Origin of the sequence: Tenacibaculum xiamenense, assembly GCF_964513065.1 — a bacterium.
Classification (GTDB): Bacteria; Bacteroidota; Bacteroidia; order Flavobacteriales; family Flavobacteriaceae; genus Polaribacter; species Polaribacter xiamenense.
On the sequence record NZ_CAZEQU010000014.1, the window covers coordinates 173,015 to 264,981 of the forward strand.

Here is a 91,967-nt window from a genome sequence, read left to right on the forward strand (position 1 = left end):
CTGTTTGTCCGTTAAAGAAAGTCAATGTGATTACTTTTTCTTCAGAATAATCTCCTGTAAAAACTACTTTCATACCAACGCCTAAAGCAATCTTGGCAACTTCATCAGCGGTTTCATTATTGCCAATAATACCAATGGTTTTACCTTTTAATTCAATTCCATTCGCAAATTGCTTACGCAAGCCGTTAAATCTGGTTTCACCTTCCAAAGGCATTTCACGATTCGACTGGTGTAAAAAACGAGCCATTCCAAAAATATGAGCAAAAATTAACTCAGCAACAGCCCCAGAAATAGCTTCAGGTGTATTGATTACATGTAGCCCATTTTCTCTTGCAAAATCCGCATCAATATTATCTAAGTCTACTCCAGCTTTACCAATTAATTTCAAGCTCGGGCAATCTTCAATAAGTTCTTGTCTTACTTGCGTATTATTGGCTACTAGAAGAGCATCAATACCGTTTTCATTAATAAAACTTTCCAGTTGGTTTTGCGCGACTTTTGTAGTAATAACCTCAAAACCTCCATTCTCTAAAGCAGCAATTCCACTTTGAGAAATTCCATCATTCGCTAATATTTTCATTTTGTTTAGTTCTTGTTCTTTGTTTGAACCTTAAGGTTCATAAATACGTTATTTTTTAAGCTTGTCTTTCAAGTTCCTGCATTACATCCACAAGTGCTTGAACACTGTATAATGGAAGAGCATTATACATACTTGCTCTATAGCCACCAACACTTCTATGCCCATGCAATCCATTGATATTGGCTTCCTGCCATAAAGTGTCAAATTTCTTAGCAAGTGAATCGTTTTCAAGAGTAAATGTGGCGTTCATATGACTTCGATCTTCTTTACTAACTACACCTTTAAACAAAGGGTTTCTATCAATTTCTGAGTAAAGTAGAGTGGATTTTTTTTCGTTTACTTTTTCAATAAATGAAATTCCACCTAAATCTTTTAACCATTGTAATGTTAGCATTGAAACATATACAGCGAAAACAGAAGGTGTATTAAACATACTGTCTTTTTCAATATGAATTTGATAATTTAACATAGAAGGAATACTTCTTTCGACTTTTCCTAAAATATCCTTTTTAACCACTACAAGAGTAGCTCCAGCAGGTCCCATATTTTTTTGAGCCCCAGCATAAATCAAATCAAATTTTGAAAAGTCAAGCTGCCTCGAAAAAATATCTGAACTCATATCACAGATTAGTGGAGCCGAAGTTTCTGGAAAACTTTTCATTTGGGTTCCATAAATCGTGTTATTACTGGTACAATGAAAATAATCTACATCATTAGGAATATCAAAATTCTTGGGAATATAGTTGAAATTTTTATCCTTGGAAGAAGCAACTTCGATAAGCTCTCCAAATAAACTTGCTTCTTTTATTGCTTTACTACTCCATGTTCCAGTGTTTAAGTAGGCCGCTTTTTTGTTTAATAAGTTATAAGCAGTCATTAAAAATTGTGTACTAGCACCACCATGTAAGAATAGAGCTTCGTACCCTTTATTTTCTAGACCAAGTAATTCCAAAGCCAAAGCCCTGGCTTTTTCTATAACATCAACAAATGGTTTACTTCTGTGGGAAATTTCAATAAGTGAAAGGTTATCATCATTAAAATTAATTACTGCTTCAGAAGCTCTTTGTAATACTTCTTCTGGTAATATACATGGACCAGCACTAAAGTTGTGTTTTTTCATCTGTTTAAACTTATAGATATTTACATTGTTTATAATGCATTATTGTTATAGCTTTTTAAAGTATCGATACGTAAATCGTGATTAATAAATCTTACTTAATTAGTTAACAAATATCTGAATAATTACAATGATAACCTTAAAGCTTGGCTAAAAATTCTAAGGTATTTACGCCATCTGCATAATCCCAAAGTTTAGGATGTTGTGTTTGACCAAAAGCAATTTCGTTTTCAATAAAATTATTGGCTACAATGCATTGAATTTGCTCTTTGTCGTCATGCAACTTATTTTTTAAATTATCTTCGTTATCATAGTATTCATAGAATACAGAGGCAATAGGAGAGGCATAGCTCGCATCTTCTTTAATCATTAGGAATCCATTTTCTAAAATGTCAAATTCACTCATTAAATACACCGCTTTATTATAGTCGTAATTATTAGCATATTTAACGTTATTAATAATTTCATGTTGCTTGTACATTCCTTTGAAGAAGTGATCAAAGTCATATCCCTTTGGAACAAAAATTTTCGATACGGAACGACAGCCTAAACCAAAATACCTAAATACATCTTCTCCTAAGTTGTTAAAGTCGTTTTCGGATTCATTACCAGTTATAACCGCAACAGAGTTTCTGTTTTTTCTAATAATATTCGGTTTCCCCTTAAAATAATATTCAAAATATCGAGCAGTATTATTACTTCCAGTGGCAATTACAGCGTCAAATCCAGAAAGTTTTTCTTCAGTAAAAATTATTTTGCCTTTTAGTTCAGGAAGGACAAATTCTAAATATTTAGCTAAAAAAGGTAATAGATGTTTGTCATTTGACGACTGTTTAACTAAAACCGAATGTCCTGAAATTAAAACAGATAAAAAATCATGGAAACCAACTAAAGGAATATTTCCAGCCATTATAATAGCTACATTTTTCTCCTCATTTGAACCTATGTTTTCATTTTGAATCCACTTTTCTAAGTTTTCGGTGTTCAGAGACTTGGCCCATCCTTCAATGGCAAAGAGTAAATTGTCATTAGTGAACCAAGTATTAGCTTCTCCGGCTAATTTAAGTTGATGCTTAAATCCGTCAAAAAATAAATCATTATGGGGAATGTTTTCGTGTTTTTTTATTTCTTTTGAAGAGAATTGATTTAAAAAATTACCAAGTTTGTTAAAAGCCTCTAATCTACTTTTTATGCTATCCATTTATATTGGTTCTAAATTAAATTGGAACTATTTTTGTCGTGCAAAGTTACAAAAACTGAGAGAGATATATTATGGCAATAATAATAACAGACGAATGTATAAATTGCGGTGCTTGTGAACCTGAGTGCCCAAATACTGCGATATATGAAGGTGCTGATGATTGGCGTTATGCAGATGGAACAGATTTAGAAGGAAATATTGTATTACCAAATGGAAACAGCGCTAATGCTGAAGAAGAACAGGAACCTATTTCTGATGAAATTTACTATATCGTAGCAGATAAATGTACAGAATGTAAAGGTTTTCACGAAGAGCCTCAGTGTGCGGCGGTATGTCCTGTAGATTGTTGTGTTCCTGATGAAGATAATGTAGAAACAGAAGAGGAGTTGTTAGCGAAACAGAAGTTTATGCACAACGACTAACTTCAACTTCAAATATTCAATGAGAACATCGAAAAACCTGAATTATTAAATTCAGGTTTTTTCTTTTTTATGGATGTAATTTCTAAGCGTAATTTCGACTTATCCATAATGACTTTATCAATCATTTAAAATAAGTAAATTAAGGAGCAACTAAAGCTCTTGACTAAATCAAATTTTTATACGCATGAGAAAATTAGGATTATTATTGTTGTTAACAATTGTTTTTATTGGATGTAAGACTACTTCGAAAAAAGAGAAAGAGGAAGTTTCGGTAGAAAAAAAATATCCAGATGCTATAGCAAATGTTTTAAAAAAACATGGCGGGATGGAGAAATGGAATTCAATGAAGAGTTTATCATTCTCGTTGAAAGGCGAAAAGCATATTACCGATTTACAGTCGAGAAAAGCCGTGGTAAAATCGGAAAAATACTCTTTAGGTTTTGACGGTAAAGATGTGTGGATACAAAAGAAAGATACTGCAGCTTTTAAAGGAAATCCAGAATTTTATTACAATTTGTATTTTTACTTTTACGCAATGCCATTTGTTTTAGCTGATGAAGGAATTACTTATTCTGAAACAACTCCTTTGGAGTTTGAAGGAAATTCTTACCCTGGTATTAAAATTTCTTATGGAGCAAATGTAGGTACTTCTCCTGATGATAATTATTTTATATATTACAATCCAGATACGTATAAAATGGAATGGTTAGGTTATACTGTTACTTACTTTTCTAAAAAACCAACAACTAAGGTTAACATCATAAAATATGATGATTGGGAAAATGTTAACGGTTTGTTATTACCGAAATCGTTAATTTGGTACACGAAAGATGAAGATGGAAAACCATTAGAGCCAAGAGGTGAGGCTACAGTGTTCTCTTCTGTTGAAATAAATGAAACATCTTTGCCTGACAATATTTTTGAAAAATCGAACTATTAATACTAAAAATCAACCCAAATGAATCCCCAGAAATATTCTTGGAAACGAGAGTACACCTTCGTGTTGCTCGCAAATGTCTTTTACATTGTTTTGTTTTATATAATAACTAACGTTTACAACTAATAGAGTATGCAAAGTATTGATTGGATAGTACTTTCGTTAACATTACTATTTATAGTTGTTTACGGAGCGTGGAAAACAAAAGGACAGCAAAGTGTTCAAGATTATATTAAGGGAGGAAATGAAACAAAGTGGTGGACTATTGGTTTGTCAGTTATGGCGACTCAAGCTAGCGCGATAACCTTTTTATCAACACCAGGGCAAGCTTTTCATAGTGGAATGGGCTTTGTTCAATTTTATTTTGGATTGCCTATTGCCATGGTGGTTATTTGTTTAGTATTTATACCTATTTATCATAAACTCAATGTTTATACGGCTTATGAATATTTAGAAAGTCGTTTTGATCAAAAAACGAGAATTTTAACCGCAATACTGTTTTTAATTCAGCGTGGATTGGCTGCAGGAATTACCATTTTTGCTCCAGCCATCATCTTATCAGCTGTATTAGGTTGGGATTTAATTACCCTGAATGTTATTATTGGTGTTTTAGTAATTATTTATACCGTTTCGGGAGGAACAAAAGCGGTAAGCGTAACGCAAAAGCAACAAATGGCTGTGATTTTCGCAGGAATGTTTATTGCTTTTTATATCATTTTACAGTATTTACCGGACGATATTACTTTTTCGAAAGCGCTGGAAATAGCAGGAGCGAGTGGTAAAATGCAGGTGCTAGACTTTTCTTGGGATTTAAATAATCGTTATACTGTCTGGACAGGAATTTTAGGAGGTACTTTTTTAATGTTATCATATTTTGGAACTGATCAGAGTCAGGTGCAGAGGTATTTATCAGGAAAATCCTTAAGAGAAAGTCAGTTAGGATTGATTTTTAATGGATTATTAAAAGTACCAATGCAGTTTTTTATATTATTGGTAGGAGTGATGGTATTTGTATTTTACCAATTTAATAGTTCTCCTTTAAACTTTAACCCAAAAGCGGAAGAGGCGGTGATCAATTCAAAATACGCCGCTGAGTATAAAACATTAGAACTTAATCATCAAAATATTGAAGAGCAAAAGAAAGTTCTTATTGCGAAAGGATTAACAGATGAATCGAAGAAGCAATTGGCTGTTTTAAACGAAAAAGACGTTGAATTAAAAGAACAAGCAAAAACGATAATTAAAAAAGCGAGTAGTGAAGTAGAAACTAATGATAAGGATTATGTATTTATCGGTTTTATTTTGAAATATCTTCCTGCTGGTTTAGTTGGATTGCTTTTGGCAGTTATTTTATCAGCAGCAATGTCTTCAACAGCATCTGAATTAAATGCTTTGGCTTCGACAACAACCATCGATTTGTACAAAAGAAATACTTCTAATGAATATTCGGATGAACATTATGTGAAAGTATCGAAGTGGTTTACTTTAGGTTGGGGAGTTTTAGCTATTTTGGTGGCCTGCGTAGCCAATTTATTTGATAATTTAATTCAATTAGTGAATATTATTGGTTCTATTTTTTATGGAAATGTACTCGGAATCTTTTTACTAGCTTTTTTCGTGAAATTTGTAAAAGGTCGTTCTGTTTTTATAGCAGCCATCATTACTCAATTGATTATTATCATAGTATGGTTTATGGATATACTACCTTATTTATGGTTGAATCTATTAGGTTGTGTAATTGTGATGACAATAGCTACCATTATTGAGGTTATATCAAGTAATAGCTCTACAGAGAATTCATAAATAATTAAAGAAAATAAAAAAAGCGGAAAACTCAGTTTTCCGCTTTTTTTGTTTTTAAAATGTATGAGATTGTTCCGAGTGAATTATTTTTTATCTTCAAGAGATTTTAGTCTATTCTGAATATCTAACAACTGCTCATTTATTGTTTTCAATTGAGTATTTTCTTTTTCTAGCTTCTGAATTTTCTTCTCCTGTTGAATAGTGTATAGGGTAAGTTCTTCAATTTTTTGTAATAATTTGGCATCCATTTGACCTAAATAGAAACCGTTTTTGCTTACTTCTTCTGCACTAGGAATATCTTTTAAATGTCCTTTTTCGATGATATGATTTTCAACTTCTTTTAAAGTTGGAAGTTCGTAGGTGTTTTCGAAAACAAAGTCTGCCCAATTATTATATGTTGCGACTTTTACTTCAGTTGCTGCTATATTACCATTTACGCCCAATTTAAAGCCTTTAGTATCTGTCGTACCGATACCAACATTACCTCCCAATGGATTTAACGCTAGGGGATAGGCGTGATTTGGGTAGGTTGTACTTGAATGTCTAGTTTGAATCCAACTACCTCCATTTAATTCTGAACTTGCGCCTATCGCGAGTTCTGTATTATAACCCATTACAGCTATTGCACCTGTTTTATTTCCAGAAAGACTAGGAAGTGTACTACTCTTAATAACTAATTTTGCTTCTGTTGGATTTGTAGTACCTATACCTACATTACCTCCACCTTTGATTGTCATTAAGTGATTTACAACACTACCGTTATTTGTACCAATTCTTGAAATTTGCAGTCCTCCTTGACCTGATTCTCGAGAGAAGGCTGGCATAACGGTTCCTCCTTGAGGTCCTAAAGCAATATTTCCATCTACTTGAAGTTTTGATTTAGGGGTATTAGTTCCAATTCCAACACCACCTTTTACTATTAGTTGATTTTTAGAAGGATTGGCATAATTAAAACTATCGGAAATTAACAATCCTCCTGTTTTTATCCCTGATGCAGATTTGTGATTTGGAGAATTTAAGATATTTAAGAATCTGTTATTATCCGTCGTTCCAGTCCCTGTATACAAATTGGCATTGCTATTGTTGTCTATAATAATATCTCCTTTTATATCTAATCTTGCGGCTGGAGTATCAGTTCCAATACCAACATTACCTCCTAATGGGTTTATAGATAAGGGATAAGCATAGGTGTCATAGGTTGGACTATTGTGTCTTGTTTGGATCCAACCTCCACCATTTAGTTTAGAACTGGCTCCCATTGCTAATTCTGTATTCCTACCAATTACGGCAATTGCTCCTGTTTTATTTCCAGAAAGACTAGGTAATGTGCTACTTTTAATAACCATTTTGGCTTCAGTTGGAGTTCTAGTTCCGATTCCAATATTCCCAGTATCATGAAAATTAATATTGTCAGTCCAACTTCCTGATAAATCGTTTTGAATAACTAACGAGTTTCCATATCGAGCAATACGGTTATTAGCTTTAGATAAAGGATTGGTATCATATATACCTATAGATGCCCCTGATTTTGATACTGTTAAACTTTCATTTGGACTGCTCTCACCAATACCAATGTTTCCAGGTAAATATAAATTTCCTGTTTCTCCATGAAGAATCATAGAATAGAAATTAGGCTTAGATGCAGATCTTCCAGTTCCCCAATAGAACCTCTTGTTAGAGTGAAAACCAAACATTAATTCATCGGCTTTTCCTGGATTAAATACTATAGCTCCATGTGCACCTGCAGTGAATTGAATTTTGTTTCGAAAGCCGTTGACCGAAGAAGTAGGGTTGCCCCCATTTAATTCGATACCAGTATAGGTTTTTTCTTGTGAAGTTATTGCTATAGACACTCCCATCATAGCAATTGTTAAGATTTTACTTTTCATAAATATTTTCTCTAATTTAGAGCAAAATTAGTGAGAAAAAATAATCCAGAAAACATATGATATCAGTACGCACGGCAATATTAGAAGATTTACCAACACTGTTAGATTTTGAACAAGCATTAATCAAAGCGGAACGACCTTTTGAACCTACTTTTAAAGAAGGTGAAATTCATTATTACGATATTAAAAAAATGATTGAATCAAATGATGTTGAGGTTATGGTTGCTGAGGAAAATGGAGTGCTAGTGGCTTCTGGATATGCTCGAGTTTTGAAACCGCAAGACTATTTTAAATTTGAAAAGTTCGCTTATTTAGGTTTTATGTACACCAAACCAACACATAGAGGGAGAGGAGTTAATAAACAAATAATAGACTCTTTGTTTAAATGGGTTAAAGAAAGAGGAATTGCAGAAATTAGATTGGATGTTTTTGATGAAAATATTGGTGCAATTAAAGCTTATGAAAAAGTAGGATTTAAAAGGCATTTATTGAAGATGAGAATGTCATTATAAAAAAGAAAAAGCTCATAGATTATCTATGAGCTTTATTATTAAATCAATTTTTTGGCGATTATTTCATTTCAGCCAAAAAGTCTTTGTTCATTTTAACGTAATCAGCATTACCAGCTTTTTCAGCTCCAGCTAAAGAGGCATTTGCAGCTTGAATTGCTCCTTTTTTATCTCCAGCTTTAGCTAAGATTAATGCTTGTTGACGTAAATACCAAAAACGAGGTTGGTCTTTAGTCATGTCAACTGCTTTGTTAATCCAATTCTTCGCCTTGTTAATGTCTTTTCCTTCCTGTAAATAGTATACAGCAGAAGAAAAGTAATCATTAGGAGAAGGACCATTCATTACTTTAGCGATACTTGCTTCAACTCCTTTTTCTGTTGGAGTATTAAATTTAACACCTACATAAGCATTTTCCCATAAAATTCCTAACACAGCTGAGTTGTTAGTAATGTCATCAAAAGAAATGGTAAATGTTTCAATTTTCATTGGCATTGCTTGAACTTTAGCAGTAGTAGTTAATGCTACATTACTGTCTTTCCATTCTCTAGGAGTTCCCCAGTTATTCGTATCTGAGTAGAAAATTACTTCCCAGGTACTTTTTCCTGGTTTTGTAAAGATTGCATACGAACCTTTTTTTAATTCTTTTCCATCAATTGTAACATCATCACTAAAAGTAACAATGGTGTTCTTATTAGCCCCAGTTCTCCATAGCTTACCATAAGGTACAAGGTTACCAAAAACGGTTCTACCTTTTACTCCAGGTCTTGAGTATTCTACTGTAACGTCAGTTAAACCTACTTTTTGCTCCATTTTTGAAGATGGACTTGGTGCGGGAGTTTTAACTTGTGCGTTTACGTTCGTTGCTACTATAGCAACAAACATGGTTAAAAGAAGTTTTTTCATCATTAGATGGCTTTGTTTTTAATTAGTTTGCTAAAATTACGATGAAAAAAGGCTATTAATGTTAACAAAAACTTAAAATAAGGAAGGTTATCTTTACAACTTTAAAAATTAACATTACTTAAAATCTAACCAGTGAAAAAATATATTTCTGAAGTTATAGGAACATTTTCCTTAATATTTTGTGGTACAGGCGCAATGACCATTAATGAAATTACTAATGGAGCTGATTTAACTCATATTGGGGTGGCCATAACTTGGGGATTAATTGTCATGGCAATGATATATGCATTTGGTGAAATTTCAGGAGCTCATTTTAATCCTGCCGTAACCATCGCTTTTGCTTTCGCAAAGAAGTTTGAATGGAAAGAAGTTCCCAAATACATTATTGCTCAGTTACTCGGAGCAATTTTAGCAAGTTTGATGTTATGGATTTTGTTTCCTGAAAGTGAATATTATGGGGCTACCATTCCTGCTCTTGAACCTTGGCGTGCGTTTATATTGGAGTTGTTGCTAACGTTTTTTTTAATGGTAACAATTATTAATGTATCTACAGGAAGTAAAGAAATAGGAGTGATGGCAGGAATAGCTATTGGAGGTGTAGTGTTATTAGAGGCAATGTTTGCTGGACCTATGACAAAAGCATCCATGAACCCTGCAAGATCAATAGCTCCAGCATTAGTTTCAGGTCATTTTGAACATTTATGGTTGTATATATTAGCACCAATTTTAGGAGCATTATTGGCAGTTTTATCTTGTAAATGGGTTAAAGATGAACAATGCTGTGATTCGGATTGTTAGTTAGTTTTTTTCTAGTACGGTAGAAAAGTTATTGAGCTTTAATAGATCGTAATGAAATTTTTTGATAGAAAGTAGTTACTTAATTAGTTTCAGAATAAGTGGTGTCATTCTTTAATTTTTGAGTTTTAATCTCTTATATTTCGATTATAACCAAAAACTTATATATATGTCTAATACTACAATGTCTTCAAAATATTATGTTCTTAAGGATGGAAATTTATCTACAGAAATAGACGCTGGAGGCGGAGTGTTTTTTAAATTTTCTAAAGAAAGTCAATCTGAAACAACTTATTTACAGGCAAAATTGACCTCAGGTTCATCTTCAATGATGCCTTATTTTACAAAGAAGAATAATAATTCAGAAGTATTTAATGAAACATTAAATAGCGTTTTTGTTAATGATAAAACATACGTTGATTTACAAACCTCAAAAACAGCTTTAAATTGGGCTTATCAAACGCTAGAAGTTGATATCGCAGACAGGTCTAATCGTCAAGCGTGGCAAGTGAAAATAGTAATTGATAGTGGTACAAATTATCATATAATGATATTACATTTTTATAACTAACATCATTTTTGATTTGTTATAGAGAAGGTCGGTCTGTAATTATGAAAATTAACATTATAAAAACGGATCTGCCTTTTTCTTAATACATAAATACCATCTTAACAAGTTGCTTACTTTGAATATTTTCTCTTTCTTAAATGGTTAAAACCAAACCCAAAAATCGCTAATAAAACCAATGGCAGTACTATATTGAGTATTTGCCAATATTTTTTCTCAGCGTATGCTTTTTGTTTATCCAATAAGTTTATTTGAAGTGTTTTATTTCTTAGAGAAATCAACCCTGTGTCATCTAATAAATAATCTACAGCATTTAATAAAAACTCTTTGTTACCATAAGAATCACCCGTCCATTTGTCTCTGGCTAAATCATAAGGTTTACCTTTTAATATCTGATTTTTGGCAACATCGCCGTCTGAAATTAAAATCATTTTATTATCAGAGCTTAGGTCTGTATAATTTTTAGCATTAAATGGTTTAGTTCTGTTTTTATAAGCAGAAGGGAATTTACCTTCCAGTAAAACCGCGAATAATTGGGGACCAGAGGTGTAATCTTCTTGTTTGGGTTCTTTGGCAATACTGCTCAATTCAACAAAAGCAGGTGTACCAACTTTTCTAGTGAGTTCTGATGAAACTAATAAAGGTGTTTTTTTAATATTACCCTTTAAAATATCAATTTGAGTGGTAAACTCAAACCGGACAGGAGGAACATTTTTTGTTATTGGGTGATTTGGATTTCCATTAACTAATGGATTGTAAAACCAATTCAAGTGTTGAAATTGCGCTTGATTTCCAACATTACCCGTAGCCAAGGGTATTTTTGCGCTGTACAAGTCTTGTACTAATTTATTATTAACTCTTACTTGATAGCTAAACAACAAGTCTGTTAAGTTCAAATCTCTAGGAAAAGCCATCATTTTACCTTCATTATAAAGACTATCAGTATCAGAAAAATTGTTGTCAACCATCCATATCGATTTCCCTCCATTAGTAATGTATTGATCCAAAACAAACTTTTCTTCTTCAGAAAAACGCTCTGTTGGTTTGGCTATAAACGCTAAGTCATATTTTTTTAAATTATTAAGTGTTTTCTGAGGTTTTTTTTGAACACTATCTAAGGTAAATTTTGCTAATCGATATTTGTCTTTGATAGCCGTAAGGAAACTATGTAAATATATATCTGCTAACTCTCCATTTCCTGAAAGTACAGCAATAGAAGGCTTTTGAGACTTTAGAATAGATGAGATACCATTAGCAAAAGAAAATTCTAGTTTTTCAATAGCATTCTGAAGTTGAGCTTCTTGTGTTTTAAAAGCGGTGTCAGGTAAAAGGGATATTAATTCAATTTTATTCTGATATAAAATCTCTGCCCAAGGAAAAATAATAGCTTCAGAAAGTTTTCCATCTTCTTCAACAGTCAATTGACTTGGAATCATTCCTTTTCTATATAATTTATCTCTTTTGTCATCTGGGTTGATAAAACGAAAATAGATATTGTTATTCAGTGCTTTTAATTCATTTAAAAATTGGCGAGTTTCTAATTGCAGGCGTTTAAATTCTGAAGGAAATTCTCCCTCTAAATACACATTGATAACCAAAGGTTCATCAACATTGTTTAACATTTCCGAAGTAACATTAGATAAGGTGTAACGTTTATCAGCGGTTACATCAAATCGTTTATATATTCTATTACTTACAAAGTTTAAAACAAGTAATCCGGCTAGTACTAAAATGCTATTTTTAACTTTTTTACTCATTTTTTAGTTGTTGTTTGGTAATAAATAAAAAGAAGAAAGTGACACTTAAAAAGTAGATAACGTCTCGTGTATCAATAACACCTCTACTAATACTTTTATAATGCTCAATTATTCCAAATTGTTGTATTGAAAAACTATTGTTTTCAGCAGTGTTTCCTATAACATCAAGTCCAGCAAATAGTAAAAAAGAAATAAATACAGCAAGAATAAAAGCAACGATTTGGTTGTTGGAAAGTGTTGAGGTAAACAAACCTATTGAGGTATAAGTTGAAGCTAAGAATATAAGGCCTAAATACGAACCAAGTATACTTCCTGTATCTAAGTTACCAGTAGGACTTCCTAATTTATAAATGCTATAGACATAAGTAAGGGTGGGTAAAACTGCTAAAAGAGCTAATAATAAGGCAGCTATAAACTTACCCAATACGATTTGCCAATCAGTTAAAGGTTTTGTTTTTAAAATTTCAATGGTACCGTTGGTATATTCATCCGCGAAACTTTTCATTGTAATTGCTGGAATAAGGAATAAAAATAACCAAGGAGATAAGTAAAAATAACTACTTAAGTCGGCAAAACCAGCATTTAAAATATTTAAGTCATCTTTTAAAACCCATAAAAATAAACCATTAATGAGTAAGAATACTCCGATAACCAAATAAGCAATCGGTGAAGCAAAAAATGAGTTGAATTCTTTTTTTAAAATTGAAAACATAGATGATTATTGATATTCATTTTTTAACAGACCAAAAATAATATTATTCTCAAACTGAAAATCTACTTTATTTTTCTTTAACTGAAATTTATGTTTCTTCAGTAGGTTTATTGAACTTTCGTTTTTTTCATGTGTGTATGCTTCTATTTCTTTAAGGTTAAGCTTAAAGAAACCAAATTCCAAAACTGCTTGAAGAGCTTCGCTCATGAATCCTGATCCATGGAAGTCAGGATGTAACTCATATCCAATTTCCGCATAGCTATAGTCACTATTAAAGTGTCGAAGTCCAATTGAGCCAATTACTTTCTCTTGATATTCTAAAACCCAATAAATTCCCTTTTTACTATTTACAAGTTCATGAATGTTCTGAATAAAGTTTTCAACATCCTTAATATTTTTTGGAATATTCCTTGTAATAAACTTGTTTACTAGGTCATTTGACCTTAATTCAAACAATTCAACCTTGTCTTTTAATAACAACTCTCTCAAGAACAGTCGAGGAGTTTGTAATTTAGGAAAGGAAGAAAATAGGTTATTCATTTATCAAAATATAAGTAACAGATTGAGAGTAAACTCTAACTAAGATAGTGTAGCTAATTTGTCAACACTCCAAGCCATTGGTTTATCATTAAACAATACTTTAGTTTTCTCCCAAATACCCTTAAACAAATCTGAGTTTCGGTACAATTCCAAATTTTCTTCAGAATCCCAATAGCTATATGTGAAAAATACGTCTGTATTTGTTTTGTCTCTGTATAACTCTAATAAACGACAACCTGGGAAATTTCGTATACTTTCCTTATTTTTATCAAAATTACCTAAGAATTCTTCAATTTTATCAGGTTGAAAACTCAATTTTACAATTCTAACAAACATATTTATTGATTTATAGGAATAAATTCTGGCTTAACAACATCTTCAAACTCAACAATAATAGTATCTCTATATTTTAAGCCTAGTAGAGTAGAGGCTCCACCTACGGTTTCCAAATTACTTTTATAAATAGCAATTTCTAAGAAACCTGCTGAGTTAAAAATAGCCAATTTTTCTCCATCATATTGGCGCTTTTCTTCAGGTATGTTATAATCAACAATACCATTATAACTTTTAAATACCTCAGTAAACTTGTATCTTCCAGCGGTAATCGTAAAACTTCTTCCTTTTCCAATTGTTGTAAAAAGTTTTTGATTAATATTGGTAATAATATTACCGTAATTATCAATATAAATTACACCACCTTTTATAATACTTTTGTCTTGATTGGTTTTTGGTTGAATTTCAACTAATTTTTTTAACTCCTGAATCTCTTTTCCAATAACGTTTAAACTACCGCCACGAGCAATATGAGAAGCTGCTTTAACAAAAACATCCAAAACAGGGAAGCTTGAATTAATATGATTGTGAATATTGATCTCCACAATTTTTGTCGGATTTACTTCAGAAGCAATCATTGAAATTAAACCATTATCAGGGCAAACAAAGTATTGATTGTCCAGTTCAATAGCTAAATGCTTATTTTCCTTGCTTAATTCAGAATCTACACCAACAATATGTATTGTTCCATCAGGAAAACTTTTGTAAGCATTTCTTAAAATATAAGCTGTCTCTGTAATATTAAAAGGAGAGATTTGATGGGTAATATCAACAATATTAGCATCAGGTAATTCTGAATAGATTGCTCCTTTTACAGCACCTACAAAGTGATCTTTAATTCCAAAATCAGTGGTTAAAGTTATGATAGGCATTGAATTAGGTGCTTGTTAATTGTTTTGTGAAAAATTATGTTGAAATTTAGAACAAAACTAAGCAATTCATTAAAAATAATCGTTACATTTAGGAAGAATAATATTAAAACTTATAACATTTGAACGAACGCATTATTGAATTAACAGAAATCAATCCAAATGATTTTTTTGGTGCTCAAAACAGTACCATTTCTCAATTAAGAACGTACTTTCCAAAAATAAAAATTGTTGCTAGAGGGAATAAACTTAAAATTTACGGAGAAGCTGAAATTTTAGATGAGTTTGAAAAACGGTTGAATATGCTTATTAAATATTTTAATCGTTATAACAGACTCGATGAGAATAGTATTGAACGAATTCTAACTTCTACAGGAAAAGAAGAAGAAATAAGAAAGTCGGGAAATAATAATGATGTTCTCGTTCATGGAGTAAGTGGAAAATTAATCAAGCCAGAAACAGAAAACCAAAGAAAAATGGTTTCTCTGATGAGTAAAAATGATATGTTATTCGCAGTGGGACCAGCGGGAACTGGTAAAACTTATACGGCCGTAGCTTTAGCTGTAAAAGCCTTAAAAGAAAAAGAGGTAAGGAGAATTATCTTAACAAGACCTGCGGTTGAATCAGGAGAGAATTTAGGGTTTTTACCAGGAGATTTAAAAGAAAAATTGGATCCTTATATGCAGCCACTTTATGATGCTTTAAGAGATATGATTCCTCACGAAAAGTTACAAGCTTATCTTGAAAACGGAACAATACAAATAGCTCCTTTAGCCTTTATGAGAGGACGTACATTAGATAATGCTTTTGTAATATTAGATGAAGCTCAAAATACCACTCATGCGCAAATGAAAATGTTTTTAACACGTATGGGAAGGCATGCAAAGTTTATAATTACAGGTGATCCAGGTCAAATAGATTTACCAAGAAAGCAGGTTTCTGGGCTGAAAGAATCTTTACTGGCATTAAAGGATATTGAAGGTATTGGGCAAGTGTATTTAGATGATAAAGATGTAATACGTCATAGACTTGTAAGAAAAATTATTTCCGCATATAAAAGTATAGAAACAGAATAATTCAAATAGAAATATAAATAATAAACGCCAGTTCTTTTATTTAGAATTGGCGTTTATTTATTTAAAGTAGGTAAAACTTTCTTTCAATTTATCTAAAAACATTAGTATTCTGTTTTTAGAATTTATTGAACTAATAAACAACGGAAAAATTATCATTCACTTTTTCGGTAATAGAGGGAGAGTTTTGCTGTTTATCTTGTAAGAATATTTGTAAATCTTTTAAATCTTTTACATCTAATTTCAAGGAACTTAAGGTGCCATCTTTTTCGAAGATATTATTATGCGCGCCATAAATGGAAGTTTGGTCATTTATAACATTTAGCATTAATGTAATCGATTTTCTATATTTATCAATATTTGTATTAGGGATATCATTTGAGGCCATTAATTTACCTTTATAAAAAAAGTCTCCTGTGAAAAGAAAATTTAATTTCTTATCGAATAAGGAAACAGAACTATTGCCATGACCAGGAGTATAAAAAGCTGTTAAATTTCGGTTTCCTAACGCTATACTATCTCCATGCTTAATAAGTTTATCAACCAATAGTTCAGGAGTCTTTCGTCCTTCGTATTTTCCAATAAAGGCATCTGAAGTTGGTAAGAATATGTTGTTTTTATATTCACCATCAATTAATTGCTCTTCTAATAATGTAATTCCACTATATTTATCCATATTACCAATATGATCAAAATGAAAATGACTAGCCATAACTGTTGTTGGTAATTTTGTTATAGATTTAACTACATTCATGATATCTCTTTCACCTGGTCCTGAGTCAAATAGAAGCGCTTTGTTTTCACCCAAGATAAGATAGTTTATATTTATTTGCCAATATCTAGGTTCGATAATAGCAATGGTTGTAGGGGGTATATATTTTACGGCATAATAGTCGTCATACCACTGTATGTTTTTGTTTAGTTTAACATCTTTTTTATCTTTAAGACCAAAGTTTCCACTAGCTATATAGGCAACTAGTTCTTTTTGATATAATTTAATAAAAAGCACTCCTATAACTATTAAGATACTGATTATTAATAAAGTTAATTTGCTTCTTTTCGTCATTGTTTTAAAATTTAGTTAACTTAAAATTTATTTCATTAAAAGGTGTAATTAACACCCAAACCAAACAACTGCCGCGTTTGAAAACCTTTGTAAACATTATCGTCATACACGGTTTGAAATGTCAAATTTGTCGATATGTATTTATTGAAAACCATTGTGAAATTAGCGGTAAAATCGAAATCTATATTTTTAGGTTTGTCCAGGTAATTACTATATATGTTTATAATATTTTCAATAATAATGTTTTTGATAATTTCGATCTTAAAATAACCGTTTATAGCAATACCCATCTCATATCGAGATGTTTCTCCAGATTGTACCCCAAAATATGAAGTATTTGGAGGAAGATTATTGGTAAACTTAGGTTTTACCAAAATTAACTTAGAATTTATTGGAGATATGTTTACTTTAAGTTTATCATTTTTTTTCCATAATACACCTGGACCAAAATAGAAATAGGATGGTGATAATAAATCAGATAGTTCTATTCCTGAATCATCTTCCGTCGAATTCATTTGAGCTCTAAAGTTAAAAAGTAACGAATAATACCAATAACCGTTTCCTTTTTTTGCCAGAACGGATATTACTTCAAGCCGATCATCAGTTTTTTGAACCTCAGAGCCTTTAACTTTAGTTAAACCATATGAAGCAATAATTTTGTTATCCCAAATCCAATTTTCTTTGGTATAGTTAAAATCACAATTAAAGCTTAAATTCCCTGTGATAACATTTGCCCCTCCGGTTGACCAATTATTAAAAGAAGATTGATTGAATATAAAAGAAACATTACCCTCTTTTTTCCAATAAGAAATAGAATCTTTCTTTTTATTCTGTGCATTAATTATCAATGCGGAGAATGAAAAAAGTAGGATTAGAGTTTTTTCTTTCATAATAACTAACGATTGAACTTGTTTCGATATTTTTCTTTTCGAATTGTTAATCTTTATTACTTCATTAAAAAGTCAGGTAAAGACAATCATAAGTATTAGATAACTATTGAATGGTAAATATAATGATTTGATTTTTAAGCTTTTGAATTTGTTTTTTCGTTTAAGGTTTTCTTAGGTTATATAAGTGAAGATGATTACGAATTCTTAAATTATGACAACGTAGTGACTTAGAATTCTCGGTTTTTAACTTTTTTACATTAATTAGCCAAAATACAATGTGAAAAAGGACTACTAAGATTCAACTACTAATACTAGTAAAGAAGTTCTAGCGGTCCATAAAATTTTTGGGTAACGGTAATTTTCGTATTTCATTTTTTATAAATAACCAAATTAAATAAAACCGCATTGAAGAGATGGTTCTAAAAGTGGTCTTGGAGATGATACGTGGACATTTCCAAATATAACAAGTATTCGGATTTCTTTACTATTAGGTATTTCTTGATAAAACCTATTAACTCCATAATCAATGTTGTTTACGCAGAAAAAACACACTTATTTGACAATTTACTTACCTATTTCAGTTACTATTTTTAGCCAATTGAACTTCTTAAAAGAGAAGTCTATTTTATTCAATTCAAATTTACCTTAAATATTTAAATGATTTGGACACAATTTTTGATGCAATAGTAATAGGGACCGGTATTTCGGGTGGTTGGGCAGCGAAGGAACTTAGTGAAGCAGGTTTAAAGACTCTTGTCTTAGACAGAGGAAGAAACGTTGAGCACATCAAGGATTACTCTACAGCTGAAAAAAATATTTGGGATTTAAACTATCGAGGAAAGTCAAGTTTGGAGGATCAAAAAAAGCAATATAAGCAAGCAAGGACAGGCTTTGTAACCCACCAGTCTACAAAGCACTGGTTTGTTAATGATCTTAAACACCCTTATAATGAAATTAAAAGATTTGACTGGATTAGAGGCTATCACGTTGGTGGACGTTCATTGACTTGGGGACGACAAGTTTTACGAATGAGTGATCTTGATTTTGAGGCGAATGCAAAAGAAGGTATAGCCATAGATTGGCCCATTCGATATAAGGATGTTGAGTCATGGTATACCTATGTAGAAAAGTTTATTGGTGTGAGTGGTGAAGCTTTAGGTTTACCCCAGTTACCAGATGGTCATTTTACAACACCGATGCACTTAAATGTTGTGGAAGAAGAGTTCAAAGAACAAATTTCGAAATATTATAAGAGTAAAAGGTGTCTTACTATTGGACGGTTTGCAAATTTAACCGGAACTAATATTCATCAAGGACGTCACAACTGCGTATATCGAAATAAGTGCATGCGTGGTTGTCCTTCTGGAGGTTATTTTAGTAGTAATTCTTCAACCTTGCCAGCTGCACAAAGAACAGGTAATATGGTACTGAAACCATATGCTATAGTTCATGAGATACTATATGATGAAAAAACACAAAAAGCTTATGGAGTTAAGGTAATAGATGCCGAATCTAAGGTTGAAATGATTTATTACTCTAAAGTTATTTTCTGTTGTGCATCAACAATAGCATCAACAAGTATTCTTTTACAGTCAAAGTCGAGGCGATTCCCAAACGGCTTGGGAAATGATAGTGGTGAACTCGGGCACAATCTTATGGATCATCATTTTAGAGTTGGGGCAACTGGAATCTATAAAGGATTTAATGAGGTTAAGTATTACAATAACAGACCTGCCAGTTTTCATATTCCAAGGTTTCAAAATTTAGGAGACAGTGCTTCAAAAAAAGAGTTCCTAAGAGGGTATTCATTTCAAGGTTCGGCTAGTAGAAGCAATTGGAAAAGAGCTATTAAAGAATTGTCATTAGGTAAAAAACTCAAAGAACAAATTTATACGCAAGGTAGTTGGCAAATAGGTATAGTAGGCTTTGGGGAATGTTTGCCTTATCATGAGAATCAAATGATTTTAGATTACCATAAAAAGGATAAATGGAACTTGCCAACAGTTACTTTTGATTGTGAGTTTAAAGAAAATGAAATAAAAATGCGCAAGGATATGAAAAACGAAGCCATTGCAATGCTATTAAATGCTGGTTTTTCTGATGTTAAAGGTTTTGAAGACACATTTATTCCTGGGCATGCAATTCATGAAATGGGTACAGCGAGAATGGGCAAAGATCCTAAAACATCAGTCTTAAATAAATATAATCAAATTCACACAGTAAAAAATGTTTATGTTACAGATGGATCATGTATGACTTCTTCGGGTAATCAAAACCCTTCTTTGACTTATATGGCATTAACTGCTAGAGCAGCACATCATGCCATTGCAGAATTTAAAAAAGGTAATTACTGATGAAGAGAAGAGAAGCAATTAAACGGGTTTCTTTAGCACTTGGAAGCGCAGTTGTTATGCCAAGTTTATTGAATATACTTTCTTCATGTATAAATGATAAACCAGAAAAAAAATATCTTTTCTTAAATGATGAACAAGTTTCTTTAATTAATAAGCTTGTAAATGTAGTATTACCTATAGATGACTATCCCGAAAGAAATCAGATGAACCTTACTCGTTTTATAGATGAAATGTTTTATTATACGGAGCCTGATAAAAAAAAGGAAATCTTTAATTTAGGAAGCAATCGTTTCGTTAAAAGCATCAAAGCATACATGAATAAAAACATGAAGAGTAATAATCTTGAAAGCCTTCAGATGATTCTAAAAAACTATTTTAACGTAAGCAAAGAAGAAGAGAAACAAATTTTTGAATTATTAGAGCGAGATTTCATAACAATAGACAATCAGTTAAAGGATAAATACTTAATTAATTTTTTCTTAACAAAAGTCAGGTATTATTGTCTTTTAGGGTTTTGCACTTCAGAGGTTTATCTAAAAGAATAAGTTATATACTTTCATAGTACTTATAGTTTTTTGGCATTAACCGTTATCAGCTTCAGTTTATCAAAACAATCTCCATGAACAATTTAAACTTCTTTAGATATATTAAAACCTTATCTTAATAATACAAGGTTGAAAAGGAAAGGTGTTAAATTAGTTTCAGAGGGTTTTAAGAATAGGTTATAGAGTACATTTTAATAAAACCTTTGTTATTATTTTAGTTTTGAGTTTTTATAACGGTATTAATGAGTATTAAAAAGGGACAGCTTTCTAGTTTTTTATAGGTAATAGTAAATTTTTTAAATCATAAAAACATCAAGATGACTTTTCGATGTTATTAATGTCAATATTGAATTTTTTTAAATAATCTTCTATATTTTCAGGATGTTCCAAAGCATTTATTTTGAACTCTTTTGGGGTTAAGGAAAAATACTTTTTAAAACTTTTAGTAAAGTACTTTGGATCATTAAAACCTACTAAATAGGCAGTTTCGGAAATATTGTAACCATATTTAGCTATAATAACAGCAGCTTTTTTTAATCGAAATAGCCTTAAATATTCTATAAGGTTTAATCCAGTTAGTGACAAACATTTTCTATACAAACTAGAATAGCTCATGTTAAAAATATCAGTTAATTCATCCACCTTAAAACTGGAATCTGAAAGCCTCTTATTAACCGTAGAAGCTAGCTTTTCTAAAAATTTCTCGTCTTGAGATTGATTAATATTTACTTTGGGCTTATTAATAATTTCTTTGCGATACTTTGTAATTACATTTTCTTTAGAAACAAGTATGTTGTTAATTTTTAAAAGTAATTCATTGGTATTGAATGGTTTGTTTATGTATTCAATTGCTCCAGTTTTTAATCCTTCAATTTTAGATTTTGTAGAGTTTTTCGCTGTAAGTAATATGATAGGAATATGAGTGGTTAATTTATTTTTATTTAACTCTTTACTCATGGTAATTCCATCCATTTCTGGCATCATAATATCACTGAGAATTAAGTCGGGAATGTTATTTTTAGCATAGTAAAATCCTTCTTCGCCGTTTTCAGCAAGAAGTATGTTGTACTCTGATTTTAGTAGATTTTTTAAGAAGTGCTGTAGTTCGAAATTGTCCTCAACAATTAAAATTGTTTTTTTTGTATTGTCATGAGTTTCTTCATCTTGAATAACTACTGTTTCATTTATTGTTGGTAATGGTTCCGTTGTTTCACTGGAGGTTATTTTTTCTGAACTACTATAACTAGATTCGGCTATTGGAAATTTGATGATAAATGTGGTGCCCTCACCTAGAGAACTTTTAACTTTTATCTTTCCTTTATGAAGAATTATTAACTCTTTAACCAGAGCTAAACCTATTCCGGCTCCGTTTATTTGCGTGTTATTTTTGCATCTGTAAAAAATCTTAAAAATATCCTTAAGATCTTCTTTGGTAATACCTGGACCAGAATCGGTAATAGATATTTGCAGCATGCTTTTGTTTTTAATAGGTGTAACATAAAGTTGAACATTACCCTCTGATGGAGTGTATTTAAATGCGTTTGAAAGTAAATTGTAAAGTATATGCTCTATTTTTTCTTTGTCATACCATGCATTGGACAAGTTTTTAGGGCAATTGATTGAAAAGTCAATTTTTTTGCTTCTTGCTAATTCTTTAAAAGACAAATTAATTTTTGAAATATTTTCATATAAATGGTTAGGAGTAACCGCAAGGTTTAACTTGTTTAACTCTTTATTTCTAGTTAATGTTAACTCTCTTGCTATTCTTGATAAGCGATTAGCATTATTAGATATTATGTTCAAACGTTCTTTAAGTAACATATTACCATTTAGTTCTGCACGTTTTTGCATGTCTTCAATTGGTCCAAGAATTAAAGTAATTGGTGTTTGTATTTCGTGAGACATTTTAGCAAAGAAATTCATTTTAGCTTTATGCAATTCGTTTTCCTTTCTCCTACTAATTTTAAAAATTAATAGTTTTTTTCTTAAAAAATACCATTTTGTTATACCGTAAGTTAAAAGGCTTAAAAGCATTAAATAAAATAAATATGCCATTGGTTTATTCCAAATAGGTTGGTCTATATTAATTGCTATATTTCTACTATCAATTAAAGTCCCCTCATTTATTTCGTTAGTCTTAATCTCTAAAACATATTTCCCCGCTGGAACATTTGTATAAGTTGCCAAACCTTCTGAAATGGTTGTTTTAAATTCTTTATCAAACCCATTAAGTTTGTACGTGTAAGAATAATTAGGATTAAGTACATCTCCAATAGCAGCAAATTTAACAGAGAAAGATGATTGATCATTTTTTAAATCCAATTTACCTAAGTAGTTTACATCTTTTGTTATTTGATCAGACAAAATACTCTTTACAGGTTTGTTTAAAACCTTAATATCGTTAACAAATAATTTGGCTTTAGAGTTTTTTTTAATAACTTTTTTAGGATCAAAAAAATTTAAACCCTTTGCTGTACCAAAGTAAATATTACCATTTTTATCTTTAAACGAAGATCTAAGCATAAAAGAATTACTTTGAAATCCATCGGATGTATGAAAACTTCTTACAAGATTGTTTTTCCTATCAAAATGATGAACACCATTGGCTGAACTCATCCAAATATTATTTGAATCTTGATTAGCCAATGCCATAAGTGTTGCCTTTTTTAATGATTTTAAACTGTCAAAATTTTCAAATTCCTCCGTTTTAGTATTAAAGAGATTTAATTTACTAGCACCATTAATAAACCAAATTTCATTTGGCTTACCAATGAGCATTGAAATGACTTTAGGGTTATTGTTGTTATTGTCAAATTTATTTTCATAGATTACAAAGGATGAATGTTGTATTGTTGCGTTTTCTTTAAATTTAAATAAACCACCTTTATGAACTCCAATCCAAATAGTATTTGTTGCATCTTCTATAATACTCTCAGCGATTACTCCTCTAAGCCCATTTTTATTCTGACAGAAACTTGCAATTAAATCTTGATCAGATGAAAATATATTGATAGCAGTATTTGATCCCACCCATATACGACCTTTTGAGTCTTTAAAAACTGTACGTACGTCAGTGGCTTTTTGATTCTTACTATTAACCACTGGTATATTTTTAAATGTATTTGAATGCCTATTATAAAACCATAAACCATTTTTATAAGTACCAAACCAAATATTACCATTATCATCTTCAGTTATCGATTGCACGTAAAAATTATCAGTATCAAAGTATTGCTTAGGATAATTATGATTTTTGTTTATTTTGGTAATTCCGTTTCCATCGGTACCAATCCAAAGATCTCCATTTTTACTTTTGTACATGCATAAAATTCTGAGAGGAATATTATTGTTTGAACCTTTATGATAGTTTATATATTTACTTTGCTTTGGAATTATATCAAATCCACCATATTTAGTAACTATCCAAATATTACCTCGGCTGTCTTGGTTAATATTTACAATAGTATTGCTTGTTAAGGAAAATTCATTGGCTCTCTCTTTTTTATAGACCTCTATTTTCCTCGTTTTACTATTTATTTTATATAAACCATCTCCATCTGTACCAGCCCATATATTGTCTTCTTTATCTAGAAAGAGCGTTGTGAAAATTCTGTTACTGAGATTATAAGGACTATTCTTAAAAAAGTTATTATGGATAAAGGATTCTTTATGAAGGTCATAAATTAATAAACCCGTTTCTGTGCCTATCCATAATCGATTGTTGTTGTCGGCTTTTAAAAGTACATGTGTCGGATAATCTGTAAAAGGACCAATAAGTTCTTTTAATCTTTTAGTAACATTTGAAAAACTGTATATTTTACCTTTGGTAGTACTTATATACAGCTCTTGTTTATTAACAAATTCAATGCCACTTATCTTATTATCAATTCCATTTAAATTTGGAATATTTGCTACAGTTTCAATTTTCTGGTTCTTGTAACGTTGAAGAATTCCGGTAGTAGAAACTACCCAAATTTCTTTACCTTTTGGTTTTATTGCATCAATGGGGGCTTTAAATTTAGCTGAAAAATCTTCGAATTTGCCTTCCTCAGAATTATACTTACCTAAAAGACCCTTACCACTTTTAATCCATACATTTTTATATTCATCTTCCTTTATTTCTGTAAGTTTTTCGTTATCACCAATACTAGGGAAAAATTCTTCTTTTTCTATAAAATCATAACTATACCCATTATATTTTAATATTCCATCTTGAGAATTCATCCAAATATTGCCAAAGGAGTCCTGAGCTGTTTGAGAAATGAATATACTTTTATTGTTGAATTTTGGGGTAATATGTTTAAAATTTATATTGTCTTGAGCAATGACTGCAACAAAACTTAACAAGAGAGTACAACTCAATATGGTTATTTTATATTTTCCGAAGTCCATTCTTAATTTTTATAATTACACAGTTATAAAGCACCTATTGTAAATATACTAATATATTCATGTAGCAATACCTTTGTTTCAAGTGCGTTAGGTTGGTTGTTTTTTTTAAAAGGTGTACTTTTTTGTCAATTTATTCTATAGGCTCAAAAAAACATCCTTTTTGAAAATATGTATATCTCAAACAATGTATAAAAATTAGAAATTTGTCTAGTGATATTGACATTAAAACCTTAATCGATTTAATTTTAATTGAATCGTGCTATTCGGATTTTATTAGTTGGTGTTGTTATTGAAAAGTATAAAGACTCTATGAGGTGTTGACTAGATCAGTCTTATAGGTATTAAATGGATAGCTGAAGGTTTATACAACGAGACTGGTGATTTGATAATAAAAAACAATAAATGATTAAACTAACTAAAAACAATTATTTCTACTGCTTAATTATTTGAGTTACTTTGGTTAAAAGCTCTTAAAATTTTTTTAAGAGCTTTTTTGTGGAATTAACTTACTTCAAAAAACTATTTAATTTTCAAAATCTTGTCTCTTTAAATATTTACGAATTAGTACACTATTCTGATAAAAATGTAATTAAATAGATCATTAGATTGCGTGTAATTTCAAAAAAATATTAAAGTAATGTTTAAAACAAAATTTATTATTTGGTGTATTAAAATTAGTGTAGTTATAAGTGTAATGGCCTGTTCCAATAAGGTCGATAACATTACAGATGATATCGTAACAGATAATTCTCCGGAAAATAACTTAACTGTTAATATACCTTGTGAAGGCAATAGTTGGGTGGTTGATAATCCATCGGCGACCAAATCGATTATTTCTTCTGGAGGAATAAATAATTGGACCAATTCTAATGATATTATTCGTACCTATTTCTACGCAACTCAAACAGGAACCATTGAAGTTGGTATAAAAGCCAAATTTGCAAAAACAACTAAGTTGAATATTACACTAGGTAATACGACGGAGCAGATTAGTTTTTCAGAATCTAACAACTTTAAAACCCATTATATAGGAACATTTACTATTGATGAAGTAGGATATCATTATATCGAACTGGAAGGAATATCTACTCAAGCCAGTACTTTTGGTCAAATTTCAGATATAAAGCTGGGTGATAGTGCTTGGAATTCGAAGATAACATTCATAAATTCTGAATGGTATTATTGGGGAAGAAGGGGACCTTCTGTGCATATGGCTTATGAATCTCCAGTAGGGAAAGATGTACAGTGGTTTTACAACGAAATTACTGTGCCCATCGGAAAGGATCCAGTAGGAACATTTTTTATGGCAAATGGGCATCAACAGGGCTATTTTGGAATCCAAGTGAATTCACCAACAGAAAGGCGCGTATTGTTTTCAATTTGGAGTGCTTATGAGACCGATAACCCGGATCAAATTCCAGAAAATTATCAAGTAGAAAACTTGGGAGCGGGAGATGGAGTAACAGTACAAAATTTTGGTAATGAGGGCTCAGGTTTACAGAGTTTTAAGGTTTTTGATTGGCAACCAGGTAAAACATATAAATTTTTATTAAAGGGAGAACCTTCAACTAATAATTCCACCGATTATACAGCATATTTTTTCGCACCAGAAGTTGGTGAATGGGAGTTAATAGCAAGTATGAGAAGACCTCAAACTTCTACTTATTTAACAGGACTATATTCATTTTTAGAAAATTTTGATACAGCAATGGGAGATGAAAATAGAAAAGGAAAGTATAGTAACCAATGGGTTTATACATCAGATGGTGTTTGGAATGAAATAACTAGAGGAACATTTACGTATGATGCAACTGCAAATGCAGGTGTAAGGCTAGATTATGATGGAGGTCTAGATGGAGGGGCTTTCTATTTAAGTAATTGTGGTTTTTTTACAGGAAATCAAACTTATGGAACAAATTTTACTAGAACTTCTACTGGAAACATTCCGAATATAGATTTTTCTCAACTAGAAACTCCATCACTACCAGAGGAACCTGTCTTACTGGATAAAGGTACATGGATGGTTACTGAGTATAGTACACAAGAAGATCAGGGAGGAGAGGGGACAACAGGCTTGGCTTCCGATGTATTAGACGGAGATTTAAACACCTATTGGCATTCGTGCTGGTCTCAAGGATGTACTGCCACTATACCGCATCATATTGTTATTGATATGGGAGAGCTTACTTCAGTTGCTGGATTCCAATTTTACCAGAGACAAACATTATCTAGAACAGTAAAGGATATTCAAATACTGGTAAGCAATGATAATATTAGCTGGACATCTTTAGGAGATTTTGTATTGCAAAATTCGGTCAGTGCTCACAACATAGATTTAGATTCAACGGGGGCATTCAGGTATTTTAAGGTTATAGTCAAAAGCTCATATGATGGAACTAACAATGCATCATTGGCGGAAATAAACGCTTATACCTATTAAATTTCAATATAGAAAGTTATTGCTATGGTAGTTTTTTTTCAAAAGAATCAGAAAATAACATTTGGAAATATGAATTGGAAAAAATTAAGATAAAATGCGTAATCGATATTAATTCAACGCGATGTATAGGAAAGAGATTTGAAGAGGAATGTTAAGTTGCCATCTGGTGGTTTCGTTGTAATAACTTTATGAGTAGCCACTGACGTTTTAAAAAAACACATTTGTTAATATTTATAAAAAGGGTTTAACTCAAAAAATCTAACTATTAAATTAACATATTAAGTAAACACTTAATAAATCTATAGCATCGTAGTTTACATAAGCAGAAAAGAAAGCATTTTAAAGAAAAGCTATTTTGATGGACTCGTCATTAGACAGGGATCTCATTAAAAATAAAATAAAATAAATACCAATAAACGCCAATTCTAAAGATCTAATTGGCGTTTTGTCGTTTATAAAGTTTTGATATTTAGGTGAGTGTTGTTTTTTTCAATTAGGGGTAATAATTAGTCATAAGACCTTTAAAGATCAAAATAAAACTCCTGTTTGATAAAACATATACCGTTTACACTACCTAAAATCGTGCAATTTTGTTTGAGGAATAATTAAATCTATTTTATGAATTCGAGAAGAAACTTTGTAAAAAAAGCAACATTAGCTACTGCTGGTATTTCTATGATACCGAACTTATCATTTGGGGCTATATCAAATCTAAACAATCAGAAATTAAGATTAGCATTTATTGGTGTGGGGTTAAGAGGAACTAATCACTTGAAAAATGCGCTACAACGAAAAGATATTGAAATAACTGCTGTATGTGATACAGATTCCAGCCGTATTGATCTAGTACTCGAAAAGATCAAAAAAAATGGGGGTAAAAAACCAAAAGTTTTTGGAAAGGATGATTACGATTATAGAAATATGCTAGAATTAAAGGAGATAGATGCTGTGATTATTTCAACCCCATGGCTTTGGCATACAAGAATGGCATGTGATTCAATGAAAGCAGGTAAATATACTGGATTAGAAGTTTCAGCAGCTAATACTTTGGAGGAATGTTGGGATTTGGTAAATGTTCATGAAAGCACAGGAAGTCACTTAATGATTTTAGAAAATGTTAATTATAGAAGAGATGTACTGGCCGTGCTAAATATGGTTAAACAAAATGTTTTTGGTGAACTTCTTCATTTAAGATGCGGCTATCGACATGATTTAAGGCATGTGAAATTTAATAATGGTAAACAGCCATATGGTGGAGGAGTTGAATTTGGTGATAAAGCGATTTCAGAGGCTAAATGGAGAACACAACATTCTTTATTAAGAAATGCAGATGTTTATCCAACTCATGGGGTTGGTCCCGTCGCTACTATGATAGATATTAATAGAGGTAATCGATTCGTATCACTTACTTCACATGCAACCAAAGCACTTGGATTAAATAAATATATAGAAAAGAATGGAGGAAAAGATCATCCTAATGCAAAATTAAAATGGAAGCAAGGAGATATTATTACTTCAACAATTGAAACATCCAACGGAGAGACAATTATTGTTACACATGATGTTAATTCACCCAGACCTTATTCTTTAGATTTTCAGGTTCAAGGAACTCAAGGAATCGCTGATTTTGATTATGGAAAGAGAAGGTTTTTTGTAGAAGGACTAAGTAAAGGACATAGTTGGGAAGATATGGAACCTTGGCTGAAAAAATATGACCACCCTTTGTGGATTAAATATGGTAAGTATGCTGAAGGAGCTGGGCATGGTGGTATGGATTATTTTGTGATGAATGCGTTTGTAGAATCAGCAAAAGAAAACATTGCACCTCCATTAGATGTTTACGATGCTGCTGCATGGAGTGCCATAACACCATTATCTGAAATGTCTATTGAAAATAACGGGGAACCACAGGATTTTCCTGATTTCACCAGAGGTTTATGGGTTAAACGTAAACCATATGACTGGTTAAACAATTCTTAAGAACTAATTAAATTTTATTTATATGAAAAAAAGAATCTCTTTTTTATTAACCTTTTTATGTCTTTTTTCGGTATTTGTGCATGCCCAAAAGAAGGCAGTCAGAGGAACGGTAGTGTCCGAATTTGGAGAACCTATAATTGGGGCAACAGTTCTTATTAAGGGGACTACTAAAGGCACTTCAACGGACTTCGAAGGTAAATTTACAATATCAGTTACTTCAGGGAATATTTTGGTTATTTCATCAGTAGGTTTTTTCAATGAGGAGGTATTGATCAAAGATCAAACAAGCATTAAAATAATATTAAATGAAGACCAAAACACATTGAATGAAGTGGTAGTAGTGGCCTATAGTACACGAAAGAAAGAAACTATAACTTCTTCCGTTGTTCAGTTAAAATCAGAAAAATTAACTGATGTTACTGTTCCAGAAGTGGCCACAATGCTTCAAGGTAAAGTAACTGGAGTTCAGGTTTTACCTAGTAATGGAAGACCAGGATCTTCGCCTAATATCCTCATTAGAGGAAGGTCTTCTATTTCAAATACGAACTCACCACTATGGGTTATTGATGGTATAATCTTTGGGAATTCAGACCCTAAGTTAAATCCAAACGATGTAGCAAGCTTATCCGTGTTAAAAGATGCTTCGGCTACAGCTTTATATGGAAACAGAGGTGCGAATGGTGTAATTTTAGTAACAACTAAAAAAGGAGTTTTGGGAACTAAACCCCAAATAAAAGTATCTGCAAAGTCCGCTGTAAACCAATTTAATCCAGGGAACTTTAAAGTTATGAATTCTCAACAGTTATTTGACTTTCATACGGCTATGGGGAATAATGCAACTATTAGCCCTTGGTTTACTGAAGATTTATTAGAAAGAAACTATGATTGGATTGATGGAGCAACTAAAGAAGCTTTTGTAAAAGACGCGACAATTACTTTTACTTCAGCTACAGATTCGCATAATTTACTGATCTCTTCTGGTTATTATAATGAAGAGGGAACATTAATTGGTAATGAATTGGATAGGTATTCATTTCGCTCAAATTTAGATTATAATATAACTGATAAATTGACCATTAAACCAAAGTTATATTTTGTATTTGATAATAGAGATAAACAAAACCAAGCTCCTTTATACGAAGCATATGTAAACTTACCTTGGGATTTACCATTTGCAGCTGATGGTTCAGTAGTAAATGCGAATCAAGCACAAGGAGACGATTGGTTGGGTAGAGACAAGAGAAACTTTTTTTACGATCGTCAATGGAATTATACCGATTCTAGATCTTTTGACTTATTCGCTAGTTTTGACTTTTCGTATGAGTTATTACCTAATTTAACGTTTATCTCAACAAACAATTTTAGATGGGGTAATTCAGAGTCCTTTACTTATACTGATCCGAGATCTAATGCTGGACGCCCTGTTAATGGTGCACTCGATGATTTTACATATAGGTCTTTAAGCAGATTTACGAATCAGATGATAAAGTACTCTAATAAATTTAATGAAAATCATACTGTAAATGTATTAGCGGCTTATGAATATAATGATTCAGAATCAAAGAGTATTTCAACACGTTCTGAAAATATTGTCGCTAACGCAGAAGTACAAAACCTAGGGATTAAACCAGTAAAGGCTGATGGTTCTGCTTCAGAAAGCGCCCAACAATCAGTTTTCCTATCGGCAGATTATGATTATAAAAATAAGTACTTTGTTAAAGGGTCATTAAGAGTTGACGGAGCTTCCGCTTTTGCTCCTGATTATCGTTATGGAAAATTTTATTCAATAGCCGGTGGTTGGAATATTCATAAAGAAGACTTTTTTAATATAGAAGCAATAAATGCACTAAAACTTAGAGCTAGTCATGGTTCTGTTGGAAATCTTATAGGTGGTTTTGCATATTTAACAACCTATTCTGTTGGCTTTCAGTATGCTGGGCTTAATGCAGCCAGACCGGCTCGTTTAGGTACTGAGGATATCTCATGGGAGAAAATTACTGAAACAAATGCAGGTATTGATGCTACATTATTTAATGCAGTAGACCTAACATTAGATTATTATAATAAAGTCAGTAGTGATCTATTATTTTTTACAAGATTACCCGACGCAACAGGTTATAGCGGTAGGTATCAAAATATAGGATCTGTTGTAAATAAAGGTATTGAGCTGTCTGTTGTCGCAGATGTTGTCAATAAAGAAGATTTCGGGATTAATTTAGGGTTTAATATAAGCTTTAATAAGAATACAGTAAAAGAACTTCCAGATGGAACTGATATATTAGGAGGGTCGCATATTATAAGAGAAGGAGAAGAGTTTGGTTCATTTTATATGCGAAAATGGCTTGGAGTACATCCAGCGGATGGTTCGCCAGTTTATGAGGTTGTGGAAGAAGATGGAACAAGATCAACTACGTCTGACTATAATTCAGCAACATTACAAATAGCAGGTTCTGCAAATCCAGATTTCACAGGAGGTTTCAATACAAATATCAGATACAAAAACTTCAATGTATCTTCTAATTGGAGCTTTTCTTATGGAGCTGAATTGTACAATACTTCTCGTAATTTATTCGACTCAGACGGTTATTATTTACAATTTAATCAAATGGTATTACCTGAAGGGTGGAGTAGATGGGAAAAACCAGGAGATATTGCAACACACCCAAAACCAAGAGTAGGGGGATATGCTGGAGGTAATCAAACGTCAACACGTTACTTGGAAGATGGTAGTTACTTAAGAATGAACAACATTAGATTCTCTTATGATTTACCTCAACCTATAATTAGTAAAATAGGGTTAAGTGGAGCAAATATTTATATTTCAGGTGATAACCTAGTAACTCTTACAAAGTTTAGTGGTGTAGATCCTACAATTAATAATGGTATTGGAAGCGGTAGCTTTGGTTTTACTAGTTTAGGTTACCCTGTACCAAAACGTTATGCTTTAGGATTTAACATTACATTTTAATTAGAAACAGATATAATTATGAAAAAATTTAACTATTTATTGTTACTAATCGTTGTAATGAGTATAAGTTCATGCAACTTAGATAGAGCACCTTTTGATGAGGTGGCAGCAGACGATCTTTTTGCTGACCCAGGTGCGGCGCAGTCTGCCACATTAGGGAATTATTTGACCTTAAAAGGAGAAAAAGGTTACAATGGATGGTCAGACGACTTACATAGAATGTCTGAATATTCTGGTGATAATGTTATGATAAGTGGTGGAACTTCCGACCCTTTGTTCTTTTTTTATAACTACCAAAGGAATCCTAATAATTATAGAGTGAATCGATTTTGGAAAAATTCTTATCTCACAATAGCAGGAGTTAATTCAGTTCTAGAGTTATTAGAAGAAGGGACAGAAGAGTCAAATCAAGTATTGGGGGAAAACTATTACTTAAGAGGGCTTGTTTATTTTCAAATGGGAAATCTTTTTGGAAGACCATATAATCAAGGAACAACGAACCTTTCTGTACCACTTAAACTAACAACGGATTTTGATGATTTGCCTGATAGACATACAGTAGGAGAAGTATATGATCAAGTTATTGCAGATTTATTGAAAGCGGAAGAGTTAATGACTGAAAATAAAGGACCTTCGTTTGCTTCTAAAGGAGCGGCGCAAGCATTATTGTCTAGGGTTTACCTTTATATGGGAGATAACGCTAAAGCTATTGAGTATTCTGACAAAGTAATTAATTCGGGCGAGTACGCATTATTAGCAGGTGACCGTTTTGCCAACATGAATACACTTGCTCCAGCTGAAAATGAAGAAGCCATTTTTTCTGTTACACTAACTAAAGATATTGATATTCCAGGTTTAGAAGATTGGTGGACAATTGGATCGTTTTATGCCACAATTGATGGTGTTGGTTGGGGAGAAATGTACGCATCTAAACCGTATCTAGATTTAATTGATAAAAATGAAGGTGATTTAAGAAGAAGTTTTATTGAGCCTCAATACTTATTAGATGCCAATAATCAAAAAATACCTGCTGTTTATTGGGTTGATGAAAACACTTATACTTATGTTTTTGCGAGAACAACAGAAAGTGGAGGTAATATAACTTTTAATTATGACGGCAATAATTATGCTCTGAATTCAGAGAATCTTAGTGGAAATACCATTTACTATTTTGATGGTCCTAATGGTAGACAAGATGTAACTTTCGATTTCGATATGGAAAAACGTAACGGTTACCCTAAATTTTTTATTCTTAAAGCTTCATATCAAGAGCAAGACCTACATCTTTGGTCGCCTACAATATCTCGTTTAGCTGAAATGTATTTAAATAAAGCCGAGGCCTTTGCTAAACAAGGTGCAGATCAAGAGGCTCTTAATAATATTAACATATTAAGAAATCGAGCTCAAATTCCAGCATATGACTTAAACTCTTTACCGTCAAATAGAACAGTGTTGGATTTGGTCTTAGAAGAACGTCAAATTGAGTTAGCATTTGAAGGCCATAGAAAGTTTGATGTATATAGAAACCAGAGGGTCATGAATAGAAGGTACCCAGGAACACATTTAATTAACGCTAACCCATTTTTCGAGATATTATACTCTAGTAATGTGATTGTTGAATTTATACCAGAACAACAAATATTGTTACAGCCTAGTTTAGTACAAAACCCTTAACTAAGAGCTTGATAAATTTTGAATTGAACAAAACAAAGTTTGCAACACTTTAAACAAAGATAATTTATGAAAACAATAATAGAACGAAAAAAAATAAAGGTATTATTAAGATCTATTTTTATACTAACAATAAGCTTTATGATACAATCATGTGAAGCTGATAAAATACTCATTTCTGATACTGATCTTGAATTACCTCCTGTAGTATTAGATACTTCAGGCTGGCAAGTTATTGATTATACAAGCCAAGAAGATAATGATGGAGAAGGAGCTGGTAATGGTAGAGTATTCAACACGATAGATGGTGACCCTAACACGTTTTGGCATACCTGCTGGCTTGGATGCACACCTATTCCACCACATTCTTTCATAATTGACATGTTAGAATCTAAAAATATTGATGGTTTTAATTTTATGCAAAGACAATCGCTAACTAGAAACATTGAAATACTATCTATTGAAATAAGTAATGATAATGTCAACTGGACTTCTTTAGGAGAGTTTACATTAGAGAAAATTATAGAAGTACAAGACAGACCTTTAGATCAATCGATTCAGGCACGTTATTTTAAAGTCAATGTTATTAAGGTTTTTGATGGAACAGATAATGCTGCTTTAGCGGAAATAGCCCCATATTCTAGAACATAGAATGTATAATAACTAGTAAAACCAATTGGAGTTGGGGGATTACAATTTTTTAAAATGATATGACGACTCATTAATAATTGGTTAATTAAAATTTAGTAAACATTTCATAAAAAGACGTTTTTTGTCTCACTTTCAACCATTATGTTTTTGTGTAGTAAGTGAATAGAAAACTCTCATTTAATAATGAGAGGTATGTTTTATGCAAAATAGGTAACCTTATATAGTTTTTATTAAGGTTAAGAAATAATGAAACAAAATATCAATTATATAAAATTCGTATTGATAACATGTACAAAATTAGTTTGATACTTTCTTTTTTGCCTTTAATTCAACTTTGTATCATATCTCTCATTTGATCATTAAGAGTCCCCTGTGGTGATGAAGGATCCCTCAGGCTTTAAAAGAAGTATTGGGGGTACTTCATACTTCATTAAACTTTTTATAAGGAAAGGACTATAACAATATTATTAGTTTATGTATAAGATATTAGTTACAGGAGCTTGTGGTCAGCTAGGTTCTGTTTTGGTAAAAAGACTACGAAGTAAACATGGAGAACATAATGTAATAGCATCAGATATTAGGTCAAAACCTGATATTGAAGAACTTTTTATAAAATTAGATGTTACTGATAGTAATGCTTTAGAAAAAGTAATTACGAAATACCAAATTAAGGAAATTTATCATTTGGCTGCAATATTGTCTGCAAAGGGAGAAGAATCCCCCTTAAAAACTTGGGATATAAATATAAAATCTTTGTTAAATGTACTTGAAGTATCGAGATTAAAGAATGTAAAAAAGGTTTTTTATCCAAGTTCGATAGCGGTTTTTGGAGATCATATTGATAGAAATTATACCTCTCAGATTTCTTGTTTATCTCCCAAAACTGTTTATGGTATTAGTAAAGTAGCAGGAGAAAATTGGTGTCAATATTATTTTGATAATTATGGTTTAGATGTTCGGTCAATTCGGTATCCTGGTATTATAGGTTATCAATCGTTACCTGGTGGCGGAACAACTGATTATGCAATTGATATTTTTTATAAAGCAATTGAAGGGGTAGAATTTAAGTGTTTTTTGTCTGAAAATACTTCTTTACCAATGATGTTTATAGATGATGCTATTAGAGCAACTATTGAATTAATGAGGGCGCCTAAAGAATTAATAAAAACGAGATCTTCTTATAATATCTCAGGAATAAGTTTTTCCCCTGCTCAAATAGTGGAGTCCATAAAAAAATTACTACCAGATTTTAAAATTACTTATAAGCCAGACTTTAGACAAGGTATAGCTGAAAATTGGCCATCGAGTATAAATGATTCAGAAGCTAGAGGTGATTGGGGTTGGAACTCTAAATTCAATTTAGATGATATAACGGAAATAATGATAGCCGAATTAACTAAGAAAAACAAAATTAAAACACATAATGTATAAGCTTAAAATATGTACAATACCATAAAAGAATATTTAGTAAATGAAATAAAGGAAATTAAATGTTCAGGGCTTTTCAAAAAAGAACGAGTTATTACCACTCCACAAGAAGCTGTGATTAGAATTTCCACAGGTCATGATGTTATTAATTTTTGTTCAAACAACTATTTAGGTTTATCAAACCATCCACAAGTTATTAAGGCGGCCAAAGATACCTTAGATTCTCACGGGTTTGGAATGTCATCTGTCCGTTTTATCTGCGGGACTCAGGATATACACAAAAAATTAGAGAAGAAAATTGCTGATTTTTACGGATTTGAAGATACTATTCTTTATGCCGCTGCTTTCGATGCTAATGGAGGTGTATTTGAACCACTCTTAAGTAAAGGAGACGCGATTATTTCAGATTCTTTAAACCATGCTTCTATTATCGATGGAGTCAGGTTGTGTAAAGCAACACGTTATCGTTATGAAAACAACAATATGCAAGAGCTTGAGGCTCGATTAAATGAGGCAAATGAATTAGGAGCTCGTTTTAAAATTATTGTAACGGACGGTGTGTTTTCCATGGATGGTATCATAGCCAATCTTAATGAAATTTGTGACTTAGCGGATAAATATGACGCTATGGTTATGGTAGATGAATGTCATGCTACAGGATTTATCGGTAAATCTGGGCGTGGAACGTTAGAACTGAAAAATGTTTTAAAACGGGTTGATATTGTAACTGGAACTTTAGGTAAAGCATTAGGAGGTGCAATGGGTGGATATACCACTGCTAAAAAAGAAATCATTGAAATTTTACGTCAGCGTTCAAGACCCTATTTATTTTCAAATTCATTGGCGCCCGCCATTGTAGGCGCTTCAATAAAAGTATTTGACCTATTAACAAATGACACCTCTTTGCGCGACAAATTGGAATTAAATGCTAAATATTTTCGGGAAGGCATGGAAGCGGCTGGATTTGATTTAATCGGAGCTGGTACTGCGATTATTCCCGTAATGCTATATGATGCTAAATTGTCACAAATGATGGCCGATGAATTGTTGGAAGAAGGGATTTATGTAACAGGCTTTTTTTATCCAGTCGTTCCTAAAGATAAGGCAAGAATAAGGGTTCAAATATCTGCAGCACATACCAAAAAGCACTTAGATAAGGCAATTGAAGCTTTTATAAAGGTTGGAAAAAAACATAATATCATTTAGATAAAATTCAAAAATTAATCATGGAGAAAATAGATAAACTCACACTAGTAGTGTTAGCCGCCGGAATGGGAAGTAGATATGGCGGACTTAAACAAATTGATACGTTTTCTGCAGAAAGAGATACAATCATAGACTTTTCCTTATATGATGCAATACAAGCTGGTTTTAATAAAGTAGTTTTTATCATTAGAAAAAGTTTTGAGAAGGAATTCAAAAATATTTTCAATAAAAAACTAGAAGGTAAAGTGGAAGTAGTTTATGTATATCAAGAAATTGATGCAGTACCAAATGATTATCAAATTTCAGGCAGAACAAAGCCTTGGGGTACAGGTCATGCATTATTAATGGTCAAAGATGTGGTCAAAGAAAATTTTGCCATCATCAATGCAGATGATTTTTACAGTAAGGAAGCTTTTGAAGTAATGGTAAGGCAATTAAAAACTACTGATCCAAATACATATAGTTTTAGTATGGTAGCATACTTACTAAAAAACACAGTTTCAGAATATGGATATGTTTCTAGAGGAGAATGCACTGTAAGTAATGGAGGTTTTTTAACAGGAGTGACAGAACGTTTACACATTGAGAGAATTGAAGGGGAATTAATGAGAAAAGATGAAAAAAATAATTTAGTTTCTATAGATGAAGAGGCTACAGTTTCCATGAATTTTTGGGGGTTTACACCAAAATGCTTTGATTTTTCCCAAAAGTTATTTAGGCAATTTTTAGATGAAAATAAAGAAGACCCAAAGTCTGAATTCTTCATTCCTTATATCGTAAATGAGTTTATTAAATCAAGTATAGCTACGGTTAAGGTTTTGAAATCCAATGCGAAATGGTTTGGGGTTACATATAAAGAAGATAAAATAAAGGCTATTAGGGCTATTGGTAAATTAAAAAAAGATAAAGTATATCCTAAATATTTATGGAACTAGTTATGGAAGACTGTCAAGTAAAAGAAATATTTGATGTTTTTGATTGTAAAGGCGATTTTGAACAGGCTATAAGGTTGGAGTCAGGTCATATTAATAATACTTACTTGATTCACACCAATGGTGAAGACGATTATGTATTGCAAAAAATAAATCATTTAGTTTTTAAAGACATACCAGGGTTAATAAATAATAAGGTTACGATAAGTAATCACATTAGAAATGAATTATCTCACCTACCAACAGAACAGATAAAAAGAAAAGTATTAACACTGGTCAAGGTAAAAAACAGTGAGGAATTTTATTATGAAGAAGATGGTAGTTATTGGAATTTAATGGTTTATATTAAGTGTAGCTTTACTTATGAGGTGGTAAGGAATAAGGAAATTGCTTACGAAGGGGGGAAGTTAATGGGTAATTTTTTAAACCTTACAAACGATTTCGATGCGTCAACTCTAACCACTACAATACCAAAGTTTCATGACATGTCATTTCGTTTTTCTAATTATAAATACGCTATTCAAAGCTCAAAAATTGAAAGACTAAGAAAAGCTTCCGTTCATACTGATGTTATTATTTGCCGCTTAAAAGAGGAAATGCATATTTTACAGAATCTTAAAGAACTAGGGGAGATACCTTTAAGAGTGACTCACAATGACCCCAAAATATCCAATATACTTTTTGATGAGCTCAACAAAGGGCTTTGCATTATTGATACCGATACCGTAATGTCAGGGATTGTGCACTATGATTTTGGAGATGCAATAAGAACAATTTGCAATACCGCTAAGGAAGATGAGACAGACCTTTCAAAAGTAGAGTTTAACCTAGAGTATTATAAAGCTTATACTAAAGGATTTTTGTCACAAATGGGAGACTCTTTAACACCCACTGAAAAAAAGTATCTCCCTTTGGCTGCAAAAACCATGATTTTTATTATGGGATTACGGTTTTTAACGGATTATTTAATGAATGATGTCTATTATAAAACAAAGTATCCAGAACATAATTTAGATAGGGCAAGAAACCAGTTTAAACTTATTGAAAGTTTGGAAAAACAATTTGATAAAATGTCAGTACAATGAAGAAATATTTAATTACAGGAGGAGCTGGCTTTATAGGAAGCCATATAGCCGAATTTTTGGCAAATCAAGGGCATCAAGTTACTGTATTAGATAGTTTAAGGACGGGATTTAAAAATAATCTAGAAAATTTAAACATAAACTTTATTGAAGGAGATATTTGTGAAAAAAAATTGGTAAATCAGTTGGCTAAAGACCACTCAGCTATTTTTCATTTGGCCGCTTTGGTCAGCGTACCTGAGTCAATATTAAAGTTAAGGGAATGTATACGGATTAATACTACAGGTACAATTAACGTTTTAGATGCTGCAAAAAATAATTCTAAATGTAAAGTAATACTTTCCAGTTCGGCCGCAAATTATGGAGATAACCCTATTTTGCCTAAGGTAGAAAGTATGAAGGCAGACCCCCTTACACCATATTCTATTACAAAGTTAGATGGCGAATATTATCTGAAAATGTATCAAAATTACTATGGTGTACCAACAACGTCATTGCGATACTTTAATGTATTTGGTCCTAGGCAAAACCCTAATTCTGCTTATGCGGCGGCGGTCCCTATTTTTATTCAAAATGCTTTAAAAAATGAGCCAATAAATATATATGGAGACGGAAAACAAACAAGAGATTTTATTTACGTAAGAGATGTTGTAGCGGCTAACATATTTGCCCTAGAAAAAGGTGATGACACCTATAATATAGCACGTGGCCATAGCATCAGTATTTTAGAGTTAGCTGAAAAAATAATGAATATAACTAACTCAAAATCTAAAATTAAGTTTTTAGATGAACGCCCAGGAGATATAAAACATTCTCAGGCAGATCCATCAAAGTTTCAAAAATTAGGATTTAAGCCAAAGTTTACTATTGAGGAAGCTTTGCATGAAACAATAGAATATTATCATAAAAAACTCAAAACATACTAAAATGTATAATTCTAAATCAGCAACTACCGCAGTAGTTATTATAGCTGGGGTATTCTTTGTGTTTGGTTTTGTTACTTGGATTAACGGAGCATTAATACCTTTTATGAAAATAATTAATGAGTTAACAGATGCTCAATCCTATTTTGTAGCTTCAGCTTCATATATATCGTTTATTGTAATGGCGCTTCCAGCTTCCTATATTTTAAATAAAATAGATTATAAAAAAGGAATGTCTTTGGGTTTATTTATAATGGCAATTGGAGCTATTGTTTTTATCCCTGCCGCTAAAACAAGAGTTTATTGGGTGTTTTTAGCAGGAATATTTATTCAAGGAATGGGGATGACAATTTTACAAACAGCAGCCAATCCCTACATTACCATTTTAGGACCAATAGAAAGTGGTGCAAAACGGATAGCTATAATGGGGGTAGCTAATAAGATTGCTGGAGCTTTAGGGTCTCTTATTTTTGGCGCTTTATTATTAAGCGGAATCGATGAAGTGCAAGAACAATTATATATGCTTAGTTTGGAAGAAAAATCGATACTTCTTGACAAAATGGCCGCAAGTGTTTATGTTCCTTATATAGTTATGGCTTTAGTGCTGTTTGTATTGGCTTTTTTAATAAGGAAAGCACCATTGCCACATGTTGAACCTTCGATTAAGGAAGAAAGCGAAGAGGCTAAAACCTCTGAAACAAGTATTTTTCAATTTCCCCATTTGTGGTTAGGAGTATTAACCTTATTTGTTTACGTTGGAGCAGAGGTAATTGCTGGTGATACCATAATAGCATATGGTATCTCTTTAGGCTTTTCAGGTGAAGAGGCCAAGTATTTTACTACGTTTACATTAATGGCAATGGTAGGTACTTATATATTAGGCGTGTTTTTAATACCTAAATATATAAGCCAGAAAAAAGCATTAGTAATTAGTGCCATTTTGGGAATTGTATTTACTATTTGTATTCTTTATACCACAGATTATATTTCCGTATTATTTGTTGCGGCTTTAGGAATGGCAAACGCACTAGTTTGGCCAGCTATTTGGCCATTGACATTAGATGGTTTAGGCAAATTCACAAAAACAGCTTCTGCACTATTAATTATGGCCATTTCCGGAGGAGCCGTTATTCCACCATTATATGGTAAGATGGTTGACGTAAGTAAGGAAGAGCTTGTTAATAAAGGGGTAATGGAGCTAGAGGCTATGGCTCAAGCATCAACCAGTAGCTACTGGATATTATTACCATGTTATGGGATGATACTTCTTTTTGCCATATGGGGACACAAAATTAGAATTAAAAAATAAATTATAAAAACAATGTTACAAAGTAAGATTGATATATCTACAGGTTTCGAAAAGCGATATGAAAAAGTAAAAACGGTTGTTTTTGATAACCCAACGAATGCTTCCAAAGAAGTAGCCAAAGAAATAGCAGATTTAATTAGATTAAAACAAACACAAAATAAAATCTGCGTTTTGGGTTTAGCCACTGGTTCTTCTCCAAAAAGTTTATATGTAGAATTAGTGCGATTACATAAAGAAGAAGGGGTGAGTTTTAAAAATGTAGTTTCTTTTAACCTTGATGAGTATTACCCAATGCAGCCCGAGTCTGTGCATAGTTATGTACGTTTTATGAAAGAATTATTGTTTGATAAAATAGACATCTTACCTGAAAATTGTCATATTCCTGATGGAACATTACCCAAAGAGAAAATAGCTGAGTATTGCAAAAGCTATGAGAAAAAAATAGAAATGTTGGGAGGTATAGATTTACAAATTTTAGGTATTGGTGGTAATGGTCATATCGGTTTTAATGAATCGGGTTCATTCAGAAACTCTAAAACACGTTTAGTAGCTTTGGATCATGTTACACGTGAAGCTGCAAGTAAAGGTTTTTTGGGGTTAAATAATACACCTAAAACGGCCATTACACTTGGAGTTAAAACGATAATGGAAGCAAAACGTGTCATATTGTTGGCATGGGGAGAAGGTAAATCTAACATTATTAATAAAGCGGTAGAAGGTCAGGTAACTAATGATGTACCAGCATCATTTTTACAGGAACATGATAATGTGACTTTCATTTTGGATACAGGATCTGCCTCTAAACTTACCAGAATTAACAAACCTTGGTTAGTGGAAAAGGTAGAGTGGACAGATAAAATGATTAAAAAAGCAGCTTTAGGGTTAGCTCAAGAATTAAAAAAACCAATACTGAAACTTACCGATGCTGACTACATAGAGTATGGAATGAGTGATTTGTTAGCTGAAAAAGGCTCTTCTTATGATGTTAATATAGAGGTGTTTAATAATTTACAGCAAACCATCACTGGTTGGCCAGGAGGAAAGCCAAATACGGATAATACTAAACGTCCGGAAAGAGCGACACCAGCTAAAAAACGAGTACTCATATTTAGTCCACATCCTGATGATGATATTATCAGTATGGGAGGAACTTTTATGCGATTGCAACAGCAAGGGCATGAGGTACATGTAGCATACCAAACTTCTGGAAATATTGCAGTTGCCGACGATGAGGCTTTGCGTTTTGCAAACTTTGTTTGCGACTATAATGATAAGTTTGGTATAGATAATAACAAGGCAACAAGGATCTACAGTGAAGCGATTAAGTTTTTAAAGAGTAAAAAAAATAGCGACATAGATACTTCTGAAGTAAGAAGTATTAAAGGTATGATTCGTAAAGGAGAGGCTAGAGCTACATGCCGTTATGTAGGGATACCTGAAAGCCAAATTCATTTTATGGAATTACCATTTTATGAAACAGGAACTATTGAGAAAAAACCAATGGGAGAGTCAGATATAAAATTAACAACAGAATTAATTGAGAAGATAAAACCACATCAAATTTATGCTGCTGGCGATTTAGCTGATCCCCATGGAACCCATAAAGTATGCTTAGATATTGTTTTTGAATCTATAACAATGTTAAAGCATGAAAAATATATGAATGATTGCTGGGTATGGCTTTATAGAGGAGCCTGGAAGGAATGGGAGATAGATGAAATTGAGATGGCTGTGCCATTAAGTCCGAATCAAGTATTGGAAAAACGTCATGGAATTTTTAAGCACCAATCTCAAAAAGATGGCGTGGTTTTTCAAGGGAACGATTCAAGAGAATTCTGGCAGCGAGCAGAAGATAGAAATAGTGAAACAGCTGAAATATACGATAACTTAGGGATGACCTGCTACTCAGCCATGGAAGCCTTTGTTCGATGGAGGTTTTAGATTATTAGTAATTTTTATATGACTTTAATAAAATCAATTTCGGGAATACGAGGAACAATTGGAGGAAATGTGAATGATAACCTAACCCCTATTGATGCAGTAAAATTTGCTGCTGCATATGGAACTTGGTTGTTAAATCGTAATCAACCTAGAAAAAAGTTACGTGTAATTATTGGCAGAGATGCTCGTATTTCTGGTAAAATGCTAAGCAACTTAGTTATTAACACATTAATAGGTTTAGGAATAGATATAATTGATGTTGGTTTGTCTACTACACCAACTGTTGAGATTGCTGTTCTGCTTGAAAATGCCGATGGAGGAATTATTGTGACGGCTTCGCATAACCCTAAGCAATGGAATGCATTAAAATTGCTTAATGAAAAAGGTGAATTTTTAAATGGAGCGGATGGGGCAGAGGTTTTAAATGTTGTTGAAGCAAATAATTATAGCTTTGTAGAGGTAGATAATCTTGGTACTTCTATAAAAAAAAATGGCTATATAAATAGGCATATAGAAGAAGTGTTGAAACTGGAATTAGTAGATGTTGAAGCTGTTAAAAATGCTAATTTTAAAATAGTTGTTGATGCAGTTAACTCTACTGGAGGAATAGCTATTCCAGCATTATTGGAAAGGTTGGGAGTGGAATGTGTGAAATTATACTGTGAGCCAAATGGGCATTTCCCACATAATCCTGAACCTTTAAAAGAACATTTAACAGAAATATCTAAATTGATAGTAAAAGAAAAGGCAAATTTAGGTATTGTTGTTGACCCAGATGTTGATCGTTTGGCTTTGGTTTGTGAAGATGGCTCTATGTTTGGTGAAGAATATACTTTAATTGCCTGTGCCGATTATGTGCTAAGTCAAACTAAAGGGAATACAGTATCCAATTTGTCTTCTTCCAGAGCTTTAAGAGATATTACAGAAAAACATGGAGGTTTATACCAAGCAAGTGCAGTTGGCGAAGTTAACGTAGTTAAACTTATGAAGGATACTAATGCCGTTATTGGAGGAGAAGGAAATGGAGGAATAATATACCCCGCTTTTCATTATGGTCGTGATTCTTTAGTTGGAGTGGCACTTTTTTTAACTCATTTAGCGAAATCTAAGAAGAGTTGCAAAGAGCTTCGTAAAAGCTATCCTTCTTATTTTATTAGTAAGAATAAAATTCAACTTACACCAGAGATAGATATTGACGAAATTTTAAAGAGAATTGCCGAAAATTATATAAATGAAAGTGTGACTACTATTGATGGCGTTAAAGTAGACTTTGCTGATGAATGGATACATTTAAGAAAATCGAACACTGAGCCTGTTATTCGGATATATGCAGAAAGTATTTCTCAAGAAAAAGTAGATACTTTAACTCAAAAAATAATGAAGGAAATACAATTGCTAATTTAATTCAAAAAGTCAATCTAATTTTTTAAATCGTCAAAATTAACCCCAAAAGGAGGGTAGTTAAATCATAATTAACTAGGTTACAATTTGTCATCTTGGAGTCACAGTTAATTATGATTTTTCTATTAATTAAGCTTGACTTTAAAGGGCTACCAAACAGGACTTACTGAGAGGTATCATAAATTTACTACGGAATGATTTTACTAACTGAATAAAATGAAAAGCCAAGACCTAGGTCTTGGCTTTTAAAAACATTTTAATTTATGCTATTTCTTGAAATTGTGTCTACAATTTTATTATTGGATATAGGTAATTCTATTGAATAATTATTTTTTTTATGTATTTACGATCACTAGTATAATATTTAAGAATATATAGTCCTTTAACTAAATTTGAAACATCAATTTGCGATCGATTTTTTTCCTTAGTTTTAATTGATTTAGCCATTACTTTTTTTCCTTGTATATCAAATATTTCAATTAGGCCATCAGCTTTATCATTTTCCGAAATACTTATATTTAAAATTTCTGAAGCAGGATTAGGAAAAATAGTAAATTCTGAAGTGTCATTTTGAAGTGAAGGACGCTTTACAGTTTCATTAACAGCACTTCTATTAGATAACTTCACAAGTCGCAATTGTTGATTTGTACTTCCGTTACAGTAATTTTGTGTGATATTATCACCATTATTTGCCCCGTTAGCATTTACACATAACTTACTTCTACTATTTATTACATGATATACATTATTTGAGAATTTTTCCAATATCCAAAGTTGATTCGAGCCTCCATGATGTTGATAAAGACCTATATTTGCTCCATTGGAAGTTCCAAACCCATCCGCAACTTTATTGCTTCTAACGTTGGTAATACTGTATAAAGGTAACCCAGTGTTTGAGTTCTTTACGTAAGTTATTCTCCATTGTTGGTTGGTTCCGCCATGATACCCCCAAAGACCAATATTGGCTCCATTAGAAGTTCCGAAAGCATCTAGTGATTTTCCTGAATTTTCAAAAGTAATTTTATAAACTCCGTCACTGAATTGGGGATTTTTTACGATAGCTGACTTTGTTACGGTTCTTCCTAAAATATCTTCCAATACAACTTCTACTCTTTGATTTTCATTCACTGTTATATTGGATGATCTTGTCTCAGGATTAATTGCTGAAGCGACGATAGCACCGTTTACTTTAATTGTATATTTAAATTGAGGGGTTGATGATGTTGGAACATTCCATGTTACCGAAGAAGTAGAAGCACTGCTAATAGAGAAGTTAATTGAGGGGGTAGCGGGTTCTGTATTGGGAGTACTTAAATTAAAGCTTTTGGGTAAATTGTTCAAATCCAAACTAGAATTAGGAAAAATACCTCCGCCTGCCTTCATATAAAAAGTAGTTCCGTTATTGATAACTCCAGCATCAACATTGTTACTATACTGAGCAGATCGAGGCTCAGTTACTTTATAAAAACTAATAGAATTTGGTGCTGTCCATTGACCATTTATTCTTTTAAAAACATCTTTAAATTGTACACCTCTAACATAATTTCCTTTATTTGTCCAATCTTCAACGAAAGCATTAGTTTTTGAGTTAAAATTAACATTTGCTACAGGGTAGTCCATAGTAACCATATGATGCCATTGATTGGTGTTATTTCTTCGTATCCAAAAACCAAAATAAGTATGGTTTCCGACATTCCATTTACGTGCAACAGTAGTAATCCATTCATTAAGTGACCATCCTATAGAGCGATTAAACGATTTTAAACCAGTTCCTTCTCCTCCAAACCTTTCAACATTTGTACCTGACCCAGTAAATTTAGCTCTAATAGGTTGGCGATTCGAAGGATCCCAGATAGAAAAAATAAAGGCATGCCCTTTATCAGGAGAATCTTGTATACCGCAGTAGCCGCCTCCTTCGCTACCTTGGTTCCATCCCATAGTTGAAAAGTAGGAGGTGGGTCCGGTATTGGTTACCTTGGTGGTTTTCATAATGATATCTCCTGAACCATTATCGTTTAAATTGGCATGTATTGAAGGACCTGAGCTTTGCGAAACAACTACGGTGTTCAATAAAAATAAAATTGAAAGTAAGAATAAAGTTTTCATAAAAAATTAATTTATAAATTAAATATCAGTCTTCTTCTTTTTAGGCAATGATCTGTGAAATTTTGCCACTTTGGTTGTATATTGAGTTGTTTGTATGGTTTTGGTAGTTAGTTGTTTATGTGTAGTGTTGGTAATGGTGTTTAAAATAACGAGTTCCTTATTGAATTTAATTTTTAAAGAACGTTGGTTAAACAAATTTGGAATATTTTATCCAGAATTTAAGTGGGTATTTTATTCAAAAAGGGAGATATCATAAGCTTCAATTAGAATTTAAGTGGTTATTTTGGTCATAACTTTATTGTGGGTATTCCTAACAATAAAAAGCCGAAATCATAAATATGAAAACGGCTTATAAGTTCGTTGTTTTTTTACAGTGAGTCATTAAAAATAGTGATACCTAAAGTTTATAAATGATGTAAGTAAATCATCCGTGATAGTTTTATAATTATTAAAACTTTAAAACTTTAAAACTTGTCATTACTTATTCTTTTTTAAACTCATTACTTTCTCTTTTATCCAACGAATTGAAATATCAATAGGTTCTTTTGTATTAGTAAAAGCTGTATTATGCCCTAATCGGGAAAAAGTAGATATTCGTATGATAGTAGAAAAAGCTTCTGACATTTACATATGCCAATTCAATGTTATTTTTTCAAATTTTTACGAATCCTGCTCAATTGGGTTGGGGTAATGCCGAGGTGGGAAGCGAGATGTAACTGTTGTATTCTCTGTTCAATATTAGGATGCTTAAAAAGCAATTTTAAGTATCTTTCCTTAGCATTTTCCATAACCAGAGAAACCTCTCTTTGCTCTTTTTCAATAACCCAGTTATTTTCTAAATAAGAGATGTAAAAGTCTTTTAGATCGAGGTTGTTATTGATAAATTGTCGGTACTTTTTATAATCAAGACTAACAAGAGTTGTTTTTTCTAATGACTCCAACGTGAAGTTTGAAGGTGCATTCTGAAGGTAAGAAACCTTAGATCCAGCAAAATCAGTTTCAAGAAAGATATTTTTATTATAAATATTCCCATCATAATCCGTTATGTATGCTCTTAAAGCTCCCTTGCACACAAAATAAATATTTTTTGCAATCTGCCCATTTCTTAGCAATATTTCCCCCTTTTCAAGCTCTCTAAACTTAATTATTGATTTAATTAATGACCAAGACTTCTCGGAAATATGAGAATAACTTTCAAACTTCAACTTTAACTCAGAAATGTATTTTTCTTTTACCAAATGTTTTTAAATAAATTACTAGGTGGTTAGTATTAAGACTAATTCTTTGGGCGAAAATAATGAAGGGTTATAGCCTTTTAAGTTAAAAAAAGGCAAAAATTTCAATACTATTGTATTAGAGTTACTCTTTATTGGTGTAAAATTAAGTCTAAACCAAGTGGTAATAGCTTCAATTAAATCTAAAACGGCCACCCGTTGATCATATTGTAATCATTTTTAGGGTCGAAGACAATTCCAATTTCCTCTTTAGGATTCCATTGGTAATCTATATAAGCTTCTGGTGTTTTAACAATATGATTCCAATTGGCATTTGGAAAAACATATAAAGTCCAATGATCGGCATCCCATGTTCCATACAATTTCTCATTTGGTAAATAGAGTAGGATGTATTCAGGGGCGTAATATTCGCATTGGTTGGTTAAGTTAACAGCGGGAATTTCGTAATATGATTTTCCACTAACGTTTCCTTCAATATATATCTTTCCTAATTTTAAGTTATTAAAATCAATAATTCCAACAAAATCTGGTTCTACGGATTTATAATCATAATTCAGTTGAGATTTAGATTGTAGGAATTGAGTTAAGTCATTAGGTAGTTCCATTTCGAGTTTACATATTTAAAGGTTGTATAATGAGAATAGAAAAAAGGTTCTATAGTTAACTTTTTTCTGCTACTTCTTTTAATTTTTGAATTACCATTTCCCAACCTTGATTTATATGATTCATTCGCTCTTTATTTCCATCAAATGTTTCATTTGTAATGGTTAATTGAATCTTGTCATTTTTCTCGACTAATTCATAGGTGACATGAATATAATTATCAGGAATATCTTCAAGACCAAAGTTTGGATCGAAAGTGGAATATTTGATTTTAGAATAAGGTATAAATTCTAATACGATTCCTTTTTGAAAAGCTTCATATCCTTGGTAGTTTCCTTGCCATGTAATGGGAGAGCCTTTTTTCCATTCCGATTCTACCGTGCAATTGAACATATATTCTTTCGTATATTTCGATAGCGTTAATACGTTCCATACTTTTTTTATTTCGGTCTCTATTTCTATGTTTTTAAATGTTTTGAGTTTCATTTGTATTACATTTGATTGTTTTGTTAAAGTTATTTCAGGCTTTTAAGGAGTTTATAATTATAGTTTTTTGATATTAAAGTTACATTTTTAAATTAAAAATTATTTGGGTGTTTAATAATAGAACATATTTAAATGAAGTTTATTTATTCGAAATATCGATTATCTCTCCGGGAAAAGTAATCTTCTCTTTTTTCGAAATTATATTCTGTTATTTCACCGCTTTTCGCATTCATTTTAAAATGATATTGAACATTAGGAAAACAACTTGAACCTAATATACTTCCTTCACTAATTACTGTACTTGTTGCCCAAAAAAAAGTGTCCTTTCTGTTATCAAACCAAAAATCGATATGTAATTTTTTCGGTGAAATTTTTCTACGAATTAATTCAGAATGAACAGAATCAATAGGAATGATATTATTTGCGAAATTAACTTTTGGAAAATCAATATCCTTAATGCATTTTCCATTTTTGTCAACCATTAAATTAAAACCCATTTTTTCAATTCCTAACTTAAGTTTTTCTAATTCATAGTACACTGAATATATTGGGAAATTCAAAATTGTATCACAATCTTCTTTATTCATATCTTGTCCGAGAAGATCTGTTATTGATTCTTTTTTTTCGTTCGTTATTATTTTGATAGGTGCATTCGAAAGAATGAAACCAGTTTTAAAATTCAACTTCTTGAAATTATCAACCTCTAACCTTTTTATCAAGAACTTATTAATTTTGTGTTGAATATTATCTGGGATCTCACTCAAATTATTGAACTCTTCGGAATAACAACTGTTGATATGCTTATAACTTTCCCTTTTAGAAACTTTTTGTGGATATTTCTCACGAGAATATTTATCGCAAGAAATAAATGAAATTATAAAAACTAGATATAGCAATGGTTTCATATGAGTGTTAAAAATTTGATGTGTCCTTTTTGTTGTTGTCATTCTTTCTTATCTTTTTGTTCAATTCGATATTGATTGTCGTTTAGTGATTTATCTTCACTATACATGGCGTTTGACATTCCTATCATGAATGCGGTTATCATTGTAATTAATTTTCGCTTTATCCAATAATCTATACTTTTGGATTTCTCCAATTTATTTTTATTTTCTTGTTTATACATTTTAATAATGATTAATAGTTAAATGCTGACTTCATTATTTATGCGATAAAGGCATATATGCATAGAATTAAAATTTATTTTATGCTATGTATAAACTTGAAAAATGATTACTTGAGACGATCTTTTTATTCAAAAAAATGTGTTGAGCTATTCTTAAACTTATTTTTTGATGTAGTGAAATATATGTTTTAAAAATATTTTTAACTAATAAATTGTGAATATCTCGAAGTTTAAGGTAGGATGTTGGAGGTACAAGTGCGTTTTTCTTTAGAAAATATCTCCTGAAAACGTAAATCTTGTTATAGGAGTTACTCGATTCATTTCGAGAATTAAGATGTGAAACTTGATAATAATTAGAAGAGTTTGTTTGAGAGTGTATAGAACAAACATTGATCGTAAGACCAATTATTAAAAGAAAGGAAATAATATGTTTGATATACTTTTTCAAACTAACAATTTTGTATCACATAGCCATTTATATAGCAAAATGCAGTATAAAGATATTGATTTTTAATTTAATAGGTTGCTTCGGGTAAAATGTGTTTGAAGTTTTATTTCTTTATCCATTTGATTTCGTTACTAACTTCATCTTCTTCTATTTCTCCAGTTTTAAACTAAGGATTTCCGTAGCTAATTTCTTCAATTCGTTTTCTCTTTTATTCATACATGAGGTTATTATACTCATGAACAAGATTATGTTTAATTTTCTATTTTAATTAGGTTGTATTGTGTTGATGTATGGAGTGTTATCGTATTATGGATTCTACAAATTCCCATTCCCAGACTATCTGATATGGGTAGGGTTCAAAATTTGCTCCGCTTCCTTCATTAAAAGTAAATCCATTTTTATAGTTCTGTTTGCCAATATTTATAAGTTTTTTTGCTTTTGCCTTTTCTCCTAGTTTGTTTAAACAGTAGGCTTTATAATATTGAGCGTCTGAGAAAAATACATATTCATTTAATACTTTGTCAAATTCAATGATGGCATTTTCATAATCTTCCAGTTCTAAATATATTATTCCTAGGTAAAACCTATCTAAGTAATTCACCCAATTTGCACCATGCTCTTTTTCTTGTTTTTTTATTTCATTATTTAGCACATTAAATGCTTTTCTATATTCATTGAGTTGAAGGTGGCAAATTGCAATCCAAAATTCAATAGAATGATCCTGCTCGTAAGTATGGCCAAACTCTTTTTTGTAATTATTGAAATCAATCAAGGCTTCCTCGTAGTTTTTTTGAAAAATACATTTCAGAAAACCTCTTCTTCCCAAATATCTTTGCCTGTCGTATTTTACCGCTTTGTTGTAATGTTTCAGAGCTACTTCATATTTCCTCATTTTCCAGTAAGGAAGAGCCTTTTGTTGCCACAAGTGGGCTATGGTAGAATCCTTTTCAAGCCCCTTATCTATGTGTTTTCCCCATTCCCGATCCATATAATGATACTTATATGCCCCTTTATTCAAGTGTGTAGAAATAATCTCTTTTTGATTACTTGTTGTTTCGACAATAGGAGCCTCTTTTTTGCAGGCTATAAACAATGGGACCAACATAATTATATATGTTATTTTCATTTTATCTGTTTTGTATTAGGGAGTTGCGATTTCTTTTAAGGGGGATTCCCTCTAAAGGAACCTTAAAATGATCAATATGTTTTACACATTTTTATTATTTCAGGAAATAAGGTAATATATACTTATACATCATATCAAAAGGTTGTTTGTTTAAAATTGGTTTACCATAATTACTCCCTGTAAAAACAATAACTAAATTCTTTAACTCAGGGATAAGTAAGATATAATTTCCCCCATTTCCAAAAGTAAACTTTAAAGTAATTTCTCGTTCGTTAATTTTCGCTTTTTCGGTATACCAGTAATAACCATAACTTGCTGGTTTTTGCCCATTCCAGGAATTGCCAGCAACATTAAAAAACGAATAATCTTGCGGTAACCTTACTTTTTCACTTAGAATTTCGTTTATCATCTTTTCTGAAATAACTTGCTGTCCGTTATACTTTCCTTTATTGATAACCATGTTACCAATTGTAAGCATATCTATAGGTGAAATTCTCAGTAGACCTGCAGTAAAATATCTTCCAGTCATTTTGTTTTTTGCCCAATGATAATTGTCTGTAATTTTTAGTGGAGTAAATAAATGTTTAGATGCAAACTCGGCAATATTAGTATTAGATGATTCACTAATCACAGCGCCCATAATCATTGGTGCTGTTCCCGTGTATAACCATCTTTCTTTTGGTGCAAAAGCCATTTTTTGATCAAGACCGTACTTCACCCAGTCTTTTTGGTCAAACATTTTTTCTTCACAATCAGGAAATCCTATATCCCCAAAAAACTGCTCGCAACCAATACCTGTTCTCATTGTCAATAAATCTTCAACTGTAATCAAAGATTTTCTATCATCCCAATTTTCAAGATTACCTTTATTGTATTGAGGAAGGTAGGTTAAAACAGGTTCATTTACTTTCAAAATTTCTTTATCAATGGCTATTCCTGCCAATAGAGCAGTTATAGACTTAGTAGTTGACCTTACATCTTGTAAACTATCTTTTCCATACCCATTAAAATATTTTTCAAAAAGAAGACTGTCATTTTGAGAAATAAGTATTGAATTAGTTTTAGGGTAGGCTCCTTTCTCTATTTTCGCAAATAGTTCATGTATGAGGTTGCTGTTTTGTATGTCTTTTTGTTTTTTCTTCTTATTTGAATTACAAGAATTCAATAGTAGTAAAAGCAAGATAAAAGGAAGAGATTTTTTCATTCGGTTTTTAGTTTTTCATTGGTTATTACGATTTCAGGGAGTTGCTAAAAGTACTAAAGTTAGCAAAAAGTATGAAAGAAAGGGGATTCAAAGAATATTCAGACTAGCGTTTAATGTTCTTTAAAACTGAGAGTTACTTTTAATTAGGTGCCTCGTTAACAAATGCGCATTAAACTTATTTTTAATTTGAGTATTTTCTATTTAATAATTAATTTTTTCATAACAACTCCAATCAACCACCTAAAGAGATTTTGGTTTTTTCATATAATTTATTAGAAATATATGTATGAAAAGTCATTATTTCTTCAGGGTTTTCAGGTTTTAATACTATTTTTTGTGGGAAACCTCCTTTGTAAGATATTGAATACGTTCCATATCCATAAAACTTACTGTTTAAATTTCCATCAGGCTTCAAAGTTAGCGTATCAGGTTTTCCAGCTGTTTCGTGATGAGCGCCAATCGCATTATAGTACTTATTCACATATTTTCCAGCAATCGTTTCTTTTGATACAGGAATATTAAAATTGAAAATAAAAATACAATGTATATTGTTTGTATCAAATATTTCACAACGTTTTGCATAAGTGCTTGTGTCGCTGACGCGTGCTGATTGTCCGTTAGGACAATTACATTGTAAATATACGTTTACATTAGTTTGGTACAAAGTCCGCATGTATTTTATACGTTGTTGTACACAGTTTTATTTTAAGATTATTGTTTTATTATTTACAGAAAAGACTTCTAATATTTCTTTAAAATATTCAGGGAATTTCAGTTTGTAAACTTCATGATTTAGCCATTCCAAAGTAAATTTCCCTGTTATTCCAAATCCACCATAAAAACAGTCATGAAGTGCATCTAAATTTCTTCCAAAATAGCCTCCAATCCCATTAATTTCCTCTCCTAAAGCACAATAGAATTTATCTTGAGAATCAAGATTTTTACCGTCTATAATTGCATATTTGTTTGATTTGTCATTCCCATAAATTCCTAGTCTTAATGATGAATCTAACCAACCTTGAACTTTTTCAGCAGGCAAGCTTTTCCATTCCCCCAGTTTCTTTATTCCAGAAGTAAGTCGTTTCTTTGTTATTTCATAGAACCCTTTACTAGATTCAATTAACCAACCTCTAATTATAACATTTAAATTGTCAAAATTATCTTGAAAGATTTTTTCAATCTTAACATCTGAAATATAAGTAGAGGTTAGTATTTCTCCTTTAGAAGACAATATGTACAAGTAAGCAGAATTATCATATAATTCACTTTCAATATTAAACCTATCTATAAACTTTTCTTTTTCTAAATCGCATTGATATAATGTTATTTCGCATAAGTTTATTGGATTATTATCTTGCGAATATTGAATTACATTTTCACCTTCAATTCCAGATATATCATTGAAAGTAGCAATAAAGTCATAAGACTCTGGATATTTATCAAATCCAATACCTATTTTCATCTTTTTTGTGTAATTGTGTACAGCGTTTGGGGTATGGTTTGTTGTTGTGTTTTGCTTCAAGATTAGTAAATAAAACCTAAACTTTGATATAATAATTATTTTCCAAATTATAACTTGAATCACAATAAAATGTGCCCTCGCGTTGTAGTGAGTTTTTACTCATATTTTTTGTTAAGTTGTTCTAAATAATTCAAAAATAATTTGGCAGACCAATTTTCTTTTATTTCATTATCAAATGCGTTAAGTAGTTCTTCATCAACAGCTAAAAGTTTTCTTAACCTAGTTTTATTAAGAACCTTGGTTTTATGTCCTTTATCTATATCTAAATAGTATATTTTATTTTTTCCATTTGGTCCTAGTATCAAAGCGCCAACTAATCCGCCTGTATTAAAACCAGCTTGTCCTTGTATATTTATTGGATAAGATTCATCAACTAGAAATGCACAGTATTTTCCTTTAACAATAAGCTTTGAAAATCTATTCTTGGTCATAAACTCTACATTATATCTCATATTGTAATACAAGTCTTGATTGTATCTAATAGCAATTGTCTTATTTATTTTTTTAAATCCTTTACAGTTTAAATCTATGTTCTTTACGGTTAATAATAAATCCGTCTTATCTTTTATATTGAGTATTTCAACTTCACAAGGTTTATTATCTTTAAACTGCTCAAAGTTGATAAAAACAGCATTATTAATTTTGGACTCTTGACCAAATAAATTAAAAATTGAAAGATATATTGATAATATTAAAGTATTTCTCATATTAATTTTATGCGGTGTTACCCAACGTTTTTATTCTTTTTCTAATTCAACAATTAAATTACTAATTAAATGTCCTTGATTTAATTCCATTTCCTTTGTTTTATATCCAACTTTTCGGATCTTAATTTTCACTGGATTATCAGGACAAATTCCATAACTGTCAGAATTCATAAAAAAAATGCCTGTCGCATCAGTTGCAAAAACACAATTCGTCTTAAAATTTTGAGCAGTTGCTCTTACTATTTCAGTGCATTTTATATTTGTAAATTCAAGGAGTACTTTTTCAATTGGTTCTTTTGAGTTTGAATCAATAACTTTTCCGTCAATTGTCACCCAACAATCACAAGAAGTTAGCACGGAAGAAATCAAAAGTCCAATAATTATTTTTTTATATTTCATTCGGTCAGTATGTTTTAGTCATTTCTATGGCATTATTATTATTACGATATACAAAAAAGGAATTGCACTTAAAAAAATCCAAACGAGATTATTTTTCAATTCAGTTTTGTGTTTTGAAATCAATAGTATTGTGTTAATCAACGACCATAAAACTCCACCAGAGAAAACAAACAAGGAAATTAAACTACCATATTGGTAAATCCAAGTTCCTCTGTAAGGTTGAACCAAATATTTTAAAAGCATTGCACTTAAACAAATTCCGATAATCAGAATTCCGCTTTTTTTAGTCCAATTTATATTTTTAAGCAACATATTCAATGGTTTGGTCAAACTACTGGCAACTTTTTGGCTAAGTTGCATTTTAATGCAGTTTAGGTGGTGTTGTATATTATTAGTTTTATTCAACTATTGTTTCTATATAATAATTAGCTTCAAATTGATTTACTAAAATTATTTTATTCTCAAATAACTCTATAAACACAGGAGTGGAGCTAGTTTGATACTCTTTCTCTTTCAAACTAAAATTATTCTTATTGAATACATAAATACTATTGCTATCAGGAACTGTTAAATATATTTTATCACTATTCGATATTTTTGCATCTCCAAAAATATTGGATTCAGAATAACGACCAACAGTTGTTTCAGAATGATTTTGGTAATCTATACTAGATTGATAACCAAAAGTAGTGCTTATAAAATATGTTTTATCAGGGGATAAAGCAAATAATAGACTATTTTGGTAAGAACCATTAAATGTATAATCGATAGAAACAACACTGTTATTAACAGTAAGCTTACGAGTGGCAGTTCTACTATCATAGTGTTGGAAACCTTTATAGGTTAGAGAGAAAAAATAATTATCATAAGCATTGAATAGTTTAGAATTAAGATATGTTGTATGAGATCCATTATCTCTATTCAAAACGGTATTATTAATTCTATCATAAACAAAAGTTCCACCATTAATAACATGGCTATAAAAATGCTTTTCTATAAATAAGATGTAGTCATTAATTGGTATTGCAGATATTATATTATTGTCGGTGTCTAAGTCAATAGTTTCTTTAATACTATATGTGTCTAAATCTATAATATAAATTTTTCCATTTTTACTTGGGATATATAAATCTGCCTCCCCATTATAACTACCTATAGAGCTATGGAATATTTTATTATTTAATTCAACTTTTGAAGTTATTTCCAAATTATTTATGTCAAAAAAAACTATTTCCCCGTTAGGGTTAAATATAATAAGTTCATCATTTTTAAATGGATTTTTTAAGACTTGAGAGGGTTTAAAACCTAAATTTCTAGGATTATTAATTGATAAGTAATTTTTACTATAAATGATTCTTCCATTGATTTTTTTAGAGACAGCATATAACAAAAATTTATTTTTATATTGAATATTATCAACTAAAATGTTATCATCTTTATTTTCTAAAGGATTGAAAGAGGTTCCATTTTCTATAATTGATTGACTAGAAGAGTAAGAAGTGTTCCCATCAATAATATGAACTGTATAACTTTCAAAGTCATCATTATTATCTTTTTCCCAAGTTACTTTTATAGTTCCGTCATTTTGTTTTTCCAGAGAAAGGATTTCAAATGATAGAAGAACATTTTCATAAGATTTGTAGTTAATACTGATAGCTGTTTGTAGAATATTATTACTGTCTAAATATTCAGTAACTACAGCATAAGCAATGAAAGAATTAAAAGGAATATTAGTGTCAGTAAAACTATTTAAAAGATTATTATCTATTTCCTTAATTAATTGTCCAGAATTGACAATTACTGATGGATTGAAATAAGCATCCGTGTAAATATCTAGGCGATAAATTTTATACTTCAAAAACTTTTCAATAATTACAGGTTTCCATTGTAGCATTAGTTCGTTGTTACTTTCATCTAAACTAATTAATTCAGTTTGAGGTTCAAAAACAGCATTTTCAGGAATTGATTCTTCATCATTTGTTGAACAACCTGTTACTATTAAAATAGTTAATAGTAATTTATATATATTAAGATAGTTGAGATATAAATAAATTGTTTTTTTAGTTTTCATATTTTTTTTTAAATACTTAAATTGTTTTAAAAATTGCATATAACGGTTTGTATAAACCCTGTTTTAATAGGGTTTATACTTTGTTATAAGTTGTTTTGTTTCGTTTTATTTATATAATTCTTCCATAATTCTTGTCAAGGCGCCAACTGTTCCGTCTTTTACTGTTCTCTCAACTTTAGGGAAGTCAAAATATGTATTCCCTTTTTTAGTATTATGTTTTGTGTGTAGTAATAATTTTCCAGTCGAGTTATAGTATTGCATTTCTACCTCTGTATCGAAACTTTTTCCTGGTTGAATAAATAGATTACTATATTTTACATTTAAAAATCTTAATTGAGTAATTATGATTCCCTCTAGCATATTTTCAAGGCAAATTTTTTCAATAATATTTGAATTAACTGATTCCAGTCTATTAAAATCCTTGATTAATATCACATTAGAAAGAATGTTACGGCTACTTAATTCACTTGACATTGTGTTTTTGTATACTAGTGAGCTTCCCTTAGCTATTTGTTCGATTATATCCTCGTGAGCTAATTGGCTAAACCCAATTCTAGTTGCTTTTTCAATTCCTGAATTTGATTTGTATACTGTTTTCGTTCCTAATACGCTACAGCTTGTTAGTATAGTTGTGACAATAAAGAAAGTAAATGTTTTTTTCATATGCATTTTTAAATTACTTATAACGTTTCGGCTAAGCTGCGTTTTAATGCAGTTTAGGTTTTGTTAGCTTTTCGTCTTTGATTTATTTAATCTAAACCCTTCTGAATCAGATGTAATCCTACTCATTTTAGTGTTTTTCCAATTTAAATTTGCGTTAGCAAATTCAATAGCTTCAGCAACTAATTTTGGGGTTATAGCTTCTATTTCATCTTTTTCTTCAATCCCATTATGTATAGAACGAATGTGAGAATCATTAGCTCCACGGGAGAAGCTGAACCTGTAATTTGGTTTATCGAATAATCCAATATTACAGATTATCAATCCATAATCTTCGTCATATTTTATACTCCAATAATATTGAATATTGTCGACAATAATTTTTCTAATGTTCCTATTCTTCGATACTGCCATTTTATTTCTTCTAATAAAAGCTAACTCGTTATATCCCCGCAAATATAAACGTTATCCCTTATATATTTCCGGATAACCGCATAAACTCATTGTCGTTATCCTTTTTGATATTAGTACTTAGTAACATGAAGAGAGTTACTAACGAATAAATAAAAAAAGAATCAAAAAAAACATTCCTCTCCGGTAAAAGAGAGGAATGTAAAGTAGAGCTATATATCGAACCTGTAATTGGCTTTTAGGGCAACACCCCAGTTTTGTCGATTAATAAATCGATCGAAATTATCTGTAACAACTAAGTATACATAAGATAGTGGTTTGTATTCCCACTGTAAACGACTGTTTACGTTAAAATTATCAAATTGAGTGTTGTATTGTATATAGGTTGTCCAATTAAGACGTTCAGAGAAAAAGATTTCCCCAGTAAATCTTGCTAAATGAAAGGTATCTTTTCCTAATTCATTTAAATTGATTTTATTAGCCTCATAAGTAAGTCTTAACTTGGCAGCAGGAAGCATTAAATATTCTAAATTAGAAAACAAACGAGTTCTTTGTCCATGATAGTACTGCCCATGCCTCAATGAAAAACGATATAATAACCTCTTATTTCTAACGGAATTGTAACCTGCTTGAAATCGAATGTACTTGTAGGTGCCTGGTTCAATACTATTTCCATTTCTTAAAAGGTCGAATCCATATTGTAAGTTATTATAGTCGTAAAAAATATTGAAATAAATGGATGAGAAGTTTTTAAACCACAAGGCGTTGTTAAAGAAAAAAGACGATTGTACTAATTCACCTCTTTCATTCCAATAGTTATTATTGTCCAATAAAAAATAGCGATATGAGTCAATAACCTTTCTTTCTTTTGAATAGTGTCTCAAGGAAATACGGGTTTGGGCTTGAGTATAACCTTCTCTGACAGTAATATCATTGATGGCATCGTAGTTTGAAAGTCGAGGAACAAAACCGACATCACTTATGTAATTTCTATCTACTTTATGAATGGCAAAACTTGCGTTTGTTTTTAATGTATTATACCAAATACCGCCATGATAAAAGTTGTTTTGATTACTATATTCACTATCTAAGCTCTTACCGTAGTTAGCCAATCCTGTCCATTTATTATTCTTTGATTTATAATTAAGATTCACTCCCAGAATGCGATTAAAATCATTTAAGAAACTAAAACCATTCATTTCTTGTCTGTTAACAATAAATCCGGTTGTGGTAAAAGAATCGGAAAGTTGTTGTTGTAGTACCAAAGCTCCGTAGTTTTGTGAAGGTTTGTCATTTTGTTCTTTTGTCACAACATCCAAAACTCCGATTCTTGTTTTTTCTGAGAGATTTCCAGATACTTTTAGCCCAAAAAGAATATCGGTCTGAGCACCGATCCTTCTTGAATAAAATGGATTCACTTGTCTAATTCCTAGGTTCGAGAATAAATCACTGTTCTCAAGGAAAAAGTTTCTTCTTTCAGGAAAATTAATGGCGAATCGCGTCAAATTAGTTACCTGTCTATCCACATCAATTTGAGAGAAATCTGGATTAATTGTAGCATCTAGTTTTAATGAAGAAGTAAGGTTAAATTGAGCATCTAAGCTTGGCGTAATGCTCGTTTTTTTAGTTTGATCAGTTAATTTTTGATTGTGATCAATAGTTAAGGAAGGAATTAAAGTAAATCTTGAAGATTTCGATTCTGAAAGGTTCTTAACCTTAAATTTTTTAGAGAATCGTAAATCGAAAGGACGATAGTTTCTGGCTCTTGGTGCGAAAGTAGTCCATTCATCAGTTTTTACATCTCGTTTGTTAAAAATGACACCCCAGGTATCATTTGCTTGTTCATAACCAATGGATTTCAGAGGAATTTCCATTTCATACATTTTTTTATTTCCTTCAATACGCACTTTCCCATTCCAAACGGCATTCCAGCTATTATTTATCGAAAAGCTTTCACCGGTTCTTTCAATAAGTGCATCTGTCATTGCACCACCCATATTCAAGGCAAAATAATAGGCGCTTTGCTGTTGGTTATAGGTGTCAAGTATTACGATAAATGAATCGCTAAAACCAATTGTATTGCGTAAATCATCCCTTTTTAAAGAGCTAAGTTGAACTCTCGACTCTTGATCATGATAAATAGCTGAGATAAATATTGATTTACCGTTATGAAAAATTTTAACCTCCGTTTGTTTAATGGCTCTTGAACCATTTTTTGGAGAATAGTCAGTAAAATTCGTATGTATTGGGATTTCATTCCATATACTTTCATTAAGAGTTCCGTCTACAGAAATAGTTGCGTTTTTATAGGTGATTTCAAGTTCTTGTGCCTTTAGAAAGAGAGATGTGAGTACAAGTAAAATTGAAAGAAAATTCTTTATCATTTATTTAAGTTTTCTGTTATCCATACGAAAAGTAGTAACAGACTTAATGCGAAATTTAAAAAGTAGATGAATCGGCAATAGACGAAATCAAAAAAGGAATAAGACAACAAATCATGTTTTGTCATCCAAAAACGGGAGTTCGTCATCGCTTGGTTTATTTATGGCAATTATTAACTTAATCTTAGCTATATAGTCGTAATTTTACGAGTTCATATGAATCCATTAAAAAGAGCTTTTTCCGATTATAATAGTTCAGGTGTCAGAATGACTATTTTCTGGCTTTGTTTTCTAATATATTACTTTTTAACTTCCGACGTAGCTTACTTTGGAGCGGGGTATTTTCAAATGTTTGAAAGTGTTTTTATACTGGTTTTAGCGGAGTTTATTGTCGCTATTATCACATTGAGTATCTTGGTGCCAAAGTTTTTAGAAAGAAACAAACCAATCCATTTCGTTTTATGGCTTTTAATTACATTATTCGGGGTGTATATTTTATATTCATTGTTGAGGTCATATTATTATGAAACCAAGTATTTCGAATTTTACCCAGCGGTTAAACAAGAGTTATTTCAAAAACCTTTTGTTGATAGAGTTTTCAATATTTCAGGTTTCTTAAACAAAGGACTTAAGTTTATTACTCCAGCTGCTATCTTACTTACGTATCGATTTTATAAAAAACAACAAAATCTTTTAAAGTTAAAAGAACAAAAAACAACTACTGAGCTCACTGTTTTAAAACAGCAATTGAATCCACATTTTCTATTTAATACTTTAAATAACTTATACGCTTTAACAATTAAAAAGTCCGACGATGCTCCCTTGATTATAGAGAAGTTATCGAATATGCTGGATTATATGTTGTATCGATGTAATGAGCGTTTTGTTCCAATAAACAAAGAAGTTGAACTTATTGAAAACTATTTAGTCTTAGAAAAGCTTAGATACAGCAGTAGAGTCGATGTTAATTTTGAAAATACCTTAGTGTCAAACGTGTTGATTGCTCCATTAATAATGCTTACGTTTATTGAAAATGCTTTCAAGCATGGAGTAGCGCAAGAGCTCAATAAAGCGAAAATCAAAATTATATTGAAACAAACTAAAGACAACATTGTTTTTGTTGTTGAAAATACCAAACCTAATGATATTATTGAGAATGAAGATAAACAATCGATCGGATTAACCAATATAAAGAAACAATTGGAATTATTGTATCCAGAGGATTATGACTTGTCGATTGTAAACGAACCAAAAAAATACCAAACAACTTTAAAACTAGCTGTGAAATGAAATACAAATGCCTAATTGTTGATGATGAAGAATTGGCCAGAGAGCTTATTGAAACCCATTTAAAACAGCTAGATCAATTTGAATTAGTGGCTTCTTGTTCTAGTGCAATTGAAGCGAGTAAGGTTTTACAAAACTCCCATGTCGATTTATTATTCTTAGATATTGAAATGCCTGTTTTAAAAGGAACGGATTTCTTTAAAAATTTAACTCAAAAACCAAAGGTGATTTTTACTACGGCTTACAGAGATTATGCTATTGAAGGTTTTGAGTTGGATGCCATTGATTACCTATTAAAACCTATTGTTTTTCAGCGTTTTTTTAAAGCAGTGACTAAGTTTTTAACTCAAGCAAATGCTCGAGTGATTACCGAGGTTAGGGTAGAGGCTCCTGAAAAGAAAAAGGAGTTCGTATATGTGAGGAAAAATAGAAAACAAATAAAAGTAATATTCGATGACATTCTTTATATCGAAAGCTTAAAAGATTACATTAAAATCCATTTACAAAACGAGTTTCATATGGTGAAGTATAGTATTTCAGCATTTGAAAAAGAACTGGACGCTCGTTTTTTAAGAATTCACAGATCATTTATAGTAAATAAAGATAAAGTAAGTGCATACACAAAAAATGATGTGGAAATTGAGAAGATTGAACTTCCAATAGGTGACGCTTATAAAGAAAAGTTATTTGATTTATTAAAAGAGTAAAAGCGAAAATGAAATAATAAAATCGTAAGTCGACTCACATGTAATAAGTTCAAGATATATTTTAAGGGAATTATTTAAAATTTCAATCTAAGTGAGCGTATTTTAATTCTGACTTAGTGAGTAAAAAAACTTACATTTGCACACTACAACACAACAAAGACAATAATGAATACAATTAACGAAACTAACTTTCAGTTTCCTAATCAAAAATCAGTTTACAAAGGAAAGGTAAGAGAGGTATACAACATTAACGATGAGGTATTGGTAATGATTGCTTCAGATAGATTATCTGCCTTTGATGTTATTTTACCTAGACAGATTCCTTTCAAAGGCCAAATTTTAAATCAGATTGCTACAAAAATGATGAATGATACTGCTGATATTGTTCCGAATTGGTTAGTAGCAAATCCTGATGAAAATGTAGCTGTAGGACATTTATGTCAGCCTTTTAAAGTAGAAATGGTTATCAGAGGATATTTATCTGGGCACGCTGCAAGAGAGTATCATGCTGGTAAAAGATTGCTTTGTGGTGTTGAGATGCCTGAAGGAATGAAGGAAAATGATAAATTTCCAAACCCTATCATTACACCTTCAACAAAAGCTGATAATGGAGAGCATGATGAAGATATTTCAAGAGAAGATATTTTAGCTAATGGAATTGTTTCTGAAGAAGATTACTTGGTTCTAGAAGATTATACCAGAAAACTTTTCGAAAGAGGAACGGAAATAGCGAAGCAAAGAGGATTGATTTTGGTTGATACAAAATATGAATTTGGAAAAACAAAAGATGGAAAAATTGTATTGATTGACGAAATACACACACCTGACTCTTCTCGTTATTTTTATGCTGAAGGATATGAAGCGCGTCAAGAAAAAGGAGAGAAGCAAAAGCAATTGTCTAAAGAATTTGTTCGTCAATGGTTAATTGAAAACGGCTTCCAAGGAAAGGAAGGACAGGCAATACCAGAAATGTCTGATGAGAAAATCACAGAAATTTCAAACAGATATATCGAGTTATATGAGCAAATTACAGGAGAAGAGTTTGTGAAAGCAAATACTGAAAATGTAATTGACAGAATTGAGAAAAACGTTACTTCTTTTTTAAATGAAGGATAATAGAATATCCATTCGGCCAGTTTTAAATTTGTCGGCAGATAAAGAAAATGAGAGTTTTCAAAATTTGACCTTAAGACCTATTTTAAAATTGCAGCATGATATTATTTTACGTTTGTTCATTAATTCAATCAAGAAGCAGAAATTACAAGAGACAATAGAAAATAAAGAAGTCTTTTTTCAATTTATAGAAACTTCGATAGTTAAAAATATTTCGTTAAGAAATTTGTTAATAGGTCTTGTTTTAGGTCAATTTACAATAAGTGAATTTGATGAGTATAAGAAGAATGGATCAGAGTACAATAAACGAATCATAAATATGATAAAACAAAGATTGTATGATAGTTTTGGTGAGTTTAAGGATTTAATAGAAGAGATTTCTAGAAAAGATTAACATATAATTTTCGTAAAATAAAACATATAAAGGAGACAGCTTATTAAAGCTGTCTTTTTTTATTGCGATTTTTTTATTAAAACTATCTTAAAAATAATGATCATTAAGTTAATTGGTTGTTTTTTTATGTAACTTACACAAGACGTAACAAAAACTAAACTTTTACAATGCCAACATATACTTTAAAAGTCAACGGAGAATCGGTGACCGTCTCTGCCGATTCTGACACTCCTTTATTATGGATTTTAAGAGACAATTTAAACATGGTTGGAACCAAGTTCGGTTGTGGTATTGCACAATGTGGAGCTTGTACAATTCATGTAGATGGTAAAGCCATGAGAAGCTGTCAATTACAGGTTTCAATGATAGAAAATGAAGAAATTACTACAATTGAAGGTTTGTCGGAAAAAGGAAATCATCCTTTACAAGAAGCTTGGAAGGAAGTAGACGTTCCTCAATGCGGATATTGCCAATCTGGGCAAATTATGACAGCGGCCTCGTTCTTAAAAGAAAACCCGAAACCCAGTAATGAAGAAATCAGGCAAGCCATGCATGGAAATTTATGCCGTTGTGCATCTTATAACAGAATTGAAAAAGCAGTGTCTATAGCTGCTGAAAAAATGTCTTAAAAAGGAAGTTATGAGTAAGCAAGAAAATAAATTAACGTTTAGCAGAAGAAACTTTTTAAAAACATCAGCTTTAGCAGGAGGAGGAATCATAATTGGTTTTAACCTATTTACGGCATGTAAGGATAATGTAAAGCCTTCTGTAGATTTTGAAAAACTGAATTTTAACGATTTTAATGCGTTTATAAAAATATCAAATGAAGGATATGTAACCATTTACTCTCCCAATCCAGAAATAGGTCAAGGTGTAAAAACTACTATGCCAATGATTATTGCTGAAGAGTTGGACATAGAATGGGATAAAGTACATGTAGTTCAAGCACCACTTGATACAAAAAATTATTCAAGGCAATTGGCAGGAGGAAGTCAATCTATACGTTTCGGATGGGATGCATTACGTCAAACAGGAGCAACCACCAAACAAATGCTAATTAATGCTGCAGCTGCGAAATGGGGTGTTGATGCTTCATCATGTAAAGCTTCAAAAGGGGTAATAACCAATCAAAATGGAGAAACTTTAGGTTATGGAGATGTTGTGAATGAGGCAGCTGTATTGGAAGTTCCAGAAAATGTAAAATTGAAAGATCCTTCGGAATATTCAATCATAGGAAAAGATGCAAAAAATGTTGATCTCGCAAAAATTGTTACGGGTAAGCCGCTGTTTGGTATTGATTATAAGGAAGAAGGAATGTTGTATGCTACGGTATTAAGACCACCAGCTTTTGGTCAAATATTGGAATCTTTTGATGCTGAAGAGGCAAAAAAAATAAATGGAGTAGTAAATGTAATGACCATTGGAGAAAAGGCAAGAAAATTTTTAGACGCAGGAAAATTCAATTGGACATTTAAATTAACTAGAACCGACAAAGTAGTAGTTTTAGCGACAACTACTTGGGCAGCAATTAAAGGAAAAAATGCAATAAAGGCTGTTTGGAAAAGTGATTCGACTTTAGAGGATACTGATTTACATGATGCCAAACTAACAGAATTGTTAGATGGAAAAAAATTCAATGTTAGAAGAGAAGACGGTAATGTTAACAAGGCTTTTGCTGATGCAGATAAAATAATTGAACGTACCTATCATTCTCCTTTTTTACCTCATAATTGCATGGAGCCTATGAATTTTTATGCAAATGTTACTCCTGATAAAGTTCATTTAGTAGGCCCCGTACAAACACCAGAATTTGCAGCAACAGCAGTTTCAGAAATGTTAGATCGGGATTTAGATCAAATTCATATTGAAATGACCCGAATGGGAGGTGGTTTTGGTAGAAGATTATATGGAGATTTTGTATATGAAGCCGTAGAGATATCAAATAAAATTGCAAAGCCCGTTAAGCTAGTTACAACTAGAGAAGATGATATTAATTGTGGTATTTACCGACCAGCAATAAAGTATAGAATTGCTGCATCTCTAAAGGATGGGAAAATAACAGGATATCACTTGAAAGAAGCAGCAATTAATGGAAATATGTTTGGTTTAATTCCACATTTCTTTCCAGCTGGCTGTATTCCGAATTATAAAGTTTCTACAGCCAATTATCGAAGTAATATTTCAACAGGAGCTTGGCGTGCACCTTATACCAATTTCTTAGCCTATGCTGAGCAAAGTTTTTTTGATGAACTGGCTGATGAGTTAGGGCAAGATGCTGTTCAGTTACGTTTGGATTTACTTGAAAATGTAAAAGGAACAACTGATGAGAAAATACAATACTCCGGTAAAAGAATGCAAGATGTTATAAAATTGGCGGCAGAAAAAGGTGAATGGGGCAAAAATAGAGAAGGAGTTTTCAAAGGATTTTCAGCATATTATAGCCATAATACTCATGTGGCCGAGGTTGCTGAGGTTCAGTTAGTAGATGGAACTCCTAAAATTACTAAGGTAGTTGCTGCGGTTGATTGCGGTATTGTGGTAAATCCAACAGGAGCAATTAATCAAGTTCAAGGTGGTGTTCTCGATGGAATAGGACATGCCATGTATGGTGATTTAAACTTTGAAAATGGTAAACCCTCCGTTCAAAACTTTGATTCTTATCGTCTAATTCGAATGAATGAAACACCAAAAGTTGAAGTTCACTTTGTAAAAAACGATTTGTCACCAACTGGACTTGGTGAGCCAGGATTACCTCCAGCGGGAGGAGCAGTGGCCAATGCAATATTTAAAGCATTGAATAAAAGATTGTATAGTCAACCCTTTATTGAATCTATGAATAAAGATGTTGAGAAAATTTTAGGATAATGATAAAATGAAGAAAATGTAGAATTTAGCCCTAATTTAGAATTAATAAAAATAATATAAAAGAGTTATAACATGAAAGCTTCATGTTATAACTCTTTTAGTTTTTTGTTAAAAAACATGCTTTTTTTCAAATAAGAATTAAAATTTTTAACTTCATTTGAAAGTATGCTTTTATTTTTCAATATTAAAATGCAATTTTAAAAATTGAGGGGGCAGACTTTTTTGAATTGCATTGGCATGTTTTGAAAAACTACTAAAAAAAGGTTACTTTCGCATCATACTAAAAACAAAAAGTAAAAATGGTTAAAGATTTATTTGAGAGGATTAAAGGAGATAAAGGACCTTTAGGAAAATGGGCGGATAAGGCGGAAGGATATTATGTGTTTCCTAAGTTAGAAGGACCAATATCAAATAGAATGTCTTTCAATGGAAAAAAAGTTATTACTTGGAGTATAAATGATTATTTGGGATTAGCAAATCATCCAGAAGTTTTAAAAGTTGATGGTGAATCGGCAGCTGAAGATGGAATGGCATACCCAATGGGAGCAAGAATGATGTCTGGTCATACTAAATATCATGAGCAACTAGAAAAAGAATGTGCAGAGTTTGTTGGAAAAGAAGCTTCTTATTTAGTGAATTTTGGATACCAAGGAATGGTGTCTGCAATTGACGCTTTGGTTTCGAAAGATGATATTATTGTTTATGATGTTGATACTCATGCTTGTATTATTGATGGTGTGCGTTTGCATGCAGGTAAGCGATTCGTATATCGTCATAACGATATAGAAAGTTGCGAGAAGAACTTAATGAGAGCAACCAAAATGGCGGAAAAAACTGGAGGAGGAATTTTATTAGTCTCTGAAGGTGTTTTCGGAATGAGAGGTGAGCAAGGTCGTTTGGCAGAAATCGTTGCTTTAAAGGAAAAATATAATTTCCGTTTATTAGTTGATGATGCCCATGGTTTTGGAACGTTAGGAGAAGGAGGAAGAGGAACTGGTTTCGAGCAAGGCGTTCAAGATGGAATAGATGTTTACTTTGCTACTTTTGCTAAGTCTATGGCCGGTATTGGAGCATTTTTCGCTGGAGATAAAGATGTTGTACAGTATTTACAATACAATATGAGGTCACAAATGTTTGCGAAGTCTTTACCAATGCCAATGGTAAAAGGAGCGTTAAAACGTTTGGATATGATTCGTACAATGCCCGAGTTAAAAGATAGGTTATGGGAAATAACAAATGCTTTACAATCGGGATTACGTGATGCTGGTTTCGATTTAGGAACTACACAAACATGTATTACTCCAGTATATTTGAAAGGTGAAATTCCTGAAGCAATGGCAATGGTACAGGACTTAAGAGAAAACCATGGAGTTTTCTGCTCTATTGTTGTATATCCTGTAATTCCTAAAGGATTAATTATATTACGATTAATACCAACAGCACGTCATACAATTGAAGATGTTAAAGAAACAATTGTAGCGTTTTCAGCAATCAGAGAAAAATTAGAAAACGGAACATATAAAAAGGTTGCGGAGTCTATAATGGCTGAATAAACCTTATAAATAGATAAAATTAGAAAAGCTCGGAAGTTAACTTCCGAGCTTTTTATTTAAGAGATCAGTATAAATAAACGGGGGGCGATTATTTTAAAACTTCAGTCCAACACCAAATCCAATTAATAAAGGATTAATGTCAACAGATGCAGGAACTGTAGCAACACCAGCATCAACAGTAACATCTGTACTTAAGCCAACATATTTAGCGTCGAAATTTAAAAACCAAGTTTCATCTAAATCATAATCAAAACCAAGTTGTAAAGCATATCCAAAAGAGTCTTCGTATTCTACATTAACCACTGCACCTGGATCAGCGTTATAGAAAAAGGTGTAATTTGCACCTGCTCCTATATAAGGTCTGAACTTGTTTAAGTTAAAATGATATTGAATTGTTAAGGTTGGAGGTAATAACCAAACATGACCTAAATTGACATTTCCTAAAGCTGTATTAATAGCTTTTACATCATGTTTTGTTGTACCCAAAATTAATTCTGCAGCAATATTTTCAGTAAAAAAATAGGTAAAGTCTAATTCAGGAATAACATTATTGCCAATTTGAATATCTCCTCCAATGGTTCCTATTTCAGCAGATTCATTTGGTAAAACGGTAACCCATCTAAATCTTGCTTGCCATTTTTTGTCGTTGCTATTTTTCTCTTGAGCATTAACATTGGTAAAAAACAAAGCAATAAAAGCAAAGCTTAATAAAACTTTTTTCATAATTAGTAAATTTAATTTTATCTTTAATTTCAAAACAAAATTATCTCTGAAAAAGAAGTTAAAAGATGACGAAAATCATAGGTTACTATTTTTATTAGTTACTTGTTTTTATCTGTATATTTGCCCCTAACTATGCAAAAAAATATCAACATACAAAACAAAAAAGCTCGTTTTGAATACGAGATAATAGATAGGTATACTGCTGGTATTCAACTTACGGGTACAGAGATAAAATCTATTCGTCAAAGTAAGGCAAGAATTACTGAGAGTTTTTGTGAATTTAATGATAGGGGAGAGCTTTTCGTTATTAATATGTACATTGAAGAGTATGCTTTCGGGCATCACTACAATCATAACCCAAAAAGTGAAAGAAGACTTCTGCTAAATAAAAGAGAGTTAAAGAAATTAGCAAAGGAAGTAGAAGCAAAAGGTAATACTATCGTTCCACTTCGATTATTCATTAATGAAAATGGTTGGGCAAAGCTCGATATTGCTTTAGCCAAAGGGAAGAAAATTCATGATAAAAGGCAAACCATGAAGGATAGAGATTCGAAGAGAAGTTTAGCAAGAATAAAAAAGAGCTATAATTAATGAAACTGTCTACGTTTCTTTCTATTATTAACTGGAGAAAGCTAGTATATTTAATTATACTACAATTTCTTTTTAAAATTTGTTTTCTCTATAATTTAGGGTTTGAAACAACAATGTCTTTTTTTAGCTTTTCACTGCTTTCAATAGCTACTGTAAGTATGCTCGCTGCTGGATACTTAATCAGCTATTACAATAAGCACAAAGAAGATAAACTTTTGGAAGTAACAGCCAAAAAAGCATACAGCTACGGAGTTATTAGTGCTTTTATTAGTGCTGCTTTAGGAATGTTTATTTCCTTTTATATAGGCAAGCCTTATCATAGCCTTATCGGTATTATTACTGCTGGTTTACTATTGTTTTATCTTCATTATAACCCTGAAAGAGGTTTTTTTAATATCGTTTTAGGACCATGTATAAAAGCCATAAGTATTTTTATTGTTTGGTGGTTTGATACGCCAATTAATGCCTCAGATCAACAATGGGAGATTTACTTCAATTTTCAATTAATAGCTGTATTTTATATAGCTTTATCTGTAGTGGGGAATATTGTTCATCAGATTATTATTGATATTGGAAATATTAATGAGGATTTTGCTTCGAAAACCAATACTTTACCGGTTTTATTAGGTAGAAGAAGAGCAAAGTCAATTGCTTTATTCTTAACTATAATTGGATGCATTTTTGTTTTAGGGTTTGCAGTAACCTGTATTGAAAATAAATTTATCCTATCAATTATTTTGTTCATGGGAACAATACCAGAGCTTTGTTTAATTTATTTCATAATGAATGCTCACTCAGAAAAAGATTTTAAAAAAGTATTAAAGGTTTCAAGTGTTGTTTATTTATTAACTATAATCAGTATTCCTTTAGTAGCTTATTACTTCAGATATGTTAGCTAAAAAATTAAAAAACTACAATATAATATTGGCTTCTGGATCCCCAAGAAGACAGTCGTTACTGAAAGATCTTGATATTAATTTTAGCGTTAAGCTAAAAAGTATTGAAGAGATATATCCTGATACTTTGAAAGCAGCCGAAATAACTGATTATTTGGCTGAATTAAAATCAAAACCTTATCTGGAAGAACTTAGTGATAATGATATTTTAATTACTTCTGATACTATTGTTTGGTTGAATAACGAAGCATTAGGTAAACCAAAAAACTACGATGAAGCCTTTAAAATGCTAAATAGCATGTCAAATACTCATCATGAAGTAATAACCTCAGTGTGTATTTGTATAGGAATGAAGAAAAAAACGATCATAAGCGATACGGTTAAGGTGTTTTTTAAGGAACTAAAAGAAGAGGAAATAGATTATTACATTAAAGAATATAAACCTTTTGATAAGGCAGGGGCTTATGGTATTCAGGAATGGATAGGTAAAATTGGTATTGATAGAATAGAAGGTAGCTATTTTACGGTTATGGGCTTTCCTGTTCATAAACTTTACAAAGAATTAGAGAAATTATAACTCCATTATAGTTTAAAAGATTATTTTTGAAGCGTATTAACAACACAGACTAAATGAAAAAATATACATTTACAGAAAAGAAAGATACCCGTTCTGGATTTGGAGATGGGTTAACGGAATTAGGGAAAACAAATCCTGACGTAGTTGCATTATGTGCAGACTTAACAGGTTCTTTAAAAATGAATGCCTTTGCCGACAATCACCCAGAGCGATTTTTCCAAGTAGGTATCGCCGAAGCGAACATGATGGGAGTGGCTGCAGGACTTACTATTGGTGGTAAAATTCCTTTTACTGGTACTTTTGCAAACTTTTCAACAGGGCGTGTATATGATCAAATTCGTCAATCGATTGCCTACTCAGATAAAAACGTAAAAATTTGTGCTTCTCACGCCGGATTAACTTTAGGTGAGGATGGAGCAACTCACCAAATTTTAGAAGATATCGGGTTAATGAAAATGTTACCAGGTATGACCGTTATTAATCCATGTGATTATAGTCAAACAAAAGCGGCTACAATTGCTATTGCAGATCACGAAGGACCTGTATATTTACGTTTCGGACGTCCGAAAGTACCTGTATTCATGGAAGGTCAGCCTTTTGAAGTAGGTAAAGCAATTCAATTAACAGAAGGAACAGATGTAACTATCGTTGCAACTGGACACTTAGTTTGGGAAGCTCTTCAAGCAGCAGAGCAATTAGAAGAAAAAGGTATTTCTGCAGAAGTTATCAATATTCATACTATAAAGCCATTAGACGAAGAAGCTATTTTAGCATCTGTGGCAAAAACGGGTTGTGTAGTAACAGCAGAAGAGCATAATGTATATGGAGGATTAGGAGAAAGTGTTGCTCGTTGTTTAGCAAAAAATAATCCAATTCCTCAGGAGTTTGTTGCTGTAAATGATAGCTTTGGTGAATCAGCAACTCCTGCAGAATTAATGGAAAAATATGAATTAAACGATAAAGCGGTTATTAAAGCGGTTGAAAAAGTTATTTCTAGAAAATAATAAGGCTTAATAAACGTTTAAATAGCAAACTTAAAATAAAATAATTATGAAAAAACTAGCACTATTAGTTTTATTATTTATTGGAGCCACTCAAATTTCTTTTTCTCAAATACACTTTGGGATTAAAGGAGGGGTTAACTATAACTCTGACTCTTTCCAAGAAGTATCAACTGATATTTTAGAAGGAGCGAAAAGTAGAACTGGTTTTCATGCCGGAGTTTGGACTCGTATTAAAATTCCTGTAATAGGTTTATATGTGCGTCCTGAATTGGTGTATACAAGTTTAAAGAGTGAATACTCTCCAAAGTCGGATTCAAATATTAAAGCAACTTATAATTTTCAAAAAATTGATATTCCTGTGTTATTAGGAAAGAAGTTTTTAAAGGTTGCTCATGTTTTTGTAGGTCCTTCTTTTCAATACATTATTGATGGAGATTTCAGTTTAGAAACACTTGGAGACTTAGTAACTGAAGCTGATGGATTAACTGTAGGAATGCAGTTAGGAGCTGGTGTAGAATTAGGTAAATTAGGTTTAGATGTAAGATGGGAAAGAGCTTTCTCTGATACCGAATCTAAATTTATAAGTGGAAGCAATACTGAAAGATTCGATACAAGAGTTAATCAAATTATTGTAGGTCTTTCTTACAGGTTCTAAAAAGAAGAAAAATAGATATAAAAAAAGCCAAGTCTTAAGACTTGGCTTTTTTAGTTTTTGAAAACTTGTTTTTGTTCAAATCAAGCCATTCATTATACTTATCTTTATGTTTAAATCTTTTGTGTGTCCATAAGTAACACTCGGGTTGCTTGCGAATTGCCTCTTCGGTTACTTCAAAATATTTATCTGTTAATTGATAATTGTCAAATTCTTTCGAATTATCGGTGATTAATGAGAATTCTGTTTCATAATAACCTCTTTTTACTTTCTTAGTCGAGTAATTAACAATGGCAAAATCGTATTTTTTTGCAATGGTTTCAGCACCAGTGTGTACAGGTACTTTTGTATTAAAAAAGTTTCTCCAATATTGAGCTTTGTGCATCATTGGCGATTGGTCACTTAAAAGAATATACAAAGCTTGTCTGTTATTAGAATAATTTTTATGGATATTTTTTATAGTTTCAGAAGTCTTTACTGCAATGACTCCAAATTGAGTTCTATTTTGCTTTATTCTTTTATCAAAATAAGGGTTAGCTAGTTTACTATAAGTACCGAAAACATCGATATCTAATACAAGAGGCATACTTACCGACCACTCCCAGTTAGCTAAATGTGCACCGACTAAGGCAATACTTCTTCCTTCTTTAGCTAATGAGTTTACTAATTCTGGGTTTTTATATTTATATCTCTTTAGCATTTCTTTTTCGGAAATAGAAAATGTTTTTACACTTTCTATCATGATATCAATAAAATGCTTAAAAAATTGTTTTGTTAGATTATCAATTTCTTCACTTCTTTTATCAGGAAAAGCCATTTTTAAATTATTCTTGACCACTTCTTTTCGGTAACCAATAACATAGTAAATTAAAATAAATAGCAGATCAGATATCCAGTATAATACCCTCATTGGAAGCGAAGAAAATAACCAAACAAAAGGATATACTATAATGTAGATAAATAAATTCATTAGCGTGTTTTATGGTGCAAATATCGTATTTTATAGTTTAAGATGAAAAGAAGAAAATAACTAAAGTCACCCAATTAAATAAAAAGTTAAAAGTTTTAACATTTTTATAAGATTTTTCCTTTTTTCAATAATAGAGAGGGCTTAGAGCTTTTAATAGAATAGTAAAAATGGAGGAAATATTTTTTTTTATTGTTTTTGGGCAACTATTTTTAGAACATGAGAGTCTATATTAATGAAGTCGAACTTTAAACTTTAAAAGTGAAGGTAATATCACTACATAATGTAAAAATCTTTGAAACAATAAAAAGAGCTTGTAAACACGAAAGGGAAGCTCAAAAGGAGATATTTGAGCTATATTCTCCGAAGATGCTAAGTGTTTGCAGACAATATGTAAAAGATGATTACCATGCCGAAGAAATGATGCTTTCTGGATTTATGAAGGTTTTTTCAAATATTAAAAAGTTTAAGAACGAAGGAAGTTTTGAAGGTTGGGTTCGTAGAATAATGGTAAATACTTGTTTATCTCATTTAAAAAGGAAAAATATATTTGAGTATACTGATGAAGAGTATGTTTTTAATACTGAAACAGTAGAAAATCTTGAAAGTACAAGTGTTGAAGACATTCAGAAGTTAATAGATGAGCTACCAAATGGTTACAAAGTAGTATTTAATCTTTATGCGATAGAAGGTTACAGACATTCAGAAATAGCAGAGATGTTAAATATTACAGAAAGTACTTCCAAGTCGCAACTTTTTAAAGCAAGAAAGTGGCTTAAATCAAGTTATTTAAAAATGAACAAATTAGGACATGAAGAACGATAGTATAGATAAAATTATAAAGGAAAAATTTGATTCAAGAGTAATGACTCCATCAATTTCAGCTTGGGATAGGTTAGAAGCGAAATTAGATGATAATGATCAAAAAAAGAAAATAAATTGGAAGTCGATTTTTTCCTATGCGGCCAGTGTTATTGTTCTTTTAGGCTTTGGATATAATTATTTCCAATCTTCTGGATCAAACGAAACATCCCAAGCAATTATATTGGCAAGTAAAGGCGTATCAAATGTTCGTACATTACCTTCAAATGATATCGTTGACGTAAATCCAATAACATTTGATAGAATTGTTATAGAACAAAATCGTTCTAATGAGAAGGATAAAAAATATTTCCCGAAGGCTTTAAAGGAGAAATCGAATCTCGTTTTAAATAATGAGATGTTGGCTTCATCAGAAGTAAAAAAGGAGAATGTTTTAAAAGAACAACCAACATTGAATGAAGAGAAAAGCAGAATAATTGTAAAAGGAGAAGATTTGTTATATGCTGTAACTCACTCTCCAGAAGAAGTCAAAAATTATTACGTTGCAAATAGAATAGAAAGAGGGTCAGTTATAGATTCGATAAAAATAGAGTTAAGAAAAAGAAACCTAAAAGTTTCTCCGGAAACAATTCTTGCACAAGTGGAGTATGAAATGTTAGACAGCCAGTTTAAAGGAAACTTCATGCAAAAAATAAGGCTAAAAATTTCTGATATAGCTGTAGCGCTCGCTGAAAGAAATAAATAGTCATTACCACGAATTATTTAAGTATAACTAAAAAACAATTAAAATGATAAGAATAATACTAGTTTTAGTGTTGTTGAGTACCACTATTGCCTTTTCTCAAGAGAAAACTTTTGAAAAAGAGGTAGAGAAAATCTCAAAAAGGATAGAAGAAATAACATCTCAGCAAAAAGATTCTTTAAAGCAAAAAATAGAAAAGATTAATTTAAGATTAAAGAATAACGAAATCACAGACGAAAAGGCAGCTGAATTAAAGAAGAGAGCAGCTAATTATCATGCAAAACAAATTGAATTAAATGCAGGGATTCAAGAGTACAAGTTACAGCAATTAGTACAGGATAAAGTAGATGGTAAAATAGCGAGTGAAGACAAAGAGGATGGGGTTAGAGTTAGCTTTTTCGATAAGGACTTTTTTGTTTTGAGAACTGATAAAAAAGAAAAGAAAAAGAGGTATAACAAAAGAACAACGACTCAATTTGTATTTGCTATGGGAGTTAATAATGTGCTAGAGAATAACAATTTTGGTTCATTAAATAGCTCAGACTATAAATTTTGGCAATCACATTTTTATGAGTTAGGGTTTACATTCAAAACTCGATTCACAAAAGAGCCTTCTAAAACATATTTTAAGTATGGACTTTCTTTTCTATGGAATAACTTACGACCTAAGAATAATAGATATCATACCTTAAATGATAATGCTGTGGTTTTAGAACAGAATGCTATGCAATTAACGGAAAGTAGATTAAGGCATGTTCAAATGATTTTTCCAATGCATTTAGAGTTCGATTTTTCAGAAAACAAAGTTCTTTCGGATGATACTGTTGTTGATAATACGCACGATGGAGTTCGTTTAGGTCTAGGAGGTTTCTTTGGATTTAAATTAGGAACAAGACAATATTTAGAATTCAGAAATGATCAAGGAACTTTAGTTGAAGAACTTCAGAAAGGAGATTTTAACATGAATACTGTGAATTATGGTTTAAGTGGTTATTTGGCATATGAAGGTATAGGGATATATTTAAAATATGATTTAAATCCACTATTTCGAAATACATCAACCAGAAATATTTCATTGGGAGTACGCCTTGATCTTAACTAAAACAATGTGATTTTTGTTGTTATGTGGGATGAAAATTGTTTATAATTCTATTAAACTTAGATATATCAGCCTACTACAAAAACACTAAAATAGATGTGTTTTTTTAAACTCTATATTTCTTAATATAATGAAATATAGAGTTTTATTTTGCTTTATGTTTTGATAAGTTCCAGCCTAATGTGAATAAATGGTTAAAATAAAGTTAAAGTATTTTGTAACTTTAGGCGTCAATTAAAACAAGTTAACAATGAAAAAATTATTAAACGTTTTTTTCCTCTTCAGTTGTCTGTCGATTTTTTCTCAGGTGACAACCTCTAAAATAAAGGGTACAGTTACTGATGGGGCAGGAGAACCATTATTTGGAGCAAATATTGCTGTATTACATGTTCCAACGGGAACATTGTCAGGAGCAATATCACAGGATAATGGTAGGTATACAATTCCGAATCTTCGTGTCGGTGGACCTTATAAAGTAACTTTTAGTTACGTTGGATTCAAAACATTTGAAGTAGAAAATGTGTTTTTAACTTTGGGTAAAACCACAGTCGTAGACGGAAAACTATCAGAAGATGGAGTTTCTTTGGAAGAAGTTGTAATCTCTAGCTCAAGGAATAAAACATTTAATAGCGATAGAACAGGAGCTCAAACCAGTGTAAGTGCTGTGCAGTTGAAAACATTACCAACAATTTCTCGTTCGGCCGCTGATTTTACAAGGTTAGAACCTACTGCCAGTAACGGTTCGTTTGGAGGAAGAAATGATCAATTTAATAACTTCTCATTGGATGGATCCATATTCAATAATCCATTTGGTTTGGATGCGGCTACTCCCGGTGGTCAAACAGATTCGCAACCAATTTCATTAGATGCGATTGAGCAGATTTCTGTATCCACTGCGCCTTATGATGTTACACTTTCTGGATTCACAGGAGCGTCAGTAGATGCGGTAACAAAAAGTGGAACTAATGAGTTTAAAGGAACGGTTTATGGATTCTATAGAAACGAAAGTTTGACAGGAGGAAGTATTAATGGAGAAGAGGTTGTAAAGCCTAAGCTTTCTCAAAGCCAATATGGAGTGAGCATTGGTGGGCCTATTGTAAAAGATAAACTCTTCTTCTTTGCTAATTTTGAAAAAGATGAAAGAGAGGATTTAGGTACAAATGGGTGGGTTCCTAATAATAATGACGGTACGTTGGCGGTAAATGAATCTACTGTATTAGAATCAGATTTAATTGCTGTGAGCAATGCGCTAAGTAATTTAGGTTACAATACAGGAGCTTATAAAGACTTTACTTATGGTTCTGGTTCTACGAAAGGTATTTTCAAGTTAGATTGGAATATCAATGAAAAGCATAGAATGGCTTTGATTTATAACTTTTTAAGAGCTTCTAAAGAAAAACCCGCTCATCCTACAGCCTTAGGATTAAGAGGACCAAGTGCCAATATTCTTCAGTTTGAAAACTCAGGATATGAAATCAATAACAATATCGACTCTTTTTTAATGGAGATCAATTCTACTTTTAATCAGAGTACTACAAATAAATTACAAATAGGATATACCTATTTTGACGATTTTAGAAACCCGTTATCTACTCCGGCACCAGTAATTACTATTCAAGATGGAAATGGAAGTAACCATATTATTGCAGGGCATGAGCCATTCTCTATCAATAATGTATTAGATCAAAGAGTATTTCAAATAACTAATAATATGAACTTTTTCCAAGGAGATCATACGTTTACTGTTGGTTTTTCTTTCGAAAAATTCATGTTCCAAAACTCATTTAACCTAGTTAATTACGAATCGTTTAACTTTGGAATATTCCCTTATTATGGAATTTTTAGCCCTTACCCTGATGTGGCTACTTTTTTAACAAATGCGCAACCAGGTGGAGTTGTTGATCAATATTTAAGTGCTACACAAAATGCATTTGATACTTTTAATAGAAATGGAGTAGGAAATGATGGTGGATGGAAGTTAGCAGAATTAAATGTAGGTCAGTTGGCATTTTACCTTCAAGATGAATGGGAAGTAAATGATACGTTTAAACTTACTTATGGAGTACGTTTTGACAAGCCATTGTACTTTGATACTTCAAGATTGGTTCAAAAGTATATTGATACGGATAATGGAGCTACAAGAGATAATTCGGTAATGTATTTTAATCCAAATACCAATCAAGAAGTTACTTTGAACTCTACAAAAATGCCGACAAATCAATGGTTAATTTCTCCAAGACTTGGTTTCAACTGGAATGTTAATGGAGAAAATAAGTTGCAAATTAGAGGAGGAACTGGTGTTTTTACAGGAAGACTTCCTTTTGTTTGGTTAGGAAACCAAGTGAGTGGTGCTGACGATGGATTTTTTCAGTTAGTTGATCCAGAATTTAAATTCCCGCAAGTGTGGAGATCAAATATTGGAGGAGATTATCGTTTCGAAAATGGTTTGGTACTAACAGCTGATTTTGCTTATACAAAAGATATTAATGGAGCACATGTTCAAAATTGGGGATTACGTAATCCTGAAGGAAGATTAACAGGAGTAGATAATCGAGAATATTATTTATCAAGTAATAGAGGAAATAATGCTTATGTATTTACAAATTCTGATAAAGGAAGAATTTTTAACGCTTCTTTTAAAGTAGAGAAGTCATTTAAGAACGGTTTATATGCAAATGTTGCTTATAGTTACTTAAATGCAAAAGATGTGAATTCAATTGAGGCAGAAATTACAGGAGATGCCTTTGCATTTAACCCTGTTGTAGGAAATGCTAATAACGATGTTTTAACTTATTCTAGATATGGTGATACTCACAGAATTATCGGAGTAGCTTCTAAAAAGTTTACTTATGGAGGTGAAAAGTATGCGACTACTATTTCAACATTCTTTGAGTATGCACAAGGAGGTAGATTTAATTATACGTACGGAGGTGATATTAATAATGATGGATCTTCTGTAAATGATTTACTATATGTTCCTACTTCTTCTGAATTAAGCCAGATGCAATTTACAAATACAACTCAAAGAGATGCCTTTGAAAATTATATTCAACAAGATGAATATTTGAGCTCAAGGAGAGGTGAATATGTTGAAAGATACGGCGCTTTAGCACCTTGGAGAGGTCGTTGGGATGTAAAGATACTACAAGACTTCAATTTTAATGTTTCTAAAGAAAAACAAAATACAATTCAATTAAGTGTTGATATTTTAAACGTTGGAAATTTAATTAATTCTGACTGGGGTGTAGTACAACAACCAAATAATGTACAACCAGTAGGTGTAAGTTTTCCTGGTGGAGATTATACTCAGGAACCAGTGTATAGCTTCAATTCTAACTTAAACGAAACATTTAGCCCAGATAGTAGCTTATTATCAAGATGGCAAATGCAAGTAGGATTAAGATATATCTTCTAAAAACAAAATAAAAAAACCTGAGAATTTTCTCAGGTTTTTTTATTTCTATAAGTATTATGTTTAAGCAAATTTTGTGGCTACTTTTTGAGCAATACCAACAATTACTTCACTAGCCTTTACAATACTTTCGGCAGGAACATATTCATAACGCCCATGGAAATTATGTCCACCAGCAAAAATATTTGGGCAAGGTAATCCTTTATATGATAACTGTGACCCATCCGTACCACCTCTAATAGGTTTAATTAAAGGAGTAATTCCCATATCTTTCATCACTTCCTCGGCAATATCAACAATATGCATTACAGGAGTAACTTTTTCCTTCATATTGTAATATTGATCCTTAAGTTCAACTTCAATTAGGTCTTTACCTAATCTTTCATTCATTACTTTACCTAATTCTAATATGGCTTGTTTTCTGTTTTCAAACAACTCCATATCATGATCTCTTATTATATAATGTAACGTGGTTTTTTCAACTTTTCCTTCCATATGGTGTAAATGGAAAAAACCTTCATAACCTGTAGTTCTTTCTGGAACTTCATCTTCAGGTAACGCATTAATAAATTCACTGGCAATGGTCATTGAGTTGATCATTTTACCTTTAGCATACCCAGGGTGTACTATTTTTCCATTAATAGTAACTTTAGCACCAGCAGCATTAAAGTTTTCATACTCTAGTTCTCCTATTTGGCTTCCATCCATGGTATAAGCCCATTCAGCACCAAACTTTTCAACATCAAACAAATGTGCTCCTTTTCCAACTTCTTCGTCTGGAGTAAAACAAATTCTTATTTTACCGTGCTTTATGTCAGGATTTTGGATTAAATATTCCATTGCTGAAACAATTTCAGTAACACCAGCCTTGTCATCCGCTCCTAATAAGGTTGTTCCATCAGTAGTTATAATAGTTTGACCTTTATATTGAAGTAAGTCTTCAAAATAGCTTGGTGATAAAACAATATTTTCCTCTTTATTTAAAACAATATCACCACCATCATAATTCTCATGAATTTGGGGTTTTACATTAGCTCCTGTAAAATCCGGACTTGTATCTATATGTGCAACAAAACCTATAGTTGGTACTTCATAATCCAAGTTACTTGGTACGGTAGCCATTAGGTAGCAATTTTCATCTAATTCAACATCTTCCAACCCAATTTCTTTCAATTCTTTTTCAAGAATTCTAGCTAAATTCCATTGTTTTTCAGTACTAGGAAAGGCAGGGTTGTTTGGGTCACTCTCAGTATCAACCGTTACATAGCTAACAAAACGGTCGATTATATGCTGTTTATTCATTGTGTTTGTTTTAGATTTCAAAAATAATGATACCAAATGAATTGAGAAATTTGAAAATGTAATTTGTCAGTGTAAAACACAAACCTTTATCTTTTTTTATTTTTCTTTATTCGATCACTTTTGATTCGTTCAATATTGAACTTATTTTATTTCGATTTTCTCTATTAAATTTACTGCTTTACATATTCTTTCATTTACTAAAGAATCTCCATAAAACTCGGTTTTGGCGTGTAAAAAGTTGTTATTGTCCACCTTGGTAAAAACGTTTAAAATATGATATTTGTATTTACCCTTTTTCCCTTGAGCAAGAGATAAATAGGCGTTTTTATCGAGATGTTTAATTTCTTTTGATTTAATTTCTTCAAGTCCCATATTCTTATTATCTGCTGAAAACTTTTGCTTAAAATCAGCATCAAAGAAAATAGAGGCATGTATATAAGAAACATCAATTAATGTAGTTTTTGTTAAATTAATAGTGGTATCTGCTGCATAAATAGAAGATTGACCGTCATCATAATAAAGATTTACTTTCCACGTTTCAGGAAGTCGTACTGAAAATAGGTTTCTAATATCTTTTGTTTCCGACAAGTTAGAATAGGTAGAACTTCCACAAGAAAATTCTTTTTGTAAGTCAGTAGAGGTACATGAAACCGTTAGAATAGCGAATAGAATTAATAAGTATAAATGGGATTTCATAGGTTGTTTGTAAATTAGATATTATGGTTAGAGTTGATGCTTTTCAAAATATGCAATGAGCAAATCTACTACATAACTATAGGAACTTATTCCTTTTGTTTGATTATTTGCTTTTAAATACGAATTATAACCTTTTTTTAAATAGGGTTCGATAGGGTTTTCATAAGACTTCCAGAACTTGTAACTATCTTTATAGTCTTTATAAACTCCCTTATTAACTTTTTCTTTTAAGCTTTTAGCAAGTTCTTTATCTCTTTTGAATAGTTCTCTGATACAATACTGGTATGCCATTCTGTAGCCAGCATATTTAAAGTACAAATCTTTGTTATTGACAGAAGTAAGAAAACCGATAAAATTGGCATCGTTTTCTGCAGCCCAACCTATTTGATGTGCCATTTCATGACATGTTGTTGCAGGATATCCCGTTTTTGGAATCAATGAGTTGACTTGAGCTTCTCCCGTAATTGGATTAATATACCCTGAAGTACCATTATACGATTGAAATGTGCTCACGATAGAACTTTTAATAGAAGGATAGGAGTATTTAAATTCAGGATATGTTTTTGCAACTTCATTAAATCCATTAGGAGCTAAATCGTAAATATCACTTATTGAATAAGGAACCTCGACTTTTAATGTATCATTTTTAGTAATATCCAAATGACTTCTATTTAATAAAGATACAATTGTGTCAGTTGTTTTCAGTAACTGTTCTGTGGTATAGTTGGATTGTTGTAAATCTAGTTTCTTAGCAAGGGGTTCACGAAAATAATTAAGTGCCCAAAATGCATAAAAACAAAAATAAATAACTGATAAATAAGCAATAAAGGTTATTGATTTTGATAGGAAATTCTTAAATTTAGTTCTAATGAGTTGATATAAACTTTTTAGAAGGAGAAAGAGTAAAATAAACCCAATAACATCGCCAAAAGAAAATGGAATCCAGCCTAATAATATTCTTAAGACTTTTGAGATGAAAGGAAAAATACTAGTACTATAATACTTTTCAATCCAGACAGGCTTTTGGCTTAAAAATTGCACTAAAAAGTACTGGATAGGCAATAAAATGGCTAGAAAAATGGCTTTTTTAGAAATCTTCATTGCTCCCAAAAATAAGAAACATATTAGGTTATCAACAAGTTAATAACATTTTTGTTTACAAAAAATGTGCAAAAAGAAAATTCGGTGTTGTTGGATAATTTTAATCTTAAAAATTTACATTTGCCACTATGGAAAGAGCGCAATCAGTAAGAGGTACAAAAGTAGATAAATCTCGAATTATAAATCTTGAAAAAGGAAAGTTACCACCGCAGGCTATCGATTTAGAAGAGGCTGTTTTAGGTGCTATGATGATTGATAAAAAAGGAATCGATACAGTAATTGATATTCTGCATCCTGAAGCTTTTTATGATAAGCGACACCAAGAAATTTATGAAGCTATTTATACGCTTTTCCAAAATTCTGAACCTATTGATATTTTATCGGTTTCAAATCAATTGAAGAAAAGTGCCAAGCTAGAGTTGGTAGGAGGTGATTTTTATTTGATTGGCCTTACACAAAAAGTAGCTTCTTCTGCGCATATTGAATTTCACTCAAGAATTATTCTTGAAAGATATATTAAAAGAAAGCTTATTACCATTTCTTCGGAGTTGATTGAAAGTTCTTACGATGAAACAATCGATGTATTTGATCTCTTAGATGATGCAGAAGGAAAACTATTTGAAGTAACGCAAGGAAACCTTAAAAAAGGGGCAGAAAGAGCAGATTCGTTAGTACAACAATCGATTAATAAGATTCAGGAGATTTCTACAAAAGAAGGAATGAGTGGATTGGCAACTGGTTTTACAAAACTGGATGCATTAACTTCTGGATGGCAGCCATCGGATTTAATCATTATTGCTGCACGTCCTGGTATGGGTAAAACGGCATTCGTAATTTCGATGGCGAAAAATATGGCAATCGATTTTAATCATGCCGTAGCTATCTTTTCTCTAGAGATGTCTTCGGTTCAGCTAATTACTCGTATGATTTCTTCGGAAACAGGATTAACTTCTGAAAAATTACGTAAAGGAAACTTAGAACCTCATGAATGGGAACAACTAAACGTAAAAGTAAAACGTTTATCAGATTCACCTGTATTTATTGATGATACGCCAGCATTATCAATCTTTGATTTAAGAGCAAAGGCGCGTCGTTTAGTATCTCAACATGATGTTAAAATATTAATTATTGACTACTTACAGTTAATGACTGCTGGAGGGGCAGGAGCAGGAAACCGTGAGCAGGAAATTTCGACCATCTCTCGTAACTTGAAGGCATTGGCAAAAGAATTAAATATTCCTGTAATTGCGTTATCACAGTTATCTCGTTCGGTAGAAACGCGTGGAGGAAGTAAAAGACCTTTACTATCCGATCTTCGTGAATCTGGGGCGATTGAGCAGGATGCCGATATTGTATCATTTATCTTTAGACCTGAATACTATGGTATGACAGAATGGGATGATGATGATCACGCACCATGTGAGGGACAAGGTGAATTTATAGTAGCAAAACACCGTAATGGTGGTTTGGATAATATTCGTTTGAAGTTTACTGGGCACTTAGCAAAATTCTCGGATTTAGAAGAAGGATTTAGTAGTGAGTTCCAATCGAGTATGAATTCTGGATTTAATGATGAGATTTCGTCTAATAACTTCGCTTCTCCAGAAGACGCTTTTGGACCAAGTGACCCGGGAGGTGGAGATGATGTGCCATTCTAAAGAAGTTTAAGATCGTTTTAGATATTTGATATTTTAAAATATCAAATTTGAATAGGACTTCACTGAATTAAAACATTCATAAAATATATTCAAATACACAATTATAATCTTATAATTGTGTATTTTAGTTTGCGCAATATTCTAATCATTTTATTACCAATTAATTTGAAGTTTTTCTAAACGTTAAATGTGGGAGATTATGGGATTAGATTAATGTAATTTTAAAAAGAAGCTGGTTTCGGATGAAAAAAATCACAATCGTTCTCGTATTATTATTGTTTTCAAACTCATTATGGGCATCGTTTATTTATTTACCCATGAGTCATGAAAATCAAAAAAACCATTTAAAAGCTTATGGTATTGTCTATTATGCACTTCAAAATGGATTGAAGGCGAAATGGTTATTAAACTATGATGGTGGAGCCTTTTTAGTAGAAAATAATGATTCTGTAGAGAAAGAATGTAAGATAAGAGGCGTTTCTTACCAAATTATTTCATCAGCCAAAGCACAAATTATTTTGGAGGGAATTTCTTCACCTTCAAAAAATCAAGAGGCGGTTCCTTTAGAAAAGGCACCTAAAATTGCGGTGTATTCTCCTAAAGATAAAATGCCATGGGATGATGCCGTAACTATGGTATTAACATATGCAGAAATTCCTTTCGATGTAGTTTATGATGAAGAGGTTTTAAATGATAAGCTCTTATTATACGAATGGTTGCATTTGCATCATGAAGATTTCACTGGCCAATATGGTCGTTTTTATGGAGCTTATCGAGCAGCACCTTGGTATATTCAACAAAAGAAAGACTCAGAAGCATTAGCGGAGAAATTAGGCTATTCGAAAGTATCAGTGCAGAAAGGTGCTGTAGCAAGAAAAATTAGAGATTATGTTGTTGGTGGAGGTTTTATGTTTGCCATGTGTTCAGCAACAGATAGTTTTGATATTGCTCTTGCAGCAGATGGTGTCGACATTTGCGAAAGTATGTTTGACGGAGATCCGTCCGAACCAAATTATCAGTCGAAAATAGATTATAGTAAAACAATGGCGTTTAAAGATTTCGAGTTAATAAGAAATCCAACTACTTATGAGTTTTCATCTATTGACATGACAAGGAAAAGACGAATAAATAAAGAAACAGATTATTTTACATTGAAAGAATTCTCTGCAAAATGGGATCAAGTTCCGACCATGTTAACTCAGAATCATACACAATTAGTAAAAGGTTTTATGGGGCAAACAACTTCTTTTGACAACAAAAATGTGAAATCAAATGTGATGATTTTGGGTGAAAGTAAAAACCACGGAGAAGCTCGCTATATTCATGGAGTAAAAGGAAAAGGGATGTTTACTTTCTACGGAGGTCATGATCCAGAAGATTACCAGCATAGGGTAGGAGATCCAAAAACTGAACTGGATTTACATCCAACATCTCCTGGGTATCGATTGATTTTAAATAATGTTTTATTTCCTGCGGCTAAAAAGAAGAAGCAAAAGACTTAATTGAATTTCTATTTTGGATTTACATTTCGTCATTTGGACCAAAGGGATAAATCTGACCTGATGAATGAATATCTCTCAAATTCTAAGATTTTCCCGGAACGATTAAGTTGTATTATAGTTGGATCCTTCCGTAACTATTTTTGTATGGTTAGTTGTTGGTTTTTTTGGTCTGACAATCTCTTTTTTTCCCTTTTGCGTAAGCTTCTAAACCTGCACCTAAAGCTAACCCAGCTCCAGTACCTATTGATAAGAAAATTGGAAGATTATCAGTTAATACACCAATACTAATTCCTATTCCTGCTCCAAAAATTAGACCTAATGATACATAGTTATTTTTCATAATATATTTATTGCTAATTTATAACTCTATCTAATTAGTTCTCATAATTCTATGATTGTTACAATTTAAACAGTAAATATTATCTATTTCCGTTAATCGTTAGTTTTGATTTCCTTACTTGAGTTACCTAAACTCTCGTTTATATGTTCGTTGAGCTTACCAAACCTCTATGACTTTTTCGGAACGATTAAAGTTTTCATATCGAGTGATTTTTCGGCCTGTAGAGAGAAAAATAATATCGAGACATCTCTATCTAGTAGTGAAATCATTCAATTTGGTTCTTTAGTGTTATCTCACGTTCTCCAATTTTTTATAAAATAAGATGGTCATAACTTGGAATATTTCTAAAAAGCTTTGTAGTATAACAACGAAAAAAGGTTAAAGTATAGCATACTTTAACCTTTTTTATTGATTTGTTTTAAACAAGTTACTTGATATCTTTAAGCATTTCAGATACAGATCGTTCTAATTGTTGATCACGACCGTTATCAATAATACCAGGCATATTTTTCACTTTAATCGTAGGCATCGTTTGGTTGTTTTCCATCCATCTTCCAGATTTATCTTTAGCACTCACAGGCACAACTCCCCAATAACTTCCATCAGGTAAGCCTTCCCATCCAGCAAAACTACATGTACCGGGTACTGGCATACCTACAGTTTTTCCAATTTTAAGATCTGTATATCCCGCGGCATAACAATGTCCGTCTGAATACATGCTTTCATTGAAAATAGACAAAGTTGGTTTTGTCCAACGTGAAGTCGGTTCACCTCCGACTACTTTAGCTTCTGTTTCATAAGAAATAAAAGGCACTCCAGTAAAGAACATTGCCAAATCAGCAACTAAATCACCACCTCCGTTAAAACGTGTATCGATAATAATTCCTTTACGCTCAGAGAATTTACCCATAATGTCTTTATAAATACTTCTGTATGGACCATCGCTCATTCCAGGTATGTGAACGTATCCTAATTTTCCATTACTTAACTTATCAACTTCTTTTTCATTAATTTTAACCCATCTTTTATATAGCAAGCCACCTTCTTGCCCTAAAGAAATAGGCTTTACAGTTATGGTTTGTTTTTTCTTTGTTTTAGGATCTGTGATATCTAGTAGAACAAATTTCCCTGCTTTTCTATTTAAATACTTAGCAATATCTTCGTTTTTATCGATAGTGACGCCATCAATTTTTTCAATAATCATTCCAGCTTTAACATTGAAAGATGATTTGTCAAGCGGTCCATCTTTAATAACTTCATCTATTAATATTCCGTTATCTTTATGGCTATAATTCATGAAAATTCCTAAAGAAGCAGTTGCATCTGCATTTTTAATACTCGTACGATAACGTGCTCCAGCGTGAGATACATTTAATTCTCCCAACATTTCAGAAAGCATTTCAGAGAATTCAAAAGAATTACCTATTGATGGTAAGTATTTTTTGTATTCTTTTTTCATTTTATTCCAGTCAGTCCCATGGAAATCTGGATGATAAAAAATAGCATTAGTTCTTATCCATACATGATTGAACATTGCTTCTCTTTCGGCATCAGTATTCAACATCATTTCTCCATTGATTTTTACTGGCTTATTACTCTTTTTTGCTGGATCAATTTTAGAAATTCTTCCACCACTTAAAAGATATAAGTTTTTCATTTCTTTGTCCCAATGTAGAGAACCGAAATTGGCATTCAATCGCATGACCATTTTAGTTTCTTTTGTACGCAAATTTGTACTCCAAAGATTCATTTTACCTTCAAAACGAGCTAAATAATATAAGATGTCACCTTTTTTAGAAAGAACAGCATCACCAAGACTAGAAGAATGTATTGTTAATCTTTTTGTTCGGTCTTTCATGCTATCCCAATCAAAAGTAAGTGGTTTTACTTCTTTTTTGTCCTTAGCCTTCTTTTTATCTTTTTTCTCATCTTTTTTATCCTTTTTACCAGTGTCTTTTTTCTTAGCCTTCTTTTTTTCTTCAGCTTTAATAGCTTTAATGGCTTCCATTAATTTGAATTCTTCATCGCTAAGATTGAATTCATCCCAAGCTTCTTGAGTAAAGAACATGCTATAAACATCGTTTTGAGACTGTCCACTAGTAGCATAAGATTTTAACCCATTTCTATTACTGAACCATAGCATTTGTTTTCCTCCATTAACCCATTTAGGGTAAGCGTCTCTATAGCCACTTTCTGTTAAGTTTATACGTTTAGTCCCATCAGCAGCCATCAATAATACTTCACTATTACTTAATGTTTTACTCCATCCAACTAATAACCATTTACTATCAGGACTCCAAGTAAAATACTTATCTCCATCACGCATATGAAATAAATCTTTAGGAGTTAATAAGGTAACCTGTTTTTTAGTTTTTAAGTCCATTACCTTTAGTGTACGTCTTCCTTCAACAAAAGCTACTTTAGAACTATCAGGAGAGAACTCAGGTAAATAATTATCAAGTTTGTTTTCTATAACTGGAGATTCTTTTAATAAAGTAGAAGCAAAAAAGAAAGGTTCTTCTTTTCTTACTTTTTCTGTTTTATAAATACTCCATTTTCCATTTCTTTCACTACTGTAAACTACAGATTTACCATCTGGCGTCCAAGTTACAAAACGCTCTCTTTCGGGAGTATTAGTTAATCTTTTGGTGAAAGATTCATTAACAGAAGTAACAAATACTTCACCTCTAGAAATAAAAGCAATTTCTTTTCCGTTTGGAGATATTGCCATTTCATTCACACCTCCATTGATAGATACAAATTTGTCGCTATTATCTTTGTCTTGCGTTCTAATAATAACCTTTACTTTTGAAGGTTTTTTACCTTCTTTCATGGTATATAACTCACCATCATACCCAAAACTTAAGATACCATTACCGATACTTAAGAAACGTACTGGATGTAATTTGAAGTTTGTTATTTGTTGATCTTGATTAGGATTATTAATATTCATTTTATGAACATTAAATGTTCCACTTTTCTCACTTAAATAATAGAAGCTTTTTTCATCTTCAGAGAAAAATGGATGTCTATCTTCTCCAGCAAAAGAAGTAATCATTTTATGAGTGTTATTTTTAACATCATATTTCCAGATATCTCGGGTAATTGATGATTTATGATGTTTACGCCACTCGTTTTCACCACCTTTTTTGTCATGATAGAGCATCGTGCTACCATCTTTAGAAACTTGAACATATTCAGCTGGTACTGTAAATAGTTGGCTAATTCGACCTGTAGTTACAGGTACACTATATAACTCTGGTTGAGATCTTGCTGGGTATTGTCTATGGTTTACTTGATCTTGGCGTTGTGCTCCGAAAATTACATCTTGGTTATTCGCTGAAAACGAAAAAGGAATTTCATCATTAGAGTGAAAAGTTAACCTTTTTGCTTCACCACCTCTCGCGTCCATAACGAAGATGTCGAAATTACCATAGCGATTTGAAGAAAACGCTATTTTTTTACTGTCTTTGCTCCAAATAGCTTTATAATCGTGTGCTTTATGAAAAGTTAATTGAACTGCGTTTCCACCATTTGAAGAAACCTTATATAAGTCGCCCTTGTATGTAAAAACAATCTCTTTTCCATCTGGAGATATTGAGGAATGCCTCAACCAATTGGGGGCTTCCTGAGAGAAGAGCTGCAATGTTAAAAATGTAAATAGTAATGATAGGTGTTTCATTTGATTAATTTTTTTTGCAATCTACTAAATTGTAACACCTAATTATGTTAATTTAAGTTAAAAAGAGGAAGGAGCTTTTTTCTTCAATTCCTTAATAAAATAAGACGGTCTTAACTCGGTATATTTATAAAAAGCTTTCGAAAAAGATTCCGCTTTATTAAAACCGACTTCATTAGCAATGGCTTTAATGGTATATTTTCTCCAGAGTTTATTGTTTTTTAATTGCTCAATACAATATTCAATACGAAGCTGATTAATATAATTGGAAAAAGAAGTCTGTTTATAGTGATTTACTACTTTTGACAGATAACTAGCATTGGTATCAAACTTAGATGCCAAATTTTGAAGATTGAGATTTACATCAATAAACTCGTTATTATCTTCAAACTTCTCAAGTCGTTCAAGAATGTCCGTAACAATACTTTCTGAAAGTTCTAATTTTGGTTTGGAATCTTTAATTGGAGTTTTTATTGATGTTTCGATATTTTTTTTCTTGTCACTAGTTAGAACTTCAAAGCGCTTCCTTTGAATTCTATTCTTTCTTACTTGATAAAAAATAAAGCCTATTGAAATACCTAATAGAGAAATAAAAACAAATTGATTCCTTCT

At 31.6% G+C, this 91,967-nt stretch carries 79 protein-coding genes (1 of these 79 cut by a window edge); 40 read left to right on the forward strand and 39 right to left on the reverse strand.

Annotation, left to right across the window (positions count from 1 at the left end; all coding sequences use genetic code 11):
- The 3 genes from ACKTTV_RS05975 to ACKTTV_RS05985 form a co-directional block, all read right to left on the reverse strand.
- A protein-coding gene (locus ACKTTV_RS05975) for an NAD(P)-dependent oxidoreductase (RefSeq protein WP_408029911.1) crosses the window boundary here: on the reverse strand, positions 1-580 show its 5' portion. It extends 374 nt beyond the left edge of the window; the window shows 580 of its 954 coding nt (coding positions 1-580); its start codon is at positions 578-580; its stop codon lies beyond the left edge, outside the window.
- A gap of 55 nt (positions 581-635) precedes the next feature.
- Positions 636-1,700, reverse strand: coding sequence for a 3-phosphoserine/phosphohydroxythreonine transaminase (gene serC, locus ACKTTV_RS05980; protein WP_408029912.1), 1,065 nt, complete (start codon positions 1,698-1,700; stop codon positions 636-638).
- Between the two features lie 136 nt (positions 1,701-1,836).
- Positions 1,837-2,898 (reverse strand): acyl-CoA reductase, encoded by a 1,062-nt coding sequence (locus tag ACKTTV_RS05985; protein ID WP_408029913.1) that lies wholly within the window; start codon positions 2,896-2,898, stop codon positions 1,837-1,839.
- A 71-nt stretch (positions 2,899-2,969) separates the two neighbouring features.
- Between ACKTTV_RS05985 and ACKTTV_RS05990 the strand changes: the two genes are divergently transcribed.
- The 3 genes from ACKTTV_RS05990 (at position 2,970) to ACKTTV_RS06000 (ending at position 6,060) form a co-directional block, all read left to right on the forward strand.
- Positions 2,970-3,320, forward strand: a complete 351-nt coding sequence (locus tag ACKTTV_RS05990; protein WP_408029914.1) for a 4Fe-4S dicluster domain-containing protein — start codon at positions 2,970-2,972, stop codon at positions 3,318-3,320.
- Between the two features lie 184 nt (positions 3,321-3,504).
- A complete protein-coding gene (locus ACKTTV_RS05995) occupies positions 3,505-4,260 on the forward strand; it encodes a DUF6503 family protein (protein ID WP_408029915.1) in 756 nt (251 codons plus the stop codon).
- A gap of 129 nt (positions 4,261-4,389) precedes the next feature.
- Positions 4,390-6,060: a sodium:solute symporter gene (locus tag ACKTTV_RS06000; protein WP_408029916.1), complete on the forward strand. Its 1,671-nt coding sequence runs from the start codon at positions 4,390-4,392 to the stop codon at positions 6,058-6,060.
- 83 nt (positions 6,061-6,143) lie between these two features.
- Here the strand turns inward: ACKTTV_RS06000 and ACKTTV_RS06005 are convergent, their stop codons facing one another.
- Positions 6,144-7,949 carry an autotransporter outer membrane beta-barrel domain-containing protein gene (locus ACKTTV_RS06005; RefSeq protein WP_408029917.1) on the reverse strand — a complete coding sequence of 602 codons (1,806 nt, stop codon included), beginning with the start codon at positions 7,947-7,949 and terminating at the stop codon, positions 6,144-6,146.
- A gap of 56 nt (positions 7,950-8,005) precedes the next feature.
- On the opposite strand from ACKTTV_RS06005, the gene ACKTTV_RS06010 reads away from it, so the two are divergent.
- The gene (locus ACKTTV_RS06010) at positions 8,006-8,461 is read left to right on the forward strand and encodes a GNAT family N-acetyltransferase (protein ID WP_408029918.1); all 456 of its coding nucleotides are present in this window, start codon (positions 8,006-8,008) and stop codon (positions 8,459-8,461) included.
- 58 nt (positions 8,462-8,519) lie between these two features.
- Here ACKTTV_RS06010 and ACKTTV_RS06015 read toward each other — a convergent pair whose 3' ends face one another.
- A complete protein-coding gene (locus ACKTTV_RS06015; protein WP_408029992.1) occupies positions 8,520-9,362 on the reverse strand; it encodes a DUF2911 domain-containing protein in 843 nt (280 codons plus the stop codon).
- A 132-nt stretch (positions 9,363-9,494) separates the two neighbouring features.
- On the opposite strand from ACKTTV_RS06015, the gene ACKTTV_RS06020 reads away from it, so the two are divergent.
- Entirely contained in the window at positions 9,495-10,160 is a 666-nt protein-coding gene (locus ACKTTV_RS06020; protein ID WP_408029919.1) for an MIP/aquaporin family protein, read from the forward strand.
- 166 nt (positions 10,161-10,326) lie between these two features.
- Positions 10,327-10,728 carry a hypothetical protein gene (locus ACKTTV_RS06025; RefSeq protein ID WP_408029920.1) on the forward strand — a complete coding sequence of 134 codons (402 nt, stop codon included), beginning with the start codon at positions 10,327-10,329 and terminating at the stop codon, positions 10,726-10,728.
- 110 nt (positions 10,729-10,838) lie between these two features.
- Here ACKTTV_RS06025 and gldG read toward each other — a convergent pair whose 3' ends face one another.
- Genes gldG through ACKTTV_RS06050 form a run of 5 tightly spaced genes read right to left on the reverse strand, consistent with a single transcriptional unit; the run spans position 10,839 to position 14,939 of the window.
- Complete coding sequence (gene gldG / locus ACKTTV_RS06030; protein WP_408029921.1) at positions 10,839-12,482, reverse strand: gliding motility-associated ABC transporter substrate-binding protein GldG; 1,644 nt, start codon at positions 12,480-12,482, stop codon at positions 10,839-10,841.
- The gene (gene gldF, locus ACKTTV_RS06035; protein ID WP_408029922.1) at positions 12,475-13,194 is read right to left on the reverse strand and encodes a gliding motility-associated ABC transporter permease subunit GldF; all 720 of its coding nucleotides are present in this window, start codon (positions 13,192-13,194) and stop codon (positions 12,475-12,477) included. Before gldF ends, gldG begins: the two co-directional genes overlap by 8 nt.
- A 6-nt stretch (positions 13,195-13,200) precedes the next feature.
- Positions 13,201-13,734, reverse strand: a complete 534-nt coding sequence (locus tag ACKTTV_RS06040) for a GNAT family N-acetyltransferase (RefSeq protein ID WP_408029923.1) — start codon at positions 13,732-13,734, stop codon at positions 13,201-13,203.
- Positions 13,735-13,773: 39 nt separating this feature from the next.
- Entirely contained in the window at positions 13,774-14,070 is a 297-nt protein-coding gene (locus ACKTTV_RS06045) for a putative quinol monooxygenase (protein WP_408029924.1), read from the reverse strand.
- Between the two features lie 2 nt (positions 14,071-14,072).
- Complete coding sequence (locus ACKTTV_RS06050; protein ID WP_408029925.1) at positions 14,073-14,939, reverse strand: SAM hydrolase/SAM-dependent halogenase family protein; 867 nt, start codon at positions 14,937-14,939, stop codon at positions 14,073-14,075.
- A 119-nt stretch (positions 14,940-15,058) separates the two neighbouring features.
- Here ACKTTV_RS06050 and ACKTTV_RS06055 point away from each other — a divergent pair, with 119 nt between their 5' ends.
- Positions 15,059-16,012: a PhoH family protein gene (locus ACKTTV_RS06055; protein WP_408029926.1), complete on the forward strand. Its 954-nt coding sequence runs from the start codon at positions 15,059-15,061 to the stop codon at positions 16,010-16,012.
- Positions 16,013-16,142: 130 nt separating this feature from the next.
- Here the strand turns inward: ACKTTV_RS06055 and ACKTTV_RS06060 are convergent, their stop codons facing one another.
- Both ACKTTV_RS06060 and ACKTTV_RS06065 read right to left on the reverse strand, forming a co-directional pair.
- A complete protein-coding gene (locus ACKTTV_RS06060) occupies positions 16,143-17,075 on the reverse strand; it encodes an MBL fold metallo-hydrolase (RefSeq protein WP_408029927.1) in 933 nt (310 codons plus the stop codon).
- A gap of 35 nt (positions 17,076-17,110) precedes the next feature.
- Entirely contained in the window at positions 17,111-17,965 is an 855-nt protein-coding gene (locus ACKTTV_RS06065) for a DUF3078 domain-containing protein (protein ID WP_408029928.1), read from the reverse strand.
- 671 nt (positions 17,966-18,636) lie between these two features.
- On the opposite strand from ACKTTV_RS06065, the gene ACKTTV_RS06070 reads away from it, so the two are divergent.
- Positions 18,637-20,319 (forward strand): GMC oxidoreductase, encoded by a 1,683-nt coding sequence (locus tag ACKTTV_RS06070; RefSeq protein ID WP_408029993.1) that lies wholly within the window; start codon positions 18,637-18,639, stop codon positions 20,317-20,319.
- Positions 20,319-20,864 carry a gluconate 2-dehydrogenase subunit 3 family protein gene (locus ACKTTV_RS06075; RefSeq protein WP_408029929.1) on the forward strand — a complete coding sequence of 182 codons (546 nt, stop codon included), beginning with the start codon at positions 20,319-20,321 and terminating at the stop codon, positions 20,862-20,864. The genes ACKTTV_RS06070 and ACKTTV_RS06075 overlap by 1 nt, the downstream gene beginning before the upstream one ends.
- A gap of 312 nt (positions 20,865-21,176) precedes the next feature.
- Here the strand turns inward: ACKTTV_RS06075 and ACKTTV_RS06080 are convergent, their stop codons facing one another.
- A complete protein-coding gene (locus tag ACKTTV_RS06080) occupies positions 21,177-25,256 on the reverse strand; it encodes a two-component regulator propeller domain-containing protein (protein WP_408029930.1) in 4,080 nt (1,359 codons plus the stop codon).
- 637 nt (positions 25,257-25,893) lie between these two features.
- Here ACKTTV_RS06080 and ACKTTV_RS06085 point away from each other — a divergent pair.
- The 13 genes from ACKTTV_RS06085 (at position 25,894) to glmM (ending at position 45,191) form a co-directional block, all read left to right on the forward strand.
- Positions 25,894-27,696, forward strand: a complete 1,803-nt coding sequence (locus ACKTTV_RS06085) for a DUF3472 domain-containing protein (RefSeq protein WP_408029931.1) — start codon at positions 25,894-25,896, stop codon at positions 27,694-27,696.
- 618 nt (positions 27,697-28,314) lie between these two features.
- Complete coding sequence (locus tag ACKTTV_RS06090) at positions 28,315-29,676, forward strand: Gfo/Idh/MocA family protein (RefSeq protein ID WP_408029932.1); 1,362 nt, start codon at positions 28,315-28,317, stop codon at positions 29,674-29,676.
- A 22-nt stretch (positions 29,677-29,698) separates the two neighbouring features.
- On the forward strand, positions 29,699-32,644 hold the full coding sequence (locus ACKTTV_RS06095; protein WP_408029933.1) for a SusC/RagA family TonB-linked outer membrane protein: 2,946 nt from the start codon (positions 29,699-29,701) through the stop codon (positions 32,642-32,644).
- 18 nt (positions 32,645-32,662) lie between these two features.
- Entirely contained in the window at positions 32,663-34,318 is a 1,656-nt protein-coding gene (locus tag ACKTTV_RS06100) for a RagB/SusD family nutrient uptake outer membrane protein (protein WP_408029934.1), read from the forward strand.
- Positions 34,319-34,456: 138 nt separating this feature from the next.
- Entirely contained in the window at positions 34,457-34,966 is a 510-nt protein-coding gene (locus ACKTTV_RS06105) for a discoidin domain-containing protein (protein ID WP_408029935.1), read from the forward strand.
- 474 nt (positions 34,967-35,440) lie between these two features.
- Positions 35,441-36,397 carry an NAD-dependent epimerase/dehydratase family protein gene (locus tag ACKTTV_RS06110; protein ID WP_408029936.1) on the forward strand — a complete coding sequence of 319 codons (957 nt, stop codon included), beginning with the start codon at positions 35,441-35,443 and terminating at the stop codon, positions 36,395-36,397.
- A gap of 9 nt (positions 36,398-36,406) precedes the next feature.
- Entirely contained in the window at positions 36,407-37,600 is a 1,194-nt protein-coding gene (gene kbl, locus ACKTTV_RS06115; RefSeq protein WP_408029937.1) for a glycine C-acetyltransferase, read from the forward strand.
- A 20-nt stretch (positions 37,601-37,620) separates the two neighbouring features.
- Positions 37,621-38,535 (forward strand): nucleotidyltransferase family protein, encoded by a 915-nt coding sequence (locus ACKTTV_RS06120; RefSeq protein WP_408029938.1) that lies wholly within the window; start codon positions 37,621-37,623, stop codon positions 38,533-38,535.
- The gene (locus ACKTTV_RS06125) at positions 38,526-39,617 is read left to right on the forward strand and encodes a phosphotransferase (protein WP_408029939.1); all 1,092 of its coding nucleotides are present in this window, start codon (positions 38,526-38,528) and stop codon (positions 39,615-39,617) included. The genes ACKTTV_RS06120 and ACKTTV_RS06125 overlap by 10 nt, the downstream gene beginning before the upstream one ends.
- Positions 39,614-40,540, forward strand: a complete 927-nt coding sequence (locus tag ACKTTV_RS06130; protein ID WP_408029940.1) for an NAD-dependent epimerase/dehydratase family protein — start codon at positions 39,614-39,616, stop codon at positions 40,538-40,540. The genes ACKTTV_RS06125 and ACKTTV_RS06130 overlap by 4 nt, the downstream gene beginning before the upstream one ends.
- Before the next feature lies 1 nt (position 40,541).
- On the forward strand, positions 40,542-41,846 hold the full coding sequence (locus ACKTTV_RS06135) for a sugar MFS transporter (RefSeq protein WP_408029941.1): 1,305 nt from the start codon (positions 40,542-40,544) through the stop codon (positions 41,844-41,846).
- A 12-nt stretch (positions 41,847-41,858) separates the two neighbouring features.
- Complete coding sequence (nagB, locus tag ACKTTV_RS06140; protein WP_408029942.1) at positions 41,859-43,787, forward strand: glucosamine-6-phosphate deaminase; 1,929 nt, start codon at positions 41,859-41,861, stop codon at positions 43,785-43,787.
- Between the two features lie 18 nt (positions 43,788-43,805).
- The gene (glmM, locus tag ACKTTV_RS06145) at positions 43,806-45,191 is read left to right on the forward strand and encodes a phosphoglucosamine mutase (RefSeq protein WP_408029943.1); all 1,386 of its coding nucleotides are present in this window, start codon (positions 43,806-43,808) and stop codon (positions 45,189-45,191) included.
- Between the two features lie 312 nt (positions 45,192-45,503).
- Here glmM and ACKTTV_RS06150 read toward each other — a convergent pair whose 3' ends face one another.
- The 18 genes from ACKTTV_RS06150 to ACKTTV_RS06235 form a co-directional block, all read right to left on the reverse strand.
- Positions 45,504-47,294, reverse strand: a complete 1,791-nt coding sequence (locus tag ACKTTV_RS06150) for a DUF3472 domain-containing protein (protein ID WP_408029944.1) — start codon at positions 47,292-47,294, stop codon at positions 45,504-45,506.
- Positions 47,295-47,771: 477 nt separating this feature from the next.
- Complete coding sequence (locus ACKTTV_RS06155; protein WP_408029945.1) at positions 47,772-47,918, reverse strand: hypothetical protein; 147 nt, start codon at positions 47,916-47,918, stop codon at positions 47,772-47,774.
- A gap of 20 nt (positions 47,919-47,938) precedes the next feature.
- Positions 47,939-48,532, reverse strand: coding sequence for a Crp/Fnr family transcriptional regulator (locus ACKTTV_RS06160; protein ID WP_408029946.1), 594 nt, complete (start codon positions 48,530-48,532; stop codon positions 47,939-47,941).
- 179 nt (positions 48,533-48,711) lie between these two features.
- Complete coding sequence (locus ACKTTV_RS06165; protein ID WP_408029947.1) at positions 48,712-49,134, reverse strand: hypothetical protein; 423 nt, start codon at positions 49,132-49,134, stop codon at positions 48,712-48,714.
- A 55-nt stretch (positions 49,135-49,189) separates the two neighbouring features.
- Positions 49,190-49,618, reverse strand: a complete 429-nt coding sequence (locus tag ACKTTV_RS06170; RefSeq protein WP_408029948.1) for an SRPBCC domain-containing protein — start codon at positions 49,616-49,618, stop codon at positions 49,190-49,192.
- 143 nt (positions 49,619-49,761) lie between these two features.
- Entirely contained in the window at positions 49,762-50,565 is an 804-nt protein-coding gene (locus tag ACKTTV_RS06175; RefSeq protein ID WP_408029949.1) for a hypothetical protein, read from the reverse strand.
- Positions 50,562-50,744 (reverse strand): hypothetical protein, encoded by a 183-nt coding sequence (locus ACKTTV_RS06180; protein ID WP_408029950.1) that lies wholly within the window; start codon positions 50,742-50,744, stop codon positions 50,562-50,564. Before ACKTTV_RS06180 ends, ACKTTV_RS06175 begins: the two co-directional genes overlap by 4 nt.
- Before the next feature lie 746 nt (positions 50,745-51,490).
- A complete protein-coding gene (locus ACKTTV_RS06185; protein WP_408029951.1) occupies positions 51,491-52,318 on the reverse strand; it encodes a tetratricopeptide repeat protein in 828 nt (275 codons plus the stop codon).
- A gap of 94 nt (positions 52,319-52,412) precedes the next feature.
- A complete protein-coding gene (locus ACKTTV_RS06190; RefSeq protein ID WP_408029952.1) occupies positions 52,413-53,522 on the reverse strand; it encodes a serine hydrolase domain-containing protein in 1,110 nt (369 codons plus the stop codon).
- A gap of 232 nt (positions 53,523-53,754) precedes the next feature.
- Positions 53,755-54,195, reverse strand: a complete 441-nt coding sequence (locus ACKTTV_RS06195; protein WP_408029953.1) for a hypothetical protein — start codon at positions 54,193-54,195, stop codon at positions 53,755-53,757.
- 27 nt (positions 54,196-54,222) lie between these two features.
- Positions 54,223-54,984 (reverse strand): barstar family protein, encoded by a 762-nt coding sequence (locus tag ACKTTV_RS06200; RefSeq protein ID WP_408029954.1) that lies wholly within the window; start codon positions 54,982-54,984, stop codon positions 54,223-54,225.
- Positions 54,985-55,139: 155 nt separating this feature from the next.
- On the reverse strand, positions 55,140-55,751 hold the full coding sequence (locus ACKTTV_RS06205; RefSeq protein ID WP_408029955.1) for a DUF6563 family protein: 612 nt from the start codon (positions 55,749-55,751) through the stop codon (positions 55,140-55,142).
- A gap of 30 nt (positions 55,752-55,781) precedes the next feature.
- A complete protein-coding gene (locus tag ACKTTV_RS06210; RefSeq protein WP_408029956.1) occupies positions 55,782-56,150 on the reverse strand; it encodes a peptidase associated/transthyretin-like domain-containing protein in 369 nt (122 codons plus the stop codon).
- Between the two features lie 24 nt (positions 56,151-56,174).
- Positions 56,175-56,510, reverse strand: coding sequence for a hypothetical protein (locus tag ACKTTV_RS06215; protein WP_408029957.1), 336 nt, complete (start codon positions 56,508-56,510; stop codon positions 56,175-56,177).
- A gap of 37 nt (positions 56,511-56,547) precedes the next feature.
- The gene (locus ACKTTV_RS06220; RefSeq protein ID WP_408029958.1) at positions 56,548-58,221 is read right to left on the reverse strand and encodes a PQQ-binding-like beta-propeller repeat protein; all 1,674 of its coding nucleotides are present in this window, start codon (positions 58,219-58,221) and stop codon (positions 56,548-56,550) included.
- Between the two features lie 105 nt (positions 58,222-58,326).
- On the reverse strand, positions 58,327-58,890 hold the full coding sequence (locus tag ACKTTV_RS06225) for a hypothetical protein (RefSeq protein WP_408029959.1): 564 nt from the start codon (positions 58,888-58,890) through the stop codon (positions 58,327-58,329).
- A 57-nt stretch (positions 58,891-58,947) separates the two neighbouring features.
- Positions 58,948-59,295: a hypothetical protein gene (locus ACKTTV_RS06230; RefSeq protein WP_408029960.1), complete on the reverse strand. Its 348-nt coding sequence runs from the start codon at positions 59,293-59,295 to the stop codon at positions 58,948-58,950.
- A gap of 209 nt (positions 59,296-59,504) precedes the next feature.
- Positions 59,505-61,676, reverse strand: a complete 2,172-nt coding sequence (locus ACKTTV_RS06235; protein WP_408029961.1) for a DUF5916 domain-containing protein — start codon at positions 61,674-61,676, stop codon at positions 59,505-59,507.
- Between the two features lie 213 nt (positions 61,677-61,889).
- Here ACKTTV_RS06235 and ACKTTV_RS06240 point away from each other — a divergent pair, with 213 nt between their 5' ends.
- The 7 genes from ACKTTV_RS06240 to ACKTTV_RS06270 all read left to right on the forward strand — a co-directional run bounded on the left by ACKTTV_RS06240 (position 61,890) and on the right by ACKTTV_RS06270 (position 69,592).
- Positions 61,890-62,963 carry a sensor histidine kinase gene (locus tag ACKTTV_RS06240; protein ID WP_408029962.1) on the forward strand — a complete coding sequence of 358 codons (1,074 nt, stop codon included), beginning with the start codon at positions 61,890-61,892 and terminating at the stop codon, positions 62,961-62,963.
- Positions 62,960-63,667 (forward strand): LytR/AlgR family response regulator transcription factor, encoded by a 708-nt coding sequence (locus ACKTTV_RS06245; protein ID WP_408029963.1) that lies wholly within the window; start codon positions 62,960-62,962, stop codon positions 63,665-63,667. The genes ACKTTV_RS06240 and ACKTTV_RS06245 overlap by 4 nt, the downstream gene beginning before the upstream one ends.
- 165 nt (positions 63,668-63,832) lie before the next feature.
- Positions 63,833-64,783: a phosphoribosylaminoimidazolesuccinocarboxamide synthase gene (locus ACKTTV_RS06250; RefSeq protein WP_408029964.1), complete on the forward strand. Its 951-nt coding sequence runs from the start codon at positions 63,833-63,835 to the stop codon at positions 64,781-64,783.
- Positions 64,773-65,174 (forward strand): glyoxalase, encoded by a 402-nt coding sequence (locus tag ACKTTV_RS06255; RefSeq protein WP_408029965.1) that lies wholly within the window; start codon positions 64,773-64,775, stop codon positions 65,172-65,174. The genes ACKTTV_RS06250 and ACKTTV_RS06255 overlap by 11 nt, the downstream gene beginning before the upstream one ends.
- A gap of 167 nt (positions 65,175-65,341) precedes the next feature.
- Positions 65,342-65,803, forward strand: coding sequence for a (2Fe-2S)-binding protein (locus ACKTTV_RS06260; RefSeq protein WP_408029966.1), 462 nt, complete (start codon positions 65,342-65,344; stop codon positions 65,801-65,803).
- Between the two features lie 10 nt (positions 65,804-65,813).
- Positions 65,814-68,039, forward strand: coding sequence for a xanthine dehydrogenase family protein molybdopterin-binding subunit (locus tag ACKTTV_RS06265; protein ID WP_408029967.1), 2,226 nt, complete (start codon positions 65,814-65,816; stop codon positions 68,037-68,039).
- A 299-nt stretch (positions 68,040-68,338) separates the two neighbouring features.
- The gene (locus ACKTTV_RS06270; RefSeq protein ID WP_408029968.1) at positions 68,339-69,592 is read left to right on the forward strand and encodes an aminotransferase class I/II-fold pyridoxal phosphate-dependent enzyme; all 1,254 of its coding nucleotides are present in this window, start codon (positions 68,339-68,341) and stop codon (positions 69,590-69,592) included.
- A gap of 93 nt (positions 69,593-69,685) precedes the next feature.
- On the opposite strand, the gene ACKTTV_RS06275 is transcribed toward ACKTTV_RS06270, so the two are convergent.
- Positions 69,686-70,315 carry an OmpW/AlkL family protein gene (locus ACKTTV_RS06275; protein WP_408029969.1) on the reverse strand — a complete coding sequence of 210 codons (630 nt, stop codon included), beginning with the start codon at positions 70,313-70,315 and terminating at the stop codon, positions 69,686-69,688.
- Positions 70,316-70,447: 132 nt separating this feature from the next.
- On the opposite strand from ACKTTV_RS06275, the gene smpB reads away from it, so the two are divergent.
- From smpB to ACKTTV_RS06300, 5 genes are read left to right on the forward strand one after another with little or no spacing between them, the layout of a single operon-like run.
- Positions 70,448-70,906 (forward strand): SsrA-binding protein SmpB, encoded by a 459-nt coding sequence (smpB, locus tag ACKTTV_RS06280; protein ID WP_408029970.1) that lies wholly within the window; start codon positions 70,448-70,450, stop codon positions 70,904-70,906.
- Positions 70,906-71,805 (forward strand): UbiA family prenyltransferase, encoded by a 900-nt coding sequence (locus tag ACKTTV_RS06285; RefSeq protein ID WP_408029971.1) that lies wholly within the window; start codon positions 70,906-70,908, stop codon positions 71,803-71,805. The genes smpB and ACKTTV_RS06285 overlap by 1 nt, the downstream gene beginning before the upstream one ends.
- Positions 71,795-72,379, forward strand: coding sequence for a Maf family nucleotide pyrophosphatase (locus tag ACKTTV_RS06290; RefSeq protein WP_408029972.1), 585 nt, complete (start codon positions 71,795-71,797; stop codon positions 72,377-72,379). Before ACKTTV_RS06285 ends, ACKTTV_RS06290 begins: the two co-directional genes overlap by 11 nt.
- A 53-nt stretch (positions 72,380-72,432) precedes the next feature.
- Positions 72,433-73,383 (forward strand): transketolase family protein, encoded by a 951-nt coding sequence (locus ACKTTV_RS06295; RefSeq protein WP_408029973.1) that lies wholly within the window; start codon positions 72,433-72,435, stop codon positions 73,381-73,383.
- 46 nt (positions 73,384-73,429) lie between these two features.
- Complete coding sequence (locus tag ACKTTV_RS06300) at positions 73,430-74,038, forward strand: porin family protein (RefSeq protein ID WP_408029974.1); 609 nt, start codon at positions 73,430-73,432, stop codon at positions 74,036-74,038.
- 34 nt (positions 74,039-74,072) lie between these two features.
- Here the strand turns inward: ACKTTV_RS06300 and ACKTTV_RS06305 are convergent, their stop codons facing one another.
- A complete protein-coding gene (locus tag ACKTTV_RS06305) occupies positions 74,073-75,005 on the reverse strand; it encodes a lysophospholipid acyltransferase family protein (RefSeq protein ID WP_408029975.1) in 933 nt (310 codons plus the stop codon).
- Positions 75,006-75,263: 258 nt separating this feature from the next.
- Between ACKTTV_RS06305 and ACKTTV_RS06310 the strand changes: the two genes are divergently transcribed.
- From ACKTTV_RS06310 to ACKTTV_RS06325, 4 genes are all read left to right on the forward strand, one after another.
- Entirely contained in the window at positions 75,264-75,827 is a 564-nt protein-coding gene (locus tag ACKTTV_RS06310; RefSeq protein ID WP_408029976.1) for an RNA polymerase sigma factor, read from the forward strand.
- Entirely contained in the window at positions 75,814-76,569 is a 756-nt protein-coding gene (locus ACKTTV_RS06315; protein WP_408029977.1) for a hypothetical protein, read from the forward strand. Before ACKTTV_RS06310 ends, ACKTTV_RS06315 begins: the two co-directional genes overlap by 14 nt.
- A gap of 43 nt (positions 76,570-76,612) precedes the next feature.
- Positions 76,613-77,668: a hypothetical protein gene (locus tag ACKTTV_RS06320; protein WP_408029978.1), complete on the forward strand. Its 1,056-nt coding sequence runs from the start codon at positions 76,613-76,615 to the stop codon at positions 77,666-77,668.
- 247 nt (positions 77,669-77,915) lie between these two features.
- A complete protein-coding gene (locus ACKTTV_RS06325) occupies positions 77,916-81,080 on the forward strand; it encodes a TonB-dependent receptor (RefSeq protein WP_408029979.1) in 3,165 nt (1,054 codons plus the stop codon).
- Positions 81,081-81,140: 60 nt separating this feature from the next.
- On the opposite strand, the gene pepT is transcribed toward ACKTTV_RS06325, so the two are convergent.
- The 3 genes from pepT to ACKTTV_RS06340 all read right to left on the reverse strand — a co-directional run bounded on the left by pepT (position 81,141) and on the right by ACKTTV_RS06340 (position 84,176).
- A complete protein-coding gene (gene pepT, locus ACKTTV_RS06330) occupies positions 81,141-82,379 on the reverse strand; it encodes a peptidase T (RefSeq protein ID WP_408029980.1) in 1,239 nt (412 codons plus the stop codon).
- A gap of 141 nt (positions 82,380-82,520) precedes the next feature.
- Positions 82,521-83,075 carry a hypothetical protein gene (locus ACKTTV_RS06335; RefSeq protein WP_408029981.1) on the reverse strand — a complete coding sequence of 185 codons (555 nt, stop codon included), beginning with the start codon at positions 83,073-83,075 and terminating at the stop codon, positions 82,521-82,523.
- A gap of 27 nt (positions 83,076-83,102) precedes the next feature.
- Positions 83,103-84,176 (reverse strand): DUF3810 domain-containing protein, encoded by a 1,074-nt coding sequence (locus ACKTTV_RS06340; RefSeq protein WP_408029982.1) that lies wholly within the window; start codon positions 84,174-84,176, stop codon positions 83,103-83,105.
- A gap of 128 nt (positions 84,177-84,304) precedes the next feature.
- Here ACKTTV_RS06340 and dnaB point away from each other — a divergent pair, with 128 nt between their 5' ends.
- On the forward strand, positions 84,305-85,834 hold the full coding sequence (gene dnaB / locus ACKTTV_RS06345) for a replicative DNA helicase (protein WP_408029983.1): 1,530 nt from the start codon (positions 84,305-84,307) through the stop codon (positions 85,832-85,834).
- Positions 85,835-86,076: 242 nt separating this feature from the next.
- Positions 86,077-87,336, forward strand: coding sequence for an asparagine synthetase B (locus tag ACKTTV_RS06350; RefSeq protein ID WP_408029984.1), 1,260 nt, complete (start codon positions 86,077-86,079; stop codon positions 87,334-87,336).
- Positions 87,337-87,484: 148 nt separating this feature from the next.
- Here the strand turns inward: ACKTTV_RS06350 and ACKTTV_RS06355 are convergent, their stop codons facing one another.
- From ACKTTV_RS06355 to ACKTTV_RS06365, 3 genes are all read right to left on the reverse strand, one after another.
- Positions 87,485-87,676 carry a hypothetical protein gene (locus ACKTTV_RS06355; protein WP_408029985.1) on the reverse strand — a complete coding sequence of 64 codons (192 nt, stop codon included), beginning with the start codon at positions 87,674-87,676 and terminating at the stop codon, positions 87,485-87,487.
- 427 nt (positions 87,677-88,103) lie between these two features.
- Positions 88,104-91,358 (reverse strand): S41 family peptidase, encoded by a 3,255-nt coding sequence (locus tag ACKTTV_RS06360; protein WP_408029986.1) that lies wholly within the window; start codon positions 91,356-91,358, stop codon positions 88,104-88,106.
- 57 nt (positions 91,359-91,415) lie between these two features.
- Positions 91,416-91,697 (reverse strand): helix-turn-helix domain-containing protein, encoded by a 282-nt coding sequence (locus ACKTTV_RS06365; RefSeq protein ID WP_408029987.1) that lies wholly within the window; start codon positions 91,695-91,697, stop codon positions 91,416-91,418.
- Positions 91,698-91,967: the final 270 nt, after the last annotated feature.

Excerpts from the sequence above, each read along its gene's own strand:
- ACKTTV_RS06260 (WP_408029966.1), top strand. The coding sequence starts at position 65,342 with ATGCCAACATATACTTTAAAAGTCAACGGAGAATCGGTGACCGTCTCT.
- ACKTTV_RS06340 (WP_408029982.1), bottom strand. The coding sequence starts at position 84,176 with ATGAAGATTTCTAAAAAAGCCATTTTTCTAGCCATTTTATTGCCTATC.
- ACKTTV_RS06175 (WP_408029949.1), bottom strand. The coding sequence starts at position 50,565 with ATGACAACAACAAAAAGGACACATCAAATTTTTAACACTCATATGAAA.
- ACKTTV_RS06165 (WP_408029947.1), bottom strand. The coding sequence starts at position 49,134 with ATGGAACTACCTAATGACTTAACTCAATTCCTACAATCTAAATCTCAA.
- ACKTTV_RS06335 (WP_408029981.1), bottom strand. The coding sequence starts at position 83,075 with ATGAAATCCCATTTATACTTATTAATTCTATTCGCTATTCTAACGGTT.
- ACKTTV_RS06225 (WP_408029959.1), bottom strand. The coding sequence starts at position 58,890 with ATGCATATGAAAAAAACATTTACTTTCTTTATTGTCACAACTATACTA.
- glmM (WP_408029943.1), top strand. The coding sequence starts at position 43,806 with ATGACTTTAATAAAATCAATTTCGGGAATACGAGGAACAATTGGAGGA.
- ACKTTV_RS05985 (WP_408029913.1), bottom strand. The coding sequence starts at position 2,898 with ATGGATAGCATAAAAAGTAGATTAGAGGCTTTTAACAAACTTGGTAAT.
- ACKTTV_RS06050 (WP_408029925.1), bottom strand. The coding sequence starts at position 14,939 with ATGCCTATCATAACTTTAACCACTGATTTTGGAATTAAAGATCACTTT.
- gldG (WP_408029921.1), bottom strand. The coding sequence starts at position 12,482 with ATGAGTAAAAAAGTTAAAAATAGCATTTTAGTACTAGCCGGATTACTT.
- ACKTTV_RS06220 (WP_408029958.1), bottom strand. The coding sequence starts at position 58,221 with ATGAAAACTAAAAAAACAATTTATTTATATCTCAACTATCTTAATATA.
- ACKTTV_RS06060 (WP_408029927.1), bottom strand. The coding sequence starts at position 17,075 with ATGACGAAAAGAAGCAAATTAACTTTATTAATAATCAGTATCTTAATA.
- ACKTTV_RS06105 (WP_408029935.1), top strand. The coding sequence starts at position 34,457 with ATGATACAATCATGTGAAGCTGATAAAATACTCATTTCTGATACTGAT.
- ACKTTV_RS06075 (WP_408029929.1), top strand. The coding sequence starts at position 20,319 with ATGAAGAGAAGAGAAGCAATTAAACGGGTTTCTTTAGCACTTGGAAGC.
- kbl (WP_408029937.1), top strand. The coding sequence starts at position 36,407 with ATGTACAATACCATAAAAGAATATTTAGTAAATGAAATAAAGGAAATT.
- ACKTTV_RS06200 (WP_408029954.1), bottom strand. The coding sequence starts at position 54,984 with ATGAAAATAGGTATTGGATTTGATAAATATCCAGAGTCTTATGACTTT.
- ACKTTV_RS06305 (WP_408029975.1), bottom strand. The coding sequence starts at position 75,005 with ATGAATTTATTTATCTACATTATAGTATATCCTTTTGTTTGGTTATTT.
- ACKTTV_RS06120 (WP_408029938.1), top strand. The coding sequence starts at position 37,621 with ATGGAGAAAATAGATAAACTCACACTAGTAGTGTTAGCCGCCGGAATG.
- ACKTTV_RS06190 (WP_408029952.1), bottom strand. The coding sequence starts at position 53,522 with ATGAAAAAATCTCTTCCTTTTATCTTGCTTTTACTACTATTGAATTCT.
- ACKTTV_RS06090 (WP_408029932.1), top strand. The coding sequence starts at position 28,315 with ATGAATTCGAGAAGAAACTTTGTAAAAAAAGCAACATTAGCTACTGCT.
- ACKTTV_RS06000 (WP_408029916.1), top strand. The coding sequence starts at position 4,390 with ATGCAAAGTATTGATTGGATAGTACTTTCGTTAACATTACTATTTATA.
- ACKTTV_RS06110 (WP_408029936.1), top strand. The coding sequence starts at position 35,441 with ATGTATAAGATATTAGTTACAGGAGCTTGTGGTCAGCTAGGTTCTGTT.
- ACKTTV_RS06065 (WP_408029928.1), bottom strand. The coding sequence starts at position 17,965 with ATGAAAGAAAAAACTCTAATCCTACTTTTTTCATTCTCCGCATTGATA.
- ACKTTV_RS06130 (WP_408029940.1), top strand. The coding sequence starts at position 39,614 with ATGAAGAAATATTTAATTACAGGAGGAGCTGGCTTTATAGGAAGCCAT.
- ACKTTV_RS06015 (WP_408029992.1), bottom strand. The coding sequence starts at position 9,362 with ATGAAAAAACTTCTTTTAACCATGTTTGTTGCTATAGTAGCAACGAAC.
- ACKTTV_RS06355 (WP_408029985.1), bottom strand. The coding sequence starts at position 87,676 with ATGAAAAATAACTATGTATCATTAGGTCTAATTTTTGGAGCAGGAATA.
- ACKTTV_RS06185 (WP_408029951.1), bottom strand. The coding sequence starts at position 52,318 with ATGAAAATAACATATATAATTATGTTGGTCCCATTGTTTATAGCCTGC.
- ACKTTV_RS06085 (WP_408029931.1), top strand. The coding sequence starts at position 25,894 with ATGTTTAAAACAAAATTTATTATTTGGTGTATTAAAATTAGTGTAGTT.
- ACKTTV_RS06205 (WP_408029955.1), bottom strand. The coding sequence starts at position 55,751 with ATGAGAAATACTTTAATATTATCAATATATCTTTCAATTTTTAATTTA.
- ACKTTV_RS05995 (WP_408029915.1), top strand. The coding sequence starts at position 3,505 with ATGAGAAAATTAGGATTATTATTGTTGTTAACAATTGTTTTTATTGGA.
- ACKTTV_RS06040 (WP_408029923.1), bottom strand. The coding sequence starts at position 13,734 with ATGAATAACCTATTTTCTTCCTTTCCTAAATTACAAACTCCTCGACTG.
- nagB (WP_408029942.1), top strand. The coding sequence starts at position 41,859 with ATGTTACAAAGTAAGATTGATATATCTACAGGTTTCGAAAAGCGATAT.
- gldF (WP_408029922.1), bottom strand. The coding sequence starts at position 13,194 with ATGTTTTCAATTTTAAAAAAAGAATTCAACTCATTTTTTGCTTCACCG.
- ACKTTV_RS06270 (WP_408029968.1), top strand. The coding sequence starts at position 68,339 with ATGGTTAAAGATTTATTTGAGAGGATTAAAGGAGATAAAGGACCTTTA.
- ACKTTV_RS06230 (WP_408029960.1), bottom strand. The coding sequence starts at position 59,295 with ATGGCAGTATCGAAGAATAGGAACATTAGAAAAATTATTGTCGACAAT.
- ACKTTV_RS06295 (WP_408029973.1), top strand. The coding sequence starts at position 72,433 with ATGAAAAAATATACATTTACAGAAAAGAAAGATACCCGTTCTGGATTT.
- ACKTTV_RS06265 (WP_408029967.1), top strand. The coding sequence starts at position 65,814 with ATGAGTAAGCAAGAAAATAAATTAACGTTTAGCAGAAGAAACTTTTTA.
- pepT (WP_408029980.1), bottom strand. The coding sequence starts at position 82,379 with ATGAATAAACAGCATATAATCGACCGTTTTGTTAGCTATGTAACGGTT.
- ACKTTV_RS06235 (WP_408029961.1), bottom strand. The coding sequence starts at position 61,676 with ATGATAAAGAATTTTCTTTCAATTTTACTTGTACTCACATCTCTCTTT.
- ACKTTV_RS06360 (WP_408029986.1), bottom strand. The coding sequence starts at position 91,358 with ATGAAACACCTATCATTACTATTTACATTTTTAACATTGCAGCTCTTC.
- ACKTTV_RS06080 (WP_408029930.1), bottom strand. The coding sequence starts at position 25,256 with ATGGACTTCGGAAAATATAAAATAACCATATTGAGTTGTACTCTCTTG.
- ACKTTV_RS06350 (WP_408029984.1), top strand. The coding sequence starts at position 86,077 with ATGAAAAAAATCACAATCGTTCTCGTATTATTATTGTTTTCAAACTCA.
- ACKTTV_RS06095 (WP_408029933.1), top strand. The coding sequence starts at position 29,699 with ATGAAAAAAAGAATCTCTTTTTTATTAACCTTTTTATGTCTTTTTTCG.
- ACKTTV_RS05990 (WP_408029914.1), top strand. The coding sequence starts at position 2,970 with ATGGCAATAATAATAACAGACGAATGTATAAATTGCGGTGCTTGTGAA.
- ACKTTV_RS06215 (WP_408029957.1), bottom strand. The coding sequence starts at position 56,510 with ATGCAACTTAGCCAAAAAGTTGCCAGTAGTTTGACCAAACCATTGAAT.
- ACKTTV_RS06125 (WP_408029939.1), top strand. The coding sequence starts at position 38,526 with ATGGAACTAGTTATGGAAGACTGTCAAGTAAAAGAAATATTTGATGTT.
- ACKTTV_RS06325 (WP_408029979.1), top strand. The coding sequence starts at position 77,916 with ATGAAAAAATTATTAAACGTTTTTTTCCTCTTCAGTTGTCTGTCGATT.
- ACKTTV_RS06135 (WP_408029941.1), top strand. The coding sequence starts at position 40,542 with ATGTATAATTCTAAATCAGCAACTACCGCAGTAGTTATTATAGCTGGG.
- ACKTTV_RS06150 (WP_408029944.1), bottom strand. The coding sequence starts at position 47,294 with ATGAAAACTTTATTCTTACTTTCAATTTTATTTTTATTGAACACCGTA.
- ACKTTV_RS06275 (WP_408029969.1), bottom strand. The coding sequence starts at position 70,315 with ATGAAAAAAGTTTTATTAAGCTTTGCTTTTATTGCTTTGTTTTTTACC.
- serC (WP_408029912.1), bottom strand. The coding sequence starts at position 1,700 with ATGAAAAAACACAACTTTAGTGCTGGTCCATGTATATTACCAGAAGAA.
- ACKTTV_RS06025 (WP_408029920.1), top strand. The coding sequence starts at position 10,327 with ATGTCTAATACTACAATGTCTTCAAAATATTATGTTCTTAAGGATGGA.
- ACKTTV_RS06245 (WP_408029963.1), top strand. The coding sequence starts at position 62,960 with ATGAAATACAAATGCCTAATTGTTGATGATGAAGAATTGGCCAGAGAG.
- ACKTTV_RS06300 (WP_408029974.1), top strand. The coding sequence starts at position 73,430 with ATGAAAAAACTAGCACTATTAGTTTTATTATTTATTGGAGCCACTCAA.
- ACKTTV_RS06285 (WP_408029971.1), top strand. The coding sequence starts at position 70,906 with ATGAAACTGTCTACGTTTCTTTCTATTATTAACTGGAGAAAGCTAGTA.
- ACKTTV_RS06240 (WP_408029962.1), top strand. The coding sequence starts at position 61,890 with ATGAATCCATTAAAAAGAGCTTTTTCCGATTATAATAGTTCAGGTGTC.
- ACKTTV_RS06210 (WP_408029956.1), bottom strand. The coding sequence starts at position 56,150 with ATGAAATATAAAAAAATAATTATTGGACTTTTGATTTCTTCCGTGCTA.
- ACKTTV_RS06290 (WP_408029972.1), top strand. The coding sequence starts at position 71,795 with ATGTTAGCTAAAAAATTAAAAAACTACAATATAATATTGGCTTCTGGA.
- ACKTTV_RS06010 (WP_408029918.1), top strand. The coding sequence starts at position 8,006 with ATGATATCAGTACGCACGGCAATATTAGAAGATTTACCAACACTGTTA.
- ACKTTV_RS06170 (WP_408029948.1), bottom strand. The coding sequence starts at position 49,618 with ATGAAACTCAAAACATTTAAAAACATAGAAATAGAGACCGAAATAAAA.
- ACKTTV_RS06005 (WP_408029917.1), bottom strand. The coding sequence starts at position 7,949 with ATGAAAAGTAAAATCTTAACAATTGCTATGATGGGAGTGTCTATAGCA.
- ACKTTV_RS06250 (WP_408029964.1), top strand. The coding sequence starts at position 63,833 with ATGAATACAATTAACGAAACTAACTTTCAGTTTCCTAATCAAAAATCA.
- ACKTTV_RS06100 (WP_408029934.1), top strand. The coding sequence starts at position 32,663 with ATGAAAAAATTTAACTATTTATTGTTACTAATCGTTGTAATGAGTATA.
- ACKTTV_RS06045 (WP_408029924.1), bottom strand. The coding sequence starts at position 14,070 with ATGTTTGTTAGAATTGTAAAATTGAGTTTTCAACCTGATAAAATTGAA.
- ACKTTV_RS06320 (WP_408029978.1), top strand. The coding sequence starts at position 76,613 with ATGATAAGAATAATACTAGTTTTAGTGTTGTTGAGTACCACTATTGCC.
- ACKTTV_RS06315 (WP_408029977.1), top strand. The coding sequence starts at position 75,814 with ATGAAGAACGATAGTATAGATAAAATTATAAAGGAAAAATTTGATTCA.
- ACKTTV_RS06180 (WP_408029950.1), bottom strand. The coding sequence starts at position 50,744 with ATGTATAAACAAGAAAATAAAAATAAATTGGAGAAATCCAAAAGTATA.
- smpB (WP_408029970.1), top strand. The coding sequence starts at position 70,448 with ATGCAAAAAAATATCAACATACAAAACAAAAAAGCTCGTTTTGAATAC.
- ACKTTV_RS06195 (WP_408029953.1), bottom strand. The coding sequence starts at position 54,195 with ATGCGGACTTTGTACCAAACTAATGTAAACGTATATTTACAATGTAAT.
- dnaB (WP_408029983.1), top strand. The coding sequence starts at position 84,305 with ATGGAAAGAGCGCAATCAGTAAGAGGTACAAAAGTAGATAAATCTCGA.
- ACKTTV_RS06255 (WP_408029965.1), top strand. The coding sequence starts at position 64,773 with ATGAAGGATAATAGAATATCCATTCGGCCAGTTTTAAATTTGTCGGCA.
- ACKTTV_RS06155 (WP_408029945.1), bottom strand. The coding sequence starts at position 47,918 with ATGTCAGAAGCTTTTTCTACTATCATACGAATATCTACTTTTTCCCGA.